This is a genomic window from Vibrio pacinii DSM 19139 (assembly GCF_000711795.1).
Lineage (GTDB): Bacteria > Pseudomonadota > Gammaproteobacteria > Enterobacterales > Vibrionaceae > Vibrio > Vibrio pacinii.
This window is the reverse complement of the sequence record NZ_KL543978.1, coordinates 144,112-259,454: the sequence shown is the minus strand read 5'-3', so window position 1 is coordinate 259,454 and position 115,343 is coordinate 144,112. Positions and strand designations below refer to the sequence as shown.

General features: G+C 44.5%; 86 protein-coding genes and 2 pseudogenes (2 of these 88 only partly in view). 39 read left to right on the top strand and 49 right to left on the bottom strand.

Going from position 1 to position 115,343, the window contains the following annotated elements; genetic code table 11:
• Nucleotides 1–260: the 3' end of a relaxase family protein gene (locus BS19_RS19170; RefSeq protein WP_051686581.1), read on the top strand. The gene continues 1,564 nt to the left of window position 1, outside the view; only the last 260 of its 1,824 coding nucleotides appear in the window; its start codon lies off the left edge, out of view; the stop codon is at nt 258–260.
• 561 nt (nt 261–821) lie between these two features.
• Nucleotides 822–6,350 (top strand): reverse transcriptase domain-containing protein, encoded by a 5,529-nt coding sequence (locus BS19_RS19165; RefSeq protein WP_169739029.1) that lies wholly within the window; start codon nt 822–824, stop codon nt 6,348–6,350.
• 304 nt (nt 6,351–6,654) lie between these two features.
• On the opposite strand, the gene map is transcribed toward BS19_RS19165, so the two are convergent.
• On the bottom strand, nt 6,655–7,440 hold the full coding sequence (gene map, locus BS19_RS19160) for a type I methionyl aminopeptidase (protein ID WP_038177522.1): 786 nt from the start codon (nt 7,438–7,440) through the stop codon (nt 6,655–6,657).
• The gene (locus tag BS19_RS19155; RefSeq protein ID WP_038177521.1) at nt 7,433–7,657 is read right to left on the bottom strand and encodes a ParD-like family protein; all 225 of its coding nucleotides are present in this window, start codon (nt 7,655–7,657) and stop codon (nt 7,433–7,435) included. The genes map and BS19_RS19155 overlap by 8 nt, the downstream gene beginning before the upstream one ends.
• A gap of 266 nt (nt 7,658–7,923) precedes the next feature.
• Here BS19_RS19155 and BS19_RS19150 point away from each other — a divergent pair, with 266 nt between their 5' ends.
• On the top strand, nt 7,924–9,018 hold the full coding sequence (locus tag BS19_RS19150) for a protein kinase family protein (protein ID WP_038177519.1): 1,095 nt from the start codon (nt 7,924–7,926) through the stop codon (nt 9,016–9,018).
• A 115-nt stretch (nt 9,019–9,133) separates the two neighbouring features.
• On the opposite strand, the gene BS19_RS19145 is transcribed toward BS19_RS19150, so the two are convergent.
• Together BS19_RS19145 and BS19_RS19140 are read right to left on the bottom strand one after the other, a co-directional pair.
• Nucleotides 9,134–9,961, bottom strand: coding sequence for a DODA-type extradiol aromatic ring-opening family dioxygenase (locus BS19_RS19145; RefSeq protein ID WP_038177518.1), 828 nt, complete (start codon nt 9,959–9,961; stop codon nt 9,134–9,136).
• A gap of 175 nt (nt 9,962–10,136) precedes the next feature.
• A complete protein-coding gene (locus tag BS19_RS19140) occupies nt 10,137–10,583 on the bottom strand; it encodes a DoxX family protein (protein ID WP_038177517.1) in 447 nt (148 codons plus the stop codon).
• A gap of 134 nt (nt 10,584–10,717) precedes the next feature.
• Here BS19_RS19140 and BS19_RS19135 point away from each other — a divergent pair, with 134 nt between their 5' ends.
• Nucleotides 10,718–11,626 (top strand): LysR family transcriptional regulator, encoded by a 909-nt coding sequence (locus BS19_RS19135; RefSeq protein WP_038177516.1) that lies wholly within the window; start codon nt 10,718–10,720, stop codon nt 11,624–11,626.
• 396 nt (nt 11,627–12,022) lie between these two features.
• On the opposite strand, the gene BS19_RS19130 is transcribed toward BS19_RS19135, so the two are convergent.
• From BS19_RS19130 to BS19_RS19115, 4 genes are all read right to left on the bottom strand, one after another.
• Nucleotides 12,023–12,382 carry a hypothetical protein gene (locus tag BS19_RS19130; protein ID WP_038177514.1) on the bottom strand — a complete coding sequence of 120 codons (360 nt, stop codon included), beginning with the start codon at nt 12,380–12,382 and terminating at the stop codon, nt 12,023–12,025.
• Nucleotides 12,369–15,506, bottom strand: a complete 3,138-nt coding sequence (gene tssI, locus BS19_RS19125) for a type VI secretion system tip protein TssI/VgrG (RefSeq protein WP_038177512.1) — start codon at nt 15,504–15,506, stop codon at nt 12,369–12,371. Before tssI ends, BS19_RS19130 begins: the two co-directional genes overlap by 14 nt.
• A gap of 164 nt (nt 15,507–15,670) precedes the next feature.
• A complete protein-coding gene (locus BS19_RS19120) occupies nt 15,671–16,189 on the bottom strand; it encodes an Hcp family type VI secretion system effector (protein WP_038177510.1) in 519 nt (172 codons plus the stop codon).
• Nucleotides 16,190–16,373: 184 nt separating this feature from the next.
• Nucleotides 16,374–17,273 carry a DMT family transporter gene (locus tag BS19_RS19115; protein ID WP_038177509.1) on the bottom strand — a complete coding sequence of 300 codons (900 nt, stop codon included), beginning with the start codon at nt 17,271–17,273 and terminating at the stop codon, nt 16,374–16,376.
• Between the two features lie 149 nt (nt 17,274–17,422).
• Between BS19_RS19115 and BS19_RS19110 the strand changes: the two genes are divergently transcribed.
• Both BS19_RS19110 and BS19_RS19105 read left to right on the top strand, forming a co-directional pair.
• Complete coding sequence (locus BS19_RS19110) at nt 17,423–18,493, top strand: threonine aldolase family protein (protein WP_038177508.1); 1,071 nt, start codon at nt 17,423–17,425, stop codon at nt 18,491–18,493.
• 197 nt (nt 18,494–18,690) lie between these two features.
• On the top strand, nt 18,691–18,951 hold the full coding sequence (locus tag BS19_RS19105; RefSeq protein ID WP_038177507.1) for a DUF2999 family protein: 261 nt from the start codon (nt 18,691–18,693) through the stop codon (nt 18,949–18,951).
• Between the two features lie 64 nt (nt 18,952–19,015).
• On the opposite strand, the gene BS19_RS19100 is transcribed toward BS19_RS19105, so the two are convergent.
• The 5 genes from BS19_RS19100 to BS19_RS19080 form a co-directional block, all read right to left on the bottom strand.
• Complete coding sequence (locus BS19_RS19100) at nt 19,016–19,963, bottom strand: endonuclease/exonuclease/phosphatase family protein (RefSeq protein ID WP_038177505.1); 948 nt, start codon at nt 19,961–19,963, stop codon at nt 19,016–19,018.
• A gap of 153 nt (nt 19,964–20,116) precedes the next feature.
• Nucleotides 20,117–24,307 (bottom strand): formate dehydrogenase subunit alpha, encoded by a 4,191-nt coding sequence (fdhF, locus tag BS19_RS19095; RefSeq protein WP_038177504.1) that lies wholly within the window; start codon nt 24,305–24,307, stop codon nt 20,117–20,119.
• A 327-nt stretch (nt 24,308–24,634) separates the two neighbouring features.
• On the bottom strand, nt 24,635–26,536 hold the full coding sequence (locus tag BS19_RS19090; RefSeq protein WP_038177503.1) for a tetratricopeptide repeat-containing diguanylate cyclase: 1,902 nt from the start codon (nt 26,534–26,536) through the stop codon (nt 24,635–24,637).
• 165 nt (nt 26,537–26,701) lie between these two features.
• Complete coding sequence (locus BS19_RS19085; protein ID WP_038177501.1) at nt 26,702–28,669, bottom strand: alkyl/aryl-sulfatase; 1,968 nt, start codon at nt 28,667–28,669, stop codon at nt 26,702–26,704.
• A 121-nt stretch (nt 28,670–28,790) separates the two neighbouring features.
• Nucleotides 28,791–29,693, bottom strand: coding sequence for a LysR family transcriptional regulator (locus BS19_RS19080; RefSeq protein ID WP_038177500.1), 903 nt, complete (start codon nt 29,691–29,693; stop codon nt 28,791–28,793).
• Between the two features lie 181 nt (nt 29,694–29,874).
• On the opposite strand from BS19_RS19080, the gene BS19_RS19075 reads away from it, so the two are divergent.
• On the top strand, nt 29,875–30,489 hold the full coding sequence (locus tag BS19_RS19075; protein WP_038177499.1) for a hypothetical protein: 615 nt from the start codon (nt 29,875–29,877) through the stop codon (nt 30,487–30,489).
• 44 nt (nt 30,490–30,533) lie between these two features.
• Nucleotides 30,534–30,614 (top strand): annotated as a pseudogene (locus BS19_RS20775) (VOC family protein); the annotation flags it as partial.
• Here the strand turns inward: BS19_RS20775 and BS19_RS19070 are convergent.
• Nucleotides 30,611–31,411 carry a Cof-type HAD-IIB family hydrolase gene (locus BS19_RS19070; RefSeq protein WP_038177498.1) on the bottom strand — a complete coding sequence of 267 codons (801 nt, stop codon included), beginning with the start codon at nt 31,409–31,411 and terminating at the stop codon, nt 30,611–30,613. The pseudogene BS19_RS20775 and the gene BS19_RS19070 sit on opposite strands and share 4 nt — an antisense overlap.
• Nucleotides 31,412–31,613: 202 nt before the next feature.
• Here BS19_RS19070 and BS19_RS19065 point away from each other — a divergent pair, with 202 nt between their 5' ends.
• The 8 genes from BS19_RS19065 to BS19_RS19030 all read left to right on the top strand — a co-directional run bounded on the left by BS19_RS19065 (nt 31,614) and on the right by BS19_RS19030 (nt 41,194).
• Entirely contained in the window at nt 31,614–32,042 is a 429-nt protein-coding gene (locus BS19_RS19065) for a hypothetical protein (RefSeq protein ID WP_157631214.1), read from the top strand.
• 190 nt (nt 32,043–32,232) lie between these two features.
• Entirely contained in the window at nt 32,233–33,540 is a 1,308-nt protein-coding gene (locus BS19_RS19060) for a TolC family protein (protein WP_245609315.1), read from the top strand.
• Between the two features lie 12 nt (nt 33,541–33,552).
• Nucleotides 33,553–35,265 carry an efflux RND transporter periplasmic adaptor subunit gene (locus BS19_RS19055; RefSeq protein ID WP_038177495.1) on the top strand — a complete coding sequence of 571 codons (1,713 nt, stop codon included), beginning with the start codon at nt 33,553–33,555 and terminating at the stop codon, nt 35,263–35,265.
• Entirely contained in the window at nt 35,262–38,399 is a 3,138-nt protein-coding gene (locus BS19_RS19050) for an efflux RND transporter permease subunit (RefSeq protein WP_038177494.1), read from the top strand. The genes BS19_RS19055 and BS19_RS19050 overlap by 4 nt, the downstream gene beginning before the upstream one ends.
• A gap of 66 nt (nt 38,400–38,465) precedes the next feature.
• Nucleotides 38,466–39,005, top strand: a complete 540-nt coding sequence (gene copI / locus BS19_RS19045; protein WP_038177493.1) for a copper-resistant cuproprotein CopI — start codon at nt 38,466–38,468, stop codon at nt 39,003–39,005.
• 180 nt (nt 39,006–39,185) lie between these two features.
• Nucleotides 39,186–40,232, top strand: a complete 1,047-nt coding sequence (locus tag BS19_RS19040) for a GGDEF domain-containing protein (protein WP_038177492.1) — start codon at nt 39,186–39,188, stop codon at nt 40,230–40,232.
• 378 nt (nt 40,233–40,610) lie between these two features.
• A complete protein-coding gene (locus tag BS19_RS19035) occupies nt 40,611–40,823 on the top strand; it encodes a cold-shock protein (RefSeq protein WP_038177491.1) in 213 nt (70 codons plus the stop codon).
• Nucleotides 40,824–40,987: 164 nt separating this feature from the next.
• Nucleotides 40,988–41,194, top strand: coding sequence for a hypothetical protein (locus BS19_RS19030; RefSeq protein WP_038177490.1), 207 nt, complete (start codon nt 40,988–40,990; stop codon nt 41,192–41,194).
• Nucleotides 41,195–41,393: 199 nt separating this feature from the next.
• Here the strand turns inward: BS19_RS19030 and BS19_RS19025 are convergent, their stop codons facing one another.
• The 7 genes from BS19_RS19025 to BS19_RS18995 form a co-directional block, all read right to left on the bottom strand.
• Nucleotides 41,394–41,864: a hypothetical protein gene (locus tag BS19_RS19025; RefSeq protein ID WP_038177489.1), complete on the bottom strand. Its 471-nt coding sequence runs from the start codon at nt 41,862–41,864 to the stop codon at nt 41,394–41,396.
• 164 nt (nt 41,865–42,028) lie between these two features.
• Nucleotides 42,029–45,472 carry a hypothetical protein gene (locus BS19_RS19020; RefSeq protein ID WP_038177488.1) on the bottom strand — a complete coding sequence of 1,148 codons (3,444 nt, stop codon included), beginning with the start codon at nt 45,470–45,472 and terminating at the stop codon, nt 42,029–42,031.
• A gap of 112 nt (nt 45,473–45,584) precedes the next feature.
• On the bottom strand, nt 45,585–46,559 hold the full coding sequence (locus BS19_RS19015) for an ABC transporter ATP-binding protein (RefSeq protein WP_038177487.1): 975 nt from the start codon (nt 46,557–46,559) through the stop codon (nt 45,585–45,587).
• Nucleotide 46,560: 1 nt separating this feature from the next.
• Nucleotides 46,561–47,523, bottom strand: a complete 963-nt coding sequence (locus tag BS19_RS19010) for an ABC transporter ATP-binding protein (RefSeq protein WP_038177486.1) — start codon at nt 47,521–47,523, stop codon at nt 46,561–46,563.
• The gene (locus BS19_RS19005) at nt 47,520–48,506 is read right to left on the bottom strand and encodes an ABC transporter permease (RefSeq protein WP_038177484.1); all 987 of its coding nucleotides are present in this window, start codon (nt 48,504–48,506) and stop codon (nt 47,520–47,522) included. Before BS19_RS19005 ends, BS19_RS19010 begins: the two co-directional genes overlap by 4 nt.
• A gap of 8 nt (nt 48,507–48,514) precedes the next feature.
• A complete protein-coding gene (locus BS19_RS19000) occupies nt 48,515–49,489 on the bottom strand; it encodes an ABC transporter permease (RefSeq protein WP_038177483.1) in 975 nt (324 codons plus the stop codon).
• Nucleotides 49,490–49,550: 61 nt separating this feature from the next.
• The gene (locus BS19_RS18995; RefSeq protein WP_038177481.1) at nt 49,551–51,194 is read right to left on the bottom strand and encodes an ABC transporter substrate-binding protein; all 1,644 of its coding nucleotides are present in this window, start codon (nt 51,192–51,194) and stop codon (nt 49,551–49,553) included.
• A gap of 406 nt (nt 51,195–51,600) precedes the next feature.
• Between BS19_RS18995 and BS19_RS18990 the strand changes: the two genes are divergently transcribed.
• Nucleotides 51,601–52,380 carry a type 2 periplasmic-binding domain-containing protein gene (locus BS19_RS18990; protein WP_245609312.1) on the top strand — a complete coding sequence of 260 codons (780 nt, stop codon included), beginning with the start codon at nt 51,601–51,603 and terminating at the stop codon, nt 52,378–52,380.
• 87 nt (nt 52,381–52,467) lie between these two features.
• On the opposite strand, the gene BS19_RS18985 is transcribed toward BS19_RS18990, so the two are convergent.
• Complete coding sequence (locus BS19_RS18985) at nt 52,468–53,466, bottom strand: LacI family DNA-binding transcriptional regulator (RefSeq protein ID WP_038177479.1); 999 nt, start codon at nt 53,464–53,466, stop codon at nt 52,468–52,470.
• A 571-nt stretch (nt 53,467–54,037) separates the two neighbouring features.
• Between BS19_RS18985 and BS19_RS18980 the strand changes: the two genes are divergently transcribed.
• Nucleotides 54,038–55,321 (top strand): carbohydrate porin, encoded by a 1,284-nt coding sequence (locus tag BS19_RS18980; RefSeq protein ID WP_038177478.1) that lies wholly within the window; start codon nt 54,038–54,040, stop codon nt 55,319–55,321.
• Nucleotides 55,322–55,415: 94 nt separating this feature from the next.
• On the opposite strand, the gene BS19_RS18975 is transcribed toward BS19_RS18980, so the two are convergent.
• On the bottom strand, nt 55,416–56,336 hold the full coding sequence (locus tag BS19_RS18975; RefSeq protein ID WP_038177477.1) for a helix-turn-helix domain-containing protein: 921 nt from the start codon (nt 56,334–56,336) through the stop codon (nt 55,416–55,418).
• A 152-nt stretch (nt 56,337–56,488) separates the two neighbouring features.
• On the opposite strand from BS19_RS18975, the gene BS19_RS18970 reads away from it, so the two are divergent.
• Nucleotides 56,489–59,263, top strand: a complete 2,775-nt coding sequence (locus BS19_RS18970) for a glycoside hydrolase family 3 protein (protein WP_038177476.1) — start codon at nt 56,489–56,491, stop codon at nt 59,261–59,263.
• A 207-nt stretch (nt 59,264–59,470) separates the two neighbouring features.
• On the opposite strand, the gene BS19_RS18965 is transcribed toward BS19_RS18970, so the two are convergent.
• Nucleotides 59,471–61,231: an SgrR family transcriptional regulator gene (locus BS19_RS18965; RefSeq protein ID WP_038177475.1), complete on the bottom strand. Its 1,761-nt coding sequence runs from the start codon at nt 61,229–61,231 to the stop codon at nt 59,471–59,473.
• A gap of 358 nt (nt 61,232–61,589) precedes the next feature.
• On the opposite strand from BS19_RS18965, the gene BS19_RS18960 reads away from it, so the two are divergent.
• Nucleotides 61,590–63,026, top strand: a complete 1,437-nt coding sequence (locus BS19_RS18960; protein WP_038177474.1) for a coniferyl aldehyde dehydrogenase — start codon at nt 61,590–61,592, stop codon at nt 63,024–63,026.
• 124 nt (nt 63,027–63,150) lie between these two features.
• On the opposite strand, the gene nagB is transcribed toward BS19_RS18960, so the two are convergent.
• The gene (gene nagB / locus BS19_RS18955) at nt 63,151–63,951 is read right to left on the bottom strand and encodes a glucosamine-6-phosphate deaminase (protein ID WP_038177473.1); all 801 of its coding nucleotides are present in this window, start codon (nt 63,949–63,951) and stop codon (nt 63,151–63,153) included.
• Nucleotides 63,952–64,323: 372 nt separating this feature from the next.
• Here nagB and BS19_RS18950 point away from each other — a divergent pair, with 372 nt between their 5' ends.
• Nucleotides 64,324–65,499, top strand: coding sequence for a tetratricopeptide repeat protein (locus BS19_RS18950; RefSeq protein ID WP_038177472.1), 1,176 nt, complete (start codon nt 64,324–64,326; stop codon nt 65,497–65,499).
• Nucleotides 65,500–65,576: 77 nt separating this feature from the next.
• On the opposite strand, the gene sstT is transcribed toward BS19_RS18950, so the two are convergent.
• The 5 genes from sstT to BS19_RS18925 all read right to left on the bottom strand — a co-directional run bounded on the left by sstT (nt 65,577) and on the right by BS19_RS18925 (nt 69,286).
• On the bottom strand, nt 65,577–66,791 hold the full coding sequence (gene sstT, locus BS19_RS18945; RefSeq protein WP_038177470.1) for a serine/threonine transporter SstT: 1,215 nt from the start codon (nt 66,789–66,791) through the stop codon (nt 65,577–65,579).
• A 388-nt stretch (nt 66,792–67,179) separates the two neighbouring features.
• Nucleotides 67,180–67,629, bottom strand: coding sequence for a copper chaperone PCu(A)C (locus BS19_RS18940; RefSeq protein ID WP_038177469.1), 450 nt, complete (start codon nt 67,627–67,629; stop codon nt 67,180–67,182).
• Nucleotides 67,630–67,631: 2 nt separating this feature from the next.
• A complete protein-coding gene (locus tag BS19_RS18935; RefSeq protein ID WP_038177467.1) occupies nt 67,632–68,231 on the bottom strand; it encodes an SCO family protein in 600 nt (199 codons plus the stop codon).
• Nucleotides 68,228–68,656: a hypothetical protein gene (locus BS19_RS18930; protein WP_038177465.1), complete on the bottom strand. Its 429-nt coding sequence runs from the start codon at nt 68,654–68,656 to the stop codon at nt 68,228–68,230. Before BS19_RS18930 ends, BS19_RS18935 begins: the two co-directional genes overlap by 4 nt.
• A gap of 84 nt (nt 68,657–68,740) precedes the next feature.
• Nucleotides 68,741–69,286 (bottom strand): GNAT family N-acetyltransferase, encoded by a 546-nt coding sequence (locus BS19_RS18925; protein WP_038177464.1) that lies wholly within the window; start codon nt 69,284–69,286, stop codon nt 68,741–68,743.
• A gap of 222 nt (nt 69,287–69,508) precedes the next feature.
• On the opposite strand from BS19_RS18925, the gene BS19_RS18920 reads away from it, so the two are divergent.
• Nucleotides 69,509–70,801, top strand: coding sequence for an HD-GYP domain-containing protein (locus BS19_RS18920; RefSeq protein ID WP_038177463.1), 1,293 nt, complete (start codon nt 69,509–69,511; stop codon nt 70,799–70,801).
• A 6-nt stretch (nt 70,802–70,807) separates the two neighbouring features.
• Here the strand turns inward: BS19_RS18920 and BS19_RS18915 are convergent, their stop codons facing one another.
• Complete coding sequence (locus BS19_RS18915) at nt 70,808–71,440, bottom strand: DUF2057 family protein (RefSeq protein ID WP_038177461.1); 633 nt, start codon at nt 71,438–71,440, stop codon at nt 70,808–70,810.
• 119 nt (nt 71,441–71,559) lie between these two features.
• On the opposite strand from BS19_RS18915, the pseudogene tnaA reads away from it, so the two are divergent.
• Together tnaA and BS19_RS18910 are read left to right on the top strand one after the other, a co-directional pair.
• Nucleotides 71,560–71,757 (top strand): annotated as a pseudogene (gene tnaA / locus BS19_RS20085) (tryptophanase); the annotation flags it as partial.
• Between the two features lie 352 nt (nt 71,758–72,109).
• Entirely contained in the window at nt 72,110–74,653 is a 2,544-nt protein-coding gene (locus BS19_RS18910; protein ID WP_038177460.1) for a glycosyl hydrolase family 18 protein, read from the top strand.
• A gap of 65 nt (nt 74,654–74,718) precedes the next feature.
• On the opposite strand, the gene BS19_RS18905 is transcribed toward BS19_RS18910, so the two are convergent.
• Genes BS19_RS18905 through BS19_RS18890 form a run of 4 tightly spaced genes read right to left on the bottom strand, consistent with a single transcriptional unit; the run spans nt 74,719 to nt 80,879 of the window.
• Nucleotides 74,719–76,833: a type I secretion system permease/ATPase gene (locus tag BS19_RS18905; RefSeq protein ID WP_038177459.1), complete on the bottom strand. Its 2,115-nt coding sequence runs from the start codon at nt 76,831–76,833 to the stop codon at nt 74,719–74,721.
• A gap of 17 nt (nt 76,834–76,850) precedes the next feature.
• Nucleotides 76,851–78,761: a bifunctional diguanylate cyclase/phosphodiesterase gene (locus BS19_RS18900; RefSeq protein ID WP_038177457.1), complete on the bottom strand. Its 1,911-nt coding sequence runs from the start codon at nt 78,759–78,761 to the stop codon at nt 76,851–76,853.
• A gap of 5 nt (nt 78,762–78,766) precedes the next feature.
• Nucleotides 78,767–79,438 carry a transglutaminase-like cysteine peptidase gene (locus BS19_RS18895; RefSeq protein WP_038177568.1) on the bottom strand — a complete coding sequence of 224 codons (672 nt, stop codon included), beginning with the start codon at nt 79,436–79,438 and terminating at the stop codon, nt 78,767–78,769.
• A gap of 49 nt (nt 79,439–79,487) precedes the next feature.
• Nucleotides 79,488–80,879 (bottom strand): HlyD family type I secretion periplasmic adaptor subunit, encoded by a 1,392-nt coding sequence (locus BS19_RS18890; protein ID WP_038177456.1) that lies wholly within the window; start codon nt 80,877–80,879, stop codon nt 79,488–79,490.
• Between the two features lie 212 nt (nt 80,880–81,091).
• Here BS19_RS18890 and pdxH point away from each other — a divergent pair, with 212 nt between their 5' ends.
• Nucleotides 81,092–81,727, top strand: a complete 636-nt coding sequence (gene pdxH, locus BS19_RS18885) for a pyridoxamine 5'-phosphate oxidase (RefSeq protein WP_038177454.1) — start codon at nt 81,092–81,094, stop codon at nt 81,725–81,727.
• Between the two features lie 20 nt (nt 81,728–81,747).
• On the opposite strand, the gene BS19_RS18880 is transcribed toward pdxH, so the two are convergent.
• The 3 genes from BS19_RS18880 to BS19_RS18870 all read right to left on the bottom strand — a co-directional run bounded on the left by BS19_RS18880 (nt 81,748) and on the right by BS19_RS18870 (nt 85,887).
• Complete coding sequence (locus BS19_RS18880; RefSeq protein WP_038177453.1) at nt 81,748–82,461, bottom strand: helix-turn-helix transcriptional regulator; 714 nt, start codon at nt 82,459–82,461, stop codon at nt 81,748–81,750.
• A gap of 360 nt (nt 82,462–82,821) precedes the next feature.
• Nucleotides 82,822–84,648, bottom strand: coding sequence for a formylglycine-generating enzyme family protein (locus tag BS19_RS18875; RefSeq protein WP_038177451.1), 1,827 nt, complete (start codon nt 84,646–84,648; stop codon nt 82,822–82,824).
• 141 nt (nt 84,649–84,789) lie between these two features.
• Entirely contained in the window at nt 84,790–85,887 is a 1,098-nt protein-coding gene (locus BS19_RS18870; protein ID WP_038177450.1) for a PEGA domain-containing protein, read from the bottom strand.
• Nucleotides 85,888–86,381: 494 nt separating this feature from the next.
• Here BS19_RS18870 and BS19_RS18865 point away from each other — a divergent pair, with 494 nt between their 5' ends.
• The 5 genes from BS19_RS18865 to BS19_RS18840 all read left to right on the top strand — a co-directional run bounded on the left by BS19_RS18865 (nt 86,382) and on the right by BS19_RS18840 (nt 93,761).
• Nucleotides 86,382–87,197 (top strand): AraC family transcriptional regulator, encoded by an 816-nt coding sequence (locus BS19_RS18865; RefSeq protein WP_038177448.1) that lies wholly within the window; start codon nt 86,382–86,384, stop codon nt 87,195–87,197.
• Between the two features lie 187 nt (nt 87,198–87,384).
• Complete coding sequence (gene putA, locus BS19_RS18860; RefSeq protein ID WP_038177447.1) at nt 87,385–90,504, top strand: bifunctional proline dehydrogenase/L-glutamate gamma-semialdehyde dehydrogenase PutA; 3,120 nt, start codon at nt 87,385–87,387, stop codon at nt 90,502–90,504.
• A gap of 22 nt (nt 90,505–90,526) precedes the next feature.
• Nucleotides 90,527–91,225, top strand: coding sequence for a 1-pyrroline-5-carboxylate dehydrogenase (locus BS19_RS18855; RefSeq protein WP_038177446.1), 699 nt, complete (start codon nt 90,527–90,529; stop codon nt 91,223–91,225).
• A 71-nt stretch (nt 91,226–91,296) separates the two neighbouring features.
• Entirely contained in the window at nt 91,297–92,784 is a 1,488-nt protein-coding gene (gene putP, locus BS19_RS18850) for a sodium/proline symporter PutP (RefSeq protein WP_038177445.1), read from the top strand.
• A gap of 500 nt (nt 92,785–93,284) precedes the next feature.
• Entirely contained in the window at nt 93,285–93,761 is a 477-nt protein-coding gene (locus BS19_RS18840; RefSeq protein WP_038177441.1) for an Lrp/AsnC family transcriptional regulator, read from the top strand.
• Between the two features lie 48 nt (nt 93,762–93,809).
• On the opposite strand, the gene BS19_RS18835 is transcribed toward BS19_RS18840, so the two are convergent.
• The 3 genes from BS19_RS18835 to BS19_RS18825 all read right to left on the bottom strand — a co-directional run bounded on the left by BS19_RS18835 (nt 93,810) and on the right by BS19_RS18825 (nt 96,644).
• The gene (locus BS19_RS18835) at nt 93,810–94,514 is read right to left on the bottom strand and encodes a DUF445 domain-containing protein (RefSeq protein ID WP_038177440.1); all 705 of its coding nucleotides are present in this window, start codon (nt 94,512–94,514) and stop codon (nt 93,810–93,812) included.
• 123 nt (nt 94,515–94,637) lie between these two features.
• On the bottom strand, nt 94,638–95,066 hold the full coding sequence (locus tag BS19_RS18830) for an acyl-CoA thioesterase (protein ID WP_038177439.1): 429 nt from the start codon (nt 95,064–95,066) through the stop codon (nt 94,638–94,640).
• Between the two features lie 147 nt (nt 95,067–95,213).
• Complete coding sequence (locus BS19_RS18825; RefSeq protein ID WP_038177437.1) at nt 95,214–96,644, bottom strand: methyl-accepting chemotaxis protein; 1,431 nt, start codon at nt 96,642–96,644, stop codon at nt 95,214–95,216.
• Between the two features lie 415 nt (nt 96,645–97,059).
• Between BS19_RS18825 and BS19_RS18820 the strand changes: the two genes are divergently transcribed.
• On the top strand, nt 97,060–97,416 hold the full coding sequence (locus tag BS19_RS18820) for a hypothetical protein (RefSeq protein ID WP_038177436.1): 357 nt from the start codon (nt 97,060–97,062) through the stop codon (nt 97,414–97,416).
• Nucleotides 97,417–97,469: 53 nt separating this feature from the next.
• On the opposite strand, the gene BS19_RS18815 is transcribed toward BS19_RS18820, so the two are convergent.
• Both BS19_RS18815 and BS19_RS18810 read right to left on the bottom strand, forming a co-directional pair.
• The gene (locus BS19_RS18815; protein ID WP_038177435.1) at nt 97,470–98,600 is read right to left on the bottom strand and encodes an HlyD family secretion protein; all 1,131 of its coding nucleotides are present in this window, start codon (nt 98,598–98,600) and stop codon (nt 97,470–97,472) included.
• Nucleotides 98,600–98,986 (bottom strand): DUF3302 domain-containing protein, encoded by a 387-nt coding sequence (locus BS19_RS18810; RefSeq protein ID WP_038177433.1) that lies wholly within the window; start codon nt 98,984–98,986, stop codon nt 98,600–98,602. The genes BS19_RS18815 and BS19_RS18810 overlap by 1 nt, the downstream gene beginning before the upstream one ends.
• A gap of 139 nt (nt 98,987–99,125) precedes the next feature.
• On the opposite strand from BS19_RS18810, the gene BS19_RS18805 reads away from it, so the two are divergent.
• Complete coding sequence (locus BS19_RS18805; RefSeq protein WP_038177432.1) at nt 99,126–100,010, top strand: DMT family transporter; 885 nt, start codon at nt 99,126–99,128, stop codon at nt 100,008–100,010.
• Between the two features lie 26 nt (nt 100,011–100,036).
• On the opposite strand, the gene BS19_RS18800 is transcribed toward BS19_RS18805, so the two are convergent.
• The 4 genes from BS19_RS18800 to deoD form a co-directional block, all read right to left on the bottom strand.
• Complete coding sequence (locus BS19_RS18800) at nt 100,037–101,617, bottom strand: GGDEF domain-containing protein (protein ID WP_038177431.1); 1,581 nt, start codon at nt 101,615–101,617, stop codon at nt 100,037–100,039.
• Nucleotides 101,598–103,085 (bottom strand): tetratricopeptide repeat protein, encoded by a 1,488-nt coding sequence (locus BS19_RS18795; RefSeq protein ID WP_038177429.1) that lies wholly within the window; start codon nt 103,083–103,085, stop codon nt 101,598–101,600. The genes BS19_RS18800 and BS19_RS18795 overlap by 20 nt, the downstream gene beginning before the upstream one ends.
• Nucleotides 103,086–103,216: 131 nt before the next feature.
• A complete protein-coding gene (locus BS19_RS18790) occupies nt 103,217–104,686 on the bottom strand; it encodes a lactate dehydrogenase (RefSeq protein ID WP_038177428.1) in 1,470 nt (489 codons plus the stop codon).
• A gap of 58 nt (nt 104,687–104,744) precedes the next feature.
• Complete coding sequence (gene deoD, locus BS19_RS18785; protein WP_038177427.1) at nt 104,745–105,455, bottom strand: purine-nucleoside phosphorylase; 711 nt, start codon at nt 105,453–105,455, stop codon at nt 104,745–104,747.
• Nucleotides 105,456–105,806: 351 nt separating this feature from the next.
• On the opposite strand from deoD, the gene BS19_RS18780 reads away from it, so the two are divergent.
• Genes BS19_RS18780 through BS19_RS18765 form a run of 4 tightly spaced genes read left to right on the top strand, consistent with a single transcriptional unit; the run spans nt 105,807 to nt 109,866 of the window.
• Nucleotides 105,807–106,757: a YbgA family protein gene (locus BS19_RS18780; RefSeq protein WP_038177426.1), complete on the top strand. Its 951-nt coding sequence runs from the start codon at nt 105,807–105,809 to the stop codon at nt 106,755–106,757.
• The gene (locus BS19_RS18775) at nt 106,747–107,535 is read left to right on the top strand and encodes a MerR family transcriptional regulator (RefSeq protein ID WP_038177425.1); all 789 of its coding nucleotides are present in this window, start codon (nt 106,747–106,749) and stop codon (nt 107,533–107,535) included. The genes BS19_RS18780 and BS19_RS18775 overlap by 11 nt, the downstream gene beginning before the upstream one ends.
• Nucleotides 107,536–107,543: 8 nt before the next feature.
• The gene (gene phrB, locus BS19_RS18770) at nt 107,544–108,971 is read left to right on the top strand and encodes a deoxyribodipyrimidine photo-lyase (protein ID WP_038177423.1); all 1,428 of its coding nucleotides are present in this window, start codon (nt 107,544–107,546) and stop codon (nt 108,969–108,971) included.
• Nucleotides 108,961–109,866, top strand: coding sequence for a L,D-transpeptidase family protein (locus tag BS19_RS18765; protein WP_038177422.1), 906 nt, complete (start codon nt 108,961–108,963; stop codon nt 109,864–109,866). Before phrB ends, BS19_RS18765 begins: the two co-directional genes overlap by 11 nt.
• Before the next feature lie 47 nt (nt 109,867–109,913).
• Here the strand turns inward: BS19_RS18765 and BS19_RS18760 are convergent, their stop codons facing one another.
• Complete coding sequence (locus tag BS19_RS18760; RefSeq protein ID WP_038177420.1) at nt 109,914–110,162, bottom strand: Lpp/OprI family alanine-zipper lipoprotein; 249 nt, start codon at nt 110,160–110,162, stop codon at nt 109,914–109,916.
• Nucleotides 110,163–110,505: 343 nt separating this feature from the next.
• On the opposite strand from BS19_RS18760, the gene BS19_RS18755 reads away from it, so the two are divergent.
• Nucleotides 110,506–111,849, top strand: a complete 1,344-nt coding sequence (locus BS19_RS18755; protein ID WP_038177567.1) for a DEAD/DEAH box helicase — start codon at nt 110,506–110,508, stop codon at nt 111,847–111,849.
• Between the two features lie 87 nt (nt 111,850–111,936).
• Here the strand turns inward: BS19_RS18755 and BS19_RS18750 are convergent, their stop codons facing one another.
• Complete coding sequence (locus tag BS19_RS18750; protein WP_038177419.1) at nt 111,937–113,580, bottom strand: methyl-accepting chemotaxis protein; 1,644 nt, start codon at nt 113,578–113,580, stop codon at nt 111,937–111,939.
• Nucleotides 113,581–113,947: 367 nt separating this feature from the next.
• On the opposite strand from BS19_RS18750, the gene BS19_RS18745 reads away from it, so the two are divergent.
• Both BS19_RS18745 and pstC read left to right on the top strand, forming a co-directional pair.
• The gene (locus BS19_RS18745; RefSeq protein ID WP_038177418.1) at nt 113,948–114,769 is read left to right on the top strand and encodes a phosphate ABC transporter substrate-binding protein; all 822 of its coding nucleotides are present in this window, start codon (nt 113,948–113,950) and stop codon (nt 114,767–114,769) included.
• Between the two features lie 105 nt (nt 114,770–114,874).
• Nucleotides 114,875–115,343, top strand: partial view of a phosphate ABC transporter permease subunit PstC gene (gene pstC, locus BS19_RS18740; protein WP_038177417.1) — the 5' portion only. Its footprint extends 461 nt past the window's final position; only the first 469 of its 930 coding nucleotides appear in the window; it begins with the start codon at nt 114,875–114,877; the stop codon falls past the right edge of the window.

Sequence of the window (115,343 nt, the reverse complement as noted above, 5' to 3'; positions counted from 1 at the left end):
ATCAAGAAATTGGAACATCGCTTGCACATGCTGGAAAGCTGGCAGAAAGACAGCGGGACAGCTATCTCGAACTTGGTCGAGCTTTTGAAGTTATAGCAACAGAGCCTGAGCTGAAAACAAAACTGAAAAATACGCTAGCTAAAAACGAAGAGAAAATGCGACGGGATAATGAGCACGATACGTTACAGCGAGTACTTGATAATCTTGAAGACAAAAAGAAAAATGTTATGAACAGCCCTACTAACAATCGAAATAATTAATTAGTTAAAGTAATAGTAAATTTTTACCATTGAATTACTTATCATTTAAATACAGCAGCTTAATTATTGACCTATCTAAATTCATTAGAGTTCATGATAAATTAATGAAAAGTTTTTCTTATGGTTCGAGAGTCCAATTTTCCTCATCACTCGTGAGCGATTAACACTGCTTAGTCAAAATGTCTGAAGCCTCCAATGTACTGTGCGTATACGCAGTGCATTGGAGGCTTTTGTGAGACATAAACCTGTCTAGAGCAGTCAACGCCAATTGCGGATCATGGCTCCCTTTACCCCTGATAGGGGGTAAAGGGAATTTTACCCCCTATCAGGGGTAAACCACCCTATATCGATAGGAACATGAGGACTTGTTATTTCCTTATAGGAGCATGTTGATTTCTCTCAGCGCCAAAGTACTACTGAAAAGGAATTATCGCGACTATTGCCTTTAAACCAATTTCTGTAGTCCTGTCGTTTAGGAATACAGAGAAATATTTGAATTGCTAATACTCTCAATGAGATACCTATGCCATAATGATCAAATGGCGTAACTTGAGTAAGTCTATGAAGATGAATCTAATAGAAGTGCTAGCAAATAGTCTTCATCACCTTTTCGTGATGAACCCTACACGCTATGCCTTCCAACGAACAAACGGTGCGTATGCTACCGTCTACCAAAATCTAACTCCTGCGGTTATCAAGAAGATGCTACTTGAGCAGGAAAGCTTATTAACATATCAAGAGTATCAAGGTTACATGAGGTGGGTATGTTTAGATTTTGACATCAAAAAAGGATTCGATCCAGACTTGCCCTCTAACCAAGAAAGTCTTATTTCAGAAGTTGGAAAAGCGGTAGAAAAGCTGAACAGTTATAGCATACCCTATCTCATTGAGTGTTCAGGAAACCGTGGACTCCACTTGTGGGTTATATGTGATAACGATATTGACAAAGATACCGCTTTTTCGTTCATCAGTAGCATAAAAAAAGACCTTGGAACCCTACCAGAATGTATAGCAATAGATCTATTTCCAAAAACTAGCGTTCATAATAAAAACAATAAAGGGATTGGGCTTGGTGTAAAAATTCCTTTATCTAGACATAAGAAATCAGAAAAACACTCTTTTTTCGTGAGTAGCCTATCTGATTTCTCTTTTAAAAAAAATGAATGGCCTAGTGTTCTGGATAATGATTTTTTAGAAAGTCAATTAAAGATAATTGAAAATTATAAAACTGTAAATTCAAGCAAGATATTCTCACTTTTTAATGACAAAATCAAACTTCCAACAATAATCAAAAATATTGAATCAAATAAAGATTATGAAATAGACACAGTTCTTAATAAGTTAAATGAAACACATTGTATCAATCTTATTTTGAAGGACTACAGAAGTAATTTATCACATACTAATAGATTAATACTAGTTGGCTTATTAGCTAGAATAAAGTCTAATAACAATGATAACCTAGGCTTGGATTTACTTAAATCATTTTTTTCTAGATTAGATAATTATGATGAAAAAGAGACTAACGATAGAATTCGCAATCTAAAACACTTGTACCCATTGTCATGTAATGATCTGAGGAAAACCTTGCCAATTGTTTGTTCGGGTTGCAAATGTGAAGATAAAACGTCACCAATAGAAATTCTAGATAACATAACGGTAAGTTACTCTTTCGATGGATTAAATATTAGTGAAGAACTTTTTGAAAAAACAAAAAGAGCCGAAATAAATTATATAAATAGTAACGATGAAATAGCTATCCACCATATAAAAAGAGAAATATCCGAGTTAGAATACTCTGATTTTGAACATAATTTAAAAAAATTATTTTCAGGAGAATTGAGACCGAGCAAAGAAGTATATGATTTCAAGAGGTGGGATAGCGAGTCTAAGAGTCGAATTCTAGTAAGCCATAGCTCTCAAGACAAAATAATTTCAAGCTCATGCCTATCATTATTGAATGACTTATGGTTTGATGCATTTTCCAATAACTCACTGGGATATAGAGTCAACCATAACTTTAACAGCGGCTGGATCTTTGAAAACTGGCTAATAAATTGGAATATATTTGTACATAATATTAAATCTATAATTTATGATAAGTTTGGATCTTACGATAACTATAAAATTATAAAGATTGATTTAAAATCATTTTACGACACTATAAATCACCAAAAACTAAGGATCAAACTTCTTGATCAGCCTGTTTCACCAATAAATGAAAGACTAAATAGCCTTAATGTGACGGATAGGTCAAATTATGAGAATATTGTAAATTATCTTTTATCAGTTACAAAACTAACCAACTCAGAGTGTGGTGTTCCTCAAGGTCCAGCATATGCTAGGTTTTTTGCTGAGATTTTTTTAATCGGTTTAGATAAATTAATTGAGGAAAAATTGAGAACAGGATTTGAGTTTTATTATAGATTTGTAGATGACATATTTATATTTGTAGAAAATGATAACAAATCAAAAGAATTATTTGAAGATATAGTAAGATGGTTAAATTCAAATGAATTGGAGATAAACAAAAACAAGACATTGCTAACTACCGTTGAATACTTCAAAAAAACTAACATTATATCAAAGTATGAAAATGACAGTAAATATAGCATTAATAAATTGATAACTCATAAATCATCTTTATCAAAGAAAGAATTCAATAGAGCAATTTTACAAGCTAAAAATTTATTACAAGACTCGAAATTTGGGCTAAAAGACAACTTCAGGTTTGTCTTATCAAGATTTTCGAATGAAAATGAGTTGAAATACGAAAAATCAATTCTAGAGCCGATTATTATAGATAGCAAAATTGGTCGAGGCTCTATGTATAAAACTTTTTTTCGTGACTATTATTTCAATAAGAAAGACATCGTTTTGCTAGACAGTATTACATATTTGAACATGAATCTTTTAGCAAGGGATTCATATATAAATGAAATTGTTGAAAACTTTGAAGAAATAGACAGCTTATCACTGTCTTCTTTTATTAATGACATTTCTAATGAATCTGAAAAGTTGACTAAGGTAGAGCTAATCACAACAATTGAGTTATCCTTTAAGCTAGGCATAGATGTAAGAAAAGAACTAATGATGAAAGTTGATTTAGGAACTCTTAAGTCAATTCTTTTCTCTAAAGATAAGTATGATTTAAGCGTAGGATTATTTGGTGATGAATTTTTCTCTAAATTTTTCCCTCTCGAAATTGATGGACTTGATTTTATATTAGACTTTGATAATTTGGTTTCTAATAATAATTTATCTATTATCCAACTACGAAGTTTATCTAGCTATTTTTGGAATCGTTTGTCAGAAAATGAATATAAATTATTCACATTGACAAAATATGAAGATAGAATAAATGTTGTATTCAACTTAATAGGGTTGTTTACGATCGTCCTCGAAGATTTTACTAAGTTTCAAATTCAGCTAAAACATGTTTGGTCAAAATTCTTAAATTATATAAATGATTCTAATACACTAATAAATAATCAGAATTGGTTTGAAAAAATTAATGTACAGGATTTTACTAAACTGACTAAATCAACGGTTGTATCCTGTATAACATTGTTGAAAGAAAAAGGATTAGTGGCAGATTGCCCTGATTTTGGCAACGTAGTTGAACGGTATAGAGATATCGTTTTAGCCATTTACAATGATTGTCTTACAGAAGAGTTCACTTTGGATCCAGAACTAATCGCTTCATTACGAGGATCTGATAAATTTATAGATTGGGTCTACGATCATAGTGCAAAAATGTACCCTGATACTGATATCTGTTTGTCAAACATTGCTCATAACAATCTTATTGTTATGAATAAAGGAACATCATTTTTGGTTAAACAACTTGAAGGTAATCTGAGTACATTCGAATATTTAAACGCTCAAGAGTTCAATGGTTCGGTCGTATTTGAAATAGGCAATAGCTACAAAAAGTTAGCTTCTAAATTTGATAGACTAAACAGTTTTGAGTCTATAAAGAAAATCATTGAGCTATATGATTCTGGCAAAAAGTTCAGAGATAGCTTCACTGTTAATGGCTATCCTAACTATTTCATGGAACTGTCAAAAACAAATGAAGATGACTTTCCAGCAATACCACACTACGCAGGTGTTGAGTATCTATTTCCAAAAGGGAGCAGCAAGTATAGAAATGATAAAGAGGGGTTTTGTGAACTTCTATTGAATCTCCTCTATTCATTGGATTTAACTCTAATTGATGTTGAAAGCCCTTACTCATATAAAATTGATGCTGCTAATGAAGCCAAACTATTCCCACAGTATTGTGATTCAAATGTCAAGAAGATCGATTTTTTGAGAAAGTTGATTGGGTATATTGATTTTAATAAATCTTATATCCATGCGCACTCTTTTGAAATAGCTTGGGCAAATGCTCTCTTTGAAATGTCAAATGGCGAAAATGATTTTTCTAGATTTCTAGAGCACTATCTGTCTCATCATGAGAAAGCCAATAGACCAAGTAAGTCACAATTTTATGAATTAATTATATCTCCAAAACGAAGAAGCAATGATGGCAATATTTCTACTTTCTTTGATACATTGAAATCAAATATATTGGTTGGCGGTGCAGAATTAGCAATATCAGGAATGTATAGTGATTTGATGATTGCTATTCAAGAAAGGTTTCCTAGTGAAGAATTTGTTCTAGAGACTATAGATATTGAGGTTTTGGAACCAGATGAATTTGGCACAGATGATAATAAAAAGCTTTGTATAGATTCAACAACTTACGATATTGAGGATAAATCTAAATCATATTATTTCATAGATATGGAAAATAGCGTAAATTTAGTTAGCATTAACAATGCTAATATCGATACTTTATCTATGGGAAGATTATCTTTTTCTGCGGTATCTAATGATGTGGTTTTAATTGTCCTAGTCCCTCGGTCATTTGAGAAAGTATACGAGATTATGGATTTTAGAGCGAGAGGGTTGGAAAAAAGTGACATAGGGATCGAATACTTAAAATTACTCTATAATTTTGAAGATATTATCCACAGCCAGAATGACTCTTTGGTAGATGCATCAAAAATACTTGCTAACCATTACTGGAATAAAGACGTTTCATATTCCAAAAAGAGAATTATTGACTGGTTGTTGCTTTTTAATTATGTATCAATAAAAGACACAAGCCTTGGTGAATTTATTTCTCAAAAAGACTATAGCTTAGAGTATCTATACTCTAGTATTCTTGATGTTGTAAACAGGCATACCTGTATTGATTCTGAAAACATTTCTAAGTTTAAAGACAAGTTAGAATCTATAAGGGGTGACTCTAATGGCTACTTATTTACGTTAAAAAACATTAATCGTGATAAAAACGGTCTACAGCATCTAATACAATCGTGTGGTGGTGATATGTTGCGTACCTTAAAATTGGAAGATTGCTTCAGTGACATTGCTGACATAGATGCTGGAAGTAGATATAAAATAACTATTCTAGGTGATGTAGGAATATCAGGAACAGAGTTTAAGAAAGCAATGCGTTTCTACTTTAAAAACAAAGTTATGAAAAAAAATGGATCGAAAGCTTATGTTGAGGTTGAATTGACAGGAGATGATCGAGATTCTCTTATCAATAAAGAGTGTTATTTCCCATTTGATCATACAGATATAAAACAGTGGGAAAGTTTCAGAAATCGCTTCATGGGAGCTTCGTCTATTGAGCTATTAACAGCAGTTTCCACTAAACAGTTCGAGGAAACTGTAAAGCAATGTCTCAAAGACATTAGCCAAGAGTTTTCATTGCCACTTCCTAATGTTGAGATCGTTAGTAATTTAACGTTGGAAAAGTTTAATTTCGACCATTTCTATGATGATATTCCTTACAAAAAAAGAGAGTTATTTACGAAGTTAATTGAGGACAAAGAACTTTTAAAATCACTGTTTACTGACGACTGGAATTTTTATAAACAGTCAATAAAACCCAATAAAATAGGAAACACCAACCTTATTCTAAGGTTGGAATCTACTCCCAAAGGTCGTTTTCGAGTATTTACGGCAAAAAGTAAGGTTGGTAAGAATAGCTTGTTTGAACGCAGGCTAGAACACAATGAAGAGCAGTAAAAGTATTGACTATTTTCTCAACTTATGGGAGATTTTAGGTAGTCAATCGACTTAGACATTTGTGTTCGATTTGCAGCTTTAAATATTGAAAACTCTTTTATATTCAAGGGTATGCAAAGAAATTTTAGTGAGCGATAGGGTTCAAATCCCTATCTCTCCGCCACATTTAGAAAAGCCCGCTGAGTCATCAGCGGGCTTTTTGTGTTTTAGTACGCGATGCAGTCACCACTTAGGATCGACTGGGTCAATGTACCTATTTCTTATCTCAACCCTTCGTTACTCCACACCCGCTTGTTTATGTGGTTTACATCATTGGCAGTTTTTCTTCTTCTCTCAACGTAAGAACTTCATAGCTTGAACTTGTGACTAATACAGTATGTTCAGATTGAGCAGAAAGCTTCTTATCTCTAGTAACGACAGTCCAACCATCTTTTTTGGTCTTTATCTTCGCGGTACCTTGATTCACCATTGGTTCGATGGTGAATATCATTCCTTCTTTTAAAGTGAGGCCACTATTTGGAAGGCCGTAATGAAGCACTTGCGGTTCTTCATGCATTTCCCGACCTATTCCATGTCCACAATACTCCCTGACAATACTGTACCCATGGGACTCTGCATATCGTTGAATCGCATAACCAATATCACCAAGTTTTGCACCGGGCTTTACTTGCTTAATACCTTCCCACATAGCGTTATAGGTTGTATTTACCAATTGGATTGCAAGCGGTGAGGCTGATGGCATCACATACATTTTGCTTGAGTCAGCAATGAATCCATTCTTTTCTAGAGTAATGTCTAGATTGATAATATCGCCGCTCTTTAACGTTTCTGCCTCTTTAGGTACTCCATGGCACACTACGTCATTAATAGATGAGTTTAAAACGTATTGATAATCATACTGCCCTTTACTTGCAGGGCGAGCATTGAGTTCATTAACAATATACTGCTCAACTTTGTTATTGATATCCATCGTAGAGATGCCCGGCTGGACGTATGTGTCGAGCATCTTAAAAACTTGCGCGAGTAACCTTCCTGATTCTCGCATAAGCGCGATTTCATCTTCTGATTTAATCAGTACTTGGCTATGCATCATTATTCTCTTCAGTCGTTGCAATGTTTGCAGCGGAAACATTCGCAGATTGCATCAAGTCCGCCATGATTTGATTAAATGAAAGTTGAGGGTGCAGTTCGGCTAGCATGCCCATTTTGATCCAAAACTCCGCTTGTGAGTTGATTGAACGTGACATGACCGAACTTGCTTTGCGAAGCTCTTCATGAAGTTCTTCTGAGATTTTGATAATACCCATATGTATGCGATTTATATATGAAACGTATATGTATTATGTTTCTCTTGGCTGCGTTGTCAAATAGGCATCAAGTTATCAGTTCACGTGGTGAAAAGGACATGTGTCTGTACAAATCTGGGCCCCTTACTTACCAGAGTGCTCAACTGTTAGTCCACCACTACACCTTAGATCTAAGCCTTAGCTGATCATCATTATGGGTGATATGTAACGGTTAGTGTTTTGGTAACGTTGTTATACCAATAAGAGCAACAACGGAATGTAGCAAGATGACACGTCACAAAATACAACGGCAATTTGAGAACAGTGATGCCAATTTAATCGTTGGCAATATTGAAAAATGTCCAATATCACCTAAGCAACTAGCTTTAACCACCAGTGATTCACCATACGTAGTGCAAACATTTAAAAGTGGTTTGACGGCAGAAGTATATCGTATCCGTCTTGGTGCAAAGGAGTACACGTTAAAGAAAAAGCGTCCAGTCGCTCGAGTAAAAAACCTTGATGGTCAGTTCTCTTTTCTTAATGAAGTGCAACGCCGCTTTGATTTCCAAAAGCTTAAAGATGATCCTCAAACATCTGCATCATTCAGGTGCATCGTTGAGACGGTTTACGCAGATTATCGTCTTGGTATTATCTTGTCCGATTGGGTTGAGGGAGAACCAATCAAAGAGCTTACACCGTCACTTCTATCACAGCTATTTTCTACATTAATTGAGTGTGAAAAAGTCGGTTTGTTCGAGTGGGATTTGTGTTCTGGTAATTTATTAGTCGATCGCAACCAGAAATTATGGCTATTTGATTTCGGCTATATGTACGCATTTGATCCGCTGACCGAGTTTAATAGTGATGGTACAAATTCTCCACTGTTCCAATTTTGTGAACGGTTTGAAACGCGATTCTTTTCTGGTTGGCTGCTAGAGCAAGATTACTCTCACCACCAGTCCATAGCGGTGTTTCGTAATGTCAAACAAGCGGCAGTAAGTGTTTTAGAAGGTAAAATAGCATGGCTTGAATGTCATCATGCTGATAGCGCCATCTTGCACTATTCAGAGTCATTAAGAGAGCAATATCTAACCGCTCTTGAAAGTGATGACGCTTTAGAAAACTTATTTACATTAGAGATGTTCCGCTCGAATGTTTTGGATATAGAAGATGACCTAGATGGTAAAAGCTGTACGCCAACCACGATAAAACGAGTCAATACTGTTCTTGAGATGGTAGAAAATTTCTATCCACTACTTCAAAAGCAAGGTGCTCTATTTTTCGATAATAAAGGTAAAAGTAAACAAGAACTGATTGAATCATATAAGAAAAAAATGAACTTAGTAAAACAACATCAGTTGCAACTGAATGGATACTAGTTTGGTCGTTGCTGGCATGTTTCCTAACAATATGTTCTTGGTGAGACCATATGATTAGGAAACTCAGTTGTCAGGGGTAGTTTTACGGCAAGCTCATTAGCCAAGGATATTGACCTTAGTCATTCGACACTGCCCAAGAAAACATTGATGCTTGTTTTCTCATAACTTCTATTTGGTAGACATTATCACTGGCTTTACCGGCCATACCATAACAGACATGCAGCGGTATCAGATGCACTTCTCGTGGATGACAAAATCTTGCACTAGGTGCGGACTCCCAATCGATCAGCCGCTGTTTACGCATTGTTTCAGAAAGCGAAGTATCACTCATTGTGGCTTTCAACCAATCATCAAACTCAAGGTTCTTTGCGCGTATTTCTTGTACATCAGGAGTAAAAAAGGCGCACATATTATGAAATGAGAACCCCGACCCAATCACCAGTAAATTGCTCCAATCCAAATCTTGCAAAGCCTGTCCAATTTTAATGTGTAGCTCAGGTTCCAGCGTTTGAACTAATGATAATTGTACGCAAGGAATATCGGCTTCTGGATACATAATTTTAAGTGGAACAAACACGCCATGATCGAAGCGGCGATACTTATCATCAATCACATCGATGCCATTTCGCTTAATCGCGTCCATTACCTTCTGCGCCAATTCCGGTTCGCCAAGACATGGGTATTGAATATCGTAAGCTTCTGTGGGGAAACCGCCATAATCGTAGTTGAGCCCGGGAGAACTGCCTGACGTAACGGTCGGAAGACGCGCTTCCCAGTGTGCGCTAATCACCAATATGGCACTCGGCTTACCGACTTGTTTGGCTATAGTTTTGAGTGTAGTGACCATTTCTTGATGCTCAGGATCACCGAGCAAGGGCATTGGTCCCCCACCATGAGAAACGTAGACAACATTTCGACTTGCTTTTATCTGACTTGTTTTCATGCTGTTTCTCATTCGGTTTAATATTCAGGGCCAATCGGAACAATTGTATTGGCGGTGACTACTGAAGCTTGAATAATGCCATTCACCCTTTTAACGATCTCGCCATTAGCTAACATGGCACAAGACCTACTTAACAGATGATGGTTTTCAGAGATTGTTGACTCAAAAAATTATCTTAGAGAACTTTTTTTGCCAACGTGTTGTCGATGGAAAAACTGCCGGAGCCCTGAATACTTAAAGCCAAAGTGGCGGCAAATAACGCAAGGGCGTACTCATAACCGTTGTTTGAAAGAAAAAGCCCGTGGCTTATATGCACGCTAAAAATAGCAACTAGCATGGTAAAGGCACTCACTGCAGCAGCAGGTCGAGTTAATAACCCTAAGACTAATGCCACGCCACCAAAAAATTCAGCACTTCCTGCCAGCAAAGCCATTAAATAACCCGGCTCCATGCCAATGCTCGCTAACCATTGCCCGGTTCCTTCTAGGCCATATCCACCAAACCAACCGAACAGTTTCTGCGCGCCGTGAGCAGCCAAAATAACGCCGACAGGGACTCGTAAAACCAGAGCGGCAATACCTGCATCTGATTTCAATAATGTCTGTAAAGTTTGTTTATTCATTATGTAACCTATTCTAATTTTCAATCAAGGCTGATTGCCTTAACCAGATTAGTGCTCATATTACTAACAACATTCTGTGTAATAAATGCTATATTCGTTGAATTATTATCAACAATTTATTTGAAGTGGGTGTTATGGATCGTATTGAAACGATGAAAGCATTTGTCGCCGTCGCAGAGGAAGGAAGCTTTACAAAAGCAGCGAATAAATTACAGATATCCAATCAACTGGTTAGTAAATACGTTTCTCAATTTGAAGGGCAGTTAGGCGTTCGGCTGCTGAATCGTACAACACGGAGTGTTCACCTTACTGATGAAGGCGAGCAGTGCTTGCAACATGCTATGCACATTCTGGAAAGCATTGATGGTATGGATGATCACTTCGGGCAACTTAAAAGCACCGCTAAAGGGCTTTTGCATATCAGCGCTCCGGTCTCATTTTCTACGCTTCATTTGGCGCCACTGATACGAGACTTTAAAAAGCAATTTCCAGACGTGGGCGTTAACTTGGAACTTAGCGACCGTAAGGTGGATGTCATCGAAGAAGGGGTGGATGTGGCATTAAGAATTGGGCAGCTAAAGAGCTCGTCACTGGTTGCGAAAAGAATAGCGCCGATTCGATTGGTGCTTTGCGCCTCTCCTGAATACTTAAAGCATCATGGCACTCCAAGCCATCCAGACCAATTAATTCCTGAGCATTTTTTACGTTATAGTTACATGGACTTGGCACCATCAAAGAATCTGCTAATGGAAACTTTGCGCGTCAATTTTGCAAAAAAACAGTCCGGTTTGGTTGCAAATAACGGTGAAATATTGATGGCAGCGGCTATCGCGGGCGAAGGTTATATATTACAACCCACATTCATCGTCGGCGACGCACTAAAGCAGGGAAAGCTCGAAATCATATTGAACGACTTTGAGCTTGAGACGATGGGGCTATACGCCGTTTATCCACACCGTAAACTGCTCGCGCCCAAACTCCGTGCCTTCATCGATTTTATAAGCTCGTATTATGGTCAACCGCCTTATTGGGATGACTTTTAACTGACACCCTTTTTTGTTTGCGGTGAGACAAGATCAATGACCAATATGGTCATGACGTTGGACGAGGTATTAAACCGTAGCGCATCAAAACAGCCATCCGACAGTCGGAGATGTTGGCTCGTATTGGTGTTGATGATGCGACGTATAAGGTCAAGCAATCGGGTAAAAACGCCTTTGCCAAGCGCTGATGTTTATCCGTTTGTTGTAGTTGAATAATGATGTTCCTCAGAGTGCGATGTCTTGAACAAGTTCATATACCCCCCTTAATTAGGAAGGCGCGTGATTAAGTTAAGGTTGAGTAGTGCTTAACAATGTGTTTCTTGCTCGTCGCGCTACAAGATGACGATAACTTGTCGTTTACCAGTACTTTTTTCAATTACTTACTCGAAGTCTAGTTTAAGGCATCGATATCATCGACTCGAAATAATCCGCGATCTTCTCTTTTTCAGCGATCGCACACTCTTCATGTACAGCAACTTCGGAATCAGTTCCCAGTGACTCAAAAGATTCAAGCTGGCACTTCATTTCTAACATAGATAACCACGATTCCAAGAGTTCATCAATTGGCTTACTTTTCTCAGGAAAGAATGCTAACGATTTTTGATGTAAACTTTGTATGCGAGTTGTTAGTTCATTTGACTTAAGTCTGTACTCTTCGTTGATTTGAGCCAATTGCTCATGTTCTGATTTGTTAAAAGCAGCATGAGCGACTACGGATATTGTGAACAAGATAACAAGTAAGCTAATTTTTTGCATAGTTTGCCCTTAGTTTTATTCTTTCTGAGGGTACATTTGGCCAATTGGATTTGTTAGCTAATTTTTCTGATAAGCTAACGATATCAGCTCTGTAAGCATCTGACTGTACCAGTTTTCTAGACCTTGGGGTGTAGTCACCTCTGAATCTTAAGTCAATCAGTAAATCTCTTATTTTTTGTGGGATAGCTGCCCACGCATCTTTCGCGTCAATAGTTTTATTAGTATGGTAGGCTTCAATTGTTATTCTCTTTTGACTAATTCTTGAAACGTCACTTTCTAACCTCTTGTAAACGTCATTAAACAGTAAATATTGTTGTTTTCTCGTTATAGAAGCTGTTTTAATATTGGATGGCGCTGAGTCAAAGTAGTTTTTAGCATCTAGTCCTCTTTTGCCTTGTGCGTTTACCAGCCATTCACGGAGTTCTGCTGATATTTCTACTTTATTTAAATCGATATGTGCAGATTGCTGCTGGCCTAAATCATATCCTCTACCAATAGTGATACCACTGTTCTCTCCGGGCCAATGTATAGATCTGGAGAAGTATATGCTTGATTCAACATCATTTCCTTCAGCATTAAAAGTTAATTGGCCTTTGGGAACTTTTAACCACTTGAGATCCATCTCATCATTCTCATACTCCCACCCCTCAACAAGTGCTTCGTCTAGACCTAGTAAGGTTCCTTGACCTACGATTCCATCAACGGCTCCCACATCATAAGCGAGGTGCGTTTCGTTGGTCGGCTTATACTCACTTTGGAACAGCTTAACCTGACGTTGTGTGGTTGAACCAAAATCTCCGTCAGCGCCTGCATTTCCGATATCGAAACCTAGTTTTATCAGAGCTTGTTGAATGTATTCAACTTCTTGCCCTTTTGCTCCGCTTTTGTATGAATGAGATTCACGATTCGCGAGTTTATCTAAGGTTAAAGACTGCTTAAGAAGGGCAGACTTTAACCTTAGTGATTTAGTCTCTTCAGATTCAGATTCAGATTCAGATTCAGATTCAGATGAGCTGCTGCTATTCGCACTCGAAACTGCGGCAACAGGGCTGTTTGCTGTTAAGTGTTGAGCTGTATGAGTTATCTCTTCAGGCGCACTGAACTCACTTATCACATTCGCTTCTGCGCTGTTTTGTGACGCACTGATATCGGCTTGCTGCAGTTCGGCGACTTCAATATCGTTGAGTAAGGCTGTGGCTAGCTCGGCTGTTTGTCCGGCATAGCCACTGCCACTTCCTGCGCTGCCGCCTGAATTTAGGTTCACGCCAGCACCGGATAAGTGAACGCCTGCCGGGTCGACTTTGACAAAGCTCCCTGCGGCTTTTAAGGTGATTTCACTGCCTGCCTCAATCACCACCTTATTGCCTGATTTAATGTGGATTTCAGAGCCAGAGTCATTGACCCAAACTTTACCGGTTTTGAGATGCAAAGAGCCCTCAACCACTAAGGTTTGATCTTGGGTGACTTTGTTGCGCTTATCGCCTTCTACCGTTTCATTACGATGGTTCTTAACATGGCTGAAGTAGTGATTATCGACGGTTAAATGCTGATCATGCTTGATATGAACCGTGGTGTCGTTTTCGACCTCTATGTCGAGATCTTTTTGGGCGTGGACAAAAACTTGCTCTTGCTGAGACTGGTCTTCAAAACTTAATTCGTTAAACCCTTCACCTTGGTGCGATTCACTGCGTATTACGGTTTTTGTTTTATTGTCGGGCAACACGTAAGGTGCAGTGTTCGTCACATGGTAGGTTCTGCCCGTAATAATCGGTTGGTCAGGGTCACCATTTAAAAACTCGACGATCACCTCATGACCGATGCGAGGAATAGCTAACATGCCGTATTGATTTCCGGCCCAATCTTGGGAAACACGAATCCAGCACGAACTGTGCTCGTCGCCGCTTGAATAACGATCCCATGGAAACTGAACTTTAACGCGACCATGCTCATCACAGTAAATTTCTTCACCTTCAGGACCAACCACAGTCGCCATCATCGGGCCATCGACCAAAGGCTTAGTAAATGGCTCTAATTGCCAATTTTGTTCGCTTGGGATCAACCAAAATTGATTATCATAGGTTGTTGAACCAGAGCCGGCTTCTTCTTCTAGGGCTTGAGGTTGCGTGCCGCGATGGGTGGCTTTGACGACTAGCCATTCTCGATTGAACTCATCATCTAAGTGCTCACTCAATTGAAACTTGTAACCCGCTTGAATAGCAGCTACGTAGCTCTTGCCAGTGGCAAGTTGTGCATCGCGACGTAAGTAGTCGAGGCGTGTTTGGTTAATTAACGCGCCGCTATCATCCGATTTAAACCGTCCTGGTGCATCAAAGTGTTGGTAGTCGGTACTTTGAAAGTCGATGTCAGTGGCAAGGGTTTTTTGCTGAAATGAATAGGCTGGCTTTTTAAAACTGTAATCTTTAAGTTGCGTCGAGCTGGGGGCGAAACGGGTGTTAAATACCATCGCGGATACATACTCTTGCTCAGAGATGCCGCCGCTGAGCGCATTGTATGGAATAGGCGTGTGTACTTTAGGCAAACAAGCGCAAGAGTCACTAAATAGTACCGTGTGCTTACCATTTTCAAATACAAAGCTGTAAATCAGCCCTTCTTCGGCAGCCAGCCGGTGTAGAAAATCGAGGTCGGACTCTCGGTACTGAACACAAAATTCTCTTTGGCCATGGTCGTGTTGTAAGGCAAAGGCAAAATCATCGATCTCCATTTCTTTAAGAATAATAGAGAGGATTTCCGGTACGGTTTTATACTGGAAAATACGACTATTTTGGCGCAAAGACAGTCGCTCTAATGCTGGAACAATCGTTAAGGCGTAGAAGGTATGATGATGACCAGTATCACTTTTGGTGAAGCTTCGTGCAATTCCGTGGATGGTTTTTACGATTTCTAAGTCGCGGTATAAGGTGAGTTGGACTTGCTTATCAACGACATCTTCAGCGCTGAGCAGCGAATTACGACTCGCGAGCTGAACATCATAATAGTAACCATGGCAGGGTTGCTTGCCATGGTTAAGATCATGCGAAAGAGATTCGTTGCCTTCGAACTCTCTGACGACAAAAGCTTGAGGATCGAGCCCTTCAACGGTTAGATTGAAATTGAGAGTGGTCATATATTCAGCCCTACGTAATCGCGATTACCAATCTGGGAGGGAGAGTGCTCAATAATTGCCTTGTACAGATTGGTATAAAACCCTAACCAAGACACCGTCTTAACGGCGTCTTGGTTAGGGTTATAACTAGCCCACCCGAAGGTGGGCTAAAACAAAGCGTAATATTACGCTTCGACAGGCTTACGCCAGTCGTCAGAACCTGAAGTACCCGCGTTAACGTGGTCCCAAGTGATCTTACGGTAAGACATTGACACAGTTAGATTCTGCGTGAAGTCTGACATTGATGGATCTTGACAGTGAGGCATCTCACAATGGATGTCTACGATAGACGCATTTTCAAGCTTAGTTGTGAAGAAGTTCTCTTGTTTACCTTCGATAGAAGTACGGTACCATTTTAGTTCAACTGTCTTCATCTTCTCGCCAGATGAAAGTGCGTTGTAAAGCAGTGGTACCGCTTTGTTTAGAGAAACAGTGAACTGGAACGGCTTGTGAACACGTTGACCTGAAGGTTGACCTGACTGTGGATCAGTAGGAACAGTTACGACGTGGTCAAACTTTTGAACCAGCATCTCATCTTCATGACCTTCTACAAATGAATCACCGATAGAATCAGCAGTACAAGCGCCTGCAGTGATTAGACCCTGAGTTTCACCGTCGATAGAGATATAACATGGAGTTGGCATAGCAATCCTTTCCTTTAGTGTGTTTGTTTAACATGTGAATGTGTTTACTAAAGGGCAATTGTTATGCCTGAATATAAATTTCTATATAATCAATACCTTACGTTTTTGAGCCATTTTTGTTGAGCAAGTTTTTACCTACAGCAAGCAAAAACACGTTGCTCGATGAGCAATATATTGTGATTTATTACCCACGTTGAAAAGGTTTTACCAATTTCTGACCAAAGACGTTAACTAATGCTCCGGTGACAATCAAAGTACCGCCGATATATGTCCAGATGGATGGGATTTCATTGAAAATCCACACGCCGAGCAGTGCAGAAAAAACAACTTGCACATACGAGTAAGCCGAGGCTTTTCCAGCCGCTTGGGTTTGCATCGCTTTTGTCAGTCCATACTGACCAACCTGAGTGAAGATGCCCACCAGTACCAGTAAAAATGTTAGGTAGAGGCTAGGCCAAACGAAGTTATCGCCAATTAAAACTAATGAAACGGGAAGTGCGATCAATGGAAAGTACATGATGATCACTGAGCTATCTTCAGTCTGGCTAAGTTTGCGAACGATGATATAAGCAATTGAGCTGCCTAGCGCGCCAAGGAGCGCCGTCATGACACTAAACATCGGCAGTTGATACTCAATCGTGTGATCAAGGCTAGGTTGTACCATCACCCATAAACCCAATAAACAAAAAGCGATACAGATGAGGGTAGACGTCTGCACTCGTTCTTTGAGGAGTAACAGTCCAAGTAGCGCAGTAAATACGGGGTGGACGTATTGCAATATCGTGGCTTCTGCCAGAGGAAGGGTCGTTACCGAGTAGTAAACGCACATTAAGGCAAAGGTTCCGATGATACCGCGAATCAACAATAAAGGTTTGTTGTTACCCCAGATGGAAATTCGTTTTCTTTTCACGTCGAGATAGCTAATGATCAATGACACTAACGCGCGCGCAGCGACGATTTCAAAAACGGGGATACCATGGATGCTGACATATTTTACACATGCAGACATCAGCGCAAAACCTAGTGCGGAAAGCAGCATAAATCTTACCCCGGCAGGGACTTGGGTATAGAGTTGGTTCAACATATTTCAGGGATCTTGTATGGTTGTGTTAGGTTGAAGTCGCTGTCATTCACAAATTAGACTTGTCTTACGATCATAGATATCGATGATGCACTATATTGTACGGCCAAATATTGACGAGTAAAGGTATTACTCTCTCTAAGGAAAGATGCATGAGTACCCAATTAAAACAACAATGTCATACTTTTTTGCCTGGCAATAAAGAAGATTCTCCCGCTGAACATTTCGCTAAAATGGCCAAGTGGTGTGAGCAGCATAATGTCGCGCATGATGTTTACGGCGAAGGAGAAACGATTCAAGCTTTCGAACAAAAAGTTGCCGATCTTTTGGGTTTTGAAGCTGGGCTTTTTGTTATTACCGGGACTATGACTCAACCGACAGTGCTTGAATTAGTCACTCGGCAAAAACGTAATCCTTTAGTGGCGATGCATCCCTCTAGTCATATCTATGTGCATGAACGCCAAGGCTATCAGCTGCAAAACCGCTTTAATATCTTACCGATTGGTAATCCTTATCAACCATGGAAATTAGACGACCTTAAGGCTTGGCCTGATGAGATTGCAGCTGTACTTTATGAACTGCCAATGCGCGAAATTGGCGGACAGTTACCAAGTTGGTCAGAGCTAGAAGAGATCAAAAAACACTGCAATCAGCATCAGATCCATTTACATATGGATGGCGCTAGGGTGTGGGAGTGTGCCGCCTTTTACCACAAAAGTTATGCTGAAATTGCCTGTGGTTTTGATAGTGCCTATGTTTCTCTTTATAAAGGGATAAATGGCTTGGGCGGTTCTATGTTACTGGGTTCAAAAGAATTTGTAGAGCTCGCTGACATGTGGATGAAGCGTCAGGGTGGCAATGTTTACCATCGCACACCGTATATTGTATCAGCCGCGATGCAGTTCGATGAGAGGTTAGCTAAGCTGCCTTCACTCTTTGAACGAACTAAGCAGGTTTACAACATTATTGCCGAGTTTCCAACGCTCGCGGTTAATCCGCCACAACCTCAGTCGAACATGCTGCACTTAATTCTGCCATTTAGCCAAGCACAAGCGGTGAAGATACAGCACTCTTTAGCAAGCCAAGCTGGGATATGGTTTGGTCACCCACAAGTGACCGCTCATCCTCATCAATCGGTTGTGGAGTGGTATGTCGGCGACAATTTACTCAACCTTAGTGATGATGAACTACGAGCTTTCTTTACACGTTTAACCTCTCAGTAAATCAGGATCAACGGCTGACTGATGAGTCGGAGCAAAAGCCGCAGGACTTGACGTGTTATTGCGCAACTTGGTTGATAGGGCCAAACAGCGAAATTACGTTGTCATCGAGTGAGCATAACGGTGTGATTGAAGTACAAATCGTATCAGGCAAGTGATAGACTGCAGCGCATGTTTTACTTAGCGAAATAGGTAACGAAATGAATCCGATTATTGCCATGTTAAAAGAAAACAATATTAGCGATGAGCAAATCAACCAACTGTTCCAAACCTTGACACAAAACCCATTGGCCGCGATGGCGACCATCAGCCAACTGGGCTTACCACAAGATAAACTGCAATTGTTGATGGGCCAAGTAATGCAAAATCCAGCGCTTATCAAACAAGCGGTCGAAGAACTAGGTTTGGATTTTAGCAAAGTAGAAGAAGCGAAAGCCAAACTGCAGCAAGAATCGAAGTAAGCGATCACTCACGATCAAACAGGCCGTGCTAATGCACGGCCTATTTATTTATGGAACAAACGCATTATAGAACAAAACGCAATGTGACCGCGATAAAGGCATGGTCACTGGCGTTTTTATCTTGCTCATAGATTGGATTGATTAAGTGCTGATCGAGCGTTGTAAACTGAGTCACATCGGCAAGCGAATACACTGAGTCGGGCTGAAACTCTTGCGATAACAAAATGTAGTCTAAAACATTGCCACGGCTGAAATGATAATGGGTCGCGGGCCGATCTTGGGGTGCATCAGATAGCAATTGCCAGCTATCTTTGAATTGCAGCTTGTGTGGTTCGTTGTTGGTAGGTTCCGTCAGTAAGCCAGAGATATCACTACTGAGCGCTTGGTTCATATCCCCGACGAGTACCGTTGGCATCGGTCTCAGGGCATATTGCTGTTCGCTAAACAGGCGCAGCATCAGTGCTTCCCATCCTCTCTGTTGGCTTGAAAGCCAGCGACCAATCAGCGGTTGAGCCCCGTCCGGCGTTAAGCTCTCGGTTGCACGCTGTGATTTTAAGTGGCAAACATAACAACCGATCTCACCAATATGGGGAATGTCGACAATACAAAAAATGGGCGCGCGGCTAAAAGGTGGCACTTCAACGCCATAGCCCTCCGATATTAAGTCGTTGGGTGTGGTTACTGCTTGAATGTGTTTGAGAGGATAGCGCGAGGCAACGGCGACAACAGGGTGTGAGTAAATATACTCATCTGCAACTTTGGGGGTCTCTACGGTTGCAAAATACGGGTAACCCATCTGCGTGAATAGCGTTTGCACAGCATCAATACTAAACACTTCTTGAAGGCCAACGATGTCTGCCTCTAAGGCTTGAATGTTTTGTTTGGTCCAACGGCACTTATCTTGCCATGCATCGCGTTCATAGATGTTTTCAAAGTCGTAGAACGCATTCGGCGGCTCGATGAAATTAAACAAATTCGCCGAGGCAATAGTTAGTGTTTGTTTCGTCAGCACAGATGGCCCTTATCAGCGATGGTTTCTCTCTAGTGTAAACAAAACTGACTCAGCTTGCCCGTGAACTATTTTTCTCAATACAAAAGGCACTGAGGCGCCAAAACAGACGCCTTATTGCTTAGTGTTCGTTATTTTCTTTGAACCGCGTCTTAGTTATAGCGCCTCCACTTTGACTGCGGCGACCTTAAATTCAGGGATCTTGGCGTGCGGGTCAGTTGCGGTAGTGGTCAAGCGGTTGACGGGTGACTCTACAAAGTGGAAGGGAATAAAAATGACTCCAGCTTGAATACGCTTGGTGACAAACGCATCAATTTCTATTTCGCCGCGCCGAGTCGAGACTCGCAACCGTTGGCCATTGTGAATGCCCAGAGCTTCGGCGTCAGTGACACTGATCATGGCTCTTGGTCCTGCAAGCTTGTTTAAGCCTTTGGTTTTACGAGTCATGGTGCCAGTATGGAACTGCTCTAGTACACGGCCGGTTGTCAGTACCAACGGATAGTCTTGATCAGGAAGCTCTGCGGCGTAGCGAAACGGGATGCCCACCATTTGCCCCTTACCCCGAGTGAATTGGGTTTGATGCATTATTCGCGTCCCATTGGGGTTGTTTTTATTGCTTGGCCACTGAACCCCTTCAGGGGTGATTGTATTCCAGTGCAGTCCGGCATATTGCGGAGTAACTCGAGCAATTTCACTGGTGAGATCTGATACTTTTTGATAGCGCCAATCGCTGCCCATCGCGTTGGCTATTTGTTGGATGATCCACCAATCTTCCTTGGCGTCACCCGGAGGTTTAACCGCTGGATTAATCCGCTGTACTCGACGCTCAGTGTTGGTAAAGTGACCTGACTTCTCGGCGAACGAGCACGATGGCAACACCACATCGGCATATTGCGCCGTTTCAGTTAAGAAAATATCCTGCACAACCAGAAAATCAAGCGTCTCTAACCCTTCAATGACATGGGCTTGGTTAGGGTCACTCAGTACCGGGTTTTCACCCATGATATACATACCGCGAATGTCGCGCTTGCACGCAGCGTCGATAATTTCAGTTAATGTCAGGCCCTGTTCGTCGCTAAGATTGGGCGCATCCCACTCGATGGCGAATTTTTGCCTGACCATGGGGTTGTAGACTTTTTGGTAGCCGGGAAAGCAATTTGGCAATGCGCCCATATCACACGCCCCTTGCACATTGGACTGACCGCGTAGTGGATTAATCCCACCCCCTTCTATACCGATATTGCCGCACAATAATTGTAAGTTGGCAATCGAGCGGACGTTATCATGCCCCGTGGTGTGCTGGGTAATGCCCATTGAATAGTAAACAGCGGTGCGCTTAGCGGTGCCTATCATTCGCGCCATGGCAAAAATATCATCCGCGCTTACCCCCGTGACTAACTCGACCTTGTCTGGGGCATAAGCCGGTGACATCACTTCTTGCAGTAAGGTATCAAAACCATCGACCCGTTCTTCAATATACTCTTGATCATGCCAACCGTTTTTAATGATCTGTTGCATGACACCATTGAGCAGCATGACGTCGGTTCCAGGTCGATGTGACAGGTAGAGCTCGGCGTGTTCAGCCATATCAATACGTTTAGGGTCAGCAACAATCAAACGGGCGCCATGATGGCGAATGGCTTGTTTGATGTGTGAAGCGATGATCGGATGCGCCGAGGTCGTGTCTGAGCCGATGATAACAATGACATCAGAGTATTTAATACTAGGAATGTCGTTGGTCATCGCGCCGCTACCCAAAGAGGCTTCAAGGCCTGTCACACTTGAGGCATGACACAAACGTGCACAGTGATCGACATTATTGGTACCAAGCTCACGACGAATAAATTTTTGAAACGCATAGTTATCTTCGTTGGTGGTTTTCGCTGACGAGAACCCTGCCAAGGCATTGCCACCAAAAGCTTGCTTAAGCGTGGTGAGTTTGCTTGCAACGAGTTCAATCGCTTCTGGCCAAGTGGCGGGTTGTAGCCAGCCATCTTTACGAATTAAAGGTGTGGTTAGGCGCGCCTCATCGGCAACAAAATCAAAGCCAAATCGTCCTTTAACACAGAGCATTTTTTGATTCACTGGCGAGTGTGCGCCAGTAATATATTCAATACGATTGTTCGTTTTATCGACATGCATGGTCAGCTTGCAACCCACGCCACAATAGGTGCAGATGGTATCAACACAAGTCAATGGCTCTTGTCGTCCTTGTGAGCGATAGCGCTTATCCACCATCGCACCAGTTGGACACGCTTGTACACAGGCGCCGCACTGAACACAGTTCGAGTCGCCCATTAACAGTCGACCATTGCGCATCGAACCAAAATGCGGTCTATCATCAGGCCTTAATGCGGGGCGACCATTTTGATCGTTAACAAAATTGAGAATACCGTGCACCGCTTGTTCGCTGCAGGCGTCGATACATTGCCCACAACTAATGCAACGGTTGGCGTCAAATTCGATAAATTCAGAGCTGCGGTCGACGCTAAACTTATGGCGTGAGTCTTTGGCGCGCAGCGCTTGCCAGTCTTGGTCGGATTTGATGTTGAGTTTTGGCTCAAAACACTGCTCAGCGCCGTATTGGGTTGAATAGTCACGTAGGCCACATTGGGTGTTGGCTTGACATCCGCACTCCAAGCAACGCATGGCTTCGCGAATAGCGTCGTCGTTGTCAAAGCCTAGTTCGACTTCAGAGAAGCTTTGCGCACGTTGCTCGGCGGTTAACTCGGGCATAATAGAGCGAGCCACTTTTGCAACGTGTTGAAAGTGAAAAGGGTCGACTTCAGCAAGGGTTTTCTCTTTGCGAGCATTGAACTTGGGTTGGGGCATGTCTGCCATATTGCCATGCAAGTAAAGGTCTATGGCTTTGGCGGCCAAACGGCCATCGCCCACGGCTTCAACGGCGGTCGCAGGGCCGCGACGAAAGTCGCCGATACTGAAAATATTGCCCGTTCCAGTATGCATGGTGCGCGCATCGGTTTGCGCGGTATTCCAACGGGTAAGAGGTATCGACAAGCGCTCGTTGTCTAAAAAGCTTAAATCGGGCTGCTGTGATACTGCGGCAATCACGGTATCAAATCCTAGAGTAAAGAACTCGCCGGTAGTTTGAGGGCGGCGTCGGCCTGAGTCATCAGGTTCACCTAGCACCATTTTCTCAAGCTTGACGGCTTTTACTCTGCCATTGTCATCGCGAATGTTTTGCACCGGATTGGTTAAAAATAAAAAGTTAACCCCTTCATGTTCCGCTTCTTCAATTTCATAGGCTTCAGCTGGCATTTCATCTCGCGTACGGCGATAGATTAATGTGGTTGCCGCGCCTGTACGCCTTGCGGTTCGAGCGCAATCTATGGCGGTGTTGCCGCCACCAATCACTGCGACGGTTTGGCCTGTGGTGTAGGTTTGGTCGGTGACGTAATCTTTGAGATAATCGACGCCCAAATAGCAACCGGCAAGATCACTGCCTGGGTATTTCATCTCAACCGCCAGTGAAGCGCCGACCGCCAAACAGACGGCATCGTAGTCTTCACTGAGCCGAGAGAGGGTAAAATCTTCACCAAGTTTCTGTTTGGTTTTGATCGTCATACCGCTGCGGCACATTAGCTCAATTTCTTTATCAAGAATCTCTTTCGGTAGGCGATATTCTGGAATGCCGTATTGCAGCCAACCACCGGCTTTTGGCATCGACTCAAACACGGTCACATCGTAACCTTCGTTGCACAGATAATAACCCGCGGTGAGGCCACCAGGACCACTGCCGACAATGGCTATCGAGCGATGTTTGAGCGGTTTTTTCTTCGGCACATAGGCTTGATGCGCCGCTAAATCGGCGTCGGCGGCGTGACGTTTAAGTTGGCGGATCGCCAAAGGCTGGTCAACTAACGCGCGGCGACATTCACTTTCACAAAATGCTGGACAGACGCGGCCGATAGAAAGTGGCATGGGAAGGGTTTGTTTGATCACTTCAATCGCTTTCTGATGATCATTTTGCGCGATGTAATAAAGGTAAGATTGAATATCGACGCCAGCAGGGCACGCGGTTTTGCACGGGGCTTCGCAGTCTGCGTAGTGGTCGCGCATGATGGTATTGAGAGCCTGCTTGCGATGCTCGCTGAGCTCTGCTGAGTGAATTGTTACGTTTAAGCCGTGGTAAACCGTAAGTTCACAAGCGCGTTGCATACGGCCATTTTCATCTTCTACCTGACACAGATCACAGGGGATTTTTTGCCCAGATTTATTCAGCCCACATAACGAAGGGATCTCAACACCACACACACGCGCTGCTTCTAAAAGCGTGCTGCCTTGTTCAACAATTCGATACTTGCCGTCAATAACGATCTCGATCATAACGTCCCCAAGCGAAGTGATAAACCATACACTTGTTAAGGATAAGCGTTTGCGAGGAAAGTTCGTGTGACAACAAACTCAAAGTTTGGATATAGCCAAGAGATTATTACGCTTTAAATGCCACTGATTGCACGTGAATGCAGATTAGTACTAGAGCTCTAATCGGACTTGATTTCGTTATCTTAAGGGGTTGTAAGTTTCGCGCTTTAGTCTCTAGGGATATTAACCACAACCATGGCTTATATCAGCGGTTATTCTATTATTTGGCTAACGCTGCATCACTGGATCTATTTGCCTCGTGCCGAAGCTAATTTGGTGGTGAATCTGTCAATAAGGTTCAGGAGAAACCTGATACTGATTTCTACCTGAGCGTTTTGCTTGGTAGAGTGCGCTGTCAGCTGAGGAGAAAACGCGTTCCCACTGAGCATGAAGGTGGTGTGATGGGCAAACACAAGCACCAATCGAAATCGTGACTTGGAACGTGTTGCTGCCACAATCAATAATCGCGGTTTCGACATTGCTGCGCAGACGCTCAAGCGTTTCATTCACCTGTTGGGGTGAGTCAAGAGAGACAATTACAAGGAACTCTTCGCCGCCCCAACGAACTAAGGTATCTTGTTTGCGAATGCTGCGTTGTAAGATCGTTGCCGTCTGTTTAAGCACTTCGTCGCCAATGTCGTGACCGTGTTGATCGTTAAAGCGTTTAAAGTGGTCAATGTCTATCACGCTAACAAGGAAGTCACCTTGTTGTTTCGTTGTTGGTCGCTGAGCTAACCAGTGTTTTAAGTAACGTCGATTGTGAAGACCTGTTAGTGTATCGGTACTGTTTTGGCTTCGTAACTCGCGATTGGTGTGTTTTAAACGCATCAGAACACGCAATACCAAATAGCCCCCGATAATGAACAGAGTAGAAATAAGAATTTCGCGCCAGCGCTGCTCTTGTAAACGTGTTTCTTGCAGTTCGTTTTTCGCTTCGAGCAGCTCTATTTCACGACGGCTGAGTTTGCGCTCAAGGCTGTTCTTTTCGCTCAAGATCTCTTCGTTGTACGTTTGGTCGTAATATTTTTTACGTACCAGTGCCTCGCGCTTCATGAGATTGAGCGCTTGTTGATAGTCACCTTGATTTTCATAGGCTTCAATCAATTTCTTCAGTACGCCTGACTCCCAGACAATCTCATCAAGGTTAGATTGCGTGATGGTGTCGAGTACGCGACTGGCATAATCAATCACCAGTGGGTAGTTGTGTTGACTGAGATAAGCTGAAGCTAAAGCATCGTAGCAAATTGCCAGTGTTGTATTTGAGTCGGATTGCTCTTGTGCCAGATTGACGCAGCGCTGCGCAACGGCCAACGCTTTATCGCTATTGCCTACTTTGGCATTGCGCTCTGCCATGTCTGCAAGTGTGATGATTTTGATCACGACAGAACCGGTTTGATCGGCTTCGTCAATCGCGCGTTGCATATAATTGTCAGCCGCATCATATTGATGGTTGGCAAAGTGAATGGCGCTGGCGTTACCGTATAAAATGGCTTCAAACAAGCTGTTACTGTATTGGTTCTCTTTGTACAGCGTCATCGCTTGATGAATATAGGTGTTGGCACGATCCCAGTCCTCCATTTGCATATACAAAGTAGCGATATTGTTGAGTGTCATGGTGGTTTGAAAGTCGTCACCAATTTCAGTCACGATTTGGTAGGCCATTTTGTAATAGTTCAAACTGGCTTTAATGTTGGACTGCTGCGCTTTAATGTTACCGAGCCAACGATAAGCGCGCGCCAGCAAACGTCGATAGCCTAGCTCGGTTGCGATAGGGACGATCTCTCGCAACAGCGCTTCTGCTTCGATCAATAGATCACTGTCAATTTTGATTATGGCTTGGTTAAGTTTCGCTTCTGCGATAATCCATTCACTGTTTGCTTGTTGGCCCAGTTTGACCAAGTCTGGAGTCGGTGGTGTTTTTAATCCTTCATAGCGACTGAGGTTTTTAAGTCCGAAGTAGTATAGAGCCTGTTCGACTGACGAAGAGGAACTTGGAACGGGAACCGTCGTTAAGTCGACTTGTTCTGTACGGCACAATGATAAGTAGTAGAACTCGAGCATTGGCAGCTCAGCTTCCGCGACATGTGAATAGAGAAAGTCTTTGTCATGATTGATTTTGCATGCGGCTTGTACGTGAGTAGCGAATGCCAAAGAGAAGCAACACAACAAGGCTAAAGAAACAGACTTCATTAAATATGATAAGACTCAATAGTACGACTTGTGCAAAAGTTTAGCATTTTATCGATAAGCTGTACTGATTGAATGGAAATAAAAAGCTCACCATCCTAGCGGGCAGTGAGCTTGAAATATTCAGTGGGTTGTTGCGCTCCAAGGCTATGGCATCACCACAAAAGGTTATGGTGTTACTACACCAAACCACATATCAAATTGATCAAATATCGACATTAACTGCTTGAAGGCTTGTTGGTCAGAAACCTTGATGTCGCCGGTTTTGAGCTCATCTTGCAGTGTCGCTTGTTTGGTCATCATATTTTCAAATGCTTGACGAGTGAGTGAGATGGTGAGATCCGCATCGCTAAACTGTTTGTCTGAATAGGATTTTAGCACCGAGTTACTTAAATCCATTGCATAGTGACCATCGCCTTTAACATCAATATTAATCTTGATATCTAGCCCTTTTGCCGCCTCCGGTTTAACCGTTACACCTAAGTATTTCAAAAACTGATCAAAGGGCATGTTTTTCGCGATGGCAGCAGTATTTGGCGTTGCGACAGGTTGAATCCCCTGACGAAGCTCTTTTGCGCCGCCCAAGTAGTAGTTACGCCACGGGCCAGACTCTGCTTGGTAGCCTAACTGCTCCATTGCGTCGGCTTCAAGATAGCGTGCGTCCATATTGTCTGGGTTGGCAAAAGTGACATTGTTGAGCAGTGTGACAGCCCAGCGGTATTGGCCTTTTGCTATGGCAGTTTGCGCCAGCTTGATCACTTGTTCTTCTCCACCAATCGCCTCGACATACTTGGCCCCTTGCTCGCTAGGTGTGAGTGGGTTTAAGTTAGCAGGATTGCCATCCCACCAAGCGCCGAAGTAGTAGTCATAAGTGGCGCGGGCATTATGCGATACCGTGCCGTAGTAGCCACGGTTGTACCACTCTTTGCCTAACGAGTCTGGTAACTGAATTGCAGCGGAAATTTCGTTTGGTGTATAGCCTTGGTTAGCTAAACGTAGCGTTTGGTCATGGACGAACTTGTACATGTCGCGAGTTTTTTCGAGCTGGTTTTGAATTTTTTCTTTGCCAAAGGTCGGCCAGTGGTGCGAGGCGATCATGGTATCGGCTTTATCACCATAGGTGTGCAGCGCTTGGTCAATATACTCTGCCCAAGATGACGCATCGCGAGTTTTGGCACCGCGTAGGGTCGAGATGTTATGGATAGTGTGCGTCATTACCTCCGCGGCCATCATGGTTTTGTACTGCGGGAAGTAGAACATAAACTCTGAAGGTGCTTCAGACTCTTGCGCCATTATAACCTCAAGTTCGACACCATCGACTTCCATCGCCTGACCGGTAATGCTAGCGATGTGGGTCGGTTTGACGATGCCCGGGTTACCCGATGAGGTGGTTTTGCCCAAGCCGCCATCCACTTGGCCTTGGCTGCTTGCTTCAAGCAGGTTGCCGTACATGTAAGACGCGCGGCGTGACATGGTGTTGCCCGCCATCAGGTTCTCAGCAATTGAATGAGAGAAAAAGCCTTCAGGTGCGAGAATGTCGACCTTACCAGCATCGATTGCGGCTTGGTTGGTGACGCCCAAAATGCCGCCGAAATGGTCAACGTGGGAGTGGGTGAAAATGACGCCTGTGACAGGCAGATCTTCGACACGATCACGCAGTAGTTTTAAACCAGCGGCGGCTGTTTCCGGTGAAATAAGTGGGTCTATGACAACCCAGCCTTTATCGCCACGGATAAACGACATCACCGACAAGTCAAAGCCTCGAATTTGATAGACGCCTTGTTTGACTTTAAATAGGCCGTCAATATTGTTGAGTTTGGCTTGGCGTAGTAACGATGGATTGATGGTCTCGACGTTGTTGTCTTGGTCGATGAAATCGTATTTGCTGAAATCCCAAATAATATTACCTGCAGCGTCGTTGATGGTTTTTTCAGGCCAAGTGGCAATGAACCCGTGCGCCGCATCTTCAAAGTCACTGTGGTTATCAAAATCGAGATACTGCTTGAGTTGTTGGTTTTTTTCAATCGTGAAGTCAGAGGCTTGCTTTGGCGTGCTGGTGGTCGGTGCCGCGAAGCTCAGAACTGGGGAAAACGTGGCGATAATGGCCAGAGATACGATGGATTTTTGCAGTTTCATAGTTGCTCTCTCTTGATGGCGAACTTGATAGCGTTCGTTGATAGAGAGAGTGTAGAGTGCATGGATTAATCAATCGATGGCTCAAAAGTTAAATGTAAATTAACTTTTATTTAATCCACATTCAATCTCGCAGTGTTTGTGTTGCGCAAAACAACGATTGCTTGAGCCACTGGTGGCCTGAATCTTGGTGTTGTGATTGGTGCCACGTCATGTAGACAGGCAGTGGTTTGAGTTCAAATGGTAGTGGAAATAGGTTGAGATTATGGTTTGAGGCCAGAAACTCAGCGTGCCACTTGCCCGTTACGCATAACCAATCAGTTTGCGCTGCCATCATGATCGCGTTGCAGATTGAGTCAGTTTTATAGACGATATCGCGACTGGGTTGTTGCTCGATGGCCAGTGAGTCGATGATATCTTGATTGAGCCGTTGAGTGCCCCACAGCAGATGGCGCTCAGCGAAAAATTGCTTATGGCTAAGTGTATTTTTGATGCGCGGATGGTTTTGACTGCACACCACCACCAAAGGTTGTTCAAATAACCGTTCATTATGGTATCCGTGTTCGTCAAGGGGGACGGTGGCTAAAATCAAGTCGACACGACGCATGCGTAAATCTGCCTGGCGCTGCGCCTCATCTGCATGTTCAAAGTCCGTGCTTAGTTTGACCGCAGGGGCGTGTTGGTCACGATAAGCCAACAGACGTGGCAATATCATCACATCAAGATCTTTGTGGCTTGAAAGACGAAAGGTACGTTGACTGGTTTGTGGATTAAACTGTTGGCGTGATTTTGCCCCGTTAAGTAGTAAATTGAGCGGTTGTTGGATTTCGGCATGAAGCTCTATCGCTAATGTGGTCGGGGTAATGCCTCTACCTTGGCGAATAAACAGGGGATCTTGGTACTGTTCGCGCAGACGATTGAGCGCATGGCTAACCGCTGGCGCTGAAACATTGAGGTTTTCAGCCGCCAGATTGACGCTACGCGTTTTCATCACCACATCAAAAGTTTTCAGTAAGTTTAAGTCCATGCACATTCCTTGGTTGTGAGAAAGGTTAATGTACCATTGGCGGCAGAAAATGGTCTAGCGGATGCGTATCGAGCAAAGTGAGAATTGTGTACGCTTGTGATAATTCAGGCGTGGTTTACGTAGCCAACGGAGCCGTTGTCATTCTATTATTCAATGCGTGAGTCGAACAGAAGGAATAAAAATGAAATGGATATGGGCAATTGCTATCAGCGTTTTTAGCTTTAACGGTTACGCGCAAATGGATGAGCTTGATCCTCAGTCGGAGGCGTTTTTTAAAATCAATATGACGCTCGAACTCGATGGTGTGGAGCGGGCGATAGACGACACTCGTCACTCTCTCGACCAAGTCGGTGTGGCGCTCAACAAAATCGCGGCGAGCGAGAGTTTGACGCCCGCGCAGCAAAAACAGTTAGACCACACGGTCGATAACCTTAATCAATTGGTGGTGTTGTCTCGGCGCTCGGTAGAGTCTTTACCTCAAGCATATCAAGACTCTAAGCAAGTGTTGGCGCGCAGCAGCGAACGTTTTTTATCCGATGTCCGTCAGCAGATATTGTTGGTGGTGAGCCTTATCGGCGTCATCATCATTGCGATTATTGTGGTGATTGCTTGGTTTATTCTTCGGCCAATTCAACATACCTTAACCAAAACCACACGCAATCTTTCTTCTATGGCTGACGCAATCAAAACCACCGCACAAGCCCTTGAAGCTATCTCTAATCAACAGCAACAGTTGGCCACGCAGTTAGAGCAACTCGACCATCGTCCCGACAAGACGAGTCCCCACTCACAATAGGAGCAGCTTATGCAGACGCGCGTCAATATTATAATGGCTTATTGGTCATCGACGAGTTTACGGGTAAGCCGTTCACCTTTTTTCAAGATCCTGACGGCTTACCACTTGAGTTGTATCAGGCTTAGTCGAGCAACTCGCGCTTAATGACCGTCATGACGCCAGCCTCACGATGACTCGGCGCAGAAAAACGTGCTGTCTGTTTCACTGTTGGGTGGGCATTTGCCATTGCGTAGGAGTGGTAACTCGCTTTGAGCATCTCAAGATCGTTGAGGTAATCGCCAAAACTCATGGTTTGCTCATAGCTAAAACCGAGAGTAGTTTGTAAGTGCTTAATTGCAGCCCCTTTTGATGCTTCGGCATTCATGACATCAAGCCAGATTTTCGCGCTCACGACCACCTGATGACTGTGGCCAAATTCGCGTTCAAAACTCGGCCAAACATGCGTCTCAGTGCCGTCAAAGTGACAAATAGCCACCTTGATGAAGTCATCTTCGACACTCAGCAGATCTTCCACATATTGACAGCGGTGGTAGTACTTGGCGAACTCTTTAAGTGCTTTAGGATCTTGGGTTTCAATGTACGCCGACTGCGTACCACACAAAACGATATGTGCACCTTCAATCAAACGCGCTTGGTTAATGATGCTAGTAATTGATGTTTTATCCATTTCACAGCGGTACAGCTCTTTGCCTTGATGCATCACCATGGTGCCATTTTCAGCGATAAACATCATGCGATCGCTAATTGGTGCGAACGTCTCCATCAGGCTGTAGTACTGACGGCCGGAAGCGGCAGCCAAAGTGATGCCGCGCTGCTCAAGTTGTTGATAGACTGAGTAGAAGTCTTCTGGCAGTTGGCTGTTGTGATCGAGTAGCGTTCCGTCCATATCGACGGCAATAAATTTGATATCTTTGCTAGGCATAGTTGACCGGGTTGTTGGGAAAAGGGCAATAAATCAGAGACAACAAATTACATCAGTTGCCGTTATCTGCAAGGCATTTCTATACAGAAGATGGATGACCAAGCATGGAATGATCAAGTTAACCAGAAAAAGCCTGTAAAACGGAGTTGACCTTACCCTAGGTGTAAGGTTTATACTTCTCTACTCTTATCAAGGGTACGCTATGACACACTCATCACGCACAACATGGATTATGATTTTCGGCATCTTGGCGATGTTGATGTCTAACTATGTGTCAAGCGCACCAAGCATGGTAATGAAGAGTATGATGATGTCAGAGGTGGTGGTCGACAATACTCACTCTGTTCATTCTACTCATTCTACTCATTCTGTGACGAGTTCTGAGCGTGATTATTGTCATTCCTCCACTTTAGCTAAAGAGTATCCAACGACTCAATCAGTCAGTCATTGTGATGATACTGACACCGACACCCATATCCACTGTGGATCTGTCTGTTCCAGCGCCTCTTTTCCTTTAGCCAATATCAAAACAAACAGTGAGTTTTCTTCTCGTTTTGCCCATTTTAATGCGGTGAAAATGGGTGAAAAGGTCTCACGTTCGCAAAGTATTCTCCGCCCACCTTCCGCTTAATTCAACTCGCACTTTCGTTCTTTAGCTCTGATTGATGATCTATATTGATTGTTGAGCTAGGGAGATATCTATAGCGTTTTTACGCTCTAAATGGATACCTATTGTGATTATTGAATTAAGTACTTTTGATCGCCCCAAAGCCCTGAGTCTGTGTATTGCTGCGAGTGCGGCAATGCTACCATCTTTAGCCATGGCTGATATCGTAAGCCATTCAGAAAACACTCAAACTGCGACGTTACAGCTCAATCAAATGATAGCTGTGGCGATTATGCAAGATGCTACTCGCGCGCAATACGCGTCTCAATCTCAGGCATTAAGAGAGAGTGGTGTTGCAAGTTCGACGTTGATGGACCCTAAAATAAAAGTCGGCTTTGGCGGTTTGCCTATCGACTCCTTTAAGTTCGATGACGACCCAATGACCAACATTTCTGTTGGTTTGATGCAGCAATTTGAGCGCGGCTCGACATTAGAGCTCAATCAACGTAAAGCCAACCAACAAGCCGAAGGCGTCTCACTTCAAGCTCAAGTTCGCGAACGTGAGATTGCCAACCAAATGACTCAATTGTGGCTCGAACTCGGCTATTTGCAACGCACACAAGCACTGGTGGAAGAGAACCAGCGTGTGATGGGGGAGATGGAACAGTTCGTCCGTACTAATTACGCTATCGGTAATAGTGAAGCACAAGACTTACTCAATACTCAGCTTCAGTTGCACAAAATTGATGACAAGTTGCAGAGCAATCTACAGATGCAGCAGCGTTTACTAGCACAGCTGTCAGAGTGGCTTGGTGCGCAGTGGCTAACGCAAATAAATCATGAGGCTCTGCCGTTAGCAAGTAACCAGTTGGATTGGTCGCGTCTTGACCAATTATTGGCTCGCTATGCACAGACGCAAGAGTACTACCCTGAGTTAAAGCAGCACCCAATGGCGAGTATTGCCGATGTCAATATTTCAGTCACACAAACGCAAGTGGACATTGCCGAGCAATCATATACCCCGCAGTTTGGTGTTGAAGTCATGTACGCCCACAGACAGGCGAATAACATGCGTGGCGAACCCGCCTCTGATCTTGTTAGCGCCTATTTAACGTTGGACATTCCATTGTTTACAGGAAACCGCCAAGATAAAAGTCTATCGGCTGCGCAATATCAGGTCGGAGCGTCTCAATACCAAAAAGACGCACTTCTGGCGCAGATGAACGCGCAAGTGAATGCTTTGGTCAATGATCGCGTTAATCTTATCGAACGTATCGAACGCTACCAAGAACGTCTCATTCCTCAAGCGAGTGCCAGAATCGAAGCCATAGAGCGTGGCTACCAAAATAACACCGCTCAGTTTAGCGATGTGTTGACCGCAACAACTGATGATATTGCGCTACGCATAGAATTAGAGCGATTAGTTACCGATCTCAACATTACCAATAGCAAACTTGCAGCTTTACTTGGCGGGTATCAACACTCGCTGCCCAACTCCGCTGCACACGCGCCACAACAATAAGAAGGAAAAGTCATGAGTACGTTAAAAGTTGCAACGGTTGCGCTATTGGTCGGTGGTGTTATCGGGTATGGAATTAGTCGCTATTTACCAGAGATGGACCATGAAATGTCCGCCCTAGCGAGTGAAACTCGTTCGTCAACGAATGAGCCTCTGTACTGGGTTGCTCCGATGGATCCCAATTATCAACGAGACAAACCAGGTAAGTCGCCAATGGGCATGGATTTAGTCCCTGTCTACGCTGAAGACCTTAATGGTTCAAGCGATAAGCCAGGGACCGTTAAAATTGATCCTTCGGTTGAAAACAACCTCGGAGTGAAGACGGCGATGGCCAAGCGAGAGGCCTTATCACCACGGATTGAAACGGTCGGTTATATTGCCTTTGATGACAGCAAACTGTGGCAGACCAATGTGCGTGTTTCTGGCTGGGTAGAAAAGCTCTATATCAACGCGGTCGGAGAGAAGGTAAAGCGCGGTGAGGTGTTGTTTACGCTTTATTCCCCTGAGCTTGTTAAAGCGCAAGAGGAGCTCATCAGTGCTTACAAAGCGAAGCGTTCTGGCATGATTAAGGGAGCGACCGATCGATTGGCGACCTTAGGGGTTGATAAAGCACAAATTGCTGCCATTGCACGTAGTGGTAAGGCAACTCAAACCATCGAGATCAAAGCGCCTGCTGATGGCATTATTGCCAGCTTGAATATTCGCGAAGGGGGCTATTTATCACCGGCTCAAGCGGTGATAAGCGCGGGGCCTCTAGATGAAGTGTGGGTCGATGCTGAAGTGTTTGAGCGTCAGTCACACTGGATAAAACAAGGCAGCCAGGCATCAATGACATTGGATGCTCTGCCAACAGGGCAATGGACAGGAAAAGTAGACTACGTTTATCCCATTCTTGACCCTGACACACGTACATTGCGTGTCCGCCTTAAATTCGCTAACCCCAATGGTGAGCTGAAACCGAACATGTTTGCCAATGTGGCGTTGCATCCTGTCAGTAGTGAAGAAGTCATAACGATTCCGCGCTCAGCGGTGATTCGCTCTGGTGGCATGACAAGAGTCGTGCTTGCTGAAGGGGATGGTAAATATCGCTCAATTCGTATTGAAGTGGGACGAGAGGCTGGCGAAAACATTGAAGTGATGCAAGGTCTCAAACTTGGCGAGAAAATTGTCACCTCAGCTCATTTTATGTTGGATTCTGAATCGAGTCAGTCTGCCGATCTTGAGCGTATTAATGGAATAGAACCATTAAAAGAAACCGCGTGGGCAAAGGGTGAAATTACCGATGTGATGAGTGGACATCGAATGTTGACCATCAATCACCAACCTGTCCCGCAATGGGAGTGGCCGGGCATGACGATGAATTTTACCCTTGCTGAAGGGGTGGAAATGGGCGATTTCAAGCAAGGCCAAAGCATAGATTTTGAGATGCAGAAGTCTGAAGATGGCCAATATCAAATCGTCGATTACAAGGTTGGTGACAGCGTGATCGCAGCGCAGGTATGGGTTACCGGTAATATTACCATGCTAATGGCTGATTTTGGCATGATTACTCTGAGTCACCTTCCTGTCGCCGAGTGGGGATGGGAGGCTGGGGAGATGAACTTTTCAGTGGGTGATGAGGTCGATCTGTCGGGATTAGAAGAAGGGCAACGCGTTCGGTTTCTAGTTGAAAAGCAAGCCACGGATTACCTACTTAAACAAGTAGCAACTAGCGAGGATGAAGCATGATTAATGCGATTATTCGCTGGTCTATCAATAACCGATTTCTGGTGTTGGTTGCAACGGTAGCACTTGTTTTTGGCGGGCTTTATAGCGTAAAGAATACGCCAGTTGATGCCATACCTGACCTGTCTGATGTGCAGGTGATCATTAAAACCAGTTACCCAGGCCAAGCGCCGCAGGTGGTTGAAGATCAAGTGACCTATCCGCTGACCACTGCCATGCTTGCTGTGCCGGGTGCAGAGACAGTGCGTGGTTATTCGTTCTTTGGTGACTCATACGTGTACATTATTTTTGATGATGACACCGATATGTATTGGGCGCGCTCACGCGTGCTTGAGTACTTAAGCCAAGTTGCCCCTAACTTGCCGCCAAGTGCCAAGTCTGCCCTAGGGCCTGATGCTACTGGTGTGGGTTGGATATACAGTTATGTTTTGCAGGATAAAACCGGCCAACATGACTTAGCTCAACTGCGCAGCCTGCAAGACTGGTTCTTAAAGTATGAGCTGCAAACTGTGGATGGTGTCTCTGAAGTCGCAACAGTCGGCGGTATGGTCAAGCAGTATCAGGTTCAGATTGATCCTGCCAAGCTGCGCGCTTATGACCTGACGCTGCAACAAGTAAACCAAGCGATTCAAGACGGTAACCAAGAAAGCGGCGCCTCGGTGGTGGAAGTTGCTGAAGCTGAGCATATGGTTCGAGCCACAGGCTACCTGACCAGCATCGAAGATATTCAGGCGCTGCCATTAAAGGTGACAGGGCAAGGGACCCCGTTGCTGCTAGGAGATATCGCCGAGATCAATCTTGGTCCTCAGATGAGACGCGGAATTTCCGAGTTGAATGGTGAGGGTGAAGCAGTGGGTGGCGTTATCGTGATGCGATTTGGTGAAAATGCCAGTGAGGTGATCAATAAGGTTAAGCTGAAGCTTGCGCAGTTACAAAGCGGTTTACCTGATGGTGTCGAGATCGTATCGACCTATGATCGCTCGACATTAATCAATGCTGCTGTTGAAAACCTTTGGAAGAAGTTAGCCGAAGAGTTCATCGTTGTTGCGGTTGTTTGTGCGCTGTTCTTATTCCATATTCGCTCTTCGCTTGTGATTGCACTGAGCTTACCTGTGGGAATTTTGTCTGCGTTTATCATCATGTATTGGCAAGGCATCAACGCGAATATCATGTCGCTAGGGGGTATTGCAATAGCGATTGGCGCCATGGTGGATGGCGCAATCGTGATGATAGAAAACGTCCATAAGCATATTGAACGTACCCCGCTGAATGATAAGAACCGTTGGCAAGTGATTGGTGATGCGGCGCAAGAAGTGGGCGCGCCGCTATTTTTCTCACTGATTATCATCACGTTAAGTTTTGTGCCTGTGTTTGCCTTAGAAGGGCAAGAGGGCAAAATGTTCTCACCACTTGCCTTTACTAAAACCTACGCGATGGCGGCGGCGGCAGGACTCGCCATCACTCTGGTGCCAGTACTGATGGGTTACTTTATTCGAGGCAAGGTGTTGCCTGAGAATAGAAACCCGATCAACAAAGGGTTGGTTGCTCTTTACAAACCGCTACTTAGTGCCAGTCTCAAATATCCGAAAAGCACCATAACGCTCGCGTTAGCTTTGATGTTATCTGCTTATTATCCAGCGTCTAAGCTCGGCAGTGAGTTCATACCGCCATTGGATGAAGGTGATTTGATGTATATGCCGACCACCTATCCCGGTATCTCTATTGGTAAAGCACGTGAGCTTTTGCAGCAAACCAATAAGTTGATCATGACGGTACCTGAAGTGGAAACGGCGTGGGGCAAAATCGGCCGTGCAGAAACCGCCACCGATCCAGCGCCACTGACGATGATCGAGACGGTAATTCAGCTCAAACCACGTGAAGAGTGGCGTGAAGGGATGACCTCAGAATTACTGCGCAAAGAGTTTGATGATCTGGTGCAATTTCCCGGTTTGACCAATGCTTGGGTGATGCCGATCAAAACACGTATCGACATGCTGGCAACAGGGATTAAAACGCCGATCGGAATAAAAATAGCCGGGCCTGATCTGAAAGTCATCGAGAAGATTGGCGCGGATCTTGAGCCGATTTTAAATGGCATTTCAGGCACCGCTTCTGTGTATGCCGAGCGTGTTGCGGGTGGGCGTTATGTGACTATCGATATCAATCGTCACGCTGCTGCACGTTATGGGTTGAGTATCAAACAAGTTCAGCAAGTGGTCTCAACGGCGGTTGGTGGCATGAATGTCGGCGAAACCATTGAAGGGTTAGAACGCTACCCAATTAATGTACGTTACCCGCAAAGTTACCGTGATTCAGTGGTTAAGTTGCGAGACTTGCCGTTAGTGACGCCAAACGGCGCGCGTATTGCGTTAGCTGATGTGGCGGATATTCGCTACGAAGATGGTCCGCCGATGATCAAAACGGAAAATGCGCGTCCAAATGGCTGGGTTTATGTCGATATCGAAGGTCGAGATCTCGGCTCTTACGTTGAAGAAGCGAGAAGCTTAGTCACGGAGCAGCTCAACCTACCCGCGGGTTATTCGCTCGGATGGTCAGGTCAGTATGAGTACATGGAACGAGCCAAAGAGCGTTTGGGGGTGGTTGTGCCAATTACGCTTGCCATCATCATGTTGTTGCTCTATTTGAGCTTCCGCCGAGTGGGAGAGGTGATGATCATTATGCTTACGCTACCCCTTGCTATGGTTGGCGGTTTATGGCTAATGCATTACCTAAACTACAACTTCTCGATTGCGGTTGGGGTCGGTTTTATTGCCTTGGCTGGGGTCGCGGTTGAGATTGGTGTGATTATGTTGGTTTATCTAAACCAAGCGTGGCACTACACCAAATTGACACGACAGCAGCAACATCAACCCTTGTTGCTTAAAGACCTTAATGACTCGATTGAAGAAGGCGCTGGGCTGCGTGTGCGCCCTGTAATGATGACGGTTCTGACTGTCATTATTGGTCTGATCCCGATTATGTATGGTGAAGGCACTGGCTCTGAAGTCATGCAACGTATCGCCGCGCCAATGATTGGTGGCATGGCGTCTGCCTTGCTACTCACTCTCGTTGTGCTACCCGCCATTTTTAAATTGTGGAAGCTGCGCGAGTTAAAAAACAACGACGAGTTAATCTAACTAAGCTCAACAATAAAAGCCTCGCTTAATGGTTGAGGCTTTAACACCGAAAGGGAAGGAAATAGTATGAAAAAGACACTTATCGCCATCGCATTGGGCCTTACTGCAACGTTTGCACTGGCCGATAGCGGACAGATGAAGATGAACCATGGTGAGATGGACCATGGTGAGATGAACCACGCCAAGATGGATCATTCAGGCATGAATAACGCCATGATGAATATGGAGGGTATGTCTGAAGTTGGTATGCCAGCAAAAGGCGCGAAACCAGACAAAGTGGTGCATGTGATTCTGGATGATGACATGAGCATCAAATTCAAAAAAGCGGTAGAAATTGAACCAAATGATGTGGTGCAGTTTGTGGTGATGAACGTCGGCAAGATTGATCATGAGTTCACCATAGGTTCAGCGAGTGAACAGCTAAAACACCGCGAAATGATGAAAAACATGACTGGCCATGCTCATGACTCAGACAGTGCCGTTACCGTTCAACCGGGCAAAGCAAAGCAGCTTTTGTGGCATTTCCATGGTAGCAATCAAGTTGAGTTCGCCTGCAATATGCCCGGTCATGCTGAAGCGGGCATGATAAAGAAAGTGACTTTGTAAGTGGTAGATAGAGGGGGGCGTGACGGCTCACCCTCTCTTGATCATATTAGCGCTGTCATCACTTTCGTTTCGAACTATATCGGCGCAACACTTTTTGACAATAAGCCTGCACTTCGGGTGACGATGCACATACCTTAAGGTATATTAGCCGTATCATAAATGAGAGTGATGTGAACGGCAGTGCTAACCAAAGGATTAGAAAAATGGCTGGGGATAAGCTGTGACGACCCAGACTACAGAGAAAGCGTATTTATCTTTGCCTCTCTGAGCGTGTTGTCAGCTGTGCTCTCCTTTTTGGTTTATTACAATACCTTAGTCATACCCAGTCTTTTACTTGCTGCCATTGAAGCCGTGGGATTGGGTTTTTGTGCCATTGCCTACGTTTTTTTATGGCGCAGTAAAAAGATCAATATAGCCGCAACGATTATGGTGTCGGTAATGTCATCCATCAGCTTACTGTTTATTGTCGGCTCTGGTCACAGTGAATTTGCGTTAGCATTTTCGTTCTTGACGCCCGTGGTGGCGATATTTGTTCTAGGCTACAGACTCGGCTCAGTTTTCAGTCTAATAAATTTTGCAATAGTGGCTTATATCTGTTTGATTGATATGCATAATTGGCCACCCATTCCATTTGATACTATCAGCTTTATCCACCTTTCTATCATCTACTTGTTTTTATTTTCGATTGCCTATTTCTATGATTCTGGGCGGCGAAAAACCATGGATTTGCTGCATGAAACGAATCGACAACTGCAAATCTTATCTCATACCGATATGTTGACCCAACTGTATAACCGACGTCATATGGAAGCCTTGTTACTTGAGCCGCAGAAAGTGCAATGGATCGCGATAGTTGATGTTGATGACTTTAAGAAAATCAATGATGACTGTGGCCATGATGTGGGTGACCAAGTCTTGATTCAAGTTGCACGCATCTTAGAGACTGAAGTTGAAGGGGTTGGGCAGGTAGGTCGATGGGGAGGAGAAGAGTTTCTTATTGCGTTTGAGGTCGCCGACTACTCAGTTATTGAACAACGAGTTAGGTCAATTCAAACCACCATTGCGAATCATGACTTTAGTATTGGCCAGTCTGTAACCATCAGCTGTGGTGTTGCGCTTCATCAGGAGACTGCGAAAGCCAATACGTTTCGTCACGCCGATGAAGCGCTATATCGAGCGAAAAGCTCAGGTAAGAATTGCTTCTATGTCGCCGTTAACTCAGGATAGGCAAATTGCTTAATCGTATGGACTCAATGATGGCGTCGTAAAAAGGCGTTATTTTTTATGTTTATCAACTCCATCGCTGAGCGTTTCAGCGCGTTGTCGACAACTTACTTTTGTCTGTCATTTTTGTCATAAAAAAGTTAATTAGCTTAAAAATTAAATAATCCTTTACATTAAATTAATAAAGCGCATAATGGCTTTGCTCTGTTATTCAGAGTTATTAAATGAAAAAATAAAGTTTTTTAAGTAAAGCCCTCAGAATTCACTAGTTGTTATCCTCAGAGTTTCCCTTCGTTAGCTTCATAGATGCATTAAATAATTCAATTTTCAGCGCTTCGCATTTTGGCGACTCATTTATATTTAAATATTAAGGGACAATCTATGTCTGATAAAACAACTGGTTCTGTAAAATGGTTTAACGAAAGTAAAGGTTTTGGCTTTTTGACTCAAGATAATGGCGGTGCTGATGTATTCGTTCATTTCAACTCTATCGTTTCAGAAGGTTTTAAGACTCTAATTGAAGGCCAAAAGGTTCTTTTCAATGTAGAGCAAGGTCAAAAAGGCCTTCAAGCTGCGAATGTTGTCGTTGCTTAAACTGATTTAAATAGAGGTGGTTATCAACCACCTCTATACCTCCCCCCTCAAAATAGCCAATCAACTGCTTTCCCCCCTTAAAAGATGCATTCCTCACGCACTTATTTCTGGAAAAACTTTTGGTTTAAACTATAAAAATACCAACAATAAACTAGAAGATAATTATGCCAACATTTAATATTAAATATATTAACGAAAAAAATAACACATTAAGATTAGAAACGGTTTTTATGCGTGGCTTAAAAGGCGCCAAAATATCAGCTTCGTCTTGCGCTCCATTTTTTACAAGTAGAATTGAGCTCAGAGATCTTATTGGAACGTTACTAGCACACAAAGAAAATGGGGTTTGGCTTAATGCCAATAACGCTTAATTTAAAATTAGCGCTCCTCAAATCAACAGATTAAAATTACTCGAAACCTGATGTAGTAAACTTTCCGAAGCACGCTTTGTCCACTTCTAAGCTATTGGCAGATTTTTTATCAAATCTGGCAGTTCGCTTGAATCAAGGCAAGGTGTAGGATTTAAGAGAGTCACTACACCTGGTTAAATGTGTCAGGTTTAGTCGTTAACTACTCCCAGAACTTCCACCATTTCTTGCTGTTTTCTTCGCGCTGTTGTTGACCTTGCTCCGAGCCTTTACCTTGCTCTTTGCGCTCCTGACCTGCTTTTTTCTCTTGTTGTTTTGCTAAGCCTTTTGACTGCTTATCTTGGTCAGTTTTGAGCTTGTTTTGCTTCTGCTTGAGTTGTTGTTTGGCCTCATCAAGCTCGTCAGCTTCATCTTCTAATTGTTCGATTTCTTGCTCGATTTTCTGTTTGTTTTTTCCTTTGGCTTTTTTCGCGTTTGTTTTCTTTTCATCGATAAGCTGATCGAGTTCTTGTTCTCGCTGTTCCACCTCGGCGCTCACTTTTTGTGCGTCAGCAAAGGTTTTTATCTCTTCAAGATCTGGTTTTCCTTTCCCCGCCCATTCAGGCTTGGCGGCAAAAGTTGGCGATGAGATTAGGAGGGCAGAAAGAACGAGTGCAGTAGGGGAAAGTTTCATAGTGAATCCTTGTTATAAATAGCTTTATTGTATTCACTCTAGCGATAAATCGGAGTTTACACAAATAGTTAGCGATAGGTGAGTGCACATAAAAAAGCGGGCAACCAAGATCTCCCCCGAAATCTCCCCTAGCTGCCCGCATAACCTAAATGTGGTTAATTAAATTATTGTCGTAACATTGTTGCTGGGATAGTGACCTTCACTTTTTTGATTTGGTCATTACGTGCAAAGATGTTTTCACTTAGTGATTTTGATAATTCGAGAGTATTGAATGTTTCACTCGATCCATCACTGAACACGCAAGTAATGTTTGCGCTATCACCTTTCTGGTAGATGAATGGCACTTGGCAGTAGGTGAATGCCAGTTGGCCTTCGTCAACCGCATAGCTGCAATTTTCGCCACTCACATTGAGGCAATCAAATTGCGCGCTTTGGCTAAGGAACTCACTTTGATTCAGTAGCGTTGGGTTAATGACGATACGCCCGTGTTTAATTTCGATACCGAGCTCGACAAAACGTGTGATCACTTCTTCTTTTACCTGACCTGTCATACCCGGTTGCTGGGCACCCGCTTGTTTTGGCGTATGTGAATATGGGTCGGTCGGGAAGGCGCCGTAGTTGTCTGGCGTTTTGTTGAAACCAATACCTGCACGGACCTTGTAATAGTAATCGGCCAGTTGCGCGGTTTCAGTGCTGTTTGCATCAAGTTCACGCGCAGCCAAGTAGTTTTCTTGCACAGCGAGTAGCAGTTTAGAAACCATATGCCAGTAAATGCAGCCCAAGCCTTCGTAACCAAACATAGTGCCAGAACGACCAGTAAAGGCCTTATGGTTAAACACTTGTTCGTACAGTGATAGCACCGACTCTAAACTCTCGTTATCACTTTGTGTGTAGTCGGCTTTGACTTTTTGTAATGCACGTCTTAAGAACTCGGCATTTTCAAAGCTTGGATTGAAGTGAATTTGACCTTTTGAATCGCAGTTGATGATGCGTTGGTCTTTCGCTTCAAGCATGGCAGAAAGAAGTTTACTATTTTCTACCTCTGCTTGAGGAATATGATTCTTTTGCATAAAGCGTTGTAAATCGCGATCAGGGTAGAGCATGAAGCTATTTTGATCGGAGCGGTACATTTCGCTGGCAAAAAGGTTATCCAATAAGGTTACCGCTTGTTTTGGTGTGAGAACACCGGCACTAAGTACGGCAACTTGACCTTCAAGCATAGGGTAGAGTTCATCAATATTGAGGCTTTCTCCCGAGTAAGTAACGATGTTGTAAGCGTTGTATAGACCATCTTTTCGTAAGTTGTTTTCAATGCTTGAATCAAGCACGTTCATGCTTGTGGCAAGCATGTCTTGTAGTGCTGAAAGCTCGACATTGGTTTTGCCCGAGAAGCCTTTCATGCGATAAACACGGCTACGGTAAAGCTCAAATGCTTTCTCTAATTGAGTCAAAATAGCTTTACGTGTTTGACGCGTTACTGTTTCTTGCTTTATCTCTTTGCAGGCATCTTGCAGTACCTTGTGAATGGATAGCATCCAGTCAACGACTTCTTTAGAAATTGAGATATCGTTTGGTGCATTAGTCAGTAGTTTCTGCATAAAGGCGACGTAACGACGCATGTAGTACAGAGTGACCATCGATAAGCCATTACCAACAATCGCGTTATTGGCATCGTTCCACTCAGGACGTTGTGTGTTGAGCCAAATACCACCGTCGAGAACAAGATTACTCAGTTTAGACAGCAGTGGTACCATGATTTTTTCAGTTAAGTTTACCGTGTAAACCTCATTGTCGCGTTCAACTAATAGGCGACCATCGCTACCTAGATCGGCAACTCGTTGTTCGATCTCTGTCTGGAGCTCTTGATCAAAAGAGACGGTGTCTTTTGGGTTCGCGAACAGTTGTTCTACATCGCACAGTTTATAGGGAACGTTGGCGTAGCTGTAAATATCGCTGGTTAGCATCTCAGCCAGCTCTTCGCTTTGGTACTTGTCTGCCAACTCAAGGAACTTAAGTAGATAGATGATTTGGTGATCGCCCCAGTAGCCGATATTGCTCCACGGATCGTCTGCTTCCAGCAGTTCCCAATCTATGCCATCTTTGGTAATGCGGTATGGGTTATAGCCATCGATCGTTGAGGCGTTAACAAATTTAGCGATAAAAGATGAAATGAAGCCAGGATAGCTTAGTGCAATCGCTTCCCAGTTTTGGAAGATATCACGCCAGTTGCCTTGATAAGAAAGTAAGCGCTCACCGTTCTCATCTTTAAGTTTGATTTCATAATGGTTCCAAGGACGACTTGGGTCACCATGACGACGGCCAAACGTTAATGGCAGATACTCGTAGCTAAGGCGAATCAACTGCGCATCACCACGGTCTTTTGCTTGGCGAATCAGCTCAGCATGGGTGAAGTTCTCTGGCAGGTCAGCAAAAAATGCCGCGTGCTTAGTGGCGACTTTTTTGTTGGCATTGTTGAGCGTTTTTACCACATCAGCTTTGTCTAAACGGTAGTTGTTTTCAATCACGCCACCACGCATGTTATTAAACAGTACGTTAGCATAATGATGGACGCTGGTGTTTTCATCTGCGGTTAATTGCCAAGCATCGGCGCCCGACATCAGTGTGATCAGATCGCGTTGGTTATCTGCAATACTTTGCTCAACCAGCAAACCAAGCTGACTAGGGCTTGATAATAGCTCGGTGAGCTCATTAATCTCTTTATGGCCTTTATCGATGTCGGCCACTATGCGCCAATCTTGCGTTTGGTTGCCTGCTAGAGTGAGGTGTTTATGCAGTAAGTAGCTGCCGCGCACACCTTTGGTCAAGTTTTCACTGTTGATAGTTAAACCACGGCGGAATGCGCCCAGTTGTTCGCTGCTAAGTAACAATTGGCTATTGCTTTGGTCAAGTGAGAATACTGCAGTCGATAGCAATGACTCTGCTGGCTCGGCGCGGTCGCTGAGTTTAGCGTACATGGTGTACAGTGCCATTGATGAGTCGTCGACTTGCTCGTTCCATTTGTAAGCGTCAACCAGTGCGCTGCGCGTTTGGAGTGCGGCAAGAGGCGCGCCTGATGGCAACAAGTTCTGTAGACCATCAATCAATTCAAGTTGACGTTCTTGACCAGATAGATCGGTAATTTGGCTATGGCGAACAAAACCAAAACGCTCACTTGAGCTCCAGCTGTAACGGAATTTGAGCTTTAGGGTGTGGTTGATTTCTTCAAACACAATTTTGTCACCAATGGTGTTTTTGTACAGGTGACGTTCAGTGTGATAGAGGCCATCATGGAAACGGTTGAACGGTTCCCATAGTGCCGTCACACCTTGCTCGGTATGAACTTTAACGATGGTTTTTGAGCCAGTATTTTCGGCGTTCTCATGGATATGATCGACTGAGCGATAAGGAAATAGAGCGTTCTCTGGGCGGATTCGACCGGCTGATAAGCTGCCTGTAGACGAAATAAACAGCCAGTGATCGCTTGCTGAAACTACGCTAATGAAAAATGGTGACATTTGATCGACGTTGGCGATCTTGTAGAAGCGCTCGCCGTCTAAATCGACAAAGTGTCCAGTGACAGCAAGTTCTGATAAGTAGTCAAGGTTCATAATCGGTTGTCCTTATATGACTTCTTCTCTTGTTTCAGGCAATACTAGCCCTTACCAAGTCAACGCGTTATGCGCATGACTTGGCGAGAAGGAGTCGAATAAATTGTATTAATTATAGGTGATGGCAGCGAACGTAGTGGTCTTGGCCCACTTGAGTCGGCTCAGGAATGGATTGGGTACACTCCTCGCTCGCTTTCAAACATCGGGTCGCAAATGGACAACCGACACTGCTTGGTTTCCAAGATGGAATGTCACCTTTTTTCGCTAGCAGCTCACGACGACCGGATTGACCAGGCTCAGGTACTGCTGACAGCAATAGCTTCGAGTAGGGATGCTGTGGGTTTTGTGTCACGCTATCACTGCTACCCCATTCGACCATATGACCGACGTACATCACCGCGGTTTTCTCGGCAAAGTATCGTGCGGTTGCGATGTCGTGCGTGATGTACATGAAAGAAATACCATGCTTATCTTTGAGATCGGACATGAGATTTAAGATGCCAAGGCGAACTGACACATCAAGCATCGAAATCGGTTCATCGGCAAGAATGACTTCAGGATCGACCGCTAAAGCACGTGCAATCGCTACACGCTGACGTTGGCCACCACTCAATTCATAGGGAAACTTTTCCGCTGTTTCTTTGGCAGGGCTAAGGCCGACCAATTCAAGTAAGTCATGGACAAGTTTCGGGATCGCCTCTTTTTCAGCTCGTTTATGAATTAATAATGGTCGTGCAATGTGATGATAGATGCTGTGCACTGGGTTAAGTGAGCCAAATGGGTCTTGGAAGATCATCTGCACTTGTCTAGCGTACTCAAGTTCACCATGCTGTTTGATATATTCATCCAAAGGTTGTCCTTTGAAGGTAATATTTCCGGCCGTTTTGTCATAAATGCGGGTAAGAATACGGGCACCTGTACTTTTGCCAGAGCCTGATTCACCTACAATGGCAAGTGCTTCACCTTTCTTGAGTTCAAACGACACGTCATTGACGGCACGCATCATGTTTTTCGATTGACCGATAGGAAAGTCTTTTACCAAGTTTTCAATAGATAAAATAGTTTGATGTTTTTCGATAAGCTCCATCTTACATTTCCTCTACTAGGTGACAGGCCACTTGATGGTTAGGTCGGTTAGCAATAAGTCTCGGCTCTTGTTGCGAACATACTTCACTACACTTAGTGCAGCGCTCTTGGAAGTTACAACCTTGCGGAATCTTCAGTAGGTTCACGGGATTGCCCGGAATACCATATAGTCGCTCTTTTGGTCCGTGAATGGTCGGAAAAGAAGAGATAAGCCCTTGGCTGTAGGGATGATCGGGTTGACTAAACACACGCTTAGCATCGCCAAGCTCAATTAGGTTGCCAGCGTACATCACACCAATTCGGTCGGCGATTTCACCCATCAAGCTCAGGTCGTGGCTTATGAATAGGATTGAAAAACCAAATTTTTCTTTAAGATCATAGAGCTCGTTAAGAATCTCGCGTTCTACCACCACGTCGAGCGCCGTTGTTGGCTCATCCATGATGATCAATTTTGGCTCCAGTGCGAGAGCAATAGCGATGACCACACGTTGACGCATCCCGCCACTCAGTTGGTGTGGGAAACTTGCCATGCGGTCTGCATGAATACCGACGACTTTAAGCAGTTCCACTGCGCGATCATGAGCTTGTTGATAGCGCACTTTTCGGTGTGCGAGGATAACATCGGTAAGTTGTTCACCGATGGTAATCACTGGGTTGAGAGAGTTCATCGCACTTTGGAAAACCACTGACACGTCATTCCAACGGAAGTCACGTAGCTGGCGGTCCGTCATTTTCAATATATCTTGACCCTTGTATAGGATTTCACCTTCAGAGATCAGTGCCGGTGCTTTGTGCAGTCGAGAAATAGCAAAGGCGAGGGTACTTTTTCCACAGCCTGATTCACCTGCGATACCCAGGGTTTCGCCTTCTGCAATCTTTAAGCTAACATTGTTGACAGCACGTGCTACGCCATTCGGAGAGACGTAATCGACACACAGATTATTGATTTCTAATAGGGTGCTCATTTTAGACCTCTACGTTTATCTGCTTCTAACTTTAGTTTGCGCCACAGTTTCATATGTGGGCCAGTTCTTAGTTTCGGGTTACTGACTTGGTCAATCGACATGTTGATTAAAGCCAACGCGCCGCCAGTTATTGCTAGTGCAATCGCTGGCACTAACATTTCCCACCAAGCGCCGGTGTAGAGTGATGCGGACGTTTGCGCCCAATAAAGCATCGAGCCCCAACTGACTTCTGTCGCATCACTGAGACCTAGGAAACCAAGCCCCGCTTCTGCGCCCATTGCATAAATAACCGCGCCCAAGAAACCACCGAATACGATAGAAATTAGATTCGGTAGTATTTCGATAAAAATAATGCGAGCTTTTGATTCCCCCATTACTTCTGCTGAAATGATGAACTCTTTACTGCGAATCGCCATGGTTTGTGAGCGAATAACACGGGCACCCCACGGCCAGGAAGTGATCCCGAGCAGCAAGGCGATGACCCCGGAACCGACTTGCCCAAAAAAGGCCGCTAGTACGATCAATAAGGGGAGCTGTGGGAACACCAAGAATACGTTGGTCAGGAAGTTCAAACGCTCGTCGATTTTGCCACCAAAATATCCAGCGGTTAAACCAACCACTACCGCGAGCGTCATTGCGATAACACCAGCCGTTAGAGCTACCGACAACGTTTTTTGGCCTCCATATAGCACTTGGCTGTATACGTCTCGTCCAGAACGCGTGCTACCGAAGTAGTGCTCTGCGCTTGGGGCTTCGTGTGGCCTTGCAACTCGTTTCTCTGGATCATGTGTGGCGAGCACAGGTGCGAATAGTGTTCCTATCAGCACGACAGTGAGCAAGAAGGTGCCAATGATAGCTGGTGGGTTGCCATAGAAGAAATTGTACAAACCATGCAGTTTCTGTTTGATGTTTTTCCAACAAAATGTCGACTGTTTAATCACAGGTTCATTCGGATCGACATTTGGGTTCAATAAGTTATCCATGATGCACCTTAGTTAGAGATTCGTGGGTCAAGCCAAACGTACAGTAAATCCGCAATGAAGTTAGCGGCGAGGACTGCGGTTACAAGAATAAGTAAGATCGCTTGGATTAGAGGGTAATCACGTGCATTGATCGCATTGAGAAGTACATTTCCCAGACCTTGATAGTTAAAAACGATCTCTGTCATGATTGAACCTGCGAATGAGAAGCCAATCGCCATTGCAATCGCTGTGGCAACTGGAAGAATCGCATTTCGGCCAGCGTAACGAGACATCACACGGAAGCTGCTAAGGCCTTTGGCTTCTGCCATAGTGACATAGTCTTCACCGAGCACGTTGATCATCGCGTTGCGCATGTTAAAGACCCAAGTCGAAATACCGACTACAACCATTGAACCAACAGGTAATACGGCATGCTTAAGAACACTGGAGATAAATTCCCAACTGAAACTTGGCTCTAAGCTTTGATCATAAGTGTATGCAAGTGGCAACAGTTCCATCTTTAAGCCAAAAAAGTAAAACAGTAATAATGCTGTTACCACGTATGGGAAGTTACTAATAAATGCAAGAATCGGTGGAACAAACTGACCGAATAACCCTTCACGGCGATATGACGCATAAGTGCCGATGCTAACGCCGATAATTAAGGCGACGATCAAAGAGCCTAATGCGAGAAAAAGAGTCCAAGGTAGCGTCATTGCGATAACGTCCATGACGCTGACAGGGAACATCAGTACTGAAGGTCCCAAATCAAGGGTGAAGACACTTTTAATGTAAGAGAAATATTGAACAAAAATATTGCCATCTACGAAGCCGTACATCTCGCGTACAGCGTCCATCTGAGATGGGTCCATCTGGCCCGCAGAAGCTGCGAATAAAGCGGCCACTGGGTCACCAGGCATAATCCTTGGTAGCGCAAAGTTAAAAGTAATTGCTACGAGGAAAGCGGTAAAATAAAAGCCAAATCGGCGAAATAAAAACGACATAAAATTACCTTAAACTGAATTAAGCATGGTCATGGCACTGCCACGACCATGCGATGGAGAGTTACTTAAGGTGTAAGTTATTAAGGATAATCACACGCTTACCTGCATCATAAAATACTGGCTGAACGTATGGGTTTTCTGCTGTTGGCCAACCAGTGAACTTCTTAGTGCTGTACTGGAACCAAGTCGCATTAGAAAACAATGGAATAAACGGGATGTTCTCTGCGGTGAAACGCTGTAGATCATCAATGATCGCTTGCTGTTTTTCTGTATCAGAAGTGCGGCCAAACGCTTCGATCATCTCATCGACTTCTGGGCTATGCACACCGTGACCTGCATGCCAAGTTACGCCAATACGAGAGGTGTGGTAGTACTCTTGGAAAGCAAGAATTGGGTCTGCAGCAACCATCGACCAGTTGATCGACATGCTGTAGGTGCTTTTCTTCAAGTTTTCGTCGTAAACCGACCAGTCAACCGTTTTTACATTGGCTTTGATGCCGACTTCTTGGTAGTACTCAGACACCATCTGAACCACTTGGATCCAGTCTGTCCAACCGTTTACTACTTCAATATCAAACTCAAATGGCTTGCCATCTTTGGTTTCGCGGATGCCATCGCCATTGGTATCTTTCAATCCCGCTTCATCCAATAGTTTGTTGGCTTTTTCAGGGTTGAATTGAGTTAAAGAAGCGTATTCTTTGTTTAAGTCGTGATCGATATACGGCGAATAAAGCTCAGCGATACCGCCTACGTTGTAGTTCACGGTTGGATAGCCGTAGGCTGCAAACTCGACAATTGACTCACGGTCCAGTGCCATGGAAAGTGCTTGACGAACTTTAACATCATCAAACGGTGCTTCTTTCGTGTTTACATATAGGTGAATCGCATCATTCGCTGGGTACCAGTAATGGTTGTTCTCTTTATCTAAATCGACATAAGTACGGTCAATATCAGCAATAAAGTTTGAACCCCAATCGATTTCTCCACGAATCAGAGCGGGTTGAACTTGTGAGTTATCACTGAACGAGCGGAAGTTTACACAGTCAATGTAAGGGCGATTTTCGTTGGCTAAATAGTAGTTAGGGTTGCGGCACAGTTCCATCTGTTGAGCACGTTGATACTTAACCTCAGTAAACGGACCATTACCGATTGGATTCGGGTTAGTAAAAGTGGTCAAATCCTTGGCTTTCGACCACTGAGCCTTAGGTACGATATGATACGCGCTGACGTGAAGAATAAAGGTAGAGTCAGCCTCTTTAAGGTTAAATTGTACTGTCACGTTATCAATTACATCGATTGACTTCAGGTTACCAGCCTCGCCCCAAAAACCTTTTATGTCGAAGGCTGGAGCCTCTTTTGGCATGGTATAGCTGTAGGCAATATCTTCTGCAGTCAGTGGTGAACCGTCCGACCAAGTGAGACCGTTTCGAATTTTAATTGTCAGCGTTTTAAGATCGTCTGAATACTGGTATGACTCGGCAAGGCGGTAGTCAATATCACCAGTCATGTTGTTATGAACCATTAGCGGTTCAAACATGGTTCCAATAAGAATATCTTTGGTTGTATAGGGGTTAAAGTTCTCAACAAAGCCATTGTTAATGATCGGAACTATTAACGTACCGCCTTGCTTAATTTCGTCTGCTTGAACAGTCGTTGATAAAAGCATGCTGGTAGCAAGCGTAGCGACCAGAGTTTTCTTATGCATCACATCGTCCTTATTTATTTAGTTATAGGTTTGGTTCATCCCCCGAAGCACTTGAGAAAGCGCTTTCTTAGGGCCGTTTTATGCTGATCCTAAGAGGATTTCAAACTTTTGTGTGCAAAGTTCATTGTGGATCACAGAAATTAGCTCAAGTTTCAAAAAGTTTGTCCAATGGTCTTTTTGCGTTAATTCTCTTTTAAATTAGTTAGTTAAAGTGATGACTTTGATTTTAATCAAACTTTTTTCAGATAGATTTATCGCTGAATAGAGGACGTACTTTAAGGGGAGTTGAGGCAATTGTTTGAGTCAGATCACGTCTTTTTTATCAGTAAATTTGCGAGGTGTCACATTTCAGTACAAAATGAAAGAAAGCGCTTTCTTTGGTGGGTGGATTGGATAAAGTTTGCTGATGATTTTAGCCATTAAAGAGTCGTCTATGATCCACTTCTGGAATGGAAATAAGTCCGCTGCAAGGCAGGCTTATGAACATCAACTGCTTGAACTTGTTCTACATCACATTGGTATTGATGAGCAAGTACATAATGACATGACCGATTACCCCAATGCCGATGATGAAGGGGCTGTGCTTGATAACGGCGCTGATCTACTTGTGACAGTGGCAGGCAATCGCAAATTTATGGGGCGTGACTTTATTGAGGTTCCAACGCCGTTATGCAAGGGCCTATTAGGTTGGCGTGTTCCGATAATTCATCACTCACGTCAAGGTGAGTTTGCTCACATGTCTGAAGATGAGCTTAAGCAACAATGTGTTGGTGTGCCAAATACGTGGGTTGATGCTGAATTATTCCGACATAATGGTTACAACGTCAAAGAGAAGGGCAGTTTAGCTGAAATGTTGACTTGGCTTGCACAGGGTAAAGTTGATTTTCTGACTCTTGGTGCCAATGAAGCCGATGAAGTTTTACAACAGTATGATACGCATACTGCATCGTTAATGATTGAGCCAACCAAAGCGCTTAGATATTCTTTTCCTGTGGTTTTCTACGTCAATTCATCGCAACCTCAACTGGCAATGCAGTTAGAGCAAGGTTTAAAAATAATCATCAATAATGGCTGTTTTGATCAGCTATTTATACAACATTTTGCCAAGGTACTAAAAGCTGTGGATTTGGAGAGTCGTGATAGCATTGCGCTTGAGAATCCATTACTGCCTATGATTTATCGATAATCAAGGTTGTATTAGGTGCTCCATGAGAGCACCTTTGTCATCATCACTTTATATTGCAAAATACCGAGTTGTTATTTAGCAGCACTGTTATTCAAAAGCGCCCGCCGACTCACGGACAACCAACTTTGGCTCTAAACGATGTTTAATCGTTAGTGCCTCTTTGTTTACGAAAGAGAGAACACCATGCGCGGCTTCAGTGCCCATCTCCTCAACTGGGAAGTTGACGGTCGTTAACCTGGGGCGGATATGCTGACTGTGGCTGTCATTATCAAAACCTACCACGGACAAGTCTTTACCTATTTTGATGCCTCTTTCAATTGCGATGTCATATACAGCCAGAGCAATATTATCATTTTGACAAAATATGGCGCTGATGTCGGGGGCGCGGTCGAGTAGACGTCTTGCTTTATCGTGATTACCGTTATGGTCAAAGCGACCTTCGACCACCAGATTCGCATCGTATTGAAGGCCAAACTCGGCTAAAGCGTTGCGATAGCCTTGTAATCGATCGCGACTATCGCCTTTACTCAATTGCCCAGTGATACACGCAACGCGAGTATGACCAAGCTCAAGCAAGTGTTTGGTGGCTAAGTAACCACCCAGCTCATTGTCGATATAGATACAGTGTTCGGCGACTTCAGGAATGCAACGGTTGAGGATGATGGTCGATGGGTTGTCTTCGACTACTTTAATCAATTCGTCATCAGAGAGTTTATCTGAGTGAATGATTAGTCCGTCGACCTGCCTAGATCGAAGAAAATTAATCGAGTCTTGTTCTTTTTCATAAGACTCTTGACCACTGGTGACGATAAGGTAATTATTTTTCTGTCGAACAGTATCTTCAGCGTAATGCATCAAAGGTCCATAAAAAGGGCCATCCAATGAGCCGACCAGCATACCAATACTATTCGAACGACTTGATGCTAAGGCTTGAGCGAAGGCGTTGGGCTTATACCCTAATTGTTCGATGGCTTCGAAGACCTTATTACGATTTGCCTCTTTGACGGTAGGGTGGCCGTTAAGTGCTCGGGAAACGGTTGACTGAGAGACTTTAGCCAATTCTGACACTTCTTTAATCGTAATCACGGAGTGTTCCTTTATCAATAAAAACAGCAAGATGCGGCGCTTCAAATTGTTCAAACAAAGCTAAATCAGCTGTCTTCTATTTATCCTGTTCTGCTTAAGCACAAAAGTATATTGCGTCTGAGCTATAAATTCTCAAGAAAGCGTTTTCTTTTGTAAGCTAACGATTAAAAACAAGTTGTGCAACAAGTTTTTGATTATGGTGATTTTAATCGCTCAAGACACAAACAGTAAAGGGTGTTGCACTGTATTTACTAGACTGTTAATGGTTTGAGTGGGCGGTATTGTTGGTTAAATACGACATTTATATTTATTTTCAATCGATATGATTAATGACTATCACCTGTTGGGTTTGTGATCTTGCCCATATTGAAAGCGCTTTCTTTGGGTTGTTTATCACATTTTGTAGGGGCTATTATCGATAGACTGCTTGCCATTGCCAGAATTCAAGACTGATATTTCACTGCCTTCCATCACTTTGTTGGAGAAATACCGTTCTATTGCTAGTTTTTGGCAATTATTACCCTAATAAAAGAAAGCGCTTTCTTAATGGCGTATCGAACATGGAGTTACTATGAAACATTTTAAGGTTTTACCTCTTGCTGCCATCATCGCGACCTCAATGGCCTCATTTGCTTCGACAGCTGAAACAGATGTGGCTTCACTTGAGAAGCGAATTCAAGAACTAGAAACGAAGCTAGAAACAAATTATTTTGATGACCAACAACCTGCGGTTCTTTCTTCTGAAACTGAGGTGCCCGCAGGTATCGTTTTCTCTGGTTACGCACGTTATGGTGCACATTACCAAGGCAGTGATGCAAAACGTGTTGGATCATTCGGTTCTCTCAATGCGAATGCAACCGGCCGTTTGGGTAACGAAGGAAATGGTGGTGAGTTCCAGTTCGCTAAAGCATTCCAAAGTGACGGCGGTGCTATTTGGGATATCGTCCTGATGATGGAACATTGGGCTGACCCTTCATGGGCGAGTGACCCTGATATTGGTTTGAAGAAGTTTTACGCTGGCGCGACTAACTTGTTTGAATCGCAAAAAGATCTCTACATTTGGGCAGGCCGCGACTTCCATCAACGTCCACAAACCGATTTGAACGACTACTTTTGGATGTCTCATGATGGTCAAGGTGCGGGCTTCTACAACCTCGATCTTGGTGGCGTTAAGCTAAACGTGGGCGCTGTCGGTGAGATAGACGGTGGTAACGTTTCTGATTCTGGTCGATATGCGGTAACCACCAAGTTGCACGGTTTTAACTTGGGCGAAACGTTTGACCTAAGCCTATATGCCAACTACGGTTGGGACTCGAAGCAAGTCGATAGCAGAGAGAAAATCGAAGCATACCAAGTGGCTGCTGAGCTTGGGTTCTTGGGCCAAAAATTGATTGTTCGCTACGCAGACAACGCGAAAGACAGTGTATTGTACAGCTACGCTGTGGCTGAAGATCAAAACGCGTTACTCGTTCAGTTTGATGGTGGCCAATCTCTGACTGATCGCGCAGGCATTCAATACTCTGTAGGTTATCAATCATTGGATGTTAGTGGCAGTGAGAGCCGCGTCAACTACCACGCAATCGTACGTCCAACCTACCAATGGGATGATGTCCATTCAACTTGGTTTGAAGCGGGCTATAACGTAGTGGATTACAAAGACTTTGATGCACAAAACAGCTCTTGGAAAGCAACGGTTTCGCAAAATATGGCCATCGGTGGTGAAACCTGGTCTCGCCCAATGTTGCGTTTCTACGCGACAGTCGGTAACCAAGACAATGAATTTACAGGTGTAAATGAAGACCCGACCGATCTAGATACGCTAACCGTTGGTGCTATGTTTGAGGCTTGGTGGTAAGCAGGTAGACGCTACCCACCTAGGTGTGTCTAGCCAAGAGGCACACCTAACTTTTTTTATTATCCATTATTAGTCACAACACTTTGTTGACCTATTATCTCTGATACAGGACTTGCTCCTCGTTATCGCCTTTGCCGCTCCTCTGTGTAGCGGCTTTTTTTATGTCTGTACGCGGGGTTTGACCAAATTGTTGTTTGTAGCACTTGGAAAAATAGTTGCTGTCACTAAAACCACTTCGCTCGGCGATAACCTGAACCGAACCTACCTTTTCGTCAATGATCAACTGATGTGAATAGTTAAGCTGCAGTGTGCGCAGGTATTGCATTGGTGAACACTCAAAGTATTGACGAAATAAACGCTGCAATTGCCTTGAGCTAACAAACGCTGCATTGGCGATGTGTTCAATGTCGATATGGCTATCGGTGAAGTGTTGTTCTATGTATACCAAGGCGCGGCTAAGTACAAAGGTGGTTTGAGGGGTATCAAGTTGCTGCTTGTGATAAAGCCGAGCCAGTTTGACCACCAATTGCTGCATTAGGCTGCTGATGACGATCTCAAAGCCAGGTTCTGCTTGTTGGTATTCGTTACGAATTTGTTCTAATAGAGTCGCAGCCTGCGGTAACTGCTCACGGCTGAGCGTAAGCTTGGCGCTATATTCACTGGTTTGACGGGCTATCGGCTCAATTTTGAACAGCGCTTGATAACCGGACAGTGCGCGCATAGAAGGCAACTCAAAAAAAGGCGACGATGCATCGAACATTAGATTGATCAGTTTGAGGTTATCGACGTCTTTGAACCCGTGCTCTGTATCACCGTTGATAACAAAAATGTCGCCAGTGTTCAAAGGGTATTCATATTTTGAAACCACATGCTTGCCACTGCCTTCGAGTACCAAAAACAGCTCTGAAAAATCATGCTTGTGCATTGCGAAGTCGGTTTTATGGTCTCCATCGACAAAAGCAAAGTTCAGATGTTGATAACGTTGATGTGATCGAAGTCGATAGCGCGGTGTCATGTCGTTTTTTTCCTTTTTATTGTCGCTATATTCGTAGAATTGCGCGTAATCCAAGTCTACTATGTTTTGAATATAAAGCGTATCGGTTTACATGTTATGGCTGTATTCGCCAGCCCTCTACGCTTCACCTTAATAACGAATAGAGTGTACAGATGAACAATGACCTCATTATCCAAGCGCAGCAAAGCTTAGCACCAGTGAGTCGCCAAGCGGCGGCAGAAGGGATCGTGTTACTCAAAAATGACGACGCTACTTTACCGTTGCGCTGCAACGAAACCGTTTCACTTTTTGGGCGCTGCCAAATTGATACCTACCGCAGTGGTACTGGATCGGGTGGTGCAGTGAATGTCCCTTATTCGATCAGTGCATTAGAAGGTTTGCGCAGCAATGCAACTATTTCTATCAACCAAGACTTGGTCGCTATCTATCAAGAGTGGATTGCCGATCACCCGTTTGATGATGGCGGCGGTGGCTGGGCAGCAGAGCCGTGGTACCAACAAGAAATGCCCCTAACCGAGCAGTTGGTTATCGATGCTGCGCAGCAATCGGTAAAGGCGGTGGTGTTTATAGGACGTACTGCTGGAGAAGATCAAGACAACGCGGATGCATCAGGAAGTTATCGTCTTACTGAAACTGAGTTCGATATGCTCAGCAAAGTTAGCCAGCATTTTGATCACGTGATTGTGGTGATGAATGTCACTAACATTATGGATATGTCTTGGCTCACCACGGTTGAACATCATCAGTCGATTAAAGCTGTGTTGTATAGCTGGGCCGCTGGTATGGAAGGAGGGCATGCGTTAGCCGATATCCTCAGTGGTAATGTTTCACCGAGTGGCCGCTTGACCGACACCATCGCATACCGATTAGAAGATTACCCATCTTCGGCTCATTTCGGTGCTAAAGATTACAATCTCTACGCTGAAGATATTTACGTCGGCTATCGCTACTTTGAAACATTTGCGCCACAGGCCGTTCAGTTTCCCTTTGGTGCTGGTTTAAGTTACACCGAGTTCTCACGCGAAATGCTTGGGCTCGAAGTGAAAGGTCAAGGTAAGCAAACGACGCTATGTTTCAACGTTAAAGTGACCAATATTGGCACCACTTATGCGGGCAAAGAGGTGGTTCAACTTTACGTCGCAGCGCCGCAAGGGGCGTTAGGTAAACCGGCTCGCAGCTTGGTTGGATTTGAGAAAACAGAGCGACTCCATCCTGGTGAGTCTCAGACGTTGAGCATCGAGCTAACGTTAGATCGACTGGCCTCTTTTGACGACACTGGCGCGAGCGGATTTAAAAACAGTTATGTGATTGAGCGTGGTCAGTATCACTTCTACGTAGGTGCAAGTGTTCGTGAAGCGGTGAAAGTTGAGCCAAACTGGCAGGTGGATGAGACCTTTGTCGTTGAAGCTCTGACAGAGGCTTGTGCTCCAATTACCGCGTTTGAGCGAATTATACCAGGCGATTGCAATCATGATGGCGTGTATACCTTAACCTATGAGTCAGTACCACTGCGTACGACTGATATGGCGCAGCGCATTAAAGACAACATGCCGCAATCTATCGAGTTTACTGCTGACCAAGGCATTAAACTTCATCACGTTAAACAAAAACAAGCGACGTTAGAGCAGTTTGTCGCGCAAATGACACCGCAACAGTTAGCAACCATTGTACGCGGCGAAGGGATGTGCAGTCCCAAAGTCACGCCAGGCACAGCGGCTGCGTTTGGTGGTGTCAGTGATGAGCTATTTGAATTGGGTATTCCCGTGGTTGCCGCTGCCGATGGACCATCGGGTATTCGTATGGACAGTGGCCACAAAGCGACCCAAGTGCCAATTGGTACTCTATTGGGCTGTACGTGGAACAGACCGCTTAATCAGCAGTTGTTTAACTTAGTTGGCCAAGAGCTCAAAGCCAATCAAATCGATACATTACTTGGCCCAGGGATTAACATTCATCGTCATCCACTTAATGGGCGTAACTTTGAGTATTTCTCAGAAGATCCATTGATGACCGGAGTGATGGCCGCTGCGCAAACTCGTGGACTGAAGCAAGCGGGTGTTTCCGGAACAATTAAGCATTATGCAGCCAATGATCAGGAAACGGCTCGTGTTGATGTGGACAGCGTGATGTCACAAAGGGCGTTGCGTGAAATACATATTAAAGCGTTTGAAATGGCGGTAAAAGAGGGCGATGCGACGACAATCATGACATCGTATAACCCAGTTAATGGTCATTGGGCGGCTTCTAACTATGACCTGAATACCGCAATCTTGCGTGATGAGTGGGGTTATCGCGGTATTGTAATGACGGATTGGTGGGCGAAAATGAACGATCCAATTCAAGCTGGAAAAGAAGCGAAAACCTTCACATCCTTTATGATTCGTTCGCAAAATGATCTGTATATGGTGGTTGAGAATGATGGTGCTAAAACTAATGCGATGGGCGATGATACCATCGAGGCGTTGGATAACGGCACGCTAGAATTAGGCGAGTTACAACGCTGTGCGATGAATATCTGTCGCTTTATCTTGCAAACCCCTGCAATGGAGCGCCCGCTTGTCGCCTATGATCCGATCAAAGCTTTCTCGGCTCATAACAGTGCAAAAACTGAGCAATATCACAGTGTTGAACAACCGATTGAGATCAACAGTAAAACCAACCTTACGTTGTCGTTTTACGTTGAGCAGACTGGGATCTATCAATGTCATGGGGTGATGAACTACGACCGTGATTCGCTGGCTCAGTCTGCGTGTAGCTTGTGGCTTAATGGCGAGTTTAGCCAGACGTTACCAACCAACGGTACCGATGGAAAATCGATCAAGGTTGAGGGGCTGCAAGTTAAACTTGAACAGGGTTACTATCAGTTGACGTTAGACTTTGTTAAACCAGGCTTGCAGTTAGAGCAAATCGTATTTGTTAAACTGTAACCTTAATGCTGATTGATTGGCATAGTGTTGGCTAATAATTTGTGTCGGCTAATCTATTTGGCGTACACAGGTAACTGTGCTCAAGGATAACGCAATCAATGTTAGTCATTACGCTGACAGAGCTCGAGTTGCTGTCAGCGTTGATCGTTTTGAGGCTGCTGTTTACGATACAGAAAATTGAGTGGACTAATTATTGTCCGCTCAATTTCAGTCCGTCGACCACACATTGCGAATATCTGGCCAACCCCAGTTCGTCAGTTCAACATCATTCAAAACGCCCTGAAAGCGCAGAGTTTGTCGGTGGTGAAACAGTGGCGCTAACCAAAATTGATTGATCAATGCAGAAGCGATCGGTTCAAGTGCCTCTAAGTAGTCATGTAGTTGGGTTTGAGCACGCAGCGAAGTGAGGTGTTCCATTAGCCACTGCTTGGATGACTCACCAATGCAGCGTTGGATGATCGGATTATGATACAAGCTGTTAAACGCCGAGGCGTGGCGGTTATCGTCCAAATTGATGTTGGTGATAATCACAGACTCCGTTAATTGGCCCGAGATAGACAACGCGGTGAGCTCTCGGTAGCTATAGCTATTGATAGTTACCGTCACTCCTAGTTGCTCAAGTAAGTGTTTGACTGCGAGAGCGCAATGGCGCAGCGAACTGTAATCGTAGATGGCAATATCGATCTGTGGCGGCAAGTCAGTTTTAGGCATGGTTGGTCGGGTAATTTTATGCCAAATCGGCAGTAAGTTACTCGCTAGTTCACAGCCGAACAACTGGCCAGTTTGGTCGAGGTACTGGTAGACTTTTTGTGGCGTAATATAGGTCGAGAGATAGCGACGCTGCTGCTCACTGAGCACGACATTGGCGCATTGATTGAATAGCACAAACATACAACCATCTTCAGTTCTGCTCTGCTTGATCTCACTTTCAACAGCTTTGCTTTTTCCTACCGCATGGGCAACATAGTAATGACAGGACGGGCGCAGTGATGCTCCGGGTTGATTGGTTTCAATTTGTTGCTTGTCGCCAAGTTCGCTTTCATCTAAATGCCAAATGGTCACTTGATCAGTCAAGGCACGACAAGCGTAATAACGCTCGAAGGCCCTAAGGCACAGCTTGGTGTGTGAGTGCTCAGTCACTTCGAAGGGCCCAGATCCTACCACTAGCATAGGGGCGGATAGGTTGACTTGCTCAGGAGGTTGAATCGAATACTTGACCCCGGAGATCAACCCTCCAAAGCCTTGGTCGGGTTCACTGAGTTGAAATACCACGCGGTTAGCTCCGGGTGAATAAACCCGAACCAAGTGATTGAGTTCACTGCGGTAATCGTCAAGTAGAACCAGTTTGTCAAACAACGCAACAATACATTCAGCGCTAATGGGCTTGCCATTATGAAAAGTGAGCCCAGGGCGAAGAAAGAAAGACCATTCAAGAGAGGATTCATCGTAGTTCCAATGATGAGCAAGTTGGGCTTCAAGTTGACCGTCGTTACTACTTGCCACTAAACAGCAATAGATTTGACGCAGTAAATAACGCTCACTGGAACGCTGTAATTGATGGGGCACCAAGTGCTCAAAGGCGCGCTTATAGGTTAGCTGAATATGCATCAAGCCCTCGCGCAATGATGCGCCGGAGGTTCTTTGCAGTAGTTGGCCAAATGCTAATTGATCTTGATTAAGCAGTGACAGCGCCTTTTCATATTGACCTTGCAAAATTCGTTCGCTCGCCAATTGTCTTTTCAATTCAGCGAGTGAGGGCCGAAGGAATAAGGTTGAACGTTGGTTACGGCCTGATTTTGGTTGCCACGTGAGCCAAGCCAGTTGTTGCATTTGACTGAGAAGGTTGCGCGCATGTCGAGGACTGGTGCAGAGGATATTGGCGACATCTGGCAGGGTTGTTTTCACTTCGTCACCGACACCAAATGACACTAGGCGCGAGTAATAGCGCAGCAAGTTAAGCTCGGACACAGCAAAACACTCCTAAAATGAGTCATGATAAATCTCATTTTGTTCCTGTTTTCGCGCTTTTTCCAGATTATTTCGTTTAAAAGTCGCCGTTATCAGGTAAATGGGGAACAAAGGCAGGAAAAAGATCTCAGTGTTACCTTTCCTTATTCAGTGGCACAATAATTTGGCTTACTGATTTGGTAGGTGGTTCTACACGCAGCGCCGATGAAACATGCTCCTGTCCCCCACAAGCTGATGTCTATGGCGCTGCGTTTTCCTTTTTAGACAATAATTGACCATTGCAGGCGACCTGTTTAGCGACATTAGAGCAAAAACTTACTACTATGAGTAAATTGTTTGAATGAGTTGGTAGCTATTGATGGAAAAAGTGGTCGATTTGAATCGCTGGCATAAGGAACATGTCAAAAATAAGCAAGAGCTTGAGCAGTTGTATCAAAAAGTTCAGGCACTCTATCACAATGATCCGTACCCAGATCACGCTCAAAGAATCGCGTTGCTGACGCGCTTAAAAGCACAGTTACTTGCTCGGCAAGATGACCTAGTTGAGGCATTGAAAAACGATTACGGATTTCGGAGCGAATTCGATAGTTTGATCAGCGATCTTCTACCCGCCGTAAACCATATTAATTACACCATCAAACACGTAAAAAAATGGATGAAGCCAAGCCGTCGTCACGCCGGATTATTGCTCTCACCGTCAAAGGTAAAAGTTGAGTACCAGCCCGTTGGGGTCGTCGGAGTAATTGTGCCGTGGAATTTTCCAATCTTTCTTAGCCTTGGCCCTATCGTGACCGCGTTAGCTGCCGGTAATCGCGTTATGGTTAAACTTAGTGAGTACACGCCACACACCAATCAAGTGCTGAGCGAAATATGTGCATCGCTTGAGGATCATATCTTTGCTATTGAAGGTGAAGCCGACATTGCGGAGAGTTTTTCATCCTTACCCTTTGATCATCTAATTTTCACTGGTTCGACGTCAGTGGGGCGTTTGGTTGCGCAGGCTGCGGCGAAAAATCTAACCCCAGTGACGTTAGAATTAGGTGGAAAATCGCCCGTTATCATTGGCGATGATGCTGATATAAAACGCGCCGTCGATGCCATTATGATCGGGAAATCAATCAATGCCGGGCAGATTTGCGTTGCCCCTGACTATATTTTGCTACCGGAAGGTAAAGAGCAGCTGTTCATCAATACCTATTTGGCCAAGTACAAAAAGCGTTTTGTTCGCAAGGGGCAGCTAGTGCCGATAACCCAGATCGTTAATGAGCGTCAATATCAACGTTTGCAGACTTACTTGTCTGACGCCAAGCAACAAGGGGCAACCATTCATACGCTTGAGGATGTCCAGTTGAATGAGCGGCAAATGTTGCCAAATCTTATCACTGGGGTGACTCACTCAATGTTATTGATGAAAGAGGAAATTTTTGGTCCGATCTTGCCCATTATCAGTTATCGACAGCTAAGTGACGCCTTTACTATTGTCAACGAACGGCCTCGACCGCTCGCACTGTACTTGATGTCAGATAATCAGGTGCTGCAACAACAGGTGGTTGAACAGACCCACAGTGGAGGCGTAGTGATCAACGATACTTTACTGCATGTCGCGGCGGATGATGCGCCATTTGGTGGTATTGGCGAGTCGGGAATTGGCCACTACCATGGCAAAGAAGGGTTCTATACCTTTTCACATGCTAAAACCGTAATGGTGACACCATCATGGTTGCCGCGTAGTCATCTATTGCTTAATTATCCCAAGTTGTTGGTTAAACTGTTATCAAGTCTTTTTCTGCGGTAACGGTCACTGTTGACCCGTGTTAACGAGAGTGGCTGGTGGTGGTGTCGCCATACCTTTTCGATGGGCGACAACAAAAAATCCGAGTATTAAACTCGGATTTTTTATTCGTCTTAGATTCTTAGATTTAGAAACCGACAATATTTTTTGCTTCTAACTCTGTAAAGTACTTAACCGTTTTTACTTTGAGTTCTTGCTGGGCTGCTTCGTCACAAACGATAACCGATTTAGGATGCAGTTGCAGTGCAGAAACTGTCCATAGATGGTTAACACTGCCTTCTACCGCAGCTTGCAGTGCTAGAGCTTTGTTGTGACCTGTAACCAGAATCATCACTTCTTCAGAGTCTAGCAGTGTACCCACACCAATCGTCAGTGCGTACTTAGGTACTTGTTCAATATCACCATCAAAGAAGCGCGAGTTAGCAATGCGGGTATCTTCCGTTAGGGTTTTGATACGAGTGCGTGAAGAGAGTGACGATGCCGGCTCATTAAAGGCAATGTGACCATCATTGCCCACGCCGCCCATAAACAAGTTAATTCTGCCGTAAGACTTGATTTTGTCTTCGTAACGTTGGCATTCAACTTCATTATCTTCGGCGTTGCCGTTAAGAAGATTGATGTTTTCTTCTTGGATATCAATGTGATTAAAGAAGTTGTTATACATAAATGAACGGTAAGACTCAGGGTGATCTTCAGAGATGCCAATGTACTCATCCATATTGAAAGTCACAACATGCTTAAAGCTCACTTCGCCTGCGTTATACAGTTCGATCAGCGCTTTGTAAGTCGCCAGAGGTGTGCCGCCAGTCGGCAAACCTAAAACGAATGGGCGATCTGCGGTCGGCTGAAAGTCATTAATACGTTTTACGATGTGCGCTGCTGCCCACTTACCGACTTGTGCGGCTTTGTTTAATGGGATAAGTCTCATTTTCTGCCCCTAATGTTAGAATTTATGATGTTTTGAATCATTAATTCGCATTATAAAATAAGTGATGTATTTCTGCTATTGTTTTTGGTCAATTTTTCATAAATTAGTCTTAAATATGGCACGGAAGGGTTTGATAAGCACAATGATTGACTAAAATTATCGTCGTTTATGTAACTATTGCCGAAAAAATTTTATTATAAAAATAAGCTCAAAAGTGAGCAGACAATCAATTGCTCTAGCTTGTGAACTGCATTGCATCCACTAATGGTATAGCAGTATGTGGTGTGTGTGTTATAGGGTATGATTGAGAAACTCAATCATTTGAGTATGCTGCCGATATTATAATTAGCTTAATACACGAAAGAAGAACGAATGAATATAATAGGGATCGCCATTGGTGCGACCGGATTGCTGCTACTGGGCATGTTTATGTGGATGCTGGCGCTGTCACTGCGTAAAAAACGTTTAGAACAAGAGCGCAGAGAACGTAGTATCGCGCAACGAAAGGCGATAGAAAAACATCGCAAGCAAGAACAACAAGAACGCATTGCTAAAGCAGAAAATGGCGATCTTCCGACCATTCTTTACTTGGCAAAAGAAGCAGAAAGAGCGCGCTTGAAAGAAGCACTTCACTGGTATACCAAAGCGGCTGAGCTTGACAGTGTGACTGGGATGTACGGAGTTGTACGTCTGAGTAATAAGATGAAACAAGATCTTGTGCTTAAAGAGAAAGCGAAGTTTTGGCAAGTGTGTATTGCGGCGGCTGATGGCAGTCTACCGCATAAATACGAAATGGGCATGGCGCTATTTAATGGTCATGGTACCGACATCAATGTTGCCAAGGCGCTCGACATTATGGAGTCAGCGGCCGAACAAAATTATGTTGATGCGCTGATTTTCTTGGGAGATTGGTGGATATCGCCTAACAATCCGCAAAAGAACCCGACCAAGTCGAGCGAGTACTATCGTGATGCTGCTGAGCTTAAAAGCAATCAAGGTCGGATGAAGCTTGGCTTAAATTACATCAAAGGATGGGGTGTGCCTCAAGACTTTGAGCGCGGTTGTTATTGGATAGAGCGTGCGGCGGAAAAAGGCCATCTAGAGGCTATGTACAGAGCCGGAGAAACGTGGATGGAACATCGTCCAAATGGAAACTCTATCGCTTACATCTGGCTGTTTTTAGCGGCGCAACTTGGTCATGACTCTGCGCGTAATTTACGAGATCAGGTCGCGATGCATATTGGTGTCGATACGGTTGTTGGTTTGCAAAGTCTCGCTAAGCCGATTGTTAAGAAAATTCGTGAACGAAAAGTCAGTAAGCACTCAATCATTAAGGCACTTAATCGACTCTACAAGCGTAATATTCCGATTGATGATAACAGCCGTATTGCGGCGCCGATAGACGCCGAGCAACTGAATGACGAGCTTACCATGACCGATCCTGCCACGGTGATTGAAGATCTCTTAACCGATGAGACGGACGTTCAAGCCTCGGAAACGAGTAGCGAGCGTCTTGATTTTACTCAGTCACCGATTGACAAACATTAGTCATCGATTGTTTGAACACCTTTCTATAAATACAAAAAAGCCTCGTGATGACGAGGCTTTTTTAGTATCAGCAAAGATTACGCTTGTTTTTGTTTCGCTTTACATACCGCCGCTGTAAAGACGACATCTGTTGAACTGTTCAGCGCCGTTTCTGCAGAGTCTTGCACCACACCGATAATAAAGCCAACCGCGACCACTTGCATCGCCACTTCATTAGGAATACCAAACAGACCACAGGCCAATGGGATTAGTAATAACGAACCACCAGCAACACCAGAGGCACCACAAGCTGAAACTGCTGCAACGACGCTGAGTAGTAGCGCTGTCAGTAAGTCAATTTCAATACCCATTGTATGAACGGCAGCAAGAGTCAGGGTTGTGATAGTAATCGCAGCGCCTGCCATGTTGATGGTTGCACCAAGAGGAATCGAGACTGAGTAGGTATCTTCGTCAAGCTTAAGCTTTTCACACAACGCCATATTTACAGGGATGTTTGCAGCGCTTGAACGGGTAAAGAAGGCCGTCACGCCACTTTCACGCAGACATCTTAGTACCAGTGGGTACGGGTTCTCGCCTGTTTTGACATAAACGATGATTGGATTGACTACGAGAGCAATAATAACCATTGAACTCAGCAGAACAGCCAACAGTTGAGCGTAGCCAGCTAAGGCGTCGAAACCAGTCGTTGCCAACGTTGAGGCAACCAAACCAAAGATACCAAAAGGAGCCAGACGTATAATGAAGCGAACGATCTGCGAAACGCCGTGACTCAAATCTTCAAATACCGCTTTGGTTGTAGCTGATGCGTGGTGTAACGCCAGACCAAGGCCAACCGCCCATGCCAAAATACCAATGTAGTTTGCACTCATCAGAGCATTAACTGGGTTGTCGACTAACTTAAATAACAGAGTATTTAAGACTTCAGCAATACCTTGTGGTGGTGTTGCGCCTTCGGCACCTGTTACAAGCGTTAATGTGGTTGGGAATAAAAAGCTAAGTACGACTGCGGTCAGTGCAGCAGTTAACGTACCAAAAAGGTAAAGCACCACGATTGGACGCATATAGGTATGCTGGTTTTTTTTCTGATTGGCGATCGAGGCAGCGACCAAAATAAAAACGAGAATAGGGGCGACGGCTTTGAGCGCACCAACGAACAGGCTTCCGAGTAATCCAACACTTTGAGCGTGCTGTGGAGAAACAGTCGCTAGACCTACACCGAGAATGATGCCGGCTAGGATCTGCAAAACCAGATTGCCACGAGCAAAGCGTGCAATAAGTGAGTTGTGTTGCATAGTTATCCCTGCAATGAATAGTTTTATAGAGTTATAGTAATAACAGTTATATCAAACTGAGATCGATATACTAGCGGCTTGAAATAATGTGTCTAGATGTAATTGAAAATTAGCATGAAAAATTAATTGAAATGAGATGATGTGAATTTTATGTTGCTATTGTGTGCTTGTTTGGTGAATAAGAGGGGCGGGAGACTCTTCGTCTTGTAAGTCGATTTACCACTTATACTGACGCTGTTCATTTTGAATTTTTATAAAACGTCGTCAGCTTTTTAAACGAAGCTCTTTACTCTGGCAAAGTCCACAGTGGCGTCTTTGCTCGCGCAGTCATTTAAACCAATTATCTAATCAACAAGGTGGGAGCTTACCCACCTTGTTAAGTCATTTTTTAATGATGGTGTTTCATGCCACTCATGACTTTCTTGATTGGCGCACTAAAGGTTTGTTGTTCACCATTGGCAAACGTAATCTCTACGTCTATCTGCTCACCTTCTACAAACGCTTGCTTAAGGTCGAACAACATAATATGCAGGCTACCAGGTTTAAGTATTGCTTTTCCTTTACTTGGCACTTCGATGCGCTCGATCTGACGCATTTTCATCACATCGCCTTCGGTAATCACATCGTGAAGTTCTACTTTGCCGGCGGCTGGCGTTGACGCAGATACAATGTAGCGATCTTTGTCACCTTGATTGAGGATTTCAACGAATACTGCACTGGTCGGTGCATTGGGCGGCGTGGCACGGGCGTACGCGTTGTGCGCCATAATGTCGGTTTGATCTGCGTGAGCAAGAGGGCTTAAGGCAAAAACGGCCAGTAGCAAGGCTTTCAATCTCATGGTCATAATCCTTTGGAATTCAGGTTTTTAAAGGCTTCCACCAAGGGCGCCGGTGTCAGAGTATGTGGCACTTTAGTGATTAACGTGCCATCGGGTTGGAGAAAGTAGAAATAAGAACTGTGATCGAGCGTGTACTCAAGTTGAGAGTTTTCTAACTTGGTCTTGCGGAAAATAACGCCATAGCGATGAGCCAGCGGAGTGGTAATGTCGAGTGGCGCTGACAATCCTTCTATCATCGGATGAAAATACTGAGCGTATTGATAAGCGTCTGCCGCGGCATCACGCTCAGGATCAAGCGAGATAAAAAGCGGCCGAAATTGTTGTTGGGTTTTATCGTCAATTTGATTGAGTGCACCTGCTAACATTGCCAGCGAGGTAGGACAAACATCAGGGCAACGGGTAAAACCGAAATAGACAACGCGAATTCGTTGATCACTTGGGGCAAAGATATCGACCGGGGCATTGTTTTCACCATATAAGATGCTTGAGTTAGGCGTGCTATCAGTCAACGTAGAAGCGCTTTGAGAATTAATATAATAGTGATTTAAACCAACACCCAAGACAAACGCGGCTAAGAGTGCGAATCCCCATTTCTTACTCATCGTTCCATCCTTATTGAAGTGTTGATTGAGTGGACTTGGTCAGAAAGAGTGCCGTACCAAGTCATGGCATCCGATGTACATACCGGCAGTACGACTTGACCCGTAAATTGACCTTGAGGTTTTTTGTCCAATTTAAAGACCAACTTACCCATATCCATTTCATATCCTTGAAGTGTCAGAAACAGCGTTTCACTGCTGGAGTTTGGCCAGTCAACGGTGAGTTGAGTGGGCGCTAACGGTTGGGTAGTATCACGGTCAGCAGTGATGCGAATTCCGTCTTGCTGACAACCCGCTGTTGTGACTAAGCAGTAATCGTTTAACGATATATTGGTTTGAGGTGATTGAAACCACTTAATGATGTCACTGGCAAAAAAGCCACCGCTCAAAGCTAGGACGATCAAAATTAGTTTAATGCTTGTAGACATTAGAAATTTCTCTAACTACAAAATCTGGCGCCAATAGTAGTACATAGTTTGGTAAATCTCTATTAATCTAAAAAAACAACGTGTTCACTCACTCATTAATGGCGACTTTTTGAGTCCGTAAACGGCATGATCAAGAATACGGCCAGAGACTTTTTCTTGATTGGTTAGGATGCCTTCTAACACCATGCCTACTTTTTCTGCTACTCGGCGGCTGGCATGGTTATCTACGGCGGCTGATAATTGCACCTTCTCCATGTTTAATTCTTCAAACACGATTTGAATAAGAGAGTGAACAGCGCGCGGCATTATGCCCTTACCTCGATGGTGTTGACTCAACCAATAACCAATTTCAACGCATTGGGTATCATAATTGATTTTGTTGAAACTGCAGTTTCCGACGAGCTCATCGCGGAAAAAAATAGCGCAAGTCATCGACTTTCCGTCGGCGTAATCGTGCAACATACGTTGAGCAAAAAGACGAAAGTCTTGGTCGCTTTGACAGTGTTGTGGCCAGGCTAACCATTCGGCTAAGTAGTCACGCTGTTCAGCAACAATTTGGCTGTAATATGGGGCAAATGACTCTTGAATAAGAGCTAAGTCGATATCAGGGTCGATAGTGCGTCTAAACATATTCCATTCCTTGCATGCTTTGCTGTAAGAAACGTAACAAAATCAAGCGGTGATGGCTAGCAAACTGGCATGCAAATAATGGTAAAACTCTAGCACGTAAAATATGCATTACGTTGGTGAAGTCACAGTTCTGTTAATAACCTTTCATATGCTATGGTTTATCATTAGTACTTTAGTTTACTCTGTGCGGCATAATAAATACTAATAATTGGAAACGTCACAATGGTCTTTGCCAAGCAAGAAATAAGTGTCGACCTACGTCGTGTACTGTTTGAAATTGCCTATGCGCTTGATGCTGTCGGTGTCGACGAAATCTATCACGGTCATCGTGTTGCCTATATTGCCCATCGCTGCGCTCAACAGCTTAACTGGAGTAATGAAAAAGCCCAATTCGTTTTTTCTCTGGGACTCGTTCATGATTGTGGAGTGTCTGATTTAAATGAGCGTAACGGGCTTTTGTCTCAGCTAGTACCAAGCGATACCAATCACCACTGTATCAGAGGCTATGAACTGTTAAGTGCCTGTCAACCGTTGTCTTCAATGGCGACGCCGATCCTTTATCATCACACTTGGTGGCAAGATTTAAAGCCTCTGGCAGGAGTTAGTGAAGAAGACAAACAGCTTGCGAGTTTGGTTTTTTTAGCCGATCGGCTCGATAACTTGCGAGCGAATGCTAACCTAGATTGCTACGGAAACTTGTCCCATCAATGCAAACGCAATATTGCCGAAGAGCTCAAAGCTAATTGTGACGTTATGTTTGAAACGACCCAAGTCAATGCAATGCTTGAGTTGATTGAGTGTGATGATTTTTGGTTCTCAATGGAACCGCGTTATATAGAATCGCTTGCTGAGCATTTTTCTTATTTGCCATTTTTCTCGTTAAGAATTGGTCTGGATGAGTCAATAGAGGTTGCTGAGCTGTTTGGTAAAATTGTTGATGCGAAAAGCGCATTTACCTATCAGCATTCACTGCATGTCGCTCAATTGGCCGAATATCTCGGCACTCAGTTGGGATACCCTGCCTATACGACTCGTATGTTGTATTTTGCTGGTCTTATCCACGATATCGGTAAACTCAAAACGCCGAATCGAGTACTACACAAACCCGGTACCCTGACGGATGAAGAGTATATATGTATCAAACGTCACGCGACCGATTCACGCCATGTACTGCAAAGGATCTTTGCCAATACCGAGATTATTCAGTGGGCATCCAATCATCATGAGCGTCTTGATGGTTCAGGTTATCCACTCGGCCTTGATGCGGACGAGTTAGATGAACCGAGCCGATTGATTGCGATTACCGATGTGTTTCAAGCCTTGACTCAATCAAGACCGTATCGTGCGGGTTTATCGCTAGAGAAGGCGATTGCGATTATTCGTGAATTAGTCGAGCAAGGTAAACTTGATGCTGAGCTGTTTAGATGTCTAGTGGCGAATGGCGAAGAGTGTTATCGCATATCGACGGGCCAAACGCATGTTGAGCCACTGCTTGTGTGCAATGGCTCCTTGTGACGTCAATTACTGCTGATTAATGTGCGCTTTGAAACGTGCTTTGGTGTTTGCATCAGCTTTGTTATACCAAAAATACAGCATCTCTTCGGCCGTTGAGTCGGCCGATTTTTTACTGTCAATCGTTGCGACGACGGGGGTCGCTGTCAAACCAGACAATGCAGCCTTGCCACCCTTACGGTTGTATTCAGCCAGCTCCACTTGTAGGTTACGGCCAATCTGCATGCCCTCTTTAACCAATTTGTCTTGCTTTACTGGAATAAGGTTTCCGCTGCTGTCTTTTAGAGACCATTCTACGCTATGGATCTGTTGCGATGCTCGATGAGCGTTGCGGTAAGTTGGCATTTCAAATTCTAGCTGTTGATCTTGAGCACTGAATGTGGCGATCAGCGGGTCACTGTCAAGTATAACGCGGTCTTTGCCTTGGTCGAAATAGGGCTTATAGATAAACAGAATCTGATTCTCGCCATCAGGCAGAATTAACGTTTTACTGGCATCAAAGAAGCCGCCTTTGAGTTCAGGCTTGGTATTATTGGCGACAACGACATCAATCGTATCAGGAATGCTAATCGTCACTTGAGCGGAGGCATAACTGCTTATACCAAGTGCGATGGCAGTGAAGAGTGTGGTTTTTATTTTCATTATCGATCCCTAGTCAACAGACATTTAAACCAAGAGAGTGCCTAGCTCTCAATGCGATTTCAATATCTTAATGTGAGAAGTTTGCTAATTTCATTGTTTCTGCCAGTTGCACTGCACGCACGATTGAGCAAAAGCCTTCTGAGCTTGATCTGATGCGTTTAACTATTCCAAGACGCGTTTACACCAACGATCACATCGACTACGTCGCGGACGCGATAATTGCCTTGAAGGAGCGCGCGCATGAGCTGAAAGGGTTAACCTTTGAGTACGAACTGCCTGTGTTACGTCATTTCACGGCGCGTTTTAAGTCTAAATAATTACATCGCTATTTCTGTTGATATTGGAACCACTGCTGCACTTTTAACAAATTTCAGCAGTTTTCTATCTTGTTCACTGAATTGTTGATAGTGCCAACTGCTGGTTTGCTTGATTTAAACCGCGTTTAATTCTGATTACTTATATTTTCTCAGATTTTGACTCAGTATCGAGCTTGTCATGTAACAAGCTGATAACGTCGATAAATTTTTAAGTAATCACTCGTATTTAGTCTTTATTTTTTCCATTAAAAAAAAAGTCTCTTAAATACTGAAGGTGATGTTCTTCACTTTCGATTGAACAGACGTGGCTCTGACAATTGGGGCAAACATACAAGGGATGAGAGAAATAGGTATGAATCGTATTACTATATGTGCAGCGAGCATCGCATTGGCGATCTCTGGCACTACGCTGGCGGCACCTGCTGCTCCGAGCGTTGATGTATATGGATCGAACAATCTACAGTTTTCTAAGATTGAATTGGCAATGGAAACCACCTCTGGCTACAACCAGATGGTTAAGTATAAAGAACAAGCGGATATCAGTATTAAGTTTAACCAGTGGAGTGGAACCACAGGGGATACATACAAGATTTACTTTGATGGTGTTGAAGTCGCAACCGGTCCAATTGCGGGTAGCCAAACCAGTGCCAACTTCCAATATGGCAAAGGCGGCCGTTATCAGTTGACCATCGAAGCGTGTGACGCCACGGGCTGTAGTACCAGTGCGCCAGCCGAAATTGTGGTCGCGGATACCGATGGTGCTCACCTTGCGCCGCTTGCGATGAACATTGATCCAAATAACAAGTCATACAATACCGACCCGAATACAGTCGTCGGGACGTATTTTGTCGAGTGGGGTATTTATGGTCGCGATTACACCGTTGATAACCTGCCTGCAGATAATCTTACTCATATCCTCTACGGATTTATCCCAATTTGTGGTCCTAACGAGTCGGTGAAATCGGTTGGTGGCAACAGCTACAATGCGCTTATGACTGCTTGTCAGGGGGTGCCTGACTATGAAGTTGTGATTCATGACCCATGGGCCGCTTATCAAAAGAGTTTCCCTCAGGCAGGCCATGAATACAGCTCTCCAATCAAGGGCAACTATGCCATGTTAATGGCACTCAAGCAGCGTAACCCCGATCTTAAGATCATTCCATCTATTGGCGGTTGGACGTTATCAGACCCATTCTTTGATTTTACCACCAAAGCCAACCGAGATACGTTTGTTGCTTCGGTTAAACGTTTCTTAACCACATGGAAGTTCTATGATGGTGTCGATATTGACTGGGAATTTCCTGGCGGCGGCGGTGCTGCTGCCGACAAGGGCGATCCGGTTAATGATGGCCCGGCCTATGTCGCATTGATGCGTGAATTGCGTGCCATGCTTGACGAGTTGGAAGCGAATAGTGGTCGTACTTATGAGTTGACCTCTGCGATTGGCGTTGGCCACGACAAGATAGAAGATGTTGATTATGCCGATGCAGTACAGTACATGGACTATATCTTCGCCATGACTTATGACTTCTATGGCGGTTGGAACAATGTCCTCGGCCATCAGACGGCGCTTTATTGCGGTAACTTTATGCGTCCTGGTCAATGTGATGGAACTGGCGTCGATGAGAATGGCAAACCATATACTGGGCCAGCTTATACTTCAGACAATGGTATTCAGTTATTACTGGCTCAAGGCGTCCCGGCTAACAAACTTGTGCTTGGTGCGGCCATGTATGGGCGTGGATGGGAAGGGGTACTACCGAGCTCATTAAGTGACCCAACAGATCCAATGACAGGTGTTGGTAACGGTAAACTGACAGGCTCAAGTGCTCAAGGCGTTTGGGAAGATGGAGTTATTGATTATAAAGGCATTAAGTCGTTTATGTTGGGGCCTGACAATACGGGTATTAATGGCTTCCAATATGGTTACGATGAGCAAGCGCAAGCCCCTTGGCTATGGAATCCGACGTCAGGTAAACTGATTACGTTTGATGACGACCGCTCTGTGAAAGTGAAAGGCGCTTATGTTCGCGACTTAGGTCTAGCTGGTCTGTTCTCGTGGGAGATTGATGCAGATAACGGCGATATCTTAAATGCAATGCATGAAGGTTTAGCTGGTGGTACTGGTACGCCGGTCAATAAAGCGCCAGTGGCAAATGCGGGCGCAGACCAAACGGTCGTTGGTCCGGTGACGGTGACTTTAGATGCCGGAGCGTCGAAAGACAGCGACGGAGCTATTGTGAGTTACGAGTGGACGCAAGTTTCAGGTCAGACGGTGACGTTGACGGGTACTAACACTGCGCAGGCAAGTTTTGCTGCTAATGAGGTGACGGCGTCACAAAGCTACGGTTTCAAGGTAACAGTGACCGATAATGAAGGCGCTTCTGCATCAGATACCGTTGTGATTAGCATTAATCCGCAAGATCTGCCACCAGTAAACCAAGCGCCAGTCGCTGTCGTTAGTGCTCCTGCCACAGTCCAAAGTGGCGATGTGGTAGTCGTCGATGCATCTGCCTCAAGCGATGCCGACAATGACCCACTCAGCTATTCATGGGATATCCCTGCAGGATTAAACGCGACGATCGATGGTGCAATGGTGAGCTTTGTTGCTGCTGAATACACCCAAGATACCTCATTAGCGTTTACTGTGACGGTTAGCGATGGCCAAGCCAATGTCACAGCGTCGAGTACGGTTGTTGTGACTAAAACTTCATCAGGTGGTGAGTTGTGCGATAATCTGTGGGATGCGGCAGCAGTCTACAACGGTGGTCAACAAGTCACGTGGGCTGGTAAAGTTTGGGAAGCAAAATGGTGGACTCAAGGCGATGATCCTACGCAATCCGGTCAGTGGGGTGTGTGGAAGGAAGTGGGGGTAGCAAGTTGCCCAACGAGCTAACTTCGTCTGCTTAAGATAAACAAAAAGCCATCGAACTGATGGCTTTTTCATTTTACGCTTTAGGGTTAGTTGACCGCTCTGACTTTACCTTGCTTAAGGCTGTTAAGCACTTCTGATTTAGGTCCATCAGCAATGATGCAGCCTTTTTCCATCACGATAACTCGATCCACGACATCCAACATTGAGGTCTTATGGGTGATTAAAATCAGCGTCTCGGTTGATTTTAATTGCGCGAGTTGTTGTTTTATATGCATTTCTGAACGGTTATCCATGGCGCTTGTTGGTTCATCAAGCAGCAATACCGGAGGACGACCAAGGATTGCACGTGCGATGGTAACGGCTTGACGTTGTCCCCCCGACAGCATTAAACCACCTTCGCCCACTTGACGTTCAAGACCCGCGGGATCTTGTTGGGTGAATACCGTCACACCAGCGCGGTTTGCGGCGTCGAGAACATCTCTATCGTCAGCCAGTGGTCGACCTAAGGTAATGTTGTCGCGAATCGTGCCATAAAACAGTTGGCTGTCTTGCGGAACACAACCGATATTGCGGCGAATATCGATATGGTGCAGTTGGTCTATGTCAGTATCATCGATACGAACGTGACCCTCAGTAGGTTTAAACAACCCCATAATCAAACGTTCTAACGTTGTCTTACCTGAACCAATACGGCCGATAATGGCGACTTTTTCGCCAGGGTTGATGGTTAAACTTAAATCACGAATCGAAGCGACAGGTGAGTCTGGGTAGTGGAAGGTCACTTTATCCAACTCAATCTTGCCATGAATGATCGGACGATGGATGTAGCGTTTGCCTTCTTCTTGTTCATCTGGCATCGACATGACTTGATCAATAATCGTCATGGATGACTTAGCTTGATTGTAACGAGTGGAAAGCAGCGATAACTGAACCATAGGGCCAATTGCACGACCACTGAGCATGGTGGCGGCAATCAAGCCACCCATGGTCAACTCGCCCTCTGCAATTAAGTAGACGCCGAGAATAATCATACCGACGTTAGAGGCTTGTTGTACAAATCCGGCGGTATTTTGAATGCCATCAGTGATGCGACGGCTCTTAACACTCCAATTCGCCATATGCGCGACGGCTTCTTCCCAACGGTATTGGAATTGGCTCTGCGCGCCAAATAGTTTAACGGTCTCTAAACCGGCCAGACTTTCGATTAAGTTGGCGTATTTTTGCGAAGCAAGTCGTGAGCCTTCCTCGATCGTGTGACGCAAAGGTCCTTGAATCAACAACGAGTAAATGATTAAGATCAGAACCCCGATAATCGGGACGAACACAAGGCTTCCTGCCATTAACCAGATCAGCAACAAGAAGAGAATGGCGAAAGGCAAATCAATCAAAGAGCCAATCGTTGCAGAAGTAAAGAACTCACGGATCGACTCAAATTCTTGTAAGTGACGGGCAAAGGCGCCAACCGACGCTGGGCGTGATTCCATTCGAATGCCCATGACTTTACTGAACAGTTTAGAAGAGATCAAAATATCGGACTTCTTCCCTGCCACGTCGATAAAATAGCTGCGCATCAGCTTGAGAGTAAGGTCAAACAAGAAGATGACGAAAATACCGCTCGCGAGTACCCATAAGGTTTCAAACGCTAGGTTGGGCACCACTTTGTCGTACACTAGACGGGTAAACATTGGCGCAGCGATGGCAAATAAATTGATCAAAATTGAAGCGATCAACACGTCTCGATAGATTTTTTTCGATTGCCAAATCGTGCTCCAGAACCAGTGACCTTCGCGTGTTTTTAAAATTTCTGGTGAGCGTTCGTCGTAACGAAACTGCTTTTTTACTAGAAAGTAGCGACCAACATAGAGTTGGCTAAGTTCTTCAAGAGAAATGGAAATGGGCACCAACCCCGACTCTCCAGAAACAATTTCAGCTTCGGTTTTGTCTGCGTTGATGCTATTGAGAACACAAGCGTCACCACCTTTTAAAATCAGTACAACGGGTAACACCAGTTGTGAAATTTCATCAAGTTCTGCGCGGTTCTCTTTCGCGACTAGCCCGGCACGTTCTGCTGCGCGAGGGAACAGAAAAGGGGTCAACTTACCATCGGAGAGCGGCAAGCCATTAATTAACGCCTCGGGAGAGTTAGCTAATCCATAGTATCGACTGACGTAGATAAGAGAATTTAATAGCGGATCCTGCATGCTATACCTTTTATTTGTTATTTATCTACGATGAAGCCTTGGAAGACTTCAATAAAGTGCTCAGCTAAGAAGTCTAACTGAGTCTGTGTCTCGACTCGCGATGCAATGGTCTTAATGCCCAGATTGTGCGCTGTTCTTGAAATTGACGTCAGAGTAAATTTCTGTTTTTCGTCATCAAGATGATGGGTGTAGAGATAATCGAGTTTTACATACGCAGGGCGGAACTCATTAATATAATCAAGCGATTGGAAGTTTCGTCCATAGTTGTCGACACCGAAATCAGCACCTGCGCCGCGCACCGCATTACAAAATAAGGCGGTATGGTGTGGTGAGTTAATAAAGCAATTCTCTGGGATCTCAAAATGGAGCAATGAGGCGACTTGAGTATGTTTATTAAGCAGTTGAGTCACCCAACGGATAAAGCTTGGTTGAGAAATACTGCTTTGCGCGATGTTGATGGCGACTGGTGCGTGAAACTCACCCGCCTCTAAACGTTTGACTATCGATTCGATGACGTACTCATCAAACAGGTGGCTGGCATTGAGTTGTTCGAGTGCAAATAAGTATTGGTTTGCGCTGTAACGTTCACCTTCTTTTTCGATCGCTGAGAACACCTCTCGGTGATAGGTTTGACCGGAACTGTCGTTAGCCGCTTGGAAACGGAAGCTAAACCAATCGTTGCTGATGGCTTCACTGACTAATTGTTTCCATTGTTGTTTGCCCATCAAACTGTCGGTCTGTTCACCCGTCACGAAGCTGTAATCCAACTCTGGGTTTGACTTCGCTGCGGCCAACGCATTGTCGAGCATAGTTAATAGCTCAGTTGAACTGGTCGAGCCCTTGTTATAAACAACCCCAAGCGAAATGTTCGGTGTCGCCATACCCGTAGGGTCAGCATTGACGTCTTGTACATAAGTGATGATACTTTCGGCGATTAATTTTAGTTCGCTCTCATCAAGGTTAGGAACAATAAAGCCGAACTCTTCGGTCGAAATGCGTGCAAGTGTTACGTTAGGTGAAGAGAGCGACACTTTTAGGTGATCGGCGAGCTCTCGCACCATCCCGTCACCAGCCTCGTAGCCTTTGTCGTCGTAGAGTTCACGAATAAAGCTCGCTTCGAGAATAGCGACACCACCCATACCACCTTCGCCAAGCCATGAGTTGAGTTGACTCATGTAGTAGGCACGGTTACCTAACTGGGAAACTGGGTCGATATAGGCACGTTCACGCAGTTGCTGCGCCTCTTTTGCTTGTGCTTTAAATGATTTTTCAAGTTGAGATGACATGCTGTTAATGCCATCAACAACGTAGATCAAATCTTGTGTGGTAGGTCGTGGCAGTGGATCGCCAAACTGATTACGCGCGACTTGCTCCATTTTATTAACAATCAATTGCAATGGACGGAGCGCACGTTTAAGAATGAACGAAATAGCAAACAAACCAATAAGCAGAATAATACAGAACGCGATAACTAAACGTTCAAACGCAAGCCATAGCTGAATGTAGGCATCTCCAGTATCACTCACAATTTCGACTTCTGCTAACTGCATCCAACCACTCGTCACAACACGGCGATCATGTATACGTTCAAATAGATTGAGTTGGGTAAACCATTTAGGGACGTCATTGGGCTGGACCGGGTAGGTACGTAGGATCTCGTCACCAGTATCTAAGAAGATAAGCCGTACGATTGAATAACTACTGCCATCGAATAGTGCATTAATGACCGACTCAACTGCGACTTGGTCTTTGTCCTCTAGATAGGGGGCTAGGGCCAGGCCAACAGTATTGATGGTATTATTTACCTCGGATTGCTGCTGTTGAATGAGGTTGTTTCGTGTTGTATTAAATTCAATGATAAACACTGAAATCAGCAACATTAAAATAACCGCAATCATGCCGGCGACAAGTTGTTTATATAACGTCATATTGCCTACTCATCATAATTGACTATGGGTTTGTTTAGTTGGAGCGATTTTTCTCGCGCACGGAGATCATTCCAAAGGCTGAGCCTAGAAGATTTCCCTGCAAGTTGTCCGTTTTTCGACTTCATTAGCCACAAGTTTTTACCGTTGAAACTGTAAATAGGTAATAAGTCGCGGCGGGTAGAAGCACGTTTAATCTCTGGGTTAATATTGTCCAACAGTACTGGCTCGGCACTGGGGGTGGAATAGTATGCCAACACCATGTGGAACTGATTGAGCTCGATAGCCTTAACATAAACCAAGCGCAGTTTTTTATCGGAGACGCCGAGCTCTAATAAAGAGAAATATTTGGCAATGGTAAAATCTTCGCAGTCACCCGCATTACTGCCTAAAAATTCGAGCGGTGTTGCCCAATAATCGTTTTTTCCCCAAAGATTAATATCATCAACAAAGTTAAGCTGGTTGAAGAAGCTGTTCACTTTGGTGAGCTTTTGTCGCTCGGGTAGCGAAGCGTACTGAGACATCTCCCGACGCCAGGTTTCCACTCGCCTTCCGGCGCGGTCGCCATAGGTTTTTCTGACCGAATCAACCCAACGTTGCTCTTGGGTGTTAAGAGCAAACGAAGTCGTTGTAGCAAAAAATAACAGCGCAAAGGCGACTGAGCATTTTGCTAGAGTGATTGCCTTCAAGCGGCAATCCTTGAATAACGGTCATTAAAATTAGTCATAGCTATTCCTTCAGGGCGTTGTTTTGAGCACTTAAAATTGGTTTGAGCAGATATTCAAGTATGGTTCGCTTACCAATAATAATATCGACAGAAGCCGTCATTCCCGGAATTATAGGCAGTGAGTTATCCTTGTCGAGACTGGTCTCTTTGGTGCGAATACGCACAAGATAGAAACTATTGCCTTCTTCATCGGTGGTGGTATCGGCACTAATATGTTCTAAAGTGCCTTCTAACCCACCATATTTAGTGAAATCATAAGCACTAAATTTAACAATGGTTGGCAGTTCAGGGCGCAAAAATGCAATGTCCTGAGGTGCAATCTTAGCCTCAACCAACAGCGTATCTTCACTCGGAACGATTTCCACAATATCCATACCCGGCTGAATAACGCCTCCAACTGTATTAACGTTGAGCGTTTTTACTGTGCCTGTGACTGGCGAGGTTACGACGGTGCGGTTTACGCGGTCCTCCAGACCTATTGTCGACTCAGTCAATGATGAAAGTCTGTCTTGAGCTTCGTTGAGCTTTTCTTGCTGTTCTGAACGAAACTTCTGGGCAACATCAATACGGCTAAGCATCGCTTCTCTAATTGCTGATTGTAAAACCGGCATTTTGAGTTCGCTTGAGGTTAGTTCGCGGCGCGTGTCGTTGACTTGGCGCTGCAGTTTTAGCAATTCAATGCGAGGAACCACCCCCTCTTCGGCAAGTGGACGTGTAATCTCAAGTTCTTTATCGGCAAAGCGGTAGCTTTCACGTAAGTTTTTGATACGCGCCTGGATCTCTACTAAATCTTGTTGTTTTTGCTTAACTTGTTGGTCAATCACGGACAGTTGGTTACGGAGGTTTTCGAGATCTTGACGGTACTCATCTCGTTGACGCGCGACAAGTCGAGGTTGAGACTCGACCAATATAGGAGGAAAGGCGAGGCGGTTAAAATTGAGCAACACCGCTCGTTGCCATTCTGCGTCTTCAAACTCTTCATCAATGACCACGCTGGTAATGGATGCTGACAGTTGCAGCACGCTTGCGGTTAAGTTGGCGACTTGTTGTTCACGCTCGCGGTAATCTGAACGAAAACGCGTGTCATCAATCAGCAACAATTGCTGGCCTTTTTCGACTTTCTGTCCTTCACGAACAAGGATCTCTTTGACCAAGCCACCTTCGAGGTTTTGCACCACTTGAAGTTGTGAAGAGGGAACGACCTTTCCTTGGCCCACCGTGACTTTGTCAATTTCAGCCCACGCAGCCCATAAACCTGCCAAAACAAAAAAGATCACCATTACCCACAGCATGATGCGGGCACTGTTTGGCGTGTTCAATAATAACGCAGCGGTTTTGTCATCGACATAATCCAGCTCGTCAGGAGTAAGCTTGTTATAACGGCTCTTACTCATCGGTGATCCTTGTAATATGGTGATATTCGATTGATTTTATTACTGATAGCTAAAAATGTTAAGGACTTAGCGTCAGTTTTGTCATTCAAAATGATAGGTTTCTCCACTTTGATAGATGGTTTTAATAAAGTGTAGTCATAACCCGCGGCTTGGGCTTGAGTTCTTGTCGAGAAGCGCGCACAATCGATGAAAAATTTCGTCGAGGACAAGAGATGGAACTTGAAGATATTCGCCGCGAATATAACAAAGGTGGACTGCGCCGAAAAGATCTCAACGCAGACCCAATCGAGCAGTTTAACCTGTGGTTAAAACAAGCCATTGAGGCGAAACTGACCGACCCGACAGCAATGACAGTCGCGACCGTTGATCAAACGGGTCAGCCCTTTCAGCGTATTGTACTACTAAAAGATGTCGATAAGCGCGGTTTCGTTTTTTATACTAACTTGGGTAGCCGCAAGGCGCAGCACATAGAGCATAATGCCAAAGTTAGCCTCCATTTCCCATGGCACCCATTAGAACGTCAAGTTCATATTACCGGTGTAGCAGAAAAATTATCGGCAACGGAAAACTTGAAGTATTTCTCTTCTCGCCCTAAAGGTAGCCAACTTGCCGCTATCGCCAGTAAACAAAGTAGCCGAATTTCCGCTCGTGGCGTGCTGGAAGGCAAGTTTCTTGAACTCAAGAAAAAGTTTGAAGCCGGAGAGATCCCAGTACCTAGTTTCTGGGGCGGGTATCGTATTCGACCACAAAGCATAGAGTTTTGGCAGGGTGGAGAGCATCGACTTCACGATCGCTTTTTGTTCTCGAAACAAGAAGAGCAGTGGATTATCGACCGTTTAGCTCCTTAGGACAAAATCGAATACGCCACTTATGTGGCGTATTCACTATTGAGAGCAACCGAAATTTGGGTTTTCAATAATGTTTTCGGGATATGCGATCCATAGCCTTGGTCAAGCGCCATTTCGACTAATTGGGCTTTTGAATGAGCCCCAAACTTACGCCTTAATCGCACCACGTAGCTTTCTAATGTTTTCACCGATATGTTCATAATATTGGCGATGTAGTGTGGTTTCTTACCATATAAAAGCAGAAACAATGCTTCAGATTCTCTGTCGGTTAACTGACAGCTCAGGGTACTCGTTGCGGGAGTAACGGCCGTCATGGGGCGTTCTGTTGAGATTCCAGTGGCCCGACAAATCCAATGACCCACTTCTAAAATCGCAGTATCTGACAGCTCTTGACCATAAAATATTGTACCTTGAACTTGACCACTATCATCAAGCCATGGGGTCTTGGTAAAGATATGTGCACGCCAGGTTCCATCAGGGTAGGGGTGGATATCTAACACTTTGAGCTGAGTTTTGTGCTCCATGACATATCGATCTTGATTGACAAAGTCGCTAGCACAGCGGGTGGTTGGGCTCGGCATCTGGTGGTCGGTCAAACCGATACAATCATGAGATTGATCAAAGCCGATTAATTTGGCGTAAGCGTCGTTAGCATAAACAAAAACCGAACTGAGATCTTTGCATCCCCAATATCCGGGTAATTGAGCAAAAAGGGAGAGCTGTTGTGGATTCACAGGTGCAACAGTAAGCTATTAAATAAGATGACTATCATAGCATGTTCTATTGAATAGGCAGTTGTAGATATTAGATAAGTCGATTGATTGCTCGTTAATTAATCAGACAGTGTAATGGTTGACTGTAATCAAGTGAAGAGTGGGACGATGAATAAAAAATGCCAGGCATCAATTGATGACTGGCAAATACAAGAACCATAAGTTCCTGTCCAAGTGTAGAAGAGGTTCTATGTACTCAGAATAAATCACTGAGAGATAGACATATCAATAGATATCAAACTTAAGTGGCTAGACTTAAGTTCGTTATCGATTCTATCTTTTTGAAATAAATAAAAAAGGGGGGAAATCCCCCTCAGATACTTAATTGATATCGCGTACGATACGAAAGCCAACATAGTTGGTGGCTTCTGATGGAGAGAGGAATAATTGCTTATCTGCCGCCGCCATATTCGGCGAAAAATTCCAAGCGCCTCCCTTAACGATGCCACGCGGACTACTGGTCCACTGCCACACGTTGCCAACACTATCATAAACACCTAATTGGTTTGGTTTGAAAGCGCTGACCGGAGCGGTACTTATATTTGACCAAGGTGTGCCACTCCAACCGGTATTAGCTTGACCTGGTTTAAATTCATCACCCCACCAATACTTATCTTGGCTACCAGCACGTGCGGCGATTTCCCATTCATCTTCAGTGGGTAAACGATAAGATGCTCCAGTTTGTTGGCGCAGCCAATTGGTGTATGAGCTAGCGTCATTTTGGCTAATACACACCACTGGAGAATTTGGATATTGCTTAAAGCCTGGGTCGCGCCAACTGCTGTTAGCAATAGGAGTGACTTCGGCGTTAACCAATGCGGTACAGGTGTTTTTGAGCTCGGCATCCGTTTGATAACTAGTGTGTTCTACAAAGGTCGCGAATTGGCTAACGGTCACTGGAGTAACCCCAATCGCGAAAGCATGATCAAGGTAGACTTGCCTTGAGCCTTCTTCGCCCACATAGAACTTGCCAGGCAGTAAAGTGACAACTTCTGGCGCTGAACCTTTGTTGGCCATGCCATCGGCAAACTTAGTTCCATCGCGTAATGGATTGGCTTTCTCTGTTAATACGGCGCGTAAAGAAGTGTCAGATTTAATCGATATTTGCTGATTAAACGATTGGTAGCCTTCTTTTTTGATCAAGACATTGTGCGATCCCGTTGGCAACATCACTTCGATAGGGGTACTGCCATAAGAGACACCATCAATAAAGACACTGTCATTGTATTGATTTGAACGTAAAGAGAAGGTCACCCAAGCAATTTCCTGATCGACAGGTAATTGTTTGCTGCTATCAACGCCGGGAGCGAAACAGTATTGATTTTCGACCTGAAGCAACTGACAAGCCACGGTTTCGCTTGGTCTTGTTTCTAGCTCTACATCCATAACTATGCGGTAGCGGACACCATCATAAAAACCAGACTGCTTGGTGGCATGTCTTAACACGTGAATATTGAGAGTGGCATCGTTGATATTACGTTTCACCAAAGCACTTTCGCTGGTTTGGTTTGGGATCTCACTGCGAAACTGTTTAACCGCCTTTTGCAGTGCTAGCTCGCGAGTTTGTTGGTCGCATTGAGCTAATGTCATTGATGGCTGACAGCGGTTGGTAAAGCTGACCGCGATATTACTTGGCTGTTGCAGTTCATGGTTAAGTTGTTCAACTCGTGCGCGAATTTTGCTTTCGCCAAGGCCGGCAATTGTTTTTTCAATTGCTTCCACTTCAGCATTGCGTGTGACTAACAACGCACGTTGCTCTTCAACGGCTTGTTCTGCCGCTAGGCGTGCTTTCTGATTTTGTTTAACCGTTGACCAGGCGTCTTGATAAGCTTGTTGAGAGGCCACCAAGTCGACACTCGGGTCGTCAATCATACGTTGATAATCAGACTCGAGCTTTTGCTTTGCGTCAGTGAAAGCTTTCTCTAATGCTTTCGCTTGTTGATCGAGAGAGTTAAGTTCAGCTTGTTTTTTATCTAGCAGTGCTTGCTGCTCGTCTTTTGTTTGTCGCGCTGTGCTGAGTTCGTCATGTTTGGTGAACAATTGGTCATCAATTTGAACTAATGACGCTTGCCCATCTTCAGCGAGGGCTGGAGACGAAACTAAGCATGGCAATAATGCTAACAAAAGGGCGGATAAACCTGGACGCATTGACTATCTTCTACATCTAATTATTGGTTAATGGGCTTATTCTAAACGAAAACGCCACTTTGTCTTAAGTTATCAATGAATAACTTAAGATCAAAATGGCGCTTTCGTTCATCTTTGTGAATCAGATTGGTAAAACAATCGTTAGCCACTTGGACGAAGCTTAACCCAAACCGTGTCACTACTATTGACACTGATCACGCGGTTATAAGTTTCAAATCCGTTTTTTGATACCGTGACTTGGTGTTGACCACGAGGCAGTACAACTTCAACAGGAGTACTCCCGTAGTTAATACCATTAATCACGACATCATCGTCAAACTGATCAGAACGTACCGTTACGTTGACCCAGTTTTTGTCTTGCTTCTTGTTGTCTGCTGTTTGTTCGCCTTTTAAACAGTAGCGAGACGACACGTTTAGCAGCTTACAAGCTGCTGACGCTTCAGGGCGTGCCTGCAGTTGTGAACGCATCTCTGTGTAATAGTCGTTGCTGCCTTCGAAACCAGAACGGATCACTTGGTTTTCCTGAACATGTACATTGAGCTGAACGTCTTTGGCATTCTGCTTCGCGATGTTAGATTCAGTAAGTCTATCCATCAACTTAGCTTTGAAAGCTTTGACCGCTTTTTGCTTGGTTAAATAGTGACCTTGGTTCTTACACTCGCCAATCGTCATCGTTGATGAACAGGTGGTTTTGTAGCTGGTCTCCAATACATCACTTTCACGTAGTTCAGCCGCTAAGCGTTTTACACGTGCCTCAACTCTTTGCTCTTGCAGGTAAGAAAGTTCGCTGTTTAGGCGTGCTTGCTTTTGTTTGACCTGAGACAATCGCATTTCACTTTCAGTGATGGCTTGTTGGTTTTCAAGAATCGCTGACTGGTTATCCTTAACTTCAGTCCAAGCGTCTTGATAAGCTTTTTGAAAAGAAACTAAGTCGATCTCTGGATCATCTAAAAGACGGCTATATTGTTTGTCCAAAGCTGACTTAGCTCGATTTCGCTTTGCGTTGAGCTCTTGCTCTTGGCGCTCAAGCTTATCTTGTTCGTTTCGAAGTTGTTGGAGACGTTCAGCTTCAGAGTCAAACTCTGCAGCCATAGTGCCCAATTCAGCTTCTTTAGTTTCTAATTTAGTTTCGATTTCAGCAACAGGATCAGCCTGTAGACTTTCTTGTGCAAAAATCGAAGTCGAAACCCAAATAGGGCTTAGCGCAAGCAAAAGCGCTGCGATGCGACGTATGATCATAAGTCCCTGCAACAATTAACGTTTAAACAACCAATGTAAAATAATCAAATCAGTGCATATCTACAATATATGCAACTTACATTAGGAAAAAGACAAACTTTTGACAGTCCATTGTTCAGATGCCTTGCAAAGGTCTCTTTCTTCCATTTCTATCACTCTACTCGAAGAGAGTGTTACCTAAGTTTATCATAATTAGAGATAAACTTATCTAATACATATTCCATTTTGGGCGCATTCAAGAAATATGCAAGTAAAGATTTTTGATCCAGAATGGCTAAAGCGGATAGAAGTGACATGAGCCGTAATTTATGTGCACTTGATCATTCTTCCAGTGTTTTGATTGGCGTTTTTTTAACCAGCGCAAAGTGATATTGAGCGATAACCCTGATTCGAGCTGTGCAACCTATTTAATAATTGATTAATAGTAATTTCGAGTTACGTCACTTTTGTTATACCATGCCGAAACCCACTGCTAACTTTTTTCGTGATCTGCTATGTCTCGCGCAAATAAACCGCCAAGTGAAGCATCGACTGCCAAAGAATTGTCGCCTAAACCTGCCCAAATTATCACTTTGCCTTCTTACATGGAGTGTCATGATCATAATTACACCCAAGTTGTCATTGGCTTGAAAGGCCAAGCAGAATTTGAGGTCAGTGGTTATGGTAATTTGGTTGGCCCAGGCCAAGGTTGCGTTGTGACGTCGGGGACGGGACACGCATTTGGTGGTGTGGTCGGTCAATCTGACATTTTGGTGCTTAACATGCCCTTGCCTAAAGAGGGTGATGCAATGCTGCTACAGCGTCTCAACGAGCTGAACCAAAAAGAGACCTACTTTAAACTGGATGGACAAATCCAAAAATTAATCCAGATGTTGGTCGCAGAAATGCAAGCGAACCCTGATGACTTATTGCTCAGCCGAGCTTGCAATGACACGGTTGTGGCGCTTTTACAGCGCCATATGTCGGCATTTGAAACGTCGCGTAAAGACTCACGTTTCGATCTAGAAGCAATCGATCGTTACATTGAACAACATCTCACTCAAAGAATTTCTGTCACCCAGTTAGCAGGCAGCGTCTTTCTTGGTGAAAGTCAATTCCATTCAGTGTTTAAAGAGCAGATGGGCATTACGCCACATCAGTATGTGCTTGGTAAGCGAATTGATATGGCTAAGCAATTTATCGAGCAAGGCAACCTTACCCTTGGTCAGGTTGCGGAGTTCACCGGTTTTTCTGGTCAAAGCACCTTTACTCACTCTTTTTCCCGCCTTCAAGGTATGTCACCTTCTCAGTACAAGAAACAATTCGGTTAAATAAGATAACGCAATCGAGATAATATTTTACTCATTTGAGTGTGACTCTGTTTTTGTTTTGTTAAAAATCAGAGTTTTTAGCAAAAAACTCGGAGTTTTTGACAAGTAATCTTCTCAAGCTCAAAATACACTGCTTGCCATTGTAGGAAACCTGAAATGATTTCAGGTCTGAGATTGAGGAAAACGCATGTTTACAGCAACTGATGTGTTGAATGCTGAGTTCGTTGAGCAACCGCTTAATGAGCTTTGGTCATTGATCTCGCCACTATACATGGTGGACGAATCACAATGGCTAAACCAATTGCTGCCTTTGGCAATGCCAACCGATGCTGAAAAAGAACAGATTACAGTCAAGACAACGGATCTGATTAAAGCGATTCGAGCCGATAAAAAGTCAATTCAAATGATTGATGCGCTACTGCTTGAATATAGTCTGGATACCCACGAAGGTATCTTGTTAATGTGTCTTGCTGAAGCGCTAATGCGTATTCCTGATGCCGCCACCGCTGACGCGTTGATTCGCGATAAACTCACTGTGGCTGATTGGAAATCTCACCTGAAAAATTCAGACTCAGTATTCGTTAACGCCTCAACTTGGGGATTAATGCTGACTGGGAAGGTGGTTGGCCTGTCTGAAAATGAAGCACAAAGCCCAGTCAGTGCCGTTAACCGCTTAGTTAACAAGATGTCAGAACCTGTGATTCGTAAGGCGATGCATCAGGCAATGAAAGTCATGGGTCATCAGTTTGTCCTAGGTCGCAGCATTACAGAAGCGCAGAAAAATGGCAAAGCGATGCGCGATAAAGGCTTCACTTACTCTTACGATATGTTGGGTGAAGCGGCGTTAACGACGGCCGATGCAAATAAATATTTCAAAGATTATCTAATGGCGATCGAAGCGGTGGGTCGAGATACCTACGCTTTTGACAAAAGTCCAGCGCCCTCGGTTTCGATTAAGTTATCTGCGTTGCACCCACGCTACGAAGTGGCCAATGAAGCGCGTGTATTGACCGAGCTCTACGATACGTTACAACAACTTCTACGCCGTGCCGTTGAGTTAGATGTCGCGATTACGATTGATGCCGAAGAAGCTGACCGTCTTGAGCTCTCTTTAAGGTTATTTGAAAAAGTTTACCGTAGTGAATTAGTTAAGGGCTGGGGCAAGTTTGGTCTGGTTATTCAAGCCTACTCTAAACGTGCTTTGCCAGTTCTTGTTTGGCTAAACCGCCTAGCGAAAGAGCAGGGTGATTTGATCCCACTTCGCTTGGTGAAAGGGGCGTACTGGGACAGCGAAATCAAATGGTCTCAGCAAGCGGGCTACGCTAATTATCCTGTCTATACTCGTAAAGAAGCGACCGACGTGGCTTATCTAGCCTGCGCGCGTTTCCTATTGAGTGACCACGTTCGCGGTAATATTTTCCCGCAGTTTGCCAGTCATAACGCGCAGACGGTGACCTCAATCGCGGTCATGGCAACACATAAAGACTTTGAATTTCAGCGTCTGCATGGCATGGGCGACTCGCTATATAACCACGCCATGAGCGCATATCAACAATCTGTTCGCATTTACGCCCCGGTTGGTAGCCATAAAGATTTGCTGCCGTATCTGGTTCGCCGTTTGCTTGAAAATGGCGCGAACAGCTCATTTGTTCACCGTTTGGTCGATGCGCGCTGTCCTATCGACAGTTTAACTCAGCACCCGGTTGATATGCTGTTGGCGTTCGATAGCTTTAATAACACCAGTATCCCACTGCCAATGGATATTTTCCCAGAGCGTAAAAACTCTGCTGGCGTCAACATCGATATCGAAAGTGAAGCTAAGCCGTTCGAGCATGAAGTTGAGAGTTTTCTTAGTAAGCAATGGATTGGTGGTCCGGTAATCAACAATAAATTACTCGCTGAAAGCATGATCAAGGAAAATCTTAATACTGAAGTCGTCACTGCACCATACGACCGACGTATCGAAGTGGGTAAGATTGCTTTTGCATCACTTGATCATGTTTCCGCTGCGATTGAGGGTGCGCAGCAAGCATTCCCAAGCTGGCAGGCGACGCCGAAAGCGCAACGTGGTGAAAAACTTGAAGCATTAGCTGACCTGTTAGAAGAGCATTTAGCAGAGCTGGTGGCGCTGTGTCATCAAGAAGCGGGCAAAACCATCCATGATGGTATTGATGAAGTGCGTGAAGCGGTTGATTTTTGTAGTTACTACGCTAAGCAGGTCGATGCCCTAGGTGAATTGTCGCTCAAGGGGTTCGATGGCCAAAGCCGGTCGATGACTCGCCAAGGTCGCGGTGTGTTTGTCTGTATTAGTCCGTGGAACTTCCCGTTGGCTATCTTCTTAGGTCAAGTCACCGCTGCGTTGGTGGCAGGCAATACCGTAGTGGCTAAGCCTGCCGAGCAAACCAGCCTTATCGCGGCTCGTGCTGTTGAACTGATGATAGATGCCGGCTTCCCTGCAGGTACTATTCAATTGGTAACGGGTCGTGGTGCAGAAATTGGATCAGCACTTACGTCTCATCCTGCGATTGCGGGCGTGGCGTTTACTGGCTCGACAGCAACCGCTCAACGTATCAACCAAACTCTTGCCGCTCGCGACGCGGCTCCGGTTCCATTCATCGCTGAAACGGGCGGTCAGAACGCGATGATCGTCGACAGTACAGCACTTCCAGAGCAAGTTGTACGTGATGTGATTCGTTCGGCATTTGCTTCTGCAGGTCAACGCTGTAGTGCGCTGCGAGTGCTTTATGTTCAAGCGGATATTGCGGATCGAATCACGGCGCTGATTCAAGGTGCGATGCAAGAGCTGAGTGTCGGTAAACCGTACTTGCATTCGACTGATGTTGGTCCCGTGATTGACGCTACGGCTAAATCTAAGTTGATGTCGCACATTGAACACATGAGTAGTAGCGAGAAGAAAATTGCCCAACTGGCGTTGACGGATGAGCATGCTCATGGCGATTTCGTGCCTCCAACGGCATTTGAAATTGCTGATATTTCATGTCTCAAAGAAGAGCAGTTTGGTCCGATCTTACATATTGTTCGCTTTAAGGCCAATGAGTTAACACAGGTGGTTGAACAAATTAACAATACTGGATTTGGTCTAACCATGGGTATCCATAGTCGCAACGAAACGACTTATCGTTGGATAGAGAAACACGCTCGTGTAGGTAACTGTTACATCAACCGCGACCAAGTTGGTGCAGTCGTAGGTGTTCAACCGTTCGGTGGTCAAGGCCTGTCAGGCACGGGGCCGAAAGCGGGTGGTCCACACTACCTGTATCGATTTACACAAGCACAGTTTTCTTAATTAAAAGGCGAGGGGAATAATTATGGTTCATCAAGTCACTCGTTTTTCTGATGCTTTTTCAGCTTGGGAAAACTGGAATCTGACCGATTTTGATTCAAAAAGTGAGTGTTTGCTTGCTTTTAAACAGGCTTTACAACAAGTAGAGCCTGAGTTGGCTGCCGTTGTTTCTTACCATATTGAGCAAGCGTCAGCGTTACTCGCTGAGACTCATCAATTGGTTGGTCCAACGGGTGAAACCAACGAACTTTACACCGCAGGTCGCGGTGTCGCTGTTGTCATTCAGGATGCATTACAACAGCAGGCTAAGCATGCCGTAGTCGCGCAGTTAACGGCGGCGTTAATCGCGGGCAACACCGTTATCTTATGCAGTGATGACGATGAGCTTAGCCAAGCTTTAGAGTCTGCTTATGTGCAGTCTTCATTACCTACTCACTTAGTACAATTTGTTGCGCTTGATGCTTACCATCAATTGCTCGATTCGGATGTACGCAGTCTTGGTTACGTGGGTAGTAATGAGGTTGAAAAAACAATCAACCGCTTACTTGCACAGCGTTCTGGCGCCATTGTAAGCCTAACGTCTGAAACGGATCTGGTGAACATTCCTGTTGCACACGATCCACACTTAGCGCTCCGTTTTATTACAGAGCGTACCCGAACAATAAATATAACAGCGGTGGGCGGTAACGCGACCTTGCTTGAACTTGGTAGTGAAACCCACTAACTCTTCGTTAGTTTGCCCTCGAATTCAGAGGGCATTCAGGGAAGGCGATATTATTAGAGAGGACAAATCACATGGAAAATAGCTTTGCTATTACGACAACGTTTATTGCGTATCTTTTGATGATGCTAGCAATAGGCGTGTATGCATATCAACGAACGAAAAGCTCAAGCGATTATTTCCTGGGCGGCCGTACACTAGGACCATGGCCTGCGGCACTTTCAGCGGGCGCTTCAGACATGAGTGGCTGGCTACTGCTTGGCTTACCTGGTTACGCGTATGCTGCGGGTGTCGAAGCATTCTGGCTTGCGGGTGGTTTGCTGATAGGTACATGGCTTAACTGGCTTGTAAGCGCAAAACGTTTACGTACTTACAGTATTACCACAGACGCACTAACCTTACCTGAGTTCTTATCACGTCGCTTTAATGACACGTCTAAAATGATTCAGGTAATTTCGGCATTCTTCATTCTGTTGTTCTTCCTTTTCTATACCAGTTCAGGTTTAGTTGCAGGTGGTAAACTATTTGAAACCGTATTCGGCTTGGATTACACCACCGCAGTGATTATCGGGACGGTATGTGTTGTTTCTTATACCATGTTTGGTGGCTTCCTTGCGGTCTCTTGGACTGACCTAGTTCAAGGTTTGTTGATGTCGGCAGCACTGCTTATTGTGCCTATTGTTGCGCTAGAAGGTGGCTTTGGTCAGTTAAATAGCGACTTGGCGAACATCAACCCACAACTACTGACGCTATGGAACGATTCAAAAGGCGAGCCTTTATCGGCAATCGCGATCATTTCACTGGCAGCATGGGGTTTGGGCTACTTTGGACAGCCGCATATCCTGGCACGTTTCCAAGCTTCTCGTTCGAACAAAGACCTCATCACGGCTCGTCGCATTGCGGTAATTTGGACGGCACTGTCGATGGTTGGCGCTATGTTAGTTGGTTTGGTTGGTTTGGTGTATGTAACCAATACAGGTCTTGGCATTGACGATGGTGAGAAGATATTCATGCTTCTGGTTAATGCACTCTTCCACCCAGTGATTGCGGGTATTCTATTAGCTGCGATTCTTGCGGCAGTAATGAGTACTGCTGACTCACAGCTATTGGTTTCATCTTCAGCTTTGGCGGAAGACTTTTATAAGCAAGTGTTTAAACAAGACGCGTCTTCGGAAGAGATTGTGATGGTTGGCCGTATCGCAGTGATTGGCATTTCAATTGTGGCGCTTGTGCTTGCGATGACTCCAGACAGCTCAGTCCTTGGTCTGGTTTCTTACGCTTGGGCAGGTTTTGGTGCAGCCTTTGGTCCTGCTCTAATTCTGAGCCTGTACTGGGAGCGTATGAACCGTAACGGCGCTCTCGCGGGTATCCTCGTTGGTGGTATCACAATCGTTGTTTGGAAACAGCTGTCTGGTGGATGGTTCGATGTCTATGAGATTGTTCCAGGAATCATTTTCTCGATTGCCGCTATCGTGATTGTCAGCTTGGCAACAGGTGAACCTGAGCAGAGCGTAAAATCGCAACATGCGACGTTTAAGAAGCATTTAGTCGAACTTGACTAGATCGCGAACGTTTTGTTAGAAAAAGCCCCGATTTCGGGGCTTTTTTGGTTTTTTTGCTCTATTTATTGAACATAACTCACGTTTTCTGAACTATCGTTTGAATTTTATGAACTCTCGCTCTCAAAATGTGTCGACTATCAATAACGAGCGTAAAAAGGAGAGACGAAGATGCCACAAATGCACTGCCATTGTTGTCACAAAACAACGCACCACAAGGTCGTAATGAAACGTTGTGAAGTACAGCATGATTCTTTGCTAAAAAGCCTGTCTTATACTTTCTCTACGCTATTTCAAGGTGCTCATTACGTTAAGATGGAAAAGCAATCATTTTGCCGAGTATGCAATAGTCAAACGGCCGTTGAACCTGTTGCGAATCGTTTTTCGGACGCAAAAATCGCATAAGCTCACAACTTAACGGTCAACATCACTTGCGGCTATTAACGTCGCGCGGTTTTCCTCTAGAATAGAGCTCAATACACGTTGTTAATTTTGGGCCAACCATGAACCTAGATAGAATTGATAAAGAAATTCTGCGCGCACTCAATCTAAAAGGCCGCCTGCCGATTGTCGAGTTGGCCAAACAGGTTAACTTGACCACCTCGCCTTGTTCAGACCGGGTCAAACGGCTAGAGAAAGAAGGGTATATTTGTGGTTATCATGCCGAATTGAACCCAGAAAAGCTCGGCCTAGATGTACAGGTTTTTATCCATATTCGCCTCGATCAAACTAGCTTCTCTATTTTTGAAAAATTCGCTCAAGCGGTTGCCGATATGCCCGAGATCGAAGCGTGTTATTCCTTATCTGGCGACTTCGATACCATGATCAAGGTGCGTGTTAAAGACATGAAAGCTTATCAAAGCTTTATGTCGACTAAGCTCGGCACCTTACCCGGCGTTATCCAAACGCGAAGTGAAGTGGTGATTGAAGAGCATAAAACGAGTTTTGGCGTTAACGCCGATTTGATCGCCAAGTTATAAAAAAGGGAAGCCAATCGGCTTCCCTTAGTGTTGATTGATTGAGGTTAGTTAGGCAACAAATGATGAGCCAATGCCAATTAGGCCACCAAATACACCACCCCAAACGACTAACCAGCCTAAGTGCTGCTTAATCATCTGTTGCACCATCTCTTTAACCAGCTTTGGCGTAAGCTCATTAAGACGCTGATCTATAATGTTTTCAATGTTTAGCTGAATCTCTTCCATCATGGCAGGCGATTCAAATTGTTCTTTTAAGGCTTGTTTGACCGAATCACTTTGGCTGATTTGAACCACTGACTCTTGCATCTTCTCGACGAAGGGCTGTTTAAGTGGCTGTAGTGCTTCAGTGCCACCTAACATGGTTAACATACTGCCAAATGAAGAGTTAGCAATCACGTCCACAAGAGAGTCAAAGGTAGGATTGAAGTCTACTTTTTCTAGCACTGGCTCTAGGTTAAGTGTGGTGCTCCCACCCATCTCTTTGTTTAAAAATTTGTCGATATTCGACTGCGTAAAAAATTGCTCCATCATTAAGGTTTTGATGGCCGCCTTAAACTCCTCGAATCGAGCTGGTATTACTCCTGATCCGTACAGTCCGGGGACTTTTTCAAACAGCATATGGATAGCGAGCCAGTTAGTAATGGCTCCAGAAAATGCAAATAAGCCCGCGTAAAAGGCGGTTTGGTTGTCTGCTTGGTAACCGCCAGCCAGCAAAGCAAGGGCAACAAGGTTAGTTAATAAGCTCTTGTTCATCTTAATAATAAAGTAGTTTGTTTAACGGTGACGCGAAGTATATACCAAGTTAAATCGCATCGGACACCTATTCTCAATCTCGGCGATGGATGCTGTTTTATTACCAATGCCTTGCTGGAACGATTATTTCTCTTGCGCAGTAATAATCGCCTGCTTGATCTGATCTGGAATGGGCGCTTTGGTATTGTTTTTGAAATCGAACATTACGCAAGTTGCACGGCCGTTGGTGGTGACTTTACCTTGTTTTTTACTGACGATTTGGTACTCCATGGTAAAGCGATCGTCTTGAAGATCAATCACTCGTGACCCAATGAGCAAAGTGTCTGGATAGGTGACTGGGCGCTTGTAATGGCATTCAGTATGGCCGAGTACAGGGCCAATTTTACTCTGCTGCAAATTTACCAGTAGGTCGATTTGGTTGAAATAGTCGAGACGAGCGGTTTCAAAATAACGGAAGTAAACCACGTTATTGACGTGTTGTAGCGCATCCATTTCACCCCATGCCACGGGGATTTCAGTAATAACTGGGTAATCTGCCAGTAAATTGTCCATGTTGCTTCTCCTTGAGACTGAGTAATTAGTCTAAATCGAATTTAATGGAATGTAATGCTGGTGTTGACAAATTGTGACTTAGCCGGCGACTGGTGAGAAGGTAAGGAATAGAGATAAGAGATAAGGGGCCATTGGCCCCTTAGATGATTAAGTGCGGTATTGCTTGAGAATGTCGGCTAGAGAGACCGATGCTTTGGTCAGGTTAGCGACCCCCAGTGACGATTGCTCGGCAATGTTACGGATGGTATTTGACTGAGTACGTATATCACTGAGTTCAGAGGCTATGTCATTGGCAACGGCACTTTGCTCTTCTGCTGATGTTGAGATTTGGATGCTCATATCCATCAGTGAACGTGCTGAGTCTGAAATCGACTGTACATCACTACCGATATCGGCCACCAAGTCACTGCTGGTTTGCGCTTGGCTGACGGTTTGTTCAGTGATCGAAGCAATACTGCGAGTTTCTGATTGCAGTTTTTCGATCATTGCCTGAATTTCTACGGTTGCGGATTGTGTGCGGCCTGCGAGGGTGCGAACTTCATCGGCAACAACAGCAAAACCTCGACCTTGCTCGCCAGCACGCGCCGCTTCAATTGCCGCGTTTAGAGCCAGCAAGTTGGTTTGCTCAGAGATGGCATTAATGGTCGTGATGACTTCATTAATTTGCGTGGTGTTTTCTGTCAAGGTTGCAACCGATTGGGAGGCTTGAGCAATATAATCAGAGAGCTTAGTGATCTCACTAATCGCAGATTGTACGCGCTGGTAACTTTGCTCGATATGCTGTGAGTCGCTCTCTGTTTGAGACGTAGACTGTTGAGAAATATTCGTCACTTCTTTTGCCGATGCCGTCATCTCTTCCATCGCCGTGGCGACAGAGTCAAGAGAAGCATATTGTTGGCTAATTTGTGATTCACTGGTCTTCATTTCTTGTTCAAATGAAGACGAGGTTTCACTCAATGTTGTGGCATTGTCTTTGACCACCACAACCAGGTCGGTCAGTGTATCCATGGCTTTATCGAGAGCACAACCAATGGTACCAAACTCGTCACGACCAGGGTGGAATCCGAGGCGTGAGGTTAAGTCGCCTTCACCAATACGTTGAGTCGTGGTGTACAGCACCCAAAGTGCGCCGCCGAGGAAGGTTGCTACCCAGTAGCAAAATATGGCAAATGGGATGACCCATAAAAAGCTCAATCCAAAGCTCATCATCGCTTCAGATTTCACTTGCTGTGCTTGGTTACGTTTATCTAACGTTAGTTGATACGCTTTGCCGTCTGGACCTTGTTTGGATACGGTGGCTAAGCCTTGATCGTAGCGAGGCGGCGAAACGCGATTGACCGCTTGAATCTGATTAAATGCCTTTAAGCTTTCAGGCGTGCTCGCGGCTATCGCCCCTTCGAGCCTTTGCTCAGCTGCGAACAAGGTGTGTTGTTCAAACGCTTGCAGTGTGTGAGAGTATCTGCCACCAGCTAACGCGGCTACTGTTATTAGAAACAATGCAAAAATGACCCATACCTTGTCATTTATCGACATCTTAATAAACAGCTTGTCTATCGTTCGAAATTCAACTTCTTTCATATTGGGATTCCTATTCCGTCTATGCCGGAAGGCTAATTGGGATTGGCTAGTAATGTATCTGTTAATTTATCGGTCAAAGCGGCAGAATTATGAGGGTTTAATCTCAATATTATGTAATTAATCTGCACATTTGTTTTGTTATTGTGATCCTAGTCTTGTTTGAGTGCTAATGTACATCGATGTGCGATAACGCCGAGAAATAGACGTGTCATTTAATAGCAAATTGTAGCAGCGATTGATTCGAGTGATAGGGCAAGTGTTCATTTGGTGCGAACCAATGTGTAGGGCAGTGGTTAGTGGTGGGTCATTTTTTAGTTTTTTTCATCTGGTGAGAAAATGGCTAAAACACTCAGTCGTAATTGGTGAGCGTGGCCCATATGCTAAAGGGATGTTTGTACATTTGAGATAGGTGATTATGAATCTCATCGTCAATATTGAAAAGGCCGTCAGGAAGTGCGGATTTGAAATGGCGACGCGTCAAGCATGGAAGTGCGGCGTTAAGGCCAACTTAGTTCAACGAGTGGTTGGCGTCGCAAAAGGGCAAATTGTTTGTGTAGTAGAAGGGGTAAGACCTGAACTATCAACGGATCTTAACAATTCATTGCATAGTGAAGACAAACAAGGCCGATATGTGTTCGTGGGCGGTATTGTATGGCAACCCAACGATCTACTCGCTCCGGGTTTCCCCAACTTCATGTTTATGCACTTACGCAATTTAGGGTTTAAGCATAAATACATGACAGATGATGAACTGTTTCTCAACTTGGCGTAAACAGTGAATGAATAAAGAAAGCCTAGAGGAGATTCTAGGCTTTCTAATTTTTATCAGTGATCCAAATAGAGGAAGTTTTGCCAGCTCTTCATGCGGATAAGAACTTTTCGCATGATAGAAACATGGGTAAATTTATCCGAGTAAACAGCCACTTCGACCGCTGTGCCCAAAGGCAGGTTGTACTGCGAAAGGTCATCGGTGATTTTGAGCTTAACAAAAACCCGTCCGCTCGTTCGCAAGGCGTCGGTGCCTAGCAGCGCCCCACGCGCTTGGAACTGGCTCTCACCTATAGCGGGTAGCAACTCAACCACTTCGCCTTTGAATACTTTACCCGGTAGCGCTCTGAAAACAAATTCTGCTTCGTAACCAGGTTCTAGGCGTTGTAGTGAGTTTTGTCTGAATGCCGCCGTATAGTAGATGTCTTCTTGATGTACATAGGTCATCACTGGTGCCAGTGGTAAAGGGACCGCCATTACGCCGGGTCTCAACGCCAATTGCGTGGCGAAACCATCGGTTGGTGCCCGGACAATGGTTTGCTCTAAATTGAACTCAGCTTGACGCAATTCTTCAATCAAACGCGCGACCGTTGTATTTTCACCACCAATTTCAGACTCAAGCGCTAGCTGTGCTCTTTCTATTTTGGTGTTAGCCACATTAACGGTGGATTCAGCTGCTTTATAAGCCTGACGGCGTGTATCGAGTTGTTGCTCAGTGAATGCACCTTTGTCATAACCGCGTTGATAACGGTCAAACTCACGTTTGGCTTTGTCTCGTTCGGCGACCGCTTTGGCTTTTGACGCTAAAGCCTCTTGAAGAGAAGACTCCAATCCAAGAGCGCTTTGACTTGCCTCTTTAATTTGCGCTTGTTTTTTTGCCACTTCGGCTTGATAAGGAATCGGGTCGATTTTAAACAGAACATCACCTTGCTTAAGTGGTTTATTGGCTTGGACAGAAACCTCTACGACTCGACCTCTTACGCCAGAAACAATCGGTGTGGTTGAGTAGACTTGATTGCCTATTTGAGTGAACGGGTGGTTGTAGTTCATTAATAGGATAAGTGTACCAATCAAAACCACACCGCCCAGAACTGCCGTTGGCACCGTCCATTTGTTCAAAGGGATTTTAAACACCTTAAAAATGGTAATACAAATAGCGGTGTAAGTTAGAATGAGCAGTAAATCCATTAGTTTTTCTCCTCATCCTGACGTGAAGTTTCTTGCATCAAAGCACTATTTTTTTGCGCTTTTAACTCGTTTAACTCTGCTTGCAGTTGCGTCACCTGATCGATTAAAGCATCGACTCTATGATGAATGTCGTGTTGCTCAGCCTCTAGTTTTTGAAAGCCCCAACCGCGTTCTTTACGCCACAAGGTTGCCCATATCCATAGAAATGGCCAAATTGCATGCAAAGTAAACAAGCTAACCCAGCCAGCATAATGTATTGCGTCTTGATGCGGGTGTTCACGCTCTTTAGCAATTTCATAGGGAATATCGTGAATAACGATGATGCCATAAAAAATCACCAGTGCGACGAAGACCAATAGCCCAAGTGCAAAGTAGTCCAAAAACATAAGTATGTTCCTTTCTGTGGTGGCAAAATTATCTAAGATTACGTTTATTCAAATGTAAAGTATAGGAATAAAAACAATACATTAGATACGTTAATGTTATATTGTTTTGATCTATGTTTAGCTAATAATAGGGAAAAGGATGCCATTTCAAGGAGAGATTGCAGCCGTTGGTGCTGCATTGGTATGGTCGTTGGCAACGTGGATCTATAGTCAATTTAGCCATCGTTTTAGTGCGCTACAGCTCAACATTGTGAAAGGTGTTGTTGCGTCTGTGATGATGTTACTGCTACTTCCTTTTACCCCACAAACTCATGTCGTGCTGTCTTCTCAACATCTGTTCATTCTTGCCCTTTCCGGTGTGATAGGCATTGCTATTGGTGACAGCGCGTATTTTGCCTCATTAAAACGGATTGGGCCGAATAAAACTTTATTACTCGAGTCGTTAGCGCCGCCACTTTCCGGAGTGTTGGCATTACTTGCTCTGGGTAGCGTATTACCTATCCAAAGTTGGCTAGGGGTTATTATCGTTACGGTCTCGGTATCAGTGGTAGTCTTTCACAATGATGGTCAAACGATTGATTGGCAGGGGATAGGTTTTGGTTTACTTGCCAGTGTTTGCCAAGCAAGCGGTGTTGTTATTTCGCATTATGCATTGGTGGCTGGCGACGTTTCTCCTTTACTCGGCGCGTTCATCCGCCTTTCGGCTGGTGTGATGGCCGTAGTAGTGGTGATCGCGGTTGTAGAGAAACGGCCGTTTTCTGTGATGCGAAGTAATCTACGTTATTTGACAGCGAATAGTTTTGGCTGGTTGCTTAGCGCGATTTTTGTTGGCACCTTTTTAGCCCTGTGGCTACAACAGATTGCGTTGAAATATGCCAACCCAGCAGTAGCACAAACGCTTATCGCGACCAGTCCACTGTTTATGCTCGCGATTTATGCGGTCAAAGGTCAACCTATTACGCGTCGTGGACTGATAGGCACGTTTTGCGCCGTGGCAGGTATTTCGCTATTTTTTGTACGCTGATAGGGTCATGCCAATCTCTTGACTGACTATTCAGTACACACTTGGTTGCGTCCGTTGGCTTTAGCACGATACAGCGCTTTGTCGGCACGATAAAAGGTACGCTGAGTATTTTCCCCTTCGCGATGTAGCGTAATGCCAATACTGACGGTAAGGCCACGTTCACCCAAAATGTTATGCCAACCGAACTGATAAATGCGTTCGCGGTAGTTTTCTGCATGCATTTCGGCTTGTTCAAGCGTCGAGCGCTCAAGAATGATCAAAAACTCTTCGCCACCGAATCGCACGCATGAAGCGCCACGGAATTTAAAGTAGGTATTAAGCTCATGAGCCACGTTGACAATTGCTTTATCGCCGACAAGGTGGCTAAGTTCATCATTGATTGACTTAAAGTGGTCAATATCGACGACCATCAGTGCAAAGGGGACATCATGCAGCAAAAGATCTTTGAGTTTAACATCGAGCCATCGCCGGTTATGTAAGTTGGTTAATGGATCGGTAAACACGTCTTGTTGTAATTTCGCTACGGTATGCTTTTGATTCTCTGTTGTCTCTTTGAGCTCACGGTTCTCTTGCTCAGATAAGATCAGTTTTAACTGCAATTCAAAGCGCGATAGGCGGCGTAATTGACTTGCACCGAGTTCGCCAATCGGAACCTTCTTCATCAGATCGCTTTCAATACGATAAGCGTGTTTTTCGTAATTAAGGGCCGCTCGATAGTCTTTATTTTGCGTGCAGATCGCGGCAAGTGAGTCGCACAGTTTAAGGCTCAATACCGGTGAGGCGTAAAGTCGCACTCGTCTGCGGGTCGACTCGAGTAACCAGTTGGCGATATGTGGCTTGTTTTGTTCGCTCAAACAGTAGGCGATTTCAAGGCGTATCATGTTTGAGAGCCAGGTAGAATGAATATTGCCTGCGGCGTACTGAACGTTGCTTAAGCATTGCATCGCCAAATCAATCTGCTGGTTTTGTCGATAGAGCTTTGCCTGATACAGCAATACTTGACCGGACAGAACTTTATCGCTGACCAGAATACTGAGCTCTTCACACTCTTTGATTAACTCAGTCGCTGCAGTCGTACGGTTGAGTTCGATATAGCATGCGAGCATGTAGAGTTTATAACGTAGGCGTAATGAACGGCTGGTAATGGCGTGATCGATACTGTCGACCTTTTGGTAGTAACGCAGAGCGCGGTTATGATCGCCATAAGCGTCACATAAGTTACCCATGCCTAAAACCGCTAATACATAAGCATCAATAAAGCCGTTGTCGACCGCAATGGTTGATGCGCTGATGTACTGATTGAGCGCTCCATGGAAGTCACCATTTTCAACCATTCGTTCTGCTAAACCATGACGGACTTCTAAAACCAACTCTGCGTCTTCGGGCAGCGTTAAGTAATCAAGTGCTTCCCGCAGTTCATCAATACTGGTTTGCAGTTGTTTTAGCTCAGAGCGAAATTCAGCGCTAATGATTAAACATTGCGCTTTTTCTTGTGCTGTTGTGGCAACATGTTGTCGAGCATGATTCCAAAAAATCAGCGCTTCTTCACCGCTGACTGATGTCGCATCTAATCCAGAGTCGGTAATCTTATTTAACAGTACTTCCATCGTGTTCTTCCTGTCTCTGGTTTTCTTCTAGTTGATCTAAGGTGAATGGGAAAGAAAGAATGTCGTGATAGACCACTTTAGGGAGTTCGTTATTTAACCCTTTTCGATGCCAAGGGTAGATTTCTATCATTTTTGTCAGCACATCGAAAACGCCAACTGCCTCGTCGCCTTTATCAGCAAGTAAAATTCCCAGTCTTTCACTGCTTAAACGCGAGAGTAGATCTTGTTTGTTACACAGAGAGTGTGCGAGTTCGGTACAAATATCGAGATAATTTGAGTCTGAATGTTGCAACATGATGACTGCATGATTTGAACGTTTGAGCTCGGTCTTAAACAGAACCAATTGTTCCCACCAATAGGTTTCTGACACCATTTGGCTCAGCTGCTTTTCAGGATCGAACTCATGTTGTCCACGGATTCGGTTAATGAGTTTGCGCGCACGCTGTTCGAGTTGTCTTTTAGATGCGCGTGCTTTGTCGCTACTGACTCGGGCGGTTTGCTCACGCAACATATTAGTAGAATGTCGACGATATTTTCGGAATGCTTCGAGCGCTAATCGGTAATCGCCAGACTCTTCGGCGACAAGTGATTGTTGAAAGCAGATTTGTGACAGCAATTCACCATTATCAAAAGTCACTGCAGATTGCTCGGCTTTAATCAACAGTTCTGCTGCTTTTTGAGGTTGTTTACGCAATAGTTCAACGCGCGCTCGACTGATAAAGGAGTGCGCCTTCATCCATATTAAGTCGTGTCGTATCGCAAGATCATGTGCTTTGTTGGTGGCTTCTTCGGCATCTTCAATACGTTCGAGTCCAAGTAGAGCAAGACCGCGAAAATCCCACACCTCCGCTTGCCACGTCTTATCGTAGTGATCCTTGAGTGCTTCTGCGGCCCCATCAAGCACTGAGAGCATCTCAACATAATTATTGAGGAGGTAGTAATCCCAAGCCAAAAGAATTCGCGCTTTACCCTCTAACCAACCAATGCGTGCGTTATTGGCAACCTTTACGGCAAGTTCATGAGTGGTTTTGGCAAGGTGGTATTCATTGGTAATGCGCCAAACGTTACCTAGACCGATTAATGCTTCGAGTTGGATTTCAGTTTCATCAATCAGGGCGGATTGTTCTAACGCGTTAATCCAGTATTGCTGAGCTGAATAGTATTTAGCTTGGCCCCAATAATGCAGCGCGTGGATGTGTAAAATTTCTGGAAGCAAGTCGTCAGTATCGAGAACATTCAGTTTGCTGTACGCTTCTTTGATGTACTTTAGGCCTTTGCGGTACTCCATTGAGCACCACGCGCAGCGCGACATAATCACCAAACATTGGATTTCGCCCTCGGGATAGAGAATTTGTGCAGAACGCGATGCACATTGCTCTGCAACTGCCCAGACTTTTTCAGGGTCAGTCTCTATTCTGCCTTTGAGTTGCTCTATCTCGACTTCTAACAGCCGTTGGCTTTTATCCAATGAATCAATCCTATACTGCTGAGTATTCTACTTACACACCCTTTGTAGCATTATATGAATAGCTAGAGAGTGAACTCTACTAAAAGTAATAAAACAGGCACGGTTTAACGGCGCTCGTCACACTACCTTAGTTAGGCAAGCAGCTCACTCAGTGTCAAAGGTGATGGTGTGAGTTCTAACATCTGCGCCGCTGTCTTCCCTTCCTTATTTTGGTAGCACAAATTGTGCCAAGCTCTGAATATATCAAGCATAGGAAGCAAACCACCGGGTCGTAACTTACGTCTAGGCTCGTTGATAAAACTTTCAAAAAGCGTTTCAAAGCGGTGTTGGAAGAAAGCCGTTTGACGAATTGATGCAGTTCTAAGCCATTGTTTAGGTTGGTTGTTACAGCCAGCTAGGTAACAGATTCCCTTTGAGGTCGAGCCATTGTTTGCAATTGCCCAGCGGTCACGCCACCAGCCCATATGAACAATGTCAATTTTATCAATAGGGTAATCTTGATGCCATGATTGATCTTCTTCAACATACAGAAGGTCGACATTTTGACGTTGGATTCGTTGCAAACAGACACTCAGCGCAGCCGAACGTAGAACCGGGTCTTGCGGTAGGTATATAGAAACTTGTCGGTCCTCTTGGCACAAATCAAGCACATGTAAAAAATGCGCGTACGAAGTGTAGGGCGGTCGGATCAGTGCGCCCTTTGATGGGTAATTAAATACCGTCAGATTACCCATTGGGTCTTCGACATTACCGCGCGCTAGGATGGTTTGATATTTTTGATCAATACGTTCACGCAGTATCGGCGAGGGCTCAGGTGTCGTCATGTTGGCTTCAGATGAGTGATCACGAGAGACAAACCTTGCCGGATAGTGGTATGGGTCATGGTCAACCTCGCCTACAGGCTCTTCATTGGCCGAGTAATTGACATGCTGGCAAAGAATGTAACCACTGTGAGCTTCCCCGGTAGCGATCCATAATACGCCATTGTTGCTCTTGGGTTGGAGAGTAATATAGTGTGATGCCAGCTCATAATTGGCTGCATGATTTACCCAACGTGCATCAAACATAGCGAGCTTTCTTCGACATCGACTAGCGATATGATCGAGGTGATCGTAGAACGTCTTTGGATTGATCTCTAATTTGCGGCAGATTTCGCGCACCGAATAGCTCATAAAGAGCAAACCAAGGAGGTTTTCTTGAAAATGGAGTTTTTTGTTGGCACCGGACCACTTATCAACAAAGGTTGATTGGCACAATTTACAGCGATAGCGTTGGCGATCGCCACTGTAACCAAAAGCGTGGTAAAGGTTTTTGTGGGTATGAACTGAGAGGCCAAAGTTGTCACAGTCGTCGTTACGACATGCGGGAAGGCCATCACTGTGGAGATGTCTTAACCGATGCAGTTCGTTAAGCACCTCTTGGTTGTTAAGTAAGGGGGGGAAAGCACCACACTCCCGACAAACCATCGCAGGTCGCTTGGGGTTAGCGTGCTGCACAACATAACGATGTGCATCACTCAAACCAAAATTGTCACACGCCAATGTTTTACAAAAATTGAGTTGTAACCCGTCTGCGTCCTGTGGCAGTTTGCCAGTCGTCACTATCTCCCCCTCGGGATTAATATTGCTGCCAATATAGATAGTTGGCAGCTAACTTTGATTAGATGTTGATGGCTGTTTCTAGTGCGACTTTCATCATGTCGTTGAATGACTTCTGACGCTCTTCAGCACTGAGTTTTTCGCCACGGATGATGTGGTCTGACACGGTAAGAATTGTCAGAGCTTTTGCACCAAGATCAGCCGCGACACCGTAGATACCAGCCGCTTCCATATCAACGCCTAAGATGCCTAATTTTTCCATCTTCTCGAAGATATCAGCTTCAGGAGTGTAGAAAAGGTCAGCAGAGAACACGTTACCGACTTTGATTGGCACTTGTTGCGCACGTGCTTGGTTAACCGCTTCTTCTAATAGACCGTAGTCAGCAATCGCTGCGAAGTCATGGTTGTTGAAACGAATACGGTTTACTTTCGAATCGGTAGAAGCACCCATACCGATGACAACATCCATAAGTTTAACGTCGTCACGTACTGCGCCACAGCTACCAACACGAATAACATTTTTTACACCGTATTCAGCGATCAATTCGTGAACATAGATACAGCACGATGGGATACCCATACCATGGCCCATTACAGACACTTTCTTGCCTTTGTAAGTACCTGTATAGCCAAACATATTGCGAACATCACACACTTGCTCAACATCTTCTAAAAACGTTTCTGCGATGTACTTAGCTCGTAGTGGGTCACCAGGCATTAGCACGGTTTCAGCGAAATCACCTGGTTTTGCGTTAATGTGAGGGGTTGCCATAGTCAATACTCCAAGTTTATTAGTAACTCAAGCTTCTGATTACTAATTATGTTGATTTTGAATAATCTGTTGAGGCAATACTAGCCTTATGAAGTAATAAGCCATGAGATATAGCTCACATAAAGTGCTTGTCTCTGCCCCTTTTTTACCATTGATAACTAAATGTGTTGAAAGTGATTGAGCAATCGATTCGGAAAAACGTTTGCTTAACCAAGTGAACGAAAACGGATTTTATTTCGTAACTGTTATTCAAAGTTATACAAATATTTTTTTTGTACACCTCATTAAAACTGTGCTAAAACTTATACAAGAATAAAAATTGTATAGCACAGTAATGTAAAGGAGCCACTCATGGATCAAACGATTAAAATAGGCATCAGTTCTTGTGTGTTAGGTGAGCGTGTGCGTTTCGACTCAGGCCACAAAATAAGTAAGTTTGTGACTAAGGAACTTGCGCCATACTTTGATTTTGTCCCCGTGTGCCCAGAGGTCGGCTCTGGCATGCCTGTGCCGCGACCTACCATTCGACTGGTTTCCGACCAAGAACGCATTGCGCTGGTTGAGACAAAAGATCCCACTCAGGACCACACTGATAAGGTGCTGGATTATTCGAAAAGTAAAGTTGCTGAGCTCGAACAACAGCAACTTTGCGGCTACATCGTTTGTGCAAAGTCTCCTACTTGCGGCATGGAACGAGTCAAGGTGTACAACAAGAACAACGCCGAGAGCATCGGGGTTGGCCTTTATACCAATGAATTGATGAAAGGCATGCCTTGGTTACCAGTTGAGGAAGATGGTCGTCTTAATGACCCCGTGTTAAAAGAGAACTTTATTACGCGGATATTCTCACTTCATGACTTCTACAACTCGATGGGAGATGAGCCTACGCGAGGAAAGATCGTTGCGTTCCATTCGCGATACAAACTCACTTTAATGGCGCACCATCCTGCCTCTTATAAAGAGTTAGGTAAGCTTGTCGCCAACATCAAAGAGTATGAACTCGACGAGTTTTATCGCCTATATCGAGAAGGACTGATGAACGCGATGTCACACCGCGCCAGTCGCAAAAACAATACCAATGTGCTGATGCATATCCAAGGTTACTTTAAGCGCAACTTAGACAAGAATCAAAAACAAGAGTTACGTCAGGTCATTGATGATTATCGCGTCGGCCTACTACCTTTACTTGCGCCATTGACGCTGTTGAAACACTACTTATCGGCTCATCCGGATGAATATTTGGCTGAGCAGGCCTTCTTGCAACCACACCCTCAGGAGTTACGTTTAAGATATGGATTGTGAGAAAAAGCTATACGCAATTCGTGAAGTCTCTGAAATAACAGGCGTTAAACCAGTGACGCTCAGAGCTTGGCAAAGACGTTACAGTCTAGTTCAACCTCAGCGAACTGAAAAAGGGCATCGTCTGTACACAGACCAAGATGTCGCTTTGATCGGTGAGATCCAAGGTTGGCTCAACAAAGGGGTGCCGATTGGCAAGGTCAAAGCGGTGCTTGAGTCTAATGTCTCGCTTGATGGCGTCGAGTTGGTTGGCGTAGAGCAGTTAGAAGAGGTGGCGAAATTTCTTCAGGCTCTGGCTGATTTGAACAAGAGTAAAGCCGACGCTATCGTCAGTACGGTGCTAAAAGAGTATCCGCTCGACGTGGTCGATAGCCAATTTATTCAGCCTTCAGTGAAAGCATTATCTTTAGTCCGTTTTGGTTTGCGCTCACTGCAAAAAGGATTAATGGATGCGATTTTGTCTGCGCGCTTGAGCGCCATCATTGATGCCGAGAACAAAGCGGCTCGAAGTGGACGTTGCTTGTTTATTAGCTCAGATTCTATCAATGACTTTGGTTCGAGACTATGGGCATTGAAACTTTCACAATTAGGTATGCATATGGTGATCATTGATGGTGTCGATGATTTATCTGGGTTAGTTGAGCATAGCGGTTTAGGCGCTTATCAGGTATTGGCTCTTTATAGCTCGCGTCCGTTAGGCCCAACTCAGACCGCAACAATAGAAAGAATCAAACACAGCTTTGATGGTGAAGTTTTGCTGTCAGATTTGATTGAACACTAGAGGGTAAAATGAATATTGTCTGGTTACGTCGAGATTTACGAGTAGAAGATAACAGCGCGCTTTATCACGCCTCGATAAGCGGTGAACCTGTGGTGGCGGTTTATATTGCTACGCCGCAAACGTGGGCTGAGCATCATCTTGCTCCGATCCAAGCGGACCTCATCTATCGTCGCTTATTCGAACTGCAAAAAGATCTTGAGCATAACAATATACCGCTGATTTACGCGCAAGCCCCGACGTACAATGAAGCGGCACAAATGGTTGCTGATCTCGCACAAACCCATTCGGCTTCGAGGGTTTATTTCAATAAAGAGTATGAAATCAATGAAGTTGCACGTGATAAACGACTTGTTGAATTGCTTGACGCAGCTGATCTTGAAAGTAACGCACTAGATGACAAGTGCCTATTGCCACCGGGCAGTGTGATGAATAAGCAAGGACAATACTTCAAAGTGTTTACCCCGTTCAAACGTGCTTATTTAGCCAAAATGTATCAACAGCCATGGCGAGTCACTAAAGTTGCCCCCATTGCTCAGCGCGCAGTGTGGCATGATAAAAAGGTAACGCCATGGTGTCTTGAGTCCTGTTTTGATTATCCTCGTGAAAGCAGTGAAGCTTACGCGGTTGATACACAATCAATCATTGACCAATTGCGTGCTTTCGATAGCGATGGAGCGGATGGTTATGATCAGCATAGGGATTTTCCGGCACTAAACGCTACCAGCTTGCTGTCGCCTTACCTTGCTATTGGCGCCTTATCAGTACGTCAATGTATGGCACGTTTAACCTACCAGCGTGAGCTACCTTTGACGGGCGGACGAGAGGTGTGGCAAAGCGAGTTGGTGTGGCGAGAGTTCTACCAACATTTGATCTACTTTGAACCTAAATTAAGTAAAGGGCACAGTTTTACGCCGTGGGGGGATAACCTATTGTGGCGTGATAACCCGGCGTTTATCGAGGCATGGAAAACCGGTAATACGGGCTACCCAATTGTCGATGCGGCGATGCGTCAACTAAACAAAACCGGTTGGATGCATAATCGTCTTAGGATGATTGTGGCCAGCTTTCTTGTCAAAGATTTGCATGTTGATTGGCGCATTGGTGAGCAATACTTTATGTCCAAGCTGGTGGATGGTGACTACGCTGCAAACAACGGTGGGTGGCAATGGTGTGCATCAACGGGCTGCGATGGTCAGCCATACTTTCGCATTTTCAACCCAACCACACAGGGCGAACGCTTTGACCCTGAGGGGCACTTTGTTCGCACTTGGGTTCCTGAGTTAGCCAATTTGCCTGACAAGTGGATTCACTCTCCTTGGAAGTCGCCCAATGCCAAAGCTTTGTCATATCCTGCACCAATCGTTGATCACAAGAGCGAAAGAGAGATAACCTTAAGCCTCTACAAAGAAGCCAAGGAAACGAACGATGGTGCGTAAATTTATCGCTTGGTGTTGTTGCTTGAGTACATCTGTGTTTGCTGCCACTTACGACCTCCCGCTTGAAGGCAGCAGTATTGTTGGGCGTACTCAGTTTCATCAAGTGGCAGAGGGTGACACACTGGCAAATATTGCCAAGCAGTATGATGTGGGATTTTTGTCGCTTATGGCGGCAAACAAAGGCGTCGATCCTTTTTTGCCACAAGTTGACTACGTACTGACCATTCCAACTCAGATAATATTACCCAATGTCGAACGTCAAGGGGTGGTGATTAACTTGGCTGAACTGCGCCTCTACTACTTTCAACCTGAAATCAATAAAGTTCATATATTTCCGGTTGGGATTGGCCGAATTGGTCGCGATACGCCAGAAATGGAAACTCGCATTAGTCAGAAACGCCCCAATCCGACATGGACGCCACCAGCCTCTATTCGAAAAGAGTACCGTGCGAGAGGGATCGAGCTTCCAGCCGTGGTCCCAGCGGGGCCTGACAACCCTCTAGGGGAGTATGCACTTCGTCTCGCTTATGGTATTGGTGATTATCTTATTCATGGCACCAATAAAGATTTTGGAATCGGTCTTCGTGTCAGTTCTGGTTGCATTCGTATGGATCCAAAAGACATCGAATGGTTATTTGAAAAGGTAGAATTAGGCGAAAAGGTGCGGGTGATTAATCAACCGATTAAAGTTGCTTTGGAGCCCGATAGAAGTGTGTTTGTAGAAGCGCATGAACCCCTAACGCGCAGCGATGGCGTAAAACACGATCTGGAAGTGCCGATAGAGCTGAGTTGGTGGTTAGAAGAGTTTGATTATTCTGACGTTAAAGCACGTGCGGTCATCTTGGCACAAAACGGTGTCCCGGTTGAAATTGTTGCGCCAACACGTACATATTAAATCAAAAGAGGGTCAGAATGCTGACCCTCTTTTTTTAGGAAGACGTATTACTTAGTGTAAGACTGAGCAATGTTGTCGATACGCTCGTTAGCACGTGCTGCTTCTTCTTGAGCTGCCATTGCTGAATCGTTCGATTTACGTACTTCTGATTGTAGAGCTTGAACGTCTTGGCTTAGTTGGCTGACTTGATTGCTTAGCTCATCCATTTTTGCTGTTGTTGCTTCATCAGGACCAGAGGCACAACCTGCTAGTAGAAGAACAGATGATGCTGCAGCTGCGATCAACATTTTGTTCATAAGAGAACTCCTTGCTTGTAAAGTATCAATATGACGCCCTATAATTTCTTGCTCTTATAGTGGCGTTTTCAGTGTAGCTCTAATTATAGGCATCCTAAAGCATGCCAAAGTCAAAAAAACCCAAGAATTTAAGCAATTATCGAATTAGGTGATCGATGTCTCACTGGTAGCAGCAATCAGTGCAAGCCATTCTATTGACTGCATCTAACCTTATTTTGCATGACAAGATTATTTTATGTGATCTCTATCCTCTTTCGCTGAATACAGTTATCATGGCCTGTTATTAATATTTTCGTGTTTATTCGGCACCCATTTGACGTCGTGCCATCAACACTTAGTTCAATTGGAGAATACTTTGCAGTTTAAAGAGTTAGGTTTAGACAATCGCTTACTGAAGAACTTAAAACATTTGGATTTTAACAAGGCGACAGAGATACAGCAACGCGCCATTCCGGTTGCGATCGCAGGTAAAGATCTGTTGGCTTCATCAAAAACGGGTTCAGGTAAGACGCTGGCATTTGTTTTGCCTATGCTACATAAATCTTTAAAAAACAAAGCGTTTTCAGCAAAAGATCCTCGTGGCCTAATTTTGGCACCGACGCGTGAACTGGCAAAACAGGTTTACGGCGAATTGCGCACAATGTTGGCGGGTCTATCATACGATGCGACGTTGATTGTTGGCGGAGAGAACTTCAACGACCAAGTGAAAGCTTTGCGTCGTTACCCTAAGTTTATTGTGGCCACCCCAGGGCGTTTAGCTGATCACCTAGAGCATCGCTCTTTGCACCTTGATGGACTTGAGACGCTAGTACTGGATGAAGCAGACCGTATGTTGGATTTGGGTTTTGCCCCTGAACTACGTCGCATTCACAACGCGGCTAAGCATCGTCGTCGTCAAACCTTGATGTTCTCTGCGACGTTAGATCATACCCAAGTTAATGATATTGCTATTGAGATGCTTAACGCACCAAAACAAATCGCTATTGGTGTGGGCAGTGACGAGCACAAAGACATCGCGCAAAAATTCTATTTGTGTGATCACTTAGACCACAAAGAAGCCATTCTTGATCGTATTTTGAGTGAAGCGCAGTACAAACAAGTGATGATCTTTACTGCGACACGCGCTGATACAGAACGCTTGACTGACAAGTTGAACGAGAAAAAGCTTAAAGCGGTCGCGCTAAGCGGCAGCCTAACGCAGACTCAACGTAACACCATTATGAGTCAGTTTGAGCGAGCTGTGTTCAAAATTCTGGTCACAACTGACATTGCATCACGTGGTTTGGATATCACCAATGTGACACACGTGATTAACTTTGACATGCCAAAACATACCGAAGAATACGTTCACCGTGTGGGTCGTACGGGTCGTGCGGGTAATAAAGGTGATGCCGCTTCTTTAGTGGGGCCGAAAGACTGGGATAGCTTTAAACGCGTTGAAACCTACCTACAACAAGATCTGGCATTTTCCGAGTTGGAAGGTTTACAAGGTAAGTTTAAAGGAATCAAACCGCGCAAGCCTGATTTCCGCGCCAAAGATAAAACGACCAAGAAAGCGAAACCTCAGGCGAAGAAATCAATTAAGAAGCCAGTCAAACGTGATAAGAGTTTCCATCAAAACGTTGCGGTGGGCGATAACGTCTTTATCCCTAAAAAGAAAGTTGCACCAAAGATTGAAGACGAGTAATAGAGCTTAAAAGAGAAGGGGTTGCCAGATTGGCAACCCCTTTTTTTTGTTATTTGTTTTGCTCTGAGACAGTCTTAAACGCGTTTTCTATATTTTAAAAAAGCTTAGCTGCTGCTTTTGACTTTCGGCTAGGGTCGAGAGCTCTTGGCTCGCTGCAGCGGATTGGGTAATCCCCGTAACGTTTTGGCTTACCAGCTGATAAATATTGCCCAAGTTGTTATTGATGTCGGAGGTAACCTGTCCTTGTTCTTCTGACGCTACCGCCACTTGAGCATTTAGAGAGGTCAGTTCTGAAATTGAAGTACTGATCTGGTTTAACGCCTCGCTCACTTGTGCAGCTTGCTGCTGGTTTTGCGCAAGCATCTCAAGGCTCGATGTCATGCTATCGTTGGCACTGCCGGATTGGTGTTGCAACTCTTCAATGATGACTTGAATCTCTTTAGTCGACTCTTGTGTTCTCGCTGCCAGCATACGGACTTCATCGGCGACCACGGCAAAGCCTCGGCCACTTTCCCCTGCACGCGCCGCTTCAATGGCTGCATTTAACGCCAGAAGATTGGTTTGCTCAGAAATACTTTCAATCACCTCAATCACTTTGCCAATTTGCTCTGATTGCTCTTTTAGAGAGTTCACCACATCAGCGGCCTGAGTCAATTGATCGGCCATCTTGGCGCTTTCACGAATGCTTTGTTCAAAGATAGCTAAGCTCTCTTTTGCCATTTGGTTAGCACTGCTAGAAGCGGCATCAGCAAGATTAGCATTTTGCGTGACTTCTAAAGCAGTACTTTCCATTTGGTTGATTGCTGATGCGACTTGTTCGACTTCGTTCTTCTCTTGGTCGGAGTTAACGCTCGATTGTGTCATTACCGCTGCAAGCTCTGTTGATGCCGAAGCAACGTTGACACTGATTCGAACTAGAGCATCAACCGTTTGTTTAAGTTGCAAAGCCGTGAGGTTGAAATTCCGCGATAGGGCGGTGATTTCATTATTGCCTTCTTCTGCGACCGTAATGGTCAGATTGCCTTGCGCCAGTTCTTTCATGGCTGCCTGAAGCTTTTCAATTGGTGTGACGATAATACCGGCCAGCCACCAACTGATTATGCAAGCGGCAAGTAGTACCGCAATCAAACCGATAATCGAATTGTTCATCACGCTAGAATGCTTCGCTTCATTGTCGTTGACTTCATCAAGGGCGATTTGGTTAAGCTTATTGGATAGTTGATCGATCGCTTCGACCATCTCGCGACCTTTGTCACGATAAAGGGAAGCGGCTTGATCGTATTGGCGTTGGAAATCTGCCGAGTTTTCGCCGTTCTCGTGTTTAACGCTGAGCAGTGGAATCATGGTGTTAATTGAATAGCTCACATAGTTATCAATAGCCTGTTCCATCTGCTGAGTTTCGCGTTTTAGTCCACCGACCTGATTAAGTGAATCTAACAGGCGTAGATTGTCACGTTGCTTGGCTTGGAGAGTCGAGGTCAGTTGGGCGACATCTTCTGCACGGAACAAGCTGTATATCGCTTTAATTCGCATTGCATAGGTGTTGTCGATAATTTTAGTCAGTTGATCTTTGTTGTTAATAACCGTTTCGGTTGAAACGGTTACTTGTTTAAACGCGTGCTTTAGAGATGTGGTGCTGTAAGTAATTCCTGCAATTAGCAAGAGTAGCGTAAACAGTACAGGTACTAGGATCTGCACTTTTATTGATAAGCCACTGAGTAACGGGCGCATTAGAAAACCTCTTCGATAAATGAATTGAGTATATTGTTATTATTTTCAAATGATTCTAATTCCTATATGCAATATTTCAACTAAGAAATTAAGTTGAATGAAACAAAGTTTGAACAGGGGCTATGCAACTAAATTTATTAAGCTTATCAATGGGTTGTTTTATGTACGATTTGAACAAAAGGGAAAGTTAAACCGACTAAAGTACGATTAATGTGGAAGCGATGCTGGCGTTTTAAGATCGACAAGGTTAGTCAACCGCTGTCATAGAGGCTTCAACTAAGTGAAACACAATTGTCATATTCGAGTTCTAAAGTGGGCTGCGTTCAAGTGAAACACAACGGCAATCAAGCCACTAAAGGAAATTGTGATGAAAAAGACAGTAATCGGTGCAATTGCACTTCTAGGCACAATGGCAGTGACTTCAGTTTCTGCTAAAGAAACGATCTCTGCAGTGGGTTCTAGCAGCGTCACTCCACTGATGGAAGTTTTCTCTGAAACATACATGAAGTCAAACTCTAACGTATTTATTGAAGTGCAAGGCCCTGGGTCTTCAGCTGGTGTTAAAGCCGCCAAAAATGGTTCTGCTGATTTAGGTATGTCTTCACGTAACCTAAAGTCTTCAGAAAAAGAGCCATCACTTAAGGAAGAAGTGATTGCCCGTGATGGTATCGCTGTTGTTGTTAACCCTAAAAACAAATTATCAGGCTTAACTGCAGAGCAAGTAACGGCAATTTACAAAGGTGAAGTGACCAACTGGAAAGATGTGGGTGGTTCAGACAAGCCTATCGTTGCAATCACTCGTGATACCGCTTCTGGTACTCGCGGTGCATTTGAAGACATCATGAGCTTGAAGAAGAAAATTTCGGGTAAGAAAGTCTCTGCCATTTCCCAGCGTGCACAAGTTGCTAACGGTAACGGTGCGCTAAAAACCATGGTAGCTTCGAACCCATACGCTATTGGTTATATCTCACTGGGTACGGTCGATAACACCGTTAACGCACTTGCTATTGATGGTACTCCAGCCTCTGTCGACAATGTGAAGAACGGCTCTTACAAAGTTGCTCGTCCATTCCTTGTCCTTTACAAAGAAGGCGAGCCATCAGCTGAAACTCAAAAGTTCCTAGACTGGATGTTGACTGATGAAGCGCAAGCGTTGGTTGACAGTAAAGGTTACATCTCAGTTAACTAGTTTTTAGCAACAAATGTTAATTTGCTCAGCCCAACTTTTTCGGGCTGAGCGTTTTCAATCCAATTCGAAGTAGCGAATTCTGCTCTCGAACTGTGAGATATCAAAATGACCATCGCAAATAGTGAAAAGCTTATGAATACGCAAGCGACTGCATTTAAAAAAACGGGTTTGCGAACTAAAAAACGCGTTGATTGGAAAGAGCGGATCTTTCATGGCTTGTTTTTAACCAGTGCAATTATCGGTATTGTCTCTCTAGCGGTCATTGCCTACTTCATTGTCAAAGAAAGTATTCCTGCTTTCCAAGAAGTGGGCGTATCAGGCATTGTGCTTGGCCAAGATTGGTTACCACCCGCCCTGTATGGTGTGGCAACGATGATTGTTGCCTCTGTGGTTTCAACTTTAGGGGCGGTTGTGGTTGGTGTGCCTATCGGCGTTCTCACGGCAATTTTTATCGCAGAAATTGCGCCTAAGCGCGTGGCGGATGTGATTCGTCCTGCGGTCGAACTATTGGCTGGTATCCCTTCCGTTGTCTACGGTTTCTTTGGACTAGTTATCATTGTTCCTTTGATACAAG

Bases quoted from the DNA above. Each gene is read 5' to 3' on its own strand.
- BS19_RS18745 (WP_038177418.1), top strand. From the start codon at position 113,948: ATGAAAAAGACAGTAATCGGTGCAATTGCACTTCTAGGCACAATGGCA.
- phrB (WP_038177423.1), top strand. From the start codon at position 107,544: ATGAATATTGTCTGGTTACGTCGAGATTTACGAGTAGAAGATAACAGC.
- BS19_RS19030 (WP_038177490.1), top strand. From the start codon at position 40,988: ATGCCAACATTTAATATTAAATATATTAACGAAAAAAATAACACATTA.
- BS19_RS18995 (WP_038177481.1), bottom strand. From the start codon at position 51,194: ATGCATAAGAAAACTCTGGTCGCTACGCTTGCTACCAGCATGCTTTTA.
- BS19_RS18780 (WP_038177426.1), top strand. From the start codon at position 105,807: ATGGATCAAACGATTAAAATAGGCATCAGTTCTTGTGTGTTAGGTGAG.
- BS19_RS18870 (WP_038177450.1), bottom strand. From the start codon at position 85,887: ATGATCATACGTCGCATCGCAGCGCTTTTGCTTGCGCTAAGCCCTATT.
- BS19_RS19130 (WP_038177514.1), bottom strand. From the start codon at position 12,382: ATGCAAAAAATTAGCTTACTTGTTATCTTGTTCACAATATCCGTAGTC.
- BS19_RS19080 (WP_038177500.1), bottom strand. From the start codon at position 29,693: ATGGACTTAAACTTACTGAAAACTTTTGATGTGGTGATGAAAACGCGT.
- BS19_RS19005 (WP_038177484.1), bottom strand. From the start codon at position 48,506: ATGGATAACTTATTGAACCCAAATGTCGATCCGAATGAACCTGTGATT.
- BS19_RS18750 (WP_038177419.1), bottom strand. From the start codon at position 113,580: ATGCGCCCGTTACTCAGTGGCTTATCAATAAAAGTGCAGATCCTAGTA.
- BS19_RS18930 (WP_038177465.1), bottom strand. From the start codon at position 68,656: ATGTCTACAAGCATTAAACTAATTTTGATCGTCCTAGCTTTGAGCGGT.
- map (WP_038177522.1), bottom strand. From the start codon at position 7,440: ATGCATAGCCAAGTACTGATTAAATCAGAAGATGAAATCGCGCTTATG.
- BS19_RS19020 (WP_038177488.1), bottom strand. From the start codon at position 45,472: ATGAACCTTGACTACTTATCAGAACTTGCTGTCACTGGACACTTTGTC.
- putP (WP_038177445.1), top strand. From the start codon at position 91,297: ATGGAAAATAGCTTTGCTATTACGACAACGTTTATTGCGTATCTTTTG.
- BS19_RS19155 (WP_038177521.1), bottom strand. From the start codon at position 7,657: ATGGGTATTATCAAAATCTCAGAAGAACTTCATGAAGAGCTTCGCAAA.
- BS19_RS19010 (WP_038177486.1), bottom strand. From the start codon at position 47,523: ATGAGCACCCTATTAGAAATCAATAATCTGTGTGTCGATTACGTCTCT.
- BS19_RS18990 (WP_245609312.1), top strand. From the start codon at position 51,601: ATGATTTTAGCCATTAAAGAGTCGTCTATGATCCACTTCTGGAATGGA.
- BS19_RS19025 (WP_038177489.1), bottom strand. From the start codon at position 41,864: ATGAAACTTTCCCCTACTGCACTCGTTCTTTCTGCCCTCCTAATCTCA.
- BS19_RS19105 (WP_038177507.1), top strand. From the start codon at position 18,691: ATGAATCCGATTATTGCCATGTTAAAAGAAAACAATATTAGCGATGAG.
- BS19_RS19165 (WP_169739029.1), top strand. From the start codon at position 822: ATGAAGATGAATCTAATAGAAGTGCTAGCAAATAGTCTTCATCACCTT.
- BS19_RS18840 (WP_038177441.1), top strand. From the start codon at position 93,285: ATGAACCTAGATAGAATTGATAAAGAAATTCTGCGCGCACTCAATCTA.
- BS19_RS18810 (WP_038177433.1), bottom strand. From the start codon at position 98,986: ATGTTTTTGGACTACTTTGCACTTGGGCTATTGGTCTTCGTCGCACTG.
- BS19_RS19060 (WP_245609315.1), top strand. From the start codon at position 32,233: ATGGCTGATATCGTAAGCCATTCAGAAAACACTCAAACTGCGACGTTA.
- BS19_RS18925 (WP_038177464.1), bottom strand. From the start codon at position 69,286: ATGTTTAGACGCACTATCGACCCTGATATCGACTTAGCTCTTATTCAA.
- BS19_RS18865 (WP_038177448.1), top strand. From the start codon at position 86,382: ATGTCTCGCGCAAATAAACCGCCAAGTGAAGCATCGACTGCCAAAGAA.
- deoD (WP_038177427.1), bottom strand. From the start codon at position 105,455: ATGGCAACCCCTCACATTAACGCAAAACCAGGTGATTTCGCTGAAACC.
- nagB (WP_038177473.1), bottom strand. From the start codon at position 63,951: ATGAGACTTATCCCATTAAACAAAGCCGCACAAGTCGGTAAGTGGGCA.
- BS19_RS18950 (WP_038177472.1), top strand. From the start codon at position 64,324: ATGAATATAATAGGGATCGCCATTGGTGCGACCGGATTGCTGCTACTG.
- BS19_RS19000 (WP_038177483.1), bottom strand. From the start codon at position 49,489: ATGTCGTTTTTATTTCGCCGATTTGGCTTTTATTTTACCGCTTTCCTC.
- BS19_RS18760 (WP_038177420.1), bottom strand. From the start codon at position 110,162: ATGAACAAAATGTTGATCGCAGCTGCAGCATCATCTGTTCTTCTACTA.
- BS19_RS19085 (WP_038177501.1), bottom strand. From the start codon at position 28,669: ATGAAACTGCAAAAATCCATCGTATCTCTGGCCATTATCGCCACGTTT.
- BS19_RS19110 (WP_038177508.1), top strand. From the start codon at position 17,423: ATGAGTACCCAATTAAAACAACAATGTCATACTTTTTTGCCTGGCAAT.
- BS19_RS19115 (WP_038177509.1), bottom strand. From the start codon at position 17,273: ATGTTGAACCAACTCTATACCCAAGTCCCTGCCGGGGTAAGATTTATG.
- BS19_RS19065 (WP_157631214.1), top strand. From the start codon at position 31,614: ATGACACACTCATCACGCACAACATGGATTATGATTTTCGGCATCTTG.
- BS19_RS18805 (WP_038177432.1), top strand. From the start codon at position 99,126: ATGCCATTTCAAGGAGAGATTGCAGCCGTTGGTGCTGCATTGGTATGG.
- BS19_RS18920 (WP_038177463.1), top strand. From the start codon at position 69,509: ATGGTCTTTGCCAAGCAAGAAATAAGTGTCGACCTACGTCGTGTACTG.
- BS19_RS18915 (WP_038177461.1), bottom strand. From the start codon at position 71,440: ATGAAAATAAAAACCACACTCTTCACTGCCATCGCACTTGGTATAAGC.
- BS19_RS18855 (WP_038177446.1), top strand. From the start codon at position 90,527: ATGGTTCATCAAGTCACTCGTTTTTCTGATGCTTTTTCAGCTTGGGAA.
- BS19_RS18800 (WP_038177431.1), bottom strand. From the start codon at position 101,617: ATGGAAGTACTGTTAAATAAGATTACCGACTCTGGATTAGATGCGACA.
- sstT (WP_038177470.1), bottom strand. From the start codon at position 66,791: ATGCAACACAACTCACTTATTGCACGCTTTGCTCGTGGCAATCTGGTT.
- BS19_RS18935 (WP_038177467.1), bottom strand. From the start codon at position 68,231: ATGAGTAAGAAATGGGGATTCGCACTCTTAGCCGCGTTTGTCTTGGGT.
- BS19_RS19145 (WP_038177518.1), bottom strand. From the start codon at position 9,961: ATGAAAACAAGTCAGATAAAAGCAAGTCGAAATGTTGTCTACGTTTCT.
- BS19_RS18815 (WP_038177435.1), bottom strand. From the start codon at position 98,600: ATGGATTTACTGCTCATTCTAACTTACACCGCTATTTGTATTACCATT.
- BS19_RS18980 (WP_038177478.1), top strand. From the start codon at position 54,038: ATGAAACATTTTAAGGTTTTACCTCTTGCTGCCATCATCGCGACCTCA.
- BS19_RS18765 (WP_038177422.1), top strand. From the start codon at position 108,961: ATGGTGCGTAAATTTATCGCTTGGTGTTGTTGCTTGAGTACATCTGTG.
- BS19_RS18835 (WP_038177440.1), bottom strand. From the start codon at position 94,514: ATGAACAAGAGCTTATTAACTAACCTTGTTGCCCTTGCTTTGCTGGCT.
- putA (WP_038177447.1), top strand. From the start codon at position 87,385: ATGTTTACAGCAACTGATGTGTTGAATGCTGAGTTCGTTGAGCAACCG.
- BS19_RS19150 (WP_038177519.1), top strand. From the start codon at position 7,924: ATGACACGTCACAAAATACAACGGCAATTTGAGAACAGTGATGCCAAT.
- BS19_RS19090 (WP_038177503.1), bottom strand. From the start codon at position 26,536: ATGAAGTCTGTTTCTTTAGCCTTGTTGTGTTGCTTCTCTTTGGCATTC.
- BS19_RS18910 (WP_038177460.1), top strand. From the start codon at position 72,110: ATGAATCGTATTACTATATGTGCAGCGAGCATCGCATTGGCGATCTCT.
- copI (WP_038177493.1), top strand. From the start codon at position 38,466: ATGAAAAAGACACTTATCGCCATCGCATTGGGCCTTACTGCAACGTTT.
- BS19_RS19075 (WP_038177499.1), top strand. From the start codon at position 29,875: ATGAAATGGATATGGGCAATTGCTATCAGCGTTTTTAGCTTTAACGGT.
- BS19_RS18940 (WP_038177469.1), bottom strand. From the start codon at position 67,629: ATGAGATTGAAAGCCTTGCTACTGGCCGTTTTTGCCTTAAGCCCTCTT.
- BS19_RS19120 (WP_038177510.1), bottom strand. From the start codon at position 16,189: ATGCCAACTCCATGTTATATCTCTATCGACGGTGAAACTCAGGGTCTA.
- BS19_RS18830 (WP_038177439.1), bottom strand. From the start codon at position 95,066: ATGGACAATTTACTGGCAGATTACCCAGTTATTACTGAAATCCCCGTG.
- BS19_RS19140 (WP_038177517.1), bottom strand. From the start codon at position 10,583: ATGAATAAACAAACTTTACAGACATTATTGAAATCAGATGCAGGTATT.
- BS19_RS19055 (WP_038177495.1), top strand. From the start codon at position 33,553: ATGAGTACGTTAAAAGTTGCAACGGTTGCGCTATTGGTCGGTGGTGTT.
- BS19_RS19015 (WP_038177487.1), bottom strand. From the start codon at position 46,559: ATGGAGCTTATCGAAAAACATCAAACTATTTTATCTATTGAAAACTTG.
- fdhF (WP_038177504.1), bottom strand. From the start codon at position 24,307: ATGATCGAGATCGTTATTGACGGCAAGTATCGAATTGTTGAACAAGGC.
- BS19_RS18890 (WP_038177456.1), bottom strand. From the start codon at position 80,879: ATGAGTAAGAGCCGTTATAACAAGCTTACTCCTGACGAGCTGGATTAT.
- BS19_RS18825 (WP_038177437.1), bottom strand. From the start codon at position 96,644: ATGAAAGAAGTTGAATTTCGAACGATAGACAAGCTGTTTATTAAGATG.
- BS19_RS18775 (WP_038177425.1), top strand. From the start codon at position 106,747: ATGGATTGTGAGAAAAAGCTATACGCAATTCGTGAAGTCTCTGAAATA.
- BS19_RS19035 (WP_038177491.1), top strand. From the start codon at position 40,611: ATGTCTGATAAAACAACTGGTTCTGTAAAATGGTTTAACGAAAGTAAA.
- BS19_RS19070 (WP_038177498.1), bottom strand. From the start codon at position 31,411: ATGCCTAGCAAAGATATCAAATTTATTGCCGTCGATATGGACGGAACG.
- BS19_RS18905 (WP_038177459.1), bottom strand. From the start codon at position 76,833: ATGCAGGATCCGCTATTAAATTCTCTTATCTACGTCAGTCGATACTAT.
- BS19_RS19050 (WP_038177494.1), top strand. From the start codon at position 35,262: ATGATTAATGCGATTATTCGCTGGTCTATCAATAACCGATTTCTGGTG.
- BS19_RS18875 (WP_038177451.1), bottom strand. From the start codon at position 84,648: ATGCGTCCAGGTTTATCCGCCCTTTTGTTAGCATTATTGCCATGCTTA.
- tssI (WP_038177512.1), bottom strand. From the start codon at position 15,506: ATGACCACTCTCAATTTCAATCTAACCGTTGAAGGGCTCGATCCTCAA.
- BS19_RS18820 (WP_038177436.1), top strand. From the start codon at position 97,060: ATGAATCTCATCGTCAATATTGAAAAGGCCGTCAGGAAGTGCGGATTT.
- BS19_RS18960 (WP_038177474.1), top strand. From the start codon at position 61,590: ATGGAAAAAGTGGTCGATTTGAATCGCTGGCATAAGGAACATGTCAAA.
- BS19_RS19135 (WP_038177516.1), top strand. From the start codon at position 10,718: ATGGATCGTATTGAAACGATGAAAGCATTTGTCGCCGTCGCAGAGGAA.
- pdxH (WP_038177454.1), top strand. From the start codon at position 81,092: ATGGAACTTGAAGATATTCGCCGCGAATATAACAAAGGTGGACTGCGC.
- BS19_RS18970 (WP_038177476.1), top strand. From the start codon at position 56,489: ATGAACAATGACCTCATTATCCAAGCGCAGCAAAGCTTAGCACCAGTG.
- BS19_RS18900 (WP_038177457.1), bottom strand. From the start codon at position 78,761: ATGACGTTATATAAACAACTTGTCGCCGGCATGATTGCGGTTATTTTA.
- BS19_RS18975 (WP_038177477.1), bottom strand. From the start codon at position 56,336: ATGACACCGCGCTATCGACTTCGATCACATCAACGTTATCAACATCTG.